We start from the raw sequence: 87,492 nt of genomic DNA, 5'->3' as shown, positions 1-87,492 counted from the left end.
TTCAGAGCGACTGCAAAGGTCTTTCCGACGTCAAACCCGGGACGTTGTTTGACGGGTTGATGTCACTTCTACCGCATGGGTTGGACCGCGATCTTCCCCGACTTGCGCCAACCCATTTCGAAGCTCCTACGGGTCAACGACATCAGGTACATTATGACGGTGAAGAGCCATTGCTGGTCATACGGGTGCAGGAATTGTTTGGCCTCAAGACACATCCTGCTGTTGCAGGCGGCAAATTACCGCTCCTGTTGGAATTGACCTCGCCTGCGCATCGCCCCATACAGACGACACGCGACCTACCAGGGTTCTGGTCCGGTTCGTGGAGAGATGTACGCGCTGACATGCGTGGCCGTTACCCGCGACACCCTTGGCCAGAAAATCCCGCAGATGCCGCGCCGACCAACCGTGCAAAGCCACGCGGCACCTGATCACGTGTCGCAAGACCTGTGTCCCTCCCGGTCGGTACCAAGAGTTTTGACCGCTATGCCCGCGACAAGACAATAAAGTCTGACGTGAATAGCATGAAGGAGACTGGCATGGCCGTTCAGCCAATCGAAAATACCCAGCTTGACCGGTTCAGCCGCCAGATACGTTTGCAAACAATTGTGCGTTTACGCTGGCTAGCAGTAGCCGGGCAGAGTGCAACACTGCTGCTGGTGGAATTGGTGCTGAAGTTCCCACTGCCTTTGGTGCCGTGCATCCTTCTCGTCGCAGCATTGGCGGCCGCCAATCTTGTTCTGACTGCCCGCTTCCCATCGACACACCGACTTGAGCCGCGTTCGGCCACTTTGCTACTTGCATTTGACCTTCTGCAGCTGACAGCGCTTCTTTACATCACCGGCGGTCTCTCCAACCCGTTCAGCCCACTAATTTCCGTTCCGGTTATCATTGCATTTGCCTCGCAGCCGCTGCGTTATTCGCAAGTGCTGTTGGGTGTTGCACTTGTCTGCTCGGCAATTATTGCATTCTCCCCCTATCCCGTACCTTGGTATCCGGGTGAGCCATTGCCGATCCAACCGATCATGCAGGTCGGCATGTGGTGCTCGATCATTGCTATGATGCTGTTTACCGCCTTCTACGCCTACCGGGTTTCCAATGAAGCCAATCAGCTTGCCAATGCACTGGCGGCCACGGAACTGGTGCTGGAACGCGAAAAACATCTGTCGCAGCTTGATGGCCTTGCTGCGGCCGCAGCCCATGAATTGGGCACACCACTTGCCACGATTAGTGTGGTCGCGAAGGAAATGGAACGCGAGCTTGGTAAGGATGAGCGGTTTGGCGAGGATGTCTCGCTGCTGCGCAGCCAGAGCGAACGTTGCCGTGACATTCTGAAGCGGCTGACTTCCCTTTCTGCTGACGGCGAAGAACATATGCGTCGTCTGCCTCTCTCCTCGTTAATGGAGGAGGTGATCGCGCCGCACCGCGAGTTTGGCATCAAGATCAATCTGGTCGACATCAATGGACGGGATGGAGAGCCTGTCGGATCCCGTAACGCTGGCATACTGTACGGTCTGGGCAACCTGATCGAAAACGCCGTCGACTACGCCAGCAAATCGGTGATCATCACTGTTGAACACAACGCCCAGCAGGTGCGCATTACCATTGAAGATGATGGCCAGGGTTACGCCCCGGACATTCTGGTGCGTATCGGTGATCCCTACGTGACCAAACGCCAGAACATGGCGCGCGCTGGCGGATTGGGCCTCGGGCTTTTTATTGCCAAAACCCTGCTGGAACGTTCCGGTGCCACGCTGACTTTCGAAAACCGATCCGACACGACAGGCGCACGCGTCAAAGTGGTCTGGCCGCGCAGCATCATGGATGACATCAGGGCGAAATGACTTTACGCCAAGGCCGCTAAGGGCCATAACAATTATCACCTATAAAGACAGAAATAGCCGGGAGGCCGGGGCATGAGCAACGAAACCCAAACCACAGCTTTAAGTGGCGCAGACCAATCAACTGAAGACCATATCGGGCCTGACAAGACCCTACTGATCGTTGATGATGACGGTCCGTTTTTGCGCCGTCTGGCACGCGCCATGGAAACAAGAGGATTTGTTGTCGATACGGCCGAGACGGTGAGTGAAGGCATTGCCAAGTCGAAAATCATGCCTCCGAAATACGCGGTGGTCGATTTGCGCCTGACGGATGGCAATGGTCTGGAAGTCATCGAATCCATTCGTCAGAACCGCGACGATACACAGATCGTCGTGCTGACAGGTTATGGCAACATTGCCACCGCCGTTACAGCCGTTAAGCTGGGTGCACTGGATTACCTGGCCAAACCTGCCGATGCTGACGATGTCTTCAATGCGTTGACGCAGCGTGCCGGTGAGAAAAAGGAACTGCCGGAAAATCCGATGTCTGCGGACCGGGTACGCTGGGAGCACATTCAGCGCGTCTACGAGATGTGTGAACGCAACGTGTCGGAAACAGCCCGTCGTTTGAATATGCACCGCCGCACCCTGCAGCGTATTCTGGCCAAAAGAGCCCCTAAGTGAGGACGCTGACCGGTCACTCCCCGAAGGTTTGACCGGTTTGCCATTCGGCGAGCATCAGTCGGCGCGCCGCCGTTCTTGAGAAGTCGAGAGTGATCGCCTTACGCCGCGCGGGTACTAACTTGTGTTCCGGTGCCTCGCGCAACATATGCGCCGAGTACCCGTCCGAAACAATCAGACCACAGTCAGGCGGAAAGATATCAAGCGGCACTTCATTATGGGTTGCAAAAAACAGCCTGTCGCAAAACAAGCGATATTCCGGCCATTTGCGATCGACACGAAAATCTTCAATCGATGATTTGATCTCGATGATCCAGATCTCGCCTTTCATGGACAGGCTGATCAAGTCCGCGCGTCGGCCATTGGCAAGCGGCAATTCTGGCAACACAGCATGGCGCATCTCATGCAACAAACGCTGCACGCCACGTCGCACCAGCATGGCCTTTTCAGATTGCCGCCCGTCGACCAGCGGGTTACCGGCACCAAATGAAACGATGGTCATATCAAAGCCCTGTGAAATGTTGCAAAAAGGCCATCCCGTCACAATTAATCGCTGCATAGCGTGATGCTGCAACGCAATGCCTTGCAAAGCCCAGTCTAATGGAAAATAAGCTGCTGACAAAGGTGGTTCAACCTTCCCCATCACCAGCGTCATTTTCCGCGAGAACATCATGCGCATTCGCACTATTTTGACTGCATTCGGTCTGACAGCAACGCTTGCCATTACCGGTTGTGCTTCTACGAGTTCTGAAGTTTCGAAGAACGAGGTTGCTCCCGTAGCTGCCCCTGCCCGCGTTGAAACCGTTCAGATTTTCAACGATGTTTATGGTCCGGTCACCGACGCCGGTTACGCACTGCCAGCAATTCCGATCGAGCGTGTGAACGAAAAGTTCCGTCGCCAGATCGTTGAGTTCCAGACACAGGAAAAGCCGGGCACGATCATCGTCAACACCCGCGAGCGTTTCCTGTATTACGTCATGTCCGGCAATCGCGCTGTTCGTTACGGCATTGGCGTTGGCAAGCAGGGTTTTGCATGGGCGGGCGAAGCCTATGTTGCCTGGAAGCAGGAATGGCCAATGTGGCACCCGCCAAAGGAAATGGCTGTACGCAAGCCTGATATTGCCCAGTACGTTGAAAAGGGCATGGGTCCTGGTCTCAGAAACCCGCTCGGCGCACGCGCCATGTACCTGTTTAACGAAAAGGGTCAGGACACACTGTTCCGTATCCATGGTTCGCCAGAATGGGCTTCGATCGGCACGGCTGCGTCCTCCGGCTGCATCCGTATGATCAATCAGGATGTGATCGATCTTTACAGCCGTGTTCGTCCAGGCCGTACCTCCAAGGTTATCGTGATCCAGTAAGGTCACGCAAACGACCAAAATCACAAAAGCCGCCGGAGAACGTCCTGGCGGCTTTTTTGTTTGCTCAGATGTTGTGCTGTCGCATGACGCTTGAAGAAATCCAGAATAACACGGCGGACAGGCTGAATGCTGCACCGAGCATCGATACGCCCGTCCAGCCAAATTGGGCATAGGCGGTGGTTGACGAGATGGCTCCTACTGCACTTCCTGTCGAATAGAACACCATGTAACCGCCAACCAGACGACTGCGCGCATCTGGGCGAGCCGTAAAGATCACACTCTGATTGGTCACATGGACTGCCTGAATTGCGAAATCAAGCAACACCACACCTACGACAAAAAGCAGCAAAGACGCGGGCAAAAGGCCGACCAGCAACCATGAAAGGCTGAGCAAAAGGAGCGACAGGCCCGTTACCCGGTTAGCATGACCACGATCGGCAAGATTTCCGGCTCCGCTGGCAGCAAGTGCACCCGCCAGGCCAGCAATACCAAACAGCCCTATGCTGGTGTGTGATAGCGAAAAAGGAGTAATACTCAGTGGCAACACCATTGCGGTCCATAAGGTGCTAAAACCTGCAAAAATGAGAAAAGCCAGGATGCCTCGCTCGCGCAGAATACGCTCTCGCAGAAACAATGCTGGTATGGATTTTACGATTGCCCAATAGCTGCCTGTCCGTGCGGTGGACGGCGCTCCGCCCGGCAGGACACGGGCAAGCACCAGACCCATGATCAGCATCAAAAATGCGGACACCATATAAACGGTGCGCCAGCCGCCGAAATCAGCGAGTACACCGGAGACAAACCGGGCAGCAAGAATGCCTATCACTACCCCGCCCGTCACAAGGCCAATGGCGTGTCCCTGTTGTCTGGGAGCCGCCAACGTCGCGGTAAAAGCCACGATGACCTGCACGACAACAGCAAGAAGTCCGACACAGATCATTCCGACGAAGAGAATGGCGACATGCTGGGCTGTTGCAACAATCATCAACGCCACCGCGGACAGAAGGATTTGGCAGATGATAAGCTTACGGCGGTCGATCAGATCACCAGCCGGCACGATGAGCAGAAGCCCTGCGATGTAACCGACATGCGTCAGCGTGACGACAAGTCCAATTGATGCGGGCTCAATACCAAAGTCAGCCGCCATGACATCGAGCAATGGCTGGGCATAATAGATATTCGCGACACTGAGACCACAGGTCAAAGCAAAGATCAGAATGATCCAGCCAGACAGGCTGGCGGGTGGAAGGCTTTGGACGTGTGGTGCATCGGGGTGGAATGGGGCAAGATTGACTGGCGTTTCCATGAACATGTTTCCTTTCTAGTCTTATAACAAGACCACTTGTCACATTCGCATTCCAGTTCTATTTTAGAACCAGATTTGGCAGATAGCCGCCAAGAAGCGCGTTAACGTGGAACAAAGCAGATGAAACGGAAGAGTTTTCGCGAAGCGGAGTGTCCAGTCGCGCGGACGCTGGACGCGATCGGTGACTGGTGGTCCTTGCTTATCATTCGCGATGCATTTGATGGCATCAGTCGATTCAGCCAGTTTCAGCAGAACCTCGGTATTGCCAAGGGTATGCTGACAACGCGGTTGCGCGATCTTGTTGAGGCGGGCGTACTAGCGCTGGCCCCAGCCTCTGATGGCAGTGCCTATCAGGAATATGTGCTGACTGAAAAAGGGAGACGACTTTTTCTAGTTATTGTCTCGTTGCGACAATGGGGTGAAGACCACCTCTACCAAGCCGACGAACCTCGCTCCACACTGGTGGAGACCAATACAAATCATCCGGTTTCGCGGCTGGAATTGTCCTCTTTATCCGGGAAAAAGCTTGCCTGGGAAGAAACCCGGATCGTTGCAGCCCAGCGCCGCAGTTCATGACAATGTCTGTCACGACGCTGTCTCGCCTCGTGACAGACCTGAGGGGATATATCAGCCTGCCAGCTTTGCCTTCAACTCTTGGCGACGGCGGTGCAGAACCGGTTCAGTATAACCGTTTGGCTGCATACGGCCCTCCAGCACCAGTTCCAGTGCTGCCTGGAAAGCAACGGAATCGTCAAAATTTCCGGCCATCGGTGTGTACGCAGCATCGCCGGCATTCTGACCATCGACCACAGCTGCCATTCGCTGCATTGTTTCAACCATCTGCTGACGACTGGCGATACCGTGATGTAGCCAGTTGGCCATGTGTTGCGCAGAGATGCGCAGGGTCGCACGATCTTCCATCAGGCCAACATTGTTGATGTCAGGAACCTTGGAACAACCAACACCCTGATCAACCCAACGCACGACGTAGCCCAAAATTCCCTGGGCGTTGTTATCCAATTCGCGCTGGATGTCTTCAGCAGACCAGTTTGGACGGCTGGCGACAGGTACCGAGAGAATATCGCCCAGCTTGGCGCGTGGGCGGCTTTTAAGCCCCTGCTGGACGGCGGCAACATCGATCTTGTGGTAATGGGTTGCATGGAGTGTCGCCGCAGTCGGTGAAGGTACCCAAGCGGTGTTTGCGCCAGCCTTTGGATGGGCGATCTTCTGCTCCAGCATCGCGGCCATCAGGTCCGGCATGGCCCACATGCCCTTGCCGATCTGCGCATGACCGGACAATCCACATTCCAGACCGATGTCGACATTCCAGTTTTCGTAGGCTGCAATCCAGGCCGCCTGCTTCATGTCGCCCTTGCGGATCATTGGACCCGCTTCCATGGAGGTGTGCATTTCGTCACCGGTGCGATCAAGAAAACCGGTATTGATAAACACAACACGGTCCTTTGCCGCGCGAATGCACTCCTTGAGATTGACCGTGGTACGGCGCTCCTCATCCATAACGCCCATTTTCATGGTGTTGAGTTTCATGCCAACCAAAACCTCAACACGCGAGAAGATTTCGCAGGCGAAGGCCACTTCTTCAGGGCCATGCATCTTGGGCTTCACGACATACATCGAACCGGCACGCGAGTTCTTGTAGCGACCACCGGGGCCAATGTCATAAAGCGCAATCAAAGCAGTGATGACACCATCCATGATGCCTTCGGGCACCTCGTTACCGTTACGGTCAAGAATAGCCGGGTTGGTCATTAGGTGGCCGACATTGCGGATCAACATCATCGAACGACCAGGCAGTGTCAGTGCTGAACCATCATGGGCCGTGTAGTCACGATCGGGGTTCAGCGTGCGGGTAAATGTCTTGCCAGCCTTGGTCACGTTTTCCTTGAGATCACCGCGCATCAGGCCAAGCCAGTTCCGATAGACTTCAACCTTGTCAGCAGCATCCACAGCGGCGATGGAATCTTCGCAGTCCATGATGGTTGTCAGCGCCGATTCGGCAATCACATCCGAGATGCCGGCAGCATCGCTTTTGCCAATCGCAGTTGTTGGGTCGATGACAATTTCGATATGCACACCATGATTGACCAGCAGAATAGCGGAAGCCTGCGCCGCCTCCCCTTTGTAGCCGGCAAACTGCGCAGGATTTTTGAGGCCTGTCACGCCACTGGATGAGGCGATTTCCAATGTTCCGTTGTTGACCCGCAAGGCGTTGATAGCGGTCCAGTCACCATCAACAAGCGGAAACGCGTCATTGAGAAATGCTCGTACCCACGCAATGACCTTGTCACCGCGCTTGGGATTGTAGCCTTCGGTCTTTTCGGCACCGTCGGTTTCAGGAATGGCATCCGTGCCATAAAGCGCGTCGTACAGCGAACCCCAGCGGGCATTGGCAGCATTCAGCGCGTAACGGGCATTCATGACCGGAACGACAAGCTGCGGGCCAGCGATCTGCGCGATTTCCTGATCGACATTATGAGTCGAAATGGTGAAGGCACCGCCCTCCGGCTGGATGTAACCGATATCGCGGAGAAATTGCTCGTAGATAGCAAGATCTACAGGTGCACCGTTCTGCCGGTACCAGTCATCAAGTTTAGCCTGAAACGCGTCACGCTTTTCCAACAGAGCGCGATTCTTCGGCGAAAGGTCGTGCACGATTTCGGAAAAACCGGCAAAAAACGCATCGGCATCAAGTCCGGTTTCAGGCAGGACTTCTGTGGTCAGAAAGTCGTGCAGCTTTGCGTCTACAGATAGTCCGTGCTTTTCAACGAAGGTCATACAGGGCTCTCCAAAACTTTTGGTGTTTGGTTGCCACATTGCCAGCAGGATATTTTTAGTCAATCACACAAAAGTAAGAAGGATCTGTTCCGTCTGGGAACAAATCCTTCAAGATCAATAACAAAATAGGCCTTGGGCAGATCCAAGCCTGATGGCTTACAGCAATTTTTTGAGGTCTTCGATGCGGTCGTTGACCAACCAGCCGTAATAGTTTTCTTCCGGCCAGGCTGGCCCATCACCTGCGGCAGCACGGGCGCGATTGCGCGCGGCCAAAGCTCCGGCACGCTGTGTGGAGCCACCGACATTATAGAGCGTCGATGTCAGACCGGGATTGTCAGAAATATCCATGTTTGCAATGGACTTGTAATCGTCAATTGATTTGCGGATCGACGCAGCCATGAAGGCAAGCGAGCGATCAGGATCCATAATCGCCTTGTAAACCGCCGCAGCGTCGTTTTCATCCAGCTTTTCATAGCCGGATGTTTTGGAAACCATGTCAGTCAGCATCAGAGCTGTCAGCGGGTTCATCTGGCCCAAACCAAAGGTCTGACCTGCATAAAAGGGCTGGAAAAATACGGCACTAAAACGATTGTCCGGATAGGATTTTCCACCAACCTTGCGGCCACGGAAGCTTTTTTCCCAGACATTTTCCCGGCACGACCACAGACGGTAAGCATCCGAGTTTGGCGAACAGTTGGCAAATTCAGGTTTTGCAATGAACTGGGCAATGGTTTCGTCTTCATAACCGAAGCGGAAACTACTGCCAGCGTAGGATGCTGCCTTGACGTAATAGGACTGCAAGCGGTCGTAGGCGTCGACATTATAGGTATGTTCGCCGACAATCGCACCGATCATGTGAATGGGGTCGATGCCGTAGCGACCGGCTGTCGACTTGATCTTACCGATAAGCTGCTTGTCGCTGGACAGGAGATCGATGACCTTCTGGTATTTTCTCTCGTAACTTGAATTGCTGGCTTTCGTGCGTCGCGCCGATGCACCTGGTACACCCGGCTGTGCCGCATTGCGGTTACCCGCAGGAACAAGCGTGGCAGCATCAGCTGCTGCAGTCGAAAAAGCCGTCATCAGCAGTGCGGCGGCGAGTGTCACAATTGTATGGCGCAAGACCGGATGCCTCATTCTTCCCTGAGATGCTTCCCTCTCCTCCAGAGTGGTTACATCTGCACGCTGCTCCGTAAAAGGAGTTCCCAAACAAATTCCAGCCTCCCCTTACAGAAAAGAGAGGCTGGATGTCGAGGAAAAGCAGACCTTATCACCGAATATTGCAGTAACGATGGTTCTTTTTACAGAATATAGCGGGACAGATCGGTGTCAGCGGCAATGTCGCCAACATGCTTGCGAACATATTCGCTGTCGATGTTGACTGCGGAGCCGCCACGGTCCGGTGCATTATAGGAGATGTCGTCTAGAACCCGCTCCATCACCGTTTGCAGACGACGTGCGCCGATATTCTCCACGGTTGAGTTGAGGTGGACCGCCACATCGGCCAGTGCATCAATCGCGTCTTCGGAGAAATCGAGATCAAGCTCTTCAGTCTTCATCAGAGCCTTGTACTGGCGGATGAGGCTTGCTTCCGGCTCCGTCAGGATACGACGGAAATCGTCCTTGGACAGCGCCTTCAATTCCACGCGGATCGGCAGACGGCCCTGAAGTTCCGGAAGAAGATCCGAAGGTTTGGCCACATGGAATGCGCCCGACGCGATGAACAGGATATGGTCGGTTTTTACCGGACCATATTTGGTCGACACCGTGGTGCCTTCCACCAATGGCAGAAGGTCTCGCTGCACGCCTTCGCGCGACACACCGGCACCCATGCCGCCATCACGCGCCGCGATCTTGTCGATTTCGTCGAGGAAGACGATACCGTCATTTTCAACAGATCGTACAGCTTCACGCTGGATGACTTCATTGTCGATCAGCTTGTCAGATTCGTCACGGATCAACTCAGGATAGGATTTCGAAACCGTGGTGCGGACTTTCTTCGATTTGCCGCCCATAGCCTTGCCGAACATTTCAGACAGGTTCAGAACGCCAATATTGGCGCCCGGCATGCCGGGAATGTCGAAGCCGGGCATGCCCGCTCCGCTATCCGCAATCTCGATATCGATTTCCTTGTCGTCCAGTTCACCATCACGCAGCTTCTTGCGGAAGCTTTCACGCGTGGCAGGCGACGCTGTGGTTCCAACCAGCGCATCGAGAACGCGCTCTTCAGCACTGTCATGTGCCTTGGCCTGCACCTCGGCGCGTTTCTTTTCACGAACCAGACCGATGCCGATCTCAACCAGATCGCGGATGATCTGCTCGACGTCGCGACCGACGTAACCAACTTCGGTAAATTTTGTCGCTTCGACCTTGATGAACGGAGCACCCGCCAGTTTGGCAAGGCGACGGGAGATTTCCGTCTTGCCGACACCGGTTGGTCCAATCATCAAAATATTCTTCGGCATTACTTCGTCGCGCAGGCTCTCATCGAGCTGCTGACGACGCCAGCGATTGCGCAGGGCAATCGCTACAGCGCGCTTCGCCTCGTGTTGGCCAATGATGTAACGGTCAAGTTCCGAGACGATTTCGCGGGGAGAAAAAGTTGTCATGAATTTTACCTCACGGCCTTCGTAGCCGGATTCAGTTATCGGAATCGAGAGTTTCGATTACAAAACTATGGTTGGTATAAACGCAAATATCAGCAGCAATATCGAGCGCGCGGCGAGCAATGTCTTCCGCATTCTTGTCAGAATCCATCATGGCGCGAGCCGCGGCAAACGCATAATTTCCGCCCGAACCGATGGCCATTGTGCCATGTTCCGGTTCCAGCACGTCACCATTGCCGGTTATGGCCAGTGTTATGCTCTTGTCAGCGACAATCATCATGGCTTCAAGATTACGCAGATACTTATCCGTGCGCCAGTCTTTGGCAAGCTCAACCGCTGCACGCATCAGCTGGCCTGGATATTGTTCCAGTTTCTTTTCAAGTCGATCGAGCAGCGTAAAGGCATCGGCCGTCGCACCGGCAAATCCGGCGACAACTTCACCCTTACCGATGCGGCGTACCTTGCGGGCATTGCCCTTCATAACCGTTTGGCCGAGACTGACCTGGCCGTCACCGGCGATTACGACCTTACCGCCCTTACGAACCGTTATAATCGTTGTCATCAAACACCTGTCTACCCTCGATGGGCACGTTACAATCGGACCGACGTGGCCCTTTCCAAGCGTCTATGTAAGGAGGCTTTTGGCGATTGCAATCATGCTGACAATGTCAACACAGGCCACTATATGACAAGGTGATGTAACTTCTGGATATTTGCCGATCTTGCTGATAAGGAACGGCCATCATTTGCATGGAGCAGCCAGAATGGCAGAGCGTAAGGGTGAGATTTCCCGCAAGACCAACGAGACATCGGTATCGGTGCGCGTAAATGTCGACGGGACCGGACAATCAAAAATTTCGACTGGCGTCGGCTTTTTTGACCACATGCTGGACCAGCTTGCCCGCCATTCGCTGATCGATATGGAAATCGAGGTACAGGGTGACCTGCATATCGACGATCACCATACGGTCGAGGACACCGGCATTGCCATTGGCCAGGCCATTGCCAAGGCACTGGGAGATCGCCGCGGTATCACGCGCTATGCCTCGCTTGACCTTGCCATGGATGAAACCATGACCAAAGCGGCTGTCGATATCTCCGGGCGGCCATTCCTCGTGTGGAACGTCAATTTTTCCGCGCCGAAAATAGGCACGTTCGACACCGAGTTGGTGCGTGAGTTCTTCCAGGCACTGGCACAGAACGCCGGTATAACCCTGCATATTCTCAACCACTACGGCGCTAACAACCATCATATCGCCGAAACATGCTTCAAGGCCGTTGCCCGCGTGCTGCGCACCGCAACGGAAATCGATCCACGGCAGGCAGGTCGCGTACCCTCTACCAAGGGCATGCTGGCCTGAATGTCTGAGCAGGCAGGAAGGCAAGACGCCTTTCAGCCGCTCTGAAATTTTTCAGGAAAGCCATGACAAGCTATCTCGTTCTTGAAGCGCCCGATGGAGCCGATCCACAAGGGCTTTCGCCCCGGTTCGTTGCCGACCGCTTTTCCTGGCTTGGTTTTATCGTGCCGTGGATATGGCTTGGTGCGAACCGCCTGTGGCTGTTTGCGGTCCTTGCCATTGTGGTCCAGATCCTCGCCGGTGCCCTGTCTACAGTCAGCGGATTTGAGGTCGCGGGTGCTCTCTGCGCGCTGACCCTTGCTCTGCTGACCGGTTTTGAGGGTCGAAACCTGCTTATTCGACATCTGACCGCCAAGGGTTGGGAAACGAAGGACATTATCGTCGCTCCCGATCTGGCAACTGCCGAAAACATTCATTTTTCCATGGCTGCAGACGAGCCGTCGCCAGAGACGGCTGTTGTAAAACCGGAATGGAAAACCTCATCGCAGGGTGTCTCCCGCCTTGCAGACAGTGATGCAGCCGGACTGTTCCAGTTCGATTTCAGTGGAAGGCGCTGACATGCGTGTGGCAATCATCGACTACGGTTCGGGCAATCTGCGCTCGGCCACCAAGGCTTTTGAACGGGCCGCAAGTGAAGCTGGCATTGCCGCCACAATCGAACTGACTGACAAGGCAGACGTTGTGGCGAAAGCTGACCGTGTTGTGCTGCCCGGCGTCGGCGCCTACGCGGATTGTCGCGCCGGCCTCAACGCCGTTCCTGGTATGTTGGAGGCATTGAAGGACGTTGTCGAACACAAGGCACGGCCGTTTCTTGGCATCTGTGTTGGCATGCAGCTGATGTCCTCGCGCGGTCTTGAGAAAACCACCTCTGAAGGGCTTGGCTGGATCAAGGGCGACGTCGTTGAAATGACACCTGACGACAAGACCCTGAAAATTCCGCAGATCGGTTGGAATACGCTTGATGTGAAGCACCCTCACCCCTTGTTTAACGACATCAAAACCGGAAAAGACGGTCTGCATGCCTATTTCGTGCATTCCTACCATCTGGCAGCGACGAACCATGATGACGTTATCGCCACCACCAATTACGGCGGGGCGATGACTGCATTTGTTGGCCGCGACAACATGGCCGGAGCACAGTTCCATCCTGAAAAAAGCCAGACGCTTGGCCTCGCCCTTATTTCCAATTTCCTGCGCTGGAAGCCCTGACATGATCCTTTTTCCCGCAATCGACCTTAAAGACGGCCAGTGCGTACGCCTGAAACTCGGCGATATGGACCAGGCCACCGTTTACAATCCAGACCCTGCCGCTCAGGCTAAGGCCTTTGAAGATCAAGGCTTTGAATGGCTGCATGTGGTGGATCTGAACGGCGCCTTTGTCGGCGAAAGCGTCAATGGTGCAGCGGTAGATGCCATCTTGAAGGCGACCAAGAATCCTGTGCAGCTTGGTGGCGGCATCCGTACGCTGGACCATATTGAGGCGTGGCTGTCGCGCGGGCTGGCTCGCGTTATTCTCGGCACCGTCGCTGTGCGTGATCCGATGCTTGTCATCGAGGCCTGCAAACGATTTCCGGGACAGGTTGCCGTCGGCATTGATGCCAAGGGTGGCAAGGTGGCTGTCGAAGGTTGGGCGGAAGCCTCAGAACTTGGTGTGATTGAACTTGCCAAGCGTTTTGAAGGCGCTGGCGTTGCCGCAATCATCTATACCGACATTGACCGTGACGGAATTCTGACCGGTATCAACTGGCCATCCACGTTGGAGCTGGCCGGTGCCGTTTCCATTCCGGTGATCGCCTCGGGTGGTCTCGCTTCGATTGATGATGTCAAACGTATGCTGGAACCGGACGCAGCCAAACTCGAGGGCGCGATTTCCGGTCGCGCGCTTTATGATGGCCGCATTGATCCAGCGCAAGCATTGGCGCTGATCAAGGAGGCACGCGCATGAGCCTCAAAGCCCGTGTCATACCCTGCCTTGATGTCAAGGACGGTCGCGTTGTGAAAGGCGTCAACTTTGTTGATCTGATCGATGCTGGCGATCCTGTCGAAGCGGCAAAAGCGTATGACGCCGCCGGTGCCGATGAACTTTGTTTCCTCGACATCACCGCCTCATCGGACAATCGCGACACCATTTTTGACGTTGTCTCCCGTACTGCCGATCACTGTTTCATGCCGTTAACCGTGGGTGGTGGCGTTCGTGCGGTTGCCGACATCCGTAAGCTGCTGTTGTGTGGCGCCGATAAGGTGTCGATCAATTCCGCAGCGGTGAAGGATCCGGATTTTGTGGCACAGGCTGCAGACAAATTCGGCAACCAGTGCATCGTCGTTTCGATTGACGCCAAGAAGGTTTCGGCTCCGGGTGAAACTGACCGTTGGGAAATTTTCACCCATGGCGGTCGCCAGACGACCGGCATCGATGCCGTTGAATTCGCCATCAAGATGGTGGAACGCGGCGCTGGCGAGCTGCTCATCACGTCCATGGACCGGGATGGTACCAAGAGCGGTTACGACATTGCGCTGACACGCACGATTGCCGACGCGGTTCGCGTACCGGTTATCGCGTCCGGTGGCGTTGGAAACCTCGATGATCTGGTAGCTGGTGTTCGTGATGGTCACGCAACTGCCGTTCTCGCCGCTTCCATCTTCCACTTTGGTCTCTATTCCATTAGCGAAGCCAAACAGTATATGGCCAACCATGGCATTGCCATGCGTCTGGACTGATATAAGCCTCAGGAACACATCATGAGTGGTTTTTCCCTTGCCGATCTGGAACGTATCGTGGCTGCGCGCGCTGCGGCGTCACCGGACGAATCATGGACGGCCAAACTTTTTGCGGCAGGCCAGCCGCGTGCAGCCAAGAAACTGGGCGAGGAAGCGGTGGAAACCGTGATTGCCGCCATTTCCAATGACCGCACTGAACTGACCAAGGAAAGCGCCGATCTTCTCTACCACCTGCTTGTGGTGTTGAAGATTGCCGATATTCCGCTCACGGAAGTGATGGAGGAACTGGAGCGCCGCACGGCGCAGACCGGTCTTCAGGAAAAGGCGTCGCGTCCCACGGCTTGATCAAGCCGGGCACGCAGAGGAGAGGCGCATGCCGACGACCAGTACACTCGACCATTTCCGAGCCGATGATTATTCGCCTTACCATTTCTTCTCTTCGGAAGAATGGGCGAAGTTCCGCGCCGATACGCCGATGACACTGACGGCCGACGAGGTCAGCCGGTTACGTTCACTCGATGACCCGATCGATCTCGATGAGGTGCGGCGTATCTATCTTTCGCTATCGCGCCTTCTGTCATCCCATGTTGAAGCATCGCAACTGCTGTTCGAACAGCGCAACCGCTTCCTCAACATGTCCGATGTCAACAAGACGCCTTTCGTCATCGGCATTGCCGGTTCGGTTGCGGTCGGAAAATCCACCACCGCCCGTATATTGAAAGAACTGCTGGCACGCTGGCCTTCCAGCCCAAAGGTGGATCTGATCACCACGGACGGTTTTCTCTATCCAAACGCTGTCTTGAAACGCGAAGGCCTGATGGAGCGCAAGGGATTTCCCGAAAGCTACGATATCGGTGCATTGTTGCGGTTCCTGTCTGCCATCAAGGCGGGACAGGCAGAGGTCAAGGCGCCACGTTATTCGCACCTGGTCTATGATGTCCTGCCAAATGAATATTCGGTCATCGACCAGCCGGACATTTTGATTTTCGAAGGCATCAATGTGCTGCAGTCGCGGGATTTGCCCGCGGGTGGCCGTATCGTGCCCATCGTTTCGGATTTCTTCGACTTCTCAATTTATATCGATGCAGACGAACACCAGATCCATAACTGGTACGTCAACCGGTTTATGAACCTGCGCAAGACCGCGTTCCGCGACCCCAACTCCTTCTTCAATCGTTATGCCTCGATCAGTGAAGAAGAGGCCTTGCAGATTGCCGAGGGACTTTGGGCCAATATCAATCTGAAGAACCTGCGCCAGAATATCGTGCCGACCCGGCCGCGTGCGGACCTCATTCTGCGCAAGGGCAATAATCATCTGATCGATACGGTGGCGCTAAGAAAGCTTTGATCACCGCACAAATCTAAAGCGCCGCAGACTAGAAATCTGCGGCGTTTTTGTATCCATTTTTTTGAAATGCGTTTATTCGTCCAGGGCCGGAATGCGCAGCACCTGACCCGGATAGATCTTATCCGGATGGGTCAGCATCGGCTTGTTGGCTTCGAAAATAATATTGTTCTTGGCGCCCTTGCCTTTGCCGTATTGGGCTTCGGCAATCTTCCAGAGATTATCGCCTTTTTTAACCGTGTAGAAGACTGGCTCCTTCGCAGGTGCCGCAGCCACTTTCAGTTCACCGGCCTCCACCTTGGACACGCCGAGTGTATTGCCAACCGCGATAACGGCCTTTTCAAAGGCGGACTGATCGGCCACTTCGCCCTTCAGTACGATCTTGTCGTCAACCACATCTACCTGCACCTTGTCGGTGCCGAGATTGTGCGATGCCAGCTCCTTTTTAACAGCTTCGGCATCCGGAGCCTCTTCATCTCCTCCAAGGCCCAGTTTTTTCCCGGCATTCTTGATAAAGCTGAACAATCCCATGGTGATTTCCTCTCATGTTCGGAAACACTAAAGAACTGTAAGCCTGATCAAAATACAAGCATGTTTTGTGATGGCAGTTTCAATCACCGATTGGGCGGCCGCGCATCTTTTTGACTTCAGAGCGTCCGGATTTCTCTTTCAGACGACGCTCAACCGACCCTTTTGTGGGTTTGGTGGCTTTGCGCACTGGCGGTGGTGGTTTGGCCGCCTCAAGAATCAACTCCTTCAACCGATCACGTGCATCTTCCCGATTGCGCTCCTGGCTGCGGAAGCGGCTGGCTTCAATCATCAACACGCCTTCTTTTGAGAGACGACGGCCCGCTAATTGCTTGAGGTTTGTCTTGACGCGATCAGTCAGGGCGGGAGAGGTTTCAACGCTGAAAAACAGTTGAACGGCGGTGGAAACCTTGTTGACGTTCTGGCCACCCGGCCCACCCGCCAGCACGAATTGTTCCGTCAGTTCCCATCCGGAAATCGTTATTCGATTGCTGACAAAAAGTGGTTCACTGGCCATGGGCGGTTTTCTCCGGTGCGCGTCATGCCACAGATCGACAGAAATGAAAACCGGGAGAGCCTAGTGAAAGGCCCGACCCGGCCAGTTTGCGACGATCAGGCACATGCAAAGGGAAACATCGCATAAAGAAACCCCGGCGATATCTCGCCGGGGTTTCACGTGAATCCAAACTACAGTGTGCCGCGTCCTTCCAGACGCAACACCTGCATCCACTTGTTATTCTGCAGCGATCTTCAGGCCAGGAGCCGCATCGCGCACCTTGCTGTCGACGTGATCCTCGAACTTTGTGAAATTGGTCACGAACATCGAAACCAGCTTCTTGGCCTGTGCGTCGTAAGCAACGCCATCAGCCCAAGTCGAGCGCGGGTCGAGAATGGCGCTGTCGACGCCTTCCAGCGAAGTCGGCACAGCGAAACCGAAGTTTGCGTCCGTGCGGAACTGGGCGTTTTTCAGCTCACCTGTCAAAGCCGCTGTCAGCAGTGCGCGGGTTGCCTTGATCGGCATACGCTTGCCAATGCCGTAAGCACCACCGGTCCAGCCGGTGTTGACGAGCCAGCAATCCACCTGGTGGCGGCTGATCAGGTCACGCAGCAGGTTACCGTATTCCGCAGGATGACGTGGCATGAATGGTGCGCCGAAGCAGGTCGAGAATGTTGCTTCCGGCTCAGTCACGCCCTTTTCTGTACCAGCGACCTTGGCGGTGTAACCGGACAGGAAGTGGTACATGGCCTGCTCAGGTGTCAGACGGGCAATTGGCGGCAGAACGCCAAAGGCATCTGCTGTCAGCATGATAATGGTTTTCGGGTGGCCGGCAATACCGGTTTCCGACGCATTTGGGATAAAGTGCAGCGGGTAAGCGCTACGTGTGTTCTCGGTCAGCGAATTGTCGTTGAAATCCGGAACGCGGTTTTCGTCCAGTACGACATTTTCCAGAACCGTGCCGAAACGACGGGTCGCCGCGTAGATTTCCGGCTCTGCTTCTGCAGAAAGCTTGATTGCCTTGGCGTAGCAACCGCCTTCGAAGTTGAAGATACCATCTTCACCCCAACCATGCTCGTCATCACCGATCAGCGTACGCGACGGATCTGCAGACAGCGTGGTCTTGCCGGTGCCGGACAGGCCGAAGAAGACGGCCGAATCACCTGCCGGGCCAACATTGGCCGAGCAGTGCATTGGCATAACGCCCTTGGCAGGCAGCAGGTAGTTGAGAACAGTGAACACCGACTTCTTGTTTTCACCGGCATAGGACGTGCCGCCGATCAACACCAGACCATTGGTCAGATCGCAAGCAATCACCGTTTCGGTGCGGACGCCGTGACGCTCTGGATCAGCCTTGAAGCTTGGCAGGTTGATGATGGTCAGCTTCTGCTTGAAAGAACCCAGCTTTTCACGCAGCGGGCGGATCAGAAGGTTGCGGATGAAAAGCGCATGCCAGGCCAGTTCGGTTACAACACGAACCGGAAGGACGTTGTCTTCGTCGGCACCGCCCAGCAGATCCTGTACATAAAGTGTCTTGCCGGCAGCGTGGGCCAGCATGTCCTTGTGCAGGATTTCGAACTTTTCAGGAGACAGTGGCTTGTTGTTATCCCACCAGATGGTGTTTTCCGTCGCCGCGTCGCGGACAACAAACTTGTCCTTTGGCGAACGACCTGTGTGTTGGCCGGTCACTGCACGCAATGCGCCATCAGCGGTGACATCGGCTTCACCATTGCGGATTGCTTCTTCGTAAAGTTCGCTCTCGATGAGATTGTACTTGACGTTGGACGCACCAGCCAGACCAAGCTCGGATACTCCATTAGCAGGATTACGAATTCCAAGCTCCTCCATGAGCAATTTCCTTTTGTTGCAGGCATAACCATTGAAATTTTCGCAAGCGTATGACCCGTTTTTCGGAAACGCAAGAGCATCTTTTAAAATACATCAATAAATTCAATATATTAATCGATTTAGAATATTTTATTTCATTTTAAATCGTTTAAACAATCGCAGATTTTCGCGTTTAGGACGGGTGCAAACGACTGTTTGGAAGATTGCACGATGTCGCATCCTTTTTCTTTGCCACAATTTGTTCCACCTTTATACTCATGAACACGCTCACGGCGCTCCAACCTGGCTGGGTATGATGTCGAGAGAGAAGATGACGATGGAGATAAACACTATGCAGACAATTGCCCTTGTGGACGACGACAGGAATATTCTGACATCCGTTTCCATCGCCCTCGAAGCCGAGGGTTACAAGGTCGAGACCTATACCGATGGCGCATCGGCACTGGATGGACTTCTGGCCCGTCCGCCGCAGCTGGCCATCTTTGACATCAAGATGCCCCGCATGGACGGCATGGAGTTGTTGCGTCGCCTTCGCCAGAAGTCTGATATCCCTGTTATCTTTCTCACCTCGAAAGACGAAGAGATCGACGAATTGTTCGGCCTTAAAATGGGTGCGGACGACTTTATCACCAAGCCGTTTTCGCAGCGCCTTCTTGTGGAGCGCGTAAAGGCTATTCTGCGCCGCGCCAGCAGCCGTGAGGCCGCCGCAAGTGGCGTACCCGGCACCAAATCCGCCGCTGACCAGCAGGCCCGTACTCTGGAACGCGGCCAACTTGCCATGGATCAGGAACGTCACACCTGCACATGGAAGGGTGAGCCGGTAACATTGACAGTAACCGAGTTCCTCATTCTGCATTCGCTGGCACAGCGTCCAGGCGTGGTCAAAAGCCGTGATGCGCTGATGGATGCTGCCTATGATGAGCAGGTTTACGTCGACGACCGTACCATCGACAGCCACATCAAGCGTCTTCGCAAAAAGTTCAAGGTCGTTGACACTGACTTCGATATGATCGAAACGCTCTATGGTGTAGGCTATCGCTTCCGCGAAGCGGCCTAAACGGGCTACTAAGAACGTCCGGTTTGAGACGGTTACCGCCCTGTTATGGCCAGTCCAAAGCGACTGGTTTCAGGGGCTGATGAAGAAAAGGCTGAAAACCCTGGAGGTTTTGGCCTTCTTCACTTGGGCGGTGAAAAGGAACAGGAATTGCTGAAGCAAACCTTTGAGAACAACGCGCAGAATATGGATGCGGACGACCGTTTGCAGGATCGCCCCCACCGTATTCACCCGTTGACGCTCATTCGACGGATCTTCGGCAATGCGGTGTTTTCCAGCCTTACTCGCCGTATCCTGTTTTTCAACGTGGCGGCGACCGTCGTTCTGGTTGGCGGTATTCTCTACCTCAATCAGTTCCGTGAAGGTCTGATCGACGCCCGCGTCGAAAGTCTGCTGACGCAGGGAGAAATCATTGCCGGTGCGATTTCCGCATCGGCGTCCGTTGATACCAACTCGATCACCATCAATCCGGAAAAGTTGCTTGAACTACAAGCGGGCCAGAGCATTACGCCTGTTCCCAATGATGAGGACCTGAGCTTCCCGATCAATCCGGAACGAGTTGCCCCGGTTCTACGTCGATTGATTTCCCCTACCCGCACACGCGCCCGCCTGTTTGACGCGGATGCAAACCTGCTGCTTGATTCGCGCCACCTTTATTCGCGCGGCCAGGTCCTGCGTTTTGATCTGCCGCCAGTTTCCAATGAAACGACAAGCTGGGGTGACTGGTTCGCCAGCCTGTTTAACCGCATGCTGCAATCCGGCAGTCTTCCTCAATACAAAGAAGCGCCTGGTGGTGATGGCTCGATCTACCCCGAGGTCATGAACGCATTGACCGGTGTTCGTGGCGCGGTGGTGCGGGTGACGGACAAGGGTGAACTGATCGTGTCGGTGGCTGTGCCGGTACAGCGTTTCCGCGCAGTTCTTGGTGTTCTGCTGTTGTCGACACAGGCGGGTGACATCGACAAGATTGTGCACGCCGAGCGTCTGGCGATCATGCGCGTGTTCGGTATCGCGACACTGGTCAACATTGTGCTGTCATTGCTATTGTCTTCGACCATCGCCACACCTTTGCGCCGTTTGTCAGCTGCCGCAATTCGTGTGCGTCGCGGTGCCCGCACCCGCGAGGAAATCCCTGACTTCTCTGCCCGTCAGGACGAAATTGGTAACCTTTCCATTGCCTTGCGCGAAATGACGACGGCGCTGTATGACCGGATTGATGCCATCGAAAGCTTTGCTGCCGACGTCAGCCACGAATTGAAAAATCCGCTGACCTCGTTGCGCAGTGCGGTTGAGACCCTGCCACTGGCCAAGACGGAACAATCTAAACAGCGCCTTACGGAAGTCATTTTCCACGATGTCCGTAGACTTGACCGCTTGATCAGCGACATTTCCGACGCCTCGCGTCTTGATGCCGAACTTGCCCGTGCCGATGCCAATCCCGTTGATATGGAAGTGCTTGTCAAAAGCCTTGTCGAGATTTCTCAGCAAATCAGTGCCAAGAAAAAAGCCGTCAAAATCGAATACAAGGCAGATCACAAGGCTGGCGTCAAAACCAACTTTGTCGTCAACGGCCATGACCTGCGTCTTGGCCAGATCGTCACCAATCTGATCGAGAATGCGCGCTCTTTCGTACCTGAAGACAATGGTCGGATCTTCGTGCATCTTTACCGGCACCGGGATCGTTGTGTGATCCGCGTCGAAGACAATGGTCCTGGCATTCAGGCAGAAAATATCGACCGCATTTTCGAGCGTTTTTACACCGACCGGCCATCGACGGAAGACTTTGGTCAGAATTCTGGCCTTGGACTTTCCATCAGCCGCCAGATTGCCGAAGCCCATGGTGGCACTCTGAAGGCAGAAAACATGCTCGACCAGCACGGCTTGATAACCGGTGCACGCTTTACCCTGAGCCTGCCTAGCGCTGAACAGCATCATGAGCGCTGATCGCATCAATCTTCATGCGACCGCCATCACCGTCGATGAAATCGGCATTTTATTCATTGGACCATCCGGCAGCGGAAAATCGTCCCTGGCCTTCGCTTTTCTGACGGAAGCCCGTTATGCCGGGCAATCCTCGGCACTGATTGCCGATGACCAGATTTTTGTCTCGCAGCAGCAGGACGGCACAATCATCGCTGAACGCCCTGTGTCAATTGCAGGGCTGCTGGAGTTGCGCGGCAGCGGTATTGTTCGGCTGGACAGCATTGAAAAGGCGACATTGCATTATGCGGTGATGGTTCTGGCGCCAAACGACACGCATGAGCGACTGCCGCCGGAAAACGAGATGTATGCGTTGCCCTGTGGCGGGCAATTGCCCGTCACACGAATTCCGCTGCAATGCCATAATCCGCTTGCCAGGTTCAGGACATTGGTAAGCAATTCGCTTTATGCATAAGACAAATGCGTCGATTGCCTCATTTTTGGACTTGCGATTCCTGTTTTCATCACCAAGATGGCTACCCACCGGTGGACAGAATTGCGGCATTGCGGTAGTCGGCAATTAGAATGCGTGTGCAAGGGAGCATTTCATGATCGGACTTGTGCTTGTCACTCATGGCAAGCTGGCTGAAGAATTTCGTCATGCGGTAGAGCATGTCGTAGGTCCGCAGAAGTTGATCGAAGCGGTTTCAATCGGCCCGGAAGATGACATGGATCAGCGCCGGCAGGATATTCTTGATTCCGTTGCGCGTGCAGATGATGGAAACGGCGTTATCATCCTGACCGACATGTTCGGCGGTACACCGTCAAATCTAGCGATTTCCGTTATGCATAATGGTCCAATCGAGGTGATTGCCGGTGTAAACCTGCCTATGCTTATCAAGCTGGCCGGCGTGCGCGGTGAGAACAATATGGACAAGGCGCTGCAGGAAGCATCCGATGCGGGCCGCAAGTACATCAATGTTGCCAGCCGCGTCTTGAGCGGAAAATAACGGACATTTCACACCCATGTCGCCATTATCGCGCGAATTGCTGATTATCAATAAACGCGGCCTGCATGCCCGTGCCTCGGCAAAATTCGTGCAGATGGTTGACGGATTTGACGCCGAGATCACCGTTTCAAAAGACGGAATGACGGTTGGCGGAACCTCGATAATGGGTCTTATGATGCTGGCAGCCAGCCCTGGCTGCACGGTGCTTGTGGAAGCAAGTGGCAATCAGGCTGAAGAGGCGCTTGCCGCTCTCGACGCGCTGGTTGCCAACCGTTTCGGTGAAGAAGCGTAAAGTCATATAAAGACATAAAGACTTCTTTATATCATTATTGCCAGATTGGTTTAAGCCTGATACACCCCTTGGCCAACAGTTGCCACCAAGGGGTGCGGATCGCACCTCACTGATCTGGAGAAACGCATGAGCACTGAAACCAAAGATTATATCGTCGCTGATATCAATCTTGCCGCATTTGGCCGCAAGGAACTCGATATCGCCGAAACCGAAATGCCGGGTCTGATGGCCTGCCGCAGCGAATTCGGTGCTTCCAAGCCGCTCAAGGGCGCACGCATTTCCGGTTCGCTGCACATGACGATCCAGACTGCTGTTCTGATCGAGACGTTGAAGGAACTCGGCGCTGATGTTCGTTGGGCATCCTGCAACATTTTCTCCACGCAAGACCATGCGGCCGCCGCTATTGCCGCTGCTGGCATTCCTGTTTTTGCGATCAAGGGTGAAAGCCTGACGGAATACTGGGAATACACCGACAAAATCTTCCAGTGGACCGACGGCGAGCCATCCAACATGATCCTGGACGATGGCGGCGATGCTACCATGTACATCCTGCTCGGCGCACGCGCAGAAGCTGGCGAAGACGTTCTGTCCAACCCGGGCTCTGAAGAAGAAGAAATTCTCGTTGCACAGATCAAGAAGCGCCTCAAGGCATCGCCAGGCTGGTTCACCAAGCAGCGCGACGCAATCAAGGGCGTGACCGAAGAGACCACCACAGGTGTTCACCGCCTGTACGACTTGGCTAAAAAGGGTCTTCTCCCCTTCCCGGCGATTAACGTCAACGACAGCGTTACCAAGTCGAAGTTCGACAACAAGTACGGCTGCAAGGAATCGCTGGTTGATGGTATTCGCCGCGCTACCGACGTGATGATGGCTGGTAAGGTTGCTGTCGTGTGCGGTTACGGCGACGTTGGCAAGGGTTCGGCTGCTTCGCTTCAGGGTGCTGGCGCCCGCGTCAAGGTTACCGAAATCGACCCTATCTGCGCTTTGCAGGCCGCTATGGATGGTTTTGAAGTTGTCCGTCTGGAAGATGTTGTTTCTTCCGCTGACATCTTCATCACCACAACCGGCAACAAGGACGTTATTCGCATCGAGCATATGCGCGAGATGAAGGATATGGCGATTGTTGGCAACATCGGCCACTTCGACAACGAAATCCAGGTTGCTGCACTGAAGAACCTGAAGTGGACCAACATCAAGCCACAGGTCGACATGATCGAGTTTGCCAAGGGCAACCGCATGATCCTTCTTTCGGAAGGTCGTCTGCTGAACCTTGGCAATGCCACAGGTCACCCATCCTTCGTGATGTCGGCGTCCTTCACCAACCAGGTGTTGGGCCAGATCGAGCTGTACACCAAGCCAGGCGAATACAAAAACGACGTCTATGTGCTGCCGAAGCACCTCGATGAAAAGGTTGCCCGCCTTCACCTCGAGAAGCTTGGCGTGAAGCTCACAGAACTTTCTGACGTTCAGGCCGACTATATCGGTGTATCAAAAGTGGGCCCATTCAAGGCTGAGCACTACAGATATTAACCATATCAAATTTATCCACAATATATAGTGATGGCCCGCTTGACAAAGCGGGCCATTTCTTTTTTGGCCCAGTCCCTTCCCGCAGATTCCCTAAGGCAGTATTGTTTAAGCTCTTGATTCGTGAGGCTTCCGATCGGACGTCACGCGAAAATGGGATGTCTTGTCGATGAGCGGCACAACGGACGGAGACAGACCGGAAATGTCGGTAGAGATAAAAAACTCGCTTCTGCGGGTACAAAAAAACGTGGGCGAAACAAGCCCCACACCAAAATCCGGCGCGCATGTGCGGTTCTATCGCACGGCTCGTAACCGGGTTTCTGTTTTCGGTGGTCGCTTTGTTGCATTCCTGTCCGGCACGACGCTGGCAGGTGTTGCGCAGGCACAGGAAACAAACATCATTACCAGCGGAGAGCGGCTGTTCTCCTCCAGCGAGACCATCGGCTTCTCGCTGGTGATTGGCGTTTTGGCAGCAAGTCTGCTGTCGGTTGTTTGGCTGGTGCGTCAGCGCGGCAATATCGAGGCGGAAAGCCGCGATTACCGCACAGCGCTTGCCGATGCCAACCAGAAGATTGATACCTATCAGGCACTGATTTCCGACAAGAGCCGCCGAATCGTGGTTTGGGAAAATACCGGCAAGCGCCCAGATTTTATCGGGCAGCTTCCTATTGAGACCGGTGCTCCGCAAAATGATGCCGATTTCTTGGCATTTGGCCGCTGGTTGAAATCCGGCTCAGCCAGCCAGCTTGAGAAGGCAATTGAAAAGCTGCGCAGCCATGCGCAGAGTTTTGACCTGACCATTGAAACCCACCGCGATGAAGTTATCGAGGTTCAGGGTCGCGTTTCCGGTGGCAAGGCATTTGCCCGTTTTATTGCGCTTAGCAATCTGCGCGCCGAACTGGCGGAACTGCGGATCGAGCGCGAAAGACTGCTGTCTTCCATCAATGCTTTTGAAGAACTGCTCGACGCGCTTGAACAGCCTGTTTGGCGTCGCAACAGCGATGGCCAGTTGCTTTGGGTTAACCACGCCTATGGCAAGTCGGTCGATTCCAGCAATGCCGCCGATGCCGTCAAGGAACAGCGTGAACTTCTGACCACCGTGACACGCCAAAAAATCCGCGCCGTCACCACGCCGGAATCGCCGTTCTCCGACCGGATTTCCACAGTCGTGAACGGCAACCGCACGTTCTTTGATGTGGTCGATGTCAAGACACCCGGCGGATCTGCCGGTATTGCGATTGATACATCGCAGGCCGAGGCCATTCGTGAAGAGCTGAAACGTACGCTGAAAAGCCATGCCGAAACGCTCGATCATCTGGCAACGCCGGTGGCGATTTTCGACGGCCAGCAACGACTTCAGTTCTACAATCAGGCATTTGCGCGTCTCTGGGAACTGGATATCGTTTTCCTTGAAGGCCATCCTGACAATTCCGAACTGTTTGACCGTTTGCGACTAGCCGGCAAGCTGCCGGAAGAACTGAACTGGAAGAGCTGGAAAGAATCTGCCCTCTCGGTTTATCGTTCGCTGGATACACAGACCGATCTCTGGCACCTGCCAAACGGCCAGACACTGCGGGTTATCGCAACTGCGCATCCGCAGGGCGGCGCAACCTGGGTGTTTGAAAACCTTACTGAACAGGTGGACCTGCAGACCCGTTACAATACCTTGGTCAAGGTACAGGGCGAGACCATCGACCATCTGGCCGAAGGCGTTGCGGTGTTTGGTGCGGATGGGCGCATCCGCCTGTGCAACCCGGCATTCCGTGCGTTATGGGGCGTCACTGCTGAACAGGCAGAACCGGGCACTCACATCAAGGCCATCGAAAAGGCTTGCTCTGCATCCTATGAAAAGCCAGATGGCTGGCGGGAATTCAGCCAGTTCATCACCAGCTTTGATGATGAACGGCGCTCCAAACAGGGTACGCTGGAACTGCTTTCCGGGCTGGTGCTCGATTATGCAATCATTCCATTGCCAGACGCACAGACCATGCTGACCTTCGTCAACATGACTGACAGCGTCAGAGCAGAGCGGGCGTTGAAAGAAAAGAACGACGCACTGTTGAAAGCCGATGAACTCAAGAACGATTTCGTCCAGCACGTCTCCTACGAACTTCGTTCACCGCTGACCAATATTATTGGCTTTACCGATCTGCTCAAGACGCCGGGCATCGGCACGCTGAACGATCGGCAGGGTGAATATATCGATCATATCTCGACATCGTCGTCCGTGCTGTTGACCATAGTGAATGACATTCTCGATCTGGCGACCGTGGACGCCGGTATCATGCAGCTGCAATACAGCGAAAATGACTTGAACTCTTTGCTGGACGACGTGGCTGAACAGATCACCGACAAGCTGCATGAAAGCAATGTCGAGCTGGAAATTGCCGCACCGGTGAAGCTCGGTACATTGGTTGCCGACCATCAGCGGCTGAAGCAGATCCTGATCAAGCTTCTGACCAATGCAGCCAATTTTGCCCCGGAAGGTTCGACAATCCTGCTGAGCTGCAACCGCAATGGCAGCGATTTTGTCTTCTCGGTTTCCGACAAGGGTCCGGGCATTCCAGAAGACGTTTTGAAGACGGTGTTTGATCGTTTCTCAAGCCGTGGCAATGGCGGCCGTCGCAGTGGTGCCGGTCTTGGTCTCTCGATCGTCGAGAGCTTTGTCAGCCTGCATAAGGGTGAAGTGCATATCGACAGCAAGCCGGGCAAAGGCACGGTCGTGACCTGCCGTATCCCGTCCTACATCAACCCGCACTCTATCGCTGCAGAGTGAGCAAACCCGTGTCCGCGACCATGCATATCCAACTGGCAGGAGAAGCGGACACGATGCGGCTGGGCGAGCAACTTGCCCTGACCTTGAAACCCGGCGATTGTATTGCTCTGGTCGGAGATCTCGGAGCCGGTAAGTCGACATTGGCGCGGGCATTCATCCGCGCCATGGCAGAAGACGAAGAGCTTGAAGTTCCAAGCCCGACCTTCACCATCGTACAAAGCTACAATCTGCGCATACCTGTCCACCATCTCGACCTTTACCGCCTGTCGGACGTCAGTGAACTGGACGAACTCGGGCTGGATGAAATGCTGAAAGATGGCATTTGCCTTATAGAGTGGCCGGATATTGCAGCAGAGGATTTACCGCGCGACAGCCTGCTTACGTTGCAGCTGGAGCATTCCGGCACCGGGCGTATTGCGCAACTGGAATGCCCAACCCGTATTCTTGACCGTCTGCAGCGTGTTTTGGATATCGCGGATTTTCTCGGAAAAGCTGGTCATGGAACGGCTAAACGCCGTTTTCTGACAGGTGACGCGTCTACTCGTGCCTATGAAACCATTCTGCCTCAAGACGGACCTAACCTAATCCTGATGGACTGGCCGACACCGCCCAAAGGTGCTGTTATCCAGGACGGTAAGACCTATGCGGAAATTGCCCATATTGCACAAACGCCACCGGCCTTTATCGCTATAGGCAATTATCTCTCCCGCAATGGATTGTCGGCACCGGCCATTTACGCCGCCGATATCGGCAAGGGGCTGTTGCTGCTGGAAGATCTCGGTCGCGAAGGGGTTCTCGATGAAGTGGGCAACCCGATAGCGGAACGTTATCTGGAAAGCGTCGCCTGTCTTGCCCGAATACATGCGTTGAAAACACCCGACATTTTGCCGGTTGATGACAGCGAAACCTATTCGATACCCGGCTTCGATCGCGCCGCCATGAAAGTGGAAGTGTCGCTTTTGATCGACTGGTATCTGCCGTGGAAACGTGGGTCTGCCGCATCCCGGGATGAGCGTGACGAATATTTTGCAATCTGGGACGATCTGATCGACCAGCTTGCCGACAGCGAGACAAACTTGCTGCTACGCGATTTTCATTCTCCAAACATTATCTGGCGTAATGACAGAACCGGTGCGGGCAAGGTCGGTATCATTGATTTTCAGGACGCGATGATCGGGCCAACCGCCTATGACGTAGCGTCGTTGGTGCAAGATGCACGTGTGACCATACGTCCTGATCTGTCAGACGCGCTTCTCGAACGTTACCTTGTGTTGCGCCGTCAGCAGGACGCGACGTTTGATGAAACGAAGTTCCACGACACCTTTGCCATTATGGCGACACAGCGTAATTGCAAGCTCGCCGGCATCTGGGTACGTTTGATGCAACGGGATGGCAAACCGGGATATATGCGCCACATGCCGCGCACGATGGAGTACCTTAAAGCCGTATTAAAAAATGATCGGCTTTCCCCCTTGCGGGACTGGTTAATCAAGGCTGATATCGGCATTCTCTAAAGCATCCTACCGAAAACGGTGGAGTGGTCTGCGGATCATCTCATGCTTGAACAAATGACGTCTCAAACCGAACAGGCAACATGACAATTCGCAATGCAATGGTTCTGGCAGCAGGTCTTGGCACCCGGTTGCGTCCTATAACTGACACGACACCCAAACCGCTGGTGGCAATCGGTGGAAAACCGATGATCGATTATGCCCTGGATGCCCTGACACAGGCTGGCATCGATACCATTGCCATCAATGTACATCACCATGCCGGGCAAATGGAACAGCATCTGGCACACTATGATCGTGCAAATATCCTGATTTCGGATGAACGCGACAGGTTGATGGATTCGGGTGGTGGATTGGCGAAAGGATTGAAATTGTTGCCAGCCGGCCCGGTCATGGTGATGAACGCGGATCTGTTCTGGCTCGAACGCCCTGACCTCGAACAGACGGCGCTCGAAAAATTAGCCGGATTCTTTGACAGCAATCGGATGGATATGGCCATGCTTTGCGTCACGCTGGAGCATACGACGGGCCACAATGGCAAAAAGGACTTCAACCTCAACGACGACGGTCGCCTGGCACGTTACCGTGATGGAGATGACAATCCTGTCGTCTACGCCGGTGCCATCGCCATGGATTCGCGGTTGCTTGCCGATGCGCCTGACGAACCCTTTAATCTGAATATCTATTTCGACCGGGCGATCGCAGCAGGCCGCCTGTTTGGCATCATGCTAGATGGTGAATGGATAACGGTTGGTACGCCGGATGCTATTGAAGCTGCAGAAATGACGATCCGCCGTTTTAACCGCGAGGTTGCGGCATGAGCGGCTCCGCTCATCATCAGCGCATCGTTACCATCGCCGCTGGTAGCCCGTTTCTGAAGACGCTTGCGGAAACACTCTGCAATGGCCAACTAACGCCGGATTACCGTTACGATCCAACCGATCCCCTGTCGCTGGCACGGGTGACGATTTACGTGCCAACCCGTCGTTCGGCCCGTAATCTGCGCTCCGAATTTGTTGATCTTCTCGGCGGAAAATCAGCCATTCTTCCGGTTATTCGCCCACTGGGTGAAACGGATGACGATAGCGGTTTTTTTGATGCCGAAACGCCTGCGCTTCTTGATCTTGCTCCCCCAATTTCCGGCACGGCAAGACTTCTGGAACTAGCCCGTTTGATCCTAGCTTGGCGAAACAGCCTGCCTGATGCGATCCGCGCCGTACATTCCGATTCGCCACTTGTCGCACCCGCCAGCCCTGCCGATGCCATTTGGCTTGCCCGGTCACTGGCCGAGGTGATTGATGCCATGGACACCGAGGAACTGGATTGGGAACGGCTGGGCGAACTGGACACCAGCGAACATGCGCAGTGGTGGCAACTGACAGCCGACTTTCTCAGAATTGCCAGTCAGTTCTGGCCAGCCCGGCTGAACGAGCTAAACCGTTCTTCGTCTGGACGGCACATGAATTCAGTTTTGCGAGCTGAGGCACAGCGTCTTTCAAAACTTAACGATAGCGGCCCGGTTATTGTTGCCGGTTCCACAGGCTCTATTCCGGCAGCGGCTGATCTGATCGTGTCCGTGTCCCGACTGCCGCAAGGTGTTGTCGTACTTCCGGGTCTTGACACCACCATGCCCGAAGATAACTGGCTGGCGATTGCCACCGAACCGGACGATCCTTCCAGCCGTACACATCCACAATATGGATTGTTCGTCCTGTTGCAAAAACTTGGCGTGCTGCGTCGTGACGTGGAAGCCCTTTCAACGCCAGCGCCAGCACTTCAAAAACGGGCTGCCGTGTTTTCTGCCGCCATGGCACCTGCGCAGGTCACCGACGACTGGGGTCGTTGGCGGGATGAAAATCCTCAATCAATTTTCGAAGAGGCGTTTGAAAACGCCTGCCTTATTGAAACGGCAAATGAGCGCGAAGAAGCCACGGCAATTGCCATTGCGTTACGCCTCGCGTTGGAAAAACCCGGTCGCCATGGCGGTCAGTCTCAGGCAGCACTCATTACCCCCGACCGTGCACTTGCCCGTCGGGTGGCAACCGAACTTGCGCGATTTGGCATTGAAGCGGACGATTCCGCCGGTACCCCACTGACAGCGACACCACAATCAACGATCCTGCAGCTGGCACTGGAGGCCATTTTGCGGCCGGGTGATCCTGTCGCGATAGTCTCGCTTCTCAAACATCCACTTGCACGGTTCGGTGCTACGGTTGAAGAACACGATCAGGGCATGACCGGCCTGGAGCTTCTGGCTTTGCGTGGCGGTACCGAGGAAGTCGACATTGCCACAATCAGCGGCCTGCTTGCAGACCAGCTTCTGCAGCACAGCACAGACCGCCATCCGCCGAAATGGCGCAGCGCTTTGCCGGAGGAGATTGCGACAGAAGCAGCGCTGCTGGCAGAAAAAATTCTGCCAGCCATAGAACCGCTGACTTCTACCTTCCTGTCCGAAGGCAAAAATGGCAGGCCGCGGACGGATCGTCTGCCCCTGTCACAATGGGCGGAAAGAACGGGCCGCGTGCTGGAAGCGATCTGCGTTGATGAAAACGGAGATCTGGCGGCCCTGTGGTCTGGAGAGGCCGGTGACAAACTTGCCAACCTGTTGGGTGAGTTGATGGAAAGCGGCGACATTCTGGATGCTGACGGTCCGCAATGGATCGATATTGTCATGGCGCTGGTGGCGGGAGAATCGACCAAGCCGCGCGCCATGAGCCATCCTCGCGTGTTTATTTTCGGTGCACTGGAAGCCCGTCTGCAGACCATGGATACAATGATCCTTGGTGGCCTGAATGAGGGTGTCTGGCCAGGCCAGACCACCAACAACCCCTTTCTGTCGCGCAGTATGAAAACCGCCATTGGGCTGGAACCACCGGAGCGCCGTATTGGTCAGTTAGCGCATGATTTCGACATGGCCAATGGAACGCGCGACATATTCTATACCCGCTCACTGCGGCAGGGCTCGGCACCATCTGTGGCTTCCCGCTGGCTGCAGCGCCTGCTAGCGCTGGGTGGGCCGAATTTCGCAAAACAACTGAAAGAGCGTGGCGAACCCTACCGACAATGGGCAGCCTTGCTGGATAGCGGTCTGTCGCAAGATCCGGCCAGACGCCCCTCGCCAATTGCGCCGGCCGAACTGCAACCAAAAAGCTATTCTTTCAGTGAAGTGGGCAAACTACGACGTGACCCCTACTCCATTTACGCACGCCGTATTCTGAGACTTGATCCGGTCGATGAGTTTAACCGAGATCCCGGCGCCGCTGATCGCGGAACGTTGTATCACCGCATTATCGAGCGCTATACAGCAGCCGAACATGTTCCCGGCACACCGGCTTCATATGAGGCCATGCACCAGATTCTAAACGCATGTTTTGATGCGGAAAATCTACCCGCACATATTGATGTCGTGTGGCGGCAGCGGTTTGCAGCCGTCGCCAACTCTTTCATCGAATGGGAAAAGGCACGCCATCATGATATCCGGCGTACTTTCACCGAGGTTCCCGCAGGTATGGAAATGCCACTTGCCGGTATTCGCCTCACCGGCATCGCCGACCGGATCGATCTGAAAAAAAATGGCTTGGCCGACATTGTCGACTACAAGACCGGACTGTCGCCTTCCGTACAACAGGCACGCGCCCTGCTCGACCCGCAATTGGCGCTGGAAGCCGCTGCACTGCGAGGCGGTGCGTTTCGTAATGTTGGCAATCAGGAGCCGGAAAACCTCGTTTACGTGCGCTTGAGACCCGGCGAACGTTTCCTTTCCGAACAGGTCAACAACGAACACTCGACCCGTTCTACCAAAAAGCAGCCGAAGTCGGCGCTGGAACTGGCCATCGAATCAGTTGAGCAGCTTGAAAAATTCGTAGGTCTTCTGCAACGCGGCGAACGTGGTTTCGCCTCACGCCTCATTCCCGAGCAGCAGCAAACCTATGGCGGCGAATACGACCATCTGGCCCGGGTTTCCGAGTGGTCTACCGCAGAGGCGGGAGACGGCGATGGCGAGTGATACCATGCATTACGAGACAGACATCGATAATCCGGCCAATGACGATCCGAAAAGCTGGATCGACTGGACAGTCAGCCAGCAGACTCGTGCATCAGACCCCCTCGGTTCGGCCTGGGTGTCTGCAAATGCCGGTTCCGGTAAAACCCACGTTCTGACACAACGCGTTATTCGCCTGCTATTGGCTGGCTGCCGCCCATCGGCGATCCTTTGTCTGACTTACACAAAGGCTGCAGCGTCTGAAATGTCGAGCCGTGTGTTTGACCGGCTGGCGGAATGGGCAACGTTGCCGGATGAGGATCTGGCGCGCCGCATCGCAACAATTGAAGGAAAGCAGCCGGATCGGTTGAAGCTTGCCGAGGCAAGACGGTTGTTTGCACGCGCCCTGGAGACACCGGGCGGTCTTAAAATCCAGACCATTCACGCCTTTTGCGAAGCGCTTCTGCACCAGTTTCCGCTGGAAGCAAATGTCGCCGGACACTTCTCGGTGCTTGACGATCGTGCCGCCTCTACGCTTCTTGCCGAAGCAAGGCGAACACTGTTGACTAGTGTTTCCAGTGATCGCGACAGCGAGCTTTCACAGGCTTTGGCTTACGTTCTGGATATTGGCGATGAGACCGGGCTGGAAAGTCTGTTGAGCGCCATTGTCGCCAGCCGCAACCCTATTCACGCCTTTCTGGCACTGGCCCGCAAAAGCGGTGGTATCGATACGGCACTGCGACGTGAGTTTGCTATTACTGACGACATGAGCGAACAGGATGCCGCGAGCGCGTACTGGCCGCTGCCTTATCTCAGTGGTGCATTGCTGGACGCGTATCTGACGCTTGCCGACGAGGTTGGCGGTGCGCGTGCAGAAGTGGTTGCCTATCAGCTGCGGCTGGCGATCAAGGAAAGCGACCCAGTCAAACGAATGGATTTTGTCGAGGCGGCCATTCTGACCGAAAAAGGCACGCCAAAAACCGATGCCTTCCTGTTCAACAAGGCGATGTCGAAAGCAGCACCGGAACTGGGTGACGCTTTTGCCGCGGTAAAGGACCATGTGGCGGCCTGCCGCAATACCTACCGCACGCTGCGCATGCTATCTGCAACCCGCGCTGCACTTGTGCTGGCAGAAAGGCTGATTGCTGAATTTGAGGATCTGAAGAAGCAGCGTAGTCAGCTGGACTTTGAAGATCTGATCGAACGTGCTGCAACACTTCTCAACCGTGATACAGCCGGCGCATGGGTTCATTACAAGCTGGACCAGGGCATTGACCACATTCTGGTCGATGAGGCGCAGGACACCAGCCCGGTGCAGTGGTCCATCATCCAGTCTCTGGCAGCCGATTTTTTCAATGGTCGCACGGCGCGGGAAACACGCCGCACAATGTTTGCCGTGGGCGACGAAAAACAATCCATCTACTCCTTCCAGGGAGCTAGGCCTGAGCGATTTGCGCAGGAGCGGCGCGACACACATCGACGTGTGACGGCGGTGGAGCAGGTATTCCATCCGGTGCGCCTACCGCTTTCCTTCCGCTCCACCGAAGACGTGCTGTCGGCTGTCGATCAGGTGTTTTCCAATGAGGAAAATGCCAAAGGCCTGAGCTTTACGGGAGAGCCGGTCGAACATCGCTCCAACCGCATCGGCCAGGCTGGTACTGTTGAAGTGTGGGAGATGATTGCCGCCGAGCAAGCTGACACCGAAGACGATTGGACGGCACCGTTCGATTCGCTGCCAGAAAGTGCACCGCCTGCCGTTTTAGCCCGTCGAATTGCGGCACGGATCGGTGAGATGATTGGCAATCAAACCATTACCGAGAAAGGCGTGACCCGGCCGATTGAAGCGGGTGACATTCTCGTTCTGGTGCGCAAACGCCACGCCTTCGTTAACGCCCTGACCCGCGAACTGAAAAAACGACGCGACATTCCTGTTGCCGGTGCCGACCGCCTGCGGCTGACCGACCACATCGCCATTCAGGATCTACTGGCGCTGGGGCGTTTTGTGCTTTTGCCGCAGGATGACCTTTCCCTGTCTGCACTTCTGAAAAGCCCGCTGTTCAACCTGTCGGAAGACGATATTTTTACCTTAGCAGCGAAGCGTGAGGACAATGAAAGCGTCTGGCAGCACCTGCAGCGGTTGTGCAGTGGTGAAAGTCGCTCGCCGTATCAAGCAGCAATGGAACGTCTGCGGGGCTTTGTAACGCTTTCCAAAACCGCAACGGTGCATGACTTCTTTGCCGCCATTCTTGCGCTCTATGAAGGACGCAGACTGTTCCTTGCGCGGCTTGGTGATGAGGCGAGTGACGTTCTGGACGAATTCCTGTCGTTTGCACTCGACCATGAGCGAGCCGGCCTGCCGGGTCTGCAATCTTTTATCTCCGTGCTGGAAACCGACTCCCCGGAAGTCAAACGTGAGCAGGACAAGGAGCGTAATGAAGTACGCATCATGACCGTGCACGCGTCCAAAGGTCTGGAAGCGCCAGTCGTTTTCCTCGTGGATGGCGCATCAAAGGCTTTCAACCACAGTCATCTGCCGAAACTTCGTTTTATCGAAGCCACAGAAAATTCATTCCCCGTCTGGCTACCCGGCAAAGGTTTCAGCAATACGCTGACCGAAGCCGACGAAGCGCGGCTGAAAATGTCGGCGGAAGAGGAATATCGCCGCCTGCTTTATGTCGCGATGACCCGCGCTGCCGATCATTTGATTGTCTGCGGATATCGCGGGCCGAAAGAAAATCCGGATTGCTGGCATGCAATGATTTCAGCAAGCCTTGCTTCGGATGAAACACGCTGCCAGTCGGTTACGCTGAAAAGCGGTGCCGAGGAATGGGGTGGTCTCTTATGGCGGGCAAGTACAGGCGGGGCATCTGCTGAAATAAAAGACACGCCAGAGGTTCAACATCATGACAGTCCCATGCTGCCGGCAGCACTTGGCGAGCCGCTGCCACCACAGATCTATCTGCCGCGACCTCTCAGCCCCTCCGGTGCCGGTACAATCATCGATGATGGTGCGGATGATCTGATCGTAACATCGCGATTGTTTGCGACGGAAAAGGCATCTTCTTCGGGCATAGCACTGCAACGTGGGCGGTTGATCCACCGCATGATGCAGATGCTGCCGGATTTTGCAGAAGAAGAACGCCGCGATGCTGCATTGCGGTATGTGGAGCGTGCTGCCCGCTTCTGGCCCCAACGCGAACGCGACAATCTGATCGAAACCACGCTTTCTGTCTTTGCCAATCCGGAGTTGAAAGCTGCTTTCTCAGCCAATAGCCGTGCGGAAGTCTCCATCATGGGAACGCTCACCCTCGGCAGAACCGACTATGCAGTCTCCGGCCGTATCGACAGGTTGGCGGTGGATGGCGATCACGTTATCCTCATCGATTACAAAACCAACCGTGTTCCGCCAAAGGGCAATGTTGACACGCCTCATTCCCATAAGGCGCAGCTCGCCATCTATAAACGCATTCTTGAGCCGCTCTATCCGGGTAAAACCTTCATCTGCGCGCTGGTTTACACAGAAACGGCAAAGCTTGTGACGCTGGATGAGAAAGAACTCGCGCTGGCCCTTGCCGCAATCAAGACAAAGTGAGATACCGGGAAAACCGCACACAGGGCATTGAAATTCTGCCCGCGCCGCATCACATGCTTGCCAACAAGCTTCACTGAAAGGAGAGCCGCGATGGCTACCGTTAAAGTCGATACCGCCAACTTCCAGTCGGAAGTTCTCGAATCCTCCGAACCTGTCGTTGTTGATTTTTGGGCGGAATGGTGCGGCCCGTGCAAGATGATTGCACCAAGCCTTGAAGAGATTTCCAATGAACTGGCTGGCAAGGTCAAGGTTGCCAAGCTGAACATCGATGAAAATCCTGAGCTTGCTGCTCAGTTCGGCGTGCGCTCCATCCCGACACTCGCCGTTTTCAAGGGTGGCGAAGTGGCCGACATCAAGGTAGGCGCTGCCCCCAAGAGCGCGCTCTCTGCCTGGATTGCTGGCGCAGCCTGATTTTCCAATCAGAATACAGATTAAAAGCCCGGCCATGCCGGGCTTTTTTTATGGCTGCTCGCGAGTCAGACTTTCCCGTCTACGCCTGCCTGCCGCTATATTAACAGCGATTGCAGTAATCATCATGGCGCCGGAGAATAGAAAAACCAGCTGCATGCCCTGCCCTATGGCCTCACTTGTGGCATCTGCTAAATTTTTGGTGCCGACACCGGCGCTGAAAACAACTCCCATAATCGATGCACCGGTAATCAAACCGATATTGCGTGACATGGTCAGGACACCGGATGCTGTACCGCGCTGTTCTCTCGGCACATCTGCCAAAGCTGCGGTGTTATTGGCCGCCTGGAACAATTGATATCCCGGCGTCAGCAGAATGATGGATGAAATATATCCAGCCAGCCCAATCGTGTTAGGCAGAAAAGCCAGAAGAAAAGCGCCGGCAGCCAACAAGATCAGCCCGAGGGACAACACTCTCCTGCTTCCCCAGACATCAACAAGTCGACCCGATGGCACACCGCTGATGATCGACAGGAGCGGCCCAATCGCCATGACAAAGCCGATCTGATTAATCTGCAACTCCAGCCTGAGGCCGAGATAAAATGGGCCGACAACCAATGTCGTCATCATCACTGCGGCGACCAGAAGATTGATGACAAGACTGGCGACCAAGGCAGCGTTGAACACCGATCGCATGCTAGCAGCTGCTGTTTGTTTTCTCGCCACGTCATCAGGCAGGATTACAACTGCCAGCAGCAAAGCGATTGCGGTGACAGGGATCTGCAGCCAGAAGATACCCTGCCATCCCGCCACCGGGATTAACAGGCCACCAAGCGAGGGGCCAAGAGCGGTACCAACAGCGGAAACGGTTCCGAGCAGTCCCATGGCCCGTCCAATCCGCGATTGGCTTGCCATTTGGCGCATCAGGGCCATGGAGAGCGTCATTAGAAAAGCTGCGCCGATACCTTGAAGTGCTCGTGCAGCAATCAGCCACCAGAGATTTTGCGCAAATACACTGGCAAATGAGGCAAGGCAAAATAAGCCAAGGCCAGTTTGTAACATGGGCTTTAAACCGAACCGGTCACCGAGCCTGCCAGCGATGACGACGGATACTGTCATGGCAGCGAGATAGATGACCACGACCGCTTGCACTTCTGCAAACGGTGCCGAAAACGCCTCAGCCAGTGCTGGCAAGGCAATGTTGACAATGCTGGTGCCGAGCGATGCCAGCAACATCGATAATGAGAGGGTAAAAACTACCCCCTTTGTCATTCGCTGTTGTTCACTTACTTTGGTTTGCTGCATGTCTTTGCCTCTTGTTTGAATAACGAACGAGGAGCATGCTGCCACTTCAAGCCAACTTGAGGTCAAGTATGAAGTTTCTGGATATCGGCGAAGTTTCGGCGCGTAGCGGGTTCAAACCGTCGGCACTTCGATATTACGAAGAAGCCGGGCTGATCACCTCGGTGTCACGCAAAGGTTTGCGTCGACAGTTTCCGCCTGAGGTCCTGCTGCAACTCAAATTGATTGCGATGGCCAAGTCAGCAGGATTTTCACTGCAGGACATTGCCGGAATGTTTGGCCAGAATGGATTGCCGCAGATATCGCGCGATGTTTTCCATCAAAAGGCGGATCAGATCGATGCACAGATCCGCGCACTGACGACGTTGCGTGACACGTTGCGCCACGTCGCCGAGTGCCCTGCCCCGTCGCATATGCAATGCAAGTCATTCCGGCAGCTTTTGAATGGAAGTTTGACCGCAAAACCTGCCTGAACGATGTCAGTCTGGAAGTGTGCCGTTGGCAGAAAGCGCGTTGCCAGCCAGGTAGAGCGATCCACCAATCAGAATACGTGGAGCCGGTGCGTCGAGCATCAGCCTGCCGTGAATCTCCTGCAGCGCTTCCTCGATTGACGAGGATGGCTCTGCCGTCAATCCGGCGTCAAAGGCGGCATGGGCCAGAACGACAGGATCAATTGCAGCATCGGTTCCGCCAATCGGCACGGTAAAGACATATTCGGCGATATCGGCAAATGCCTTGAAGTAGCCAACCGGATCCTTGGTGTTGATCATTCCGGCGATGATGAACAGCGGGCGCGGCTGCTTTTCCTCGAAACCGGCCATCGCTTCGGCAATCACTTCACCGGCACCGGGATTATGCCCGCCATCGACCCACAATTCAGCACCCTTTGGCGCCAGTTGGAACAGTTTGCCATCCATCAATCTCTGCAAACGACCCGGCCATTCGACCGAATGCATGGCTTTTTCCATCATGCGCTCACTGACTTCGAAGCCTGCAGCCTTAACGGCGCGAATGGCAGCAGCGGCATTGGCAAGTTGGTGGCGGCCCGGAAGCCGCGGCATCGGAAGATCGGACAGCCCAAATTCGTCCTGGTAGATCATGCGGCCAAATTCCTCATGGGCACCGTAATCCTGTCCGAAGACAGTGGTGGGACAGGACAGCCGCTCGGCCGTACCGACCAGAACCTCAAGAGCCGCATCAAATTGCTGATGGCCGATGACGACAGGAAAGCCCTTTTTCATGATACCGGCCTTTTCGGCCGCAATCAGTTCCACTCTGTCACCGAGATAAGGCTGGTGATCCAGCGAAATCGGCATGATGACGGAGACAGCCGGGCTGTTGATGACATTGGTGGCATCAAACCTGCCGCCAAGTCCCACTTCGATAATCGCAACATCTGCCGGATGTTCCGAAAACAACAAGAACGTCACCGCCGTCAGAATTTCAAAAACTGTGATTTTTTGTCCGCCATTGGCATCAGCCACGCGGCGCAATGCGTCGGCAAATACGGCATCTTCCACGAAACGACCACGGCCTCCGGGGACGCCGAGGCGGTATCGTTCGTGCCAGCGCACCAGATGCGGCGAGGTATGAACATGAACAGAAAGACCGGCTGCTTCGAGAAGCGCGCGGCTGAACGCCGTGACAGAGCCTTTGCCATTGGTGCCGGCCACATGAATGACAGGCGGCAGGCGGCGATGTGGATTGCCCAGCTTCTCAAGAAGAGCGGTAATACGCTCCAGCGAAAGGTCAAAGCCCTTCGGATGAAGCTGCATCAGCTTTTCAATTTCCAGTTCGGCTTCACTCATGGGCAAGTGCGTCATGTCGGTCATTCGCCCCTCAGGCGTCTAAAGCGTGTGTCTAGAGGACAAAGCCTGTTCCGCACACATCCGGAAAATACAAATGCGCAGCCTGACGAAAATGCAGGCTGCGCATGGATCTTGAAAAAGCGCAATCAGGCGGAAACGGCATCAACCACGGTAACCTGCTTTTTTTCAGGCGCCGCGATGTTCGATTTCGTCATGATCTTGAGAAGGTTTGCCAGCGTATCCGGAATCTCATGGCGATCCACCACCATGTCGACCATGCCGTGATCCAGCAGGTATTCCGCCGTCTGGAAGCCTTCCGGCAGCTTTTCGCGAATTGTCTGCTCGATAACGCGCTTGCCAGCAAAGCAGATTTCGGCACCTGGCTCGGCAATGTGAACATCGCCCAGCATTGCATAAGACGCGGTCACACCGCCCGTGGTCGGGTTAGTGAGCACGACAATATACGGCATGCCTGCTTCTTTGAGCATGTTGACGGCAACAGTGGTGCGCGGCAGCTGCATGAGAGACAGAATGCCCTCCTGCATACGTGCGCCACCGGAAGCCGGGAACATCACGAGCGGGCACCGTTCGGAAATAGCGCGCTCAAATGCCTTTACGATGGCCTCACCGGCCGCAATACCCAGCGAACCGCCCATGAACTGGAATTCATGCACGACGGCCACAATCTTTAGGCCCTTCAGCAAACCAACGCCGGCCAGAATGGTATCTTCCTGGTCGGTCTTGATGCGGCTGTCACGCAGGCGATCGGTGTATTTCTTTGAATCGCGGAACTTCAGCGGATCCTGCGCGACCTTTGGCTGCTGCAGTGCTTCGTAAACGCCGTCATCAAACAGATCAGCAAGTCGGGCCTTGCCCGGCATCTTCATATGATAGCCGGAAGCAGGAATAACCCACTTGTTGTCTTCCAGATCCTTATGGAAAACCATCTCGCCCGTTTCCGGGCACTTGATCCAGAGGTTCTCCGGCACATCGCGGCGGCCCAGCATGGAATTGATGCGCGGCCGAACGTAATTGGTGATCCAGTTCACTTGAAAACTCCTGACTTTTTCTGCTGTCCGTACCGAATACTACTCGGCAGCAGCAAGGCGTGATGCTCTGACGCCCGTGGAAAGTCCCTTTACCAGTGTCGTGACGGCATGAACAGTGTCCGCTGACGCCTTACCGTCCTTTGTCAGACTTCCGGCAATCTGCGCGACAATCGCAGTACCGACCACCACACCATCGGCAACTGCGCCTATGGCCTTGGCATGTTCGGCTGTCTTGACGCCGAAACCGACACAAACCGGCAGGTTCGTGTGCGCCTTGATACGCCCGACGGCCCCGGAGATCAACGACGGATCCGGCAGCGCCGAACCGGTGATACCGTTCATCGAAACGTAGTAAACAAAACCGGACGTGTTGTTGAGAACCGCAGGCAGACGCTTCTCATCCGTGGTCGGTGTTGCGAGACGAATGAAATTGAGACCTTTCTGCAATGCTGGAATGCAGAGTTCGTCATCCATTTCCGGCGGCAGATCAACGATGATCAGGCCGTCTATACCGGAGGCCAATGCATCGTCGATGAACTTTTCGACCCCATAGATGTAGATGGGGTTATAGTAGCCCATCAGGACAATTGGCGTATCGTTATCAACCTTGCGGAATTCACGGGCCAGATCAATCGTGGTTTTCAGCGACTGGCCGTTCTTTAGCGCGCGCTGGCCAGCCAACTGAATGGCCGGGCCGTCGGCCATCGGATCAGAAAACGGCATGCCGAGTTCGATCACATCTGAACCGGCTTCCGGCAGCGCCTTCATGATGCCAAGCGATGTTTCGAAATCAGGATCGCCACCCATGAAATATGTAATGAGCGCCGGGCGATTTTCTGCACGCAGATCCGCGAAACGTTTTTCCATACGAGCAGTCATGATTACGCACCCATTCCCAGAAGTTTCGCCACAGTGAAGATATCCTTGTCGCCGCGACCGGACAGATTCATGAGAATGATTTCGTCCTTGCCCATTGTCGGCGCGCGCTTGATAACTTCGGCCAAAGCATGGCTTGGCTCCAGTGCGGGAATGATGCCTTCAAGACGTGTCAGTGTCTGGAATGCTTCCAGAGCTTCATGGTCCATGATCGGAACGTATTCAACGCGACCAATATCATTCAGCCAGGAATGCTCAGGCCCGATCCCCGGATAGTCTAGACCGGCAGACACGGAGTGACCTTCCTTGATCTGGCCATCCTCATCCTGAAGCAGATAGGTGCGGTTGCCATGCAAAACACCTGGAGAACCGGCCGTGATGGATGCGCAGTGCTCATCACCTGACAGACCCTTGCCGCCAGCCTCGACACCGACAATCTTCACACTTTCATCATCCAGGAACGGATGGAAAATACCGATAGCGTTGGAACCGCCGCCAACAGCTGCAATAACCATATCCGGCAGACGGCCTTCGGCCTCCATCATCTGCTGTTTGGCTTCTTCACCAATCACAGCCTGAAAATCGCGCACCATCTCCGGATACGGATGAGGTCCGGCAGCGGTACCGATCAAATAGTAGGTGTCGTCGACATTGGTAACCCAGTCGCGCAGCGCCTCATTCATGGCGTCCTTCAACGTGCCGTGGCCAGCCGTGACCGGCTTAACTTCAGCACCGAGGAGTTTCATGCGGAACACGTTTGGAGCCTGACGCTCGACATCCGTTGCACCCATGTAGACAACACAAGGCAGACCAAACCGTGCGGCCACGGTGGCAGAAGCCACGCCGTGCTGGCCGGCACCGGTTTCAGCGATGATACGAGTCTTGCCCATGCGTTTGGCAAGCAAGATCTGGCCAAGGCAATTGTTGATCTTGTGCGAACCGGTGTGGTTCAGCTCTTCGCGTTTGAAATAGATCTTGGCACCGCCGAGTTCCTCGGTCAGGCGTTCCGCGAAATAGAGCGGGCTTGGACGGCCGGTATAGTGGGCGCCGAGATGCTTCAATTCCGCCTGGAATTCAGGATCATTCTTGGCCTTGTCCCATTCCGCCTGAAGATCGAGGATCAGAGGCATCAGGGTTTCGGCAACAAAGCGCCCCCCGTAAATGCCGAAGCGCCCATCCTGGTCGGGACCGGCACGAAACGAATTCGGTTTTGGCGTCTCGTTCACTTTCAAACTCCCTGCGGTTTGTTTCCGGCTGTCTCGATGGCATCAAAAAGCGCATCAATCAGTCCGAGATCCTTTACGCCAGGCGCACTTTCCACGCCCGACGATAAATCTATTCCCCTCGCCCCGGTGCGTGACAGCGCCTCTGCGACATTATCTTTGTTCAATCCACCGGAAAGCATGTAATCGATATCTGCGTCAAGGCCAGCCAACAACGACCAGTCAAAGCTTACACCATTGCCACCCGGCAGATCCGAACCGTTTGGAGGCTTGGCATCGAACAGGAAGCGATCTGCTATTCCTATATAGGGTTCGACCCTGATAAGATCATCAGCTTCACGGATGGAAAGTGCCTTCATGACTGGCAATCCGTAGATCGCCTTGACGTTCAAAACCCGTTCAGGGGTTTCCGTGCCATGAAGCTGCAGAATATCCGGTTTGAGAAGCGCAATGATCTCGTCCAGATCATCATTGTCGGCATTGACGGTGACAGCAACGATTTTTGCCCGTCCCCGCACCGCATCCGCCAGTTTTCCAGCAATATCAGGTTCAATATTGCGGGGGCTTTTTTCAAAGAAAATGAAGCCAATATGGCTTGCACCACGGGCAACGGCTTTTTCCACCGCTTCCGAGGTCTTCAATCCGCAGATCTTGATATCAGGTTTCATAGCCGCGACGTGACATGATTTTATCCAAGAGTCGAGCCAAAACGCGACCTCCCGATGAGAGAATATGTTTCACGTGAATCCAAGTTGTAGTGTTACCCGTTATACGCGCGACAAAATGGGCCAAATGATGGAAAACATAACAGAGTGGCCATCATTTTATGCCAATGACGTCTAGCTGAAATCCAATGCATGCAGCTGTGAACCATGCCGCTTCAGCCAGGCCTTGGATTCTTCCATATGTGGGCACAGTGCTTTGCACAGTGCCCAGAATTTTGGTCCGTGGTTCATTTCACGCAAATGCGCCACCTCATGAGCGGCCAGATAATCAATGACACTGTCCGGGGCCATAACGATACGCCATGAAAAACTGAGATTGCCTTCGTAGGAGCACGATCCCCAACGGCTGCGCGTATCTTTCATGGTGAGGGAGCGCACCGGCCGGCCCACGGTTTTTGCATGCATGGCCACCAGCCGCTCTAGATCAGCACGGGCTTCCTTTTTAAGGTACGTTGAAATGCGTCGACCGGTATGTTCCGGCAGGCCACTGACCCGCAAGATCGCCTCCCCTTCCGGAGTACGCAGAACCTGCGTCACCCCGCGCAACGTTCCGGTATGTTCGATACGGTGGGAAATACCGCGAATGCTGATGGTACCGCCATGGCGCAGATGTTGCTCCGGGCCAAGTTTTTCGAGCCTGTTTTTCAACCAGCCGTGATGCCGATCAAGAAAATCATCGACCTCGCGATGGTGTAGACCATAGGGAATGGTGAGTTTCAGACCCTTTCCGCCTGGTTCGATACGCAGGGTAATACGGGTGGCGCGCAGGTTTTCCTTGATAACCAACGGCAAGCTTCTGCCAGCCACTTCATGCACACGCTGAAGCGGGGCTTTGGGTTTTGCTGGTGTTCGAGATTTTCTCAGTAGGGAAAACATGCTGTTTCATAACCGATTCGAGGCCATTCACGCCAAGGAAAACTGCATCCTGTCAATCCTGCGGGTATGTCGCGGACTATGAAACAAACAAAAGCCCGAAGATACCTTAGGGCTTTTGTGTAACTTCCAGCATGTCTTGCGATAAAAACATCGCAGAACGCACCGTCAATTCAGATCTTAGACGTCAGCGACGAAAGTCTGCTTCTGCGTGCCAAGGCCTTCGATGCCGAGCTCAACAACGTCACCTGCCTTGAGGAAGCGTGGTGGCTTCATGCCGAGGCCAACGCCTGGAGGTGTGCCGGTGGAGATAACATCGCCCGGGTGCAGAGACATGAACTGGCTGAGGTAGGAAACAACATTGGCAACGCCATAAACCATGGTCTTGCTGGAGCCGTTCTGTACAGTTTCGCCGTTGACCTTCAACCACATTCCAAGGTTCTGTGGATCAATGATCTCTTCCTTCGTCACCAGCCACGGGCCGATCGGGCCGAAGGTGTCGCAGGACTTGCCCTTCGTCCACTGTCCCTGACGCTCGGTCTGGAACGCACGCTCGGATACGTCATGGCTTACGCAGTAACCTGCAACATAGTCCAGTGCGTCGGCTTCGGAAACGTATTTCGCTGTCTTGCCGATAACCACACCCAGCTCAACTTCCCAGTCGGTCTTTTCAGAGCCGCGTGGAATAACGACATTGTCGTTAGGACCAACGATAGCAGATGTTGCCTTCATAAAGATAACTGGTTCGGAAGGAACGGCTGCGCCGGTTTCAGCAGCGTGGTCAGAGAAGTTCAGGCCGATGCAGATGAATTTGCCGGTGCCGGCAACGCAGGCGCCAATACGGCTATCATCGAGCACTGGGAGGCTGGACAGGTCCAGTGCAGCAATCTTTTTGAGGCCTTCAGGCGAAATCGCCTCGCCGCCAATATCCTTTACATGAGCGGAAAGATCACGGACCTTACCGTCGTTGTCAAGAATGGCTGGTTTTTCCTGACCCGCTGGGCCAACGCGCATCAATTTCATAGGGATCCTCCCGGTTGTCAGACAAGATAGATCATATATGAACGATCTATTTATCCTTGTCACCCCTTGACCGCATATGGACCTGAAAAATAGCATGCGGAATGCTGACATCTTTTTACCAATGAAAGGCGCAAAGATGACCAAAGCCAATTCCCGCCAATCCGAATATCCCGTTGATCCATTGTTTCTCGAGCGCTGGTCACCGCGAGCCTTCACCGGTGAGGCAATGCCGGCGGATGATCTTCTGACCATTCTGGATGCCGCCCACTGGGCACCATCTGCTTCAAAATTCCAGCCATGGCGTTTTATCTACGCCCATAATGGCAGCGAACAATGGCAGACACTTTTCGACTTGCTGATGGACGGTAACAAACGTTGGGTCGACAAAGCGTCTGTGCTGCTGTTTGTGGTATCTCGCACCTACAATGTTTCACGCGAAGGCGAGAAAAAGCCATCGGCGACCCATTCCTTCGATGCTGGTGCTGCTTGGTTTTCAATGGCCATGCAGTCGCAGTTGCTCGGTTACCATGCCCATGGCATGGGTGGCATTTACCGTGACAAGGCACTTGAGGCTTTGGATATTCCCAACGGGTATCAGGTTGAGGCAGCGGTTGCGATCGGCAAGATAGCCGACAAGGACACCCTGCCCGATGATCTGAGAGAACGTGAAGTGCCAAGCGGCAGACTGCCACTGGCAGACGTTGCCTTTGAAGGCAAATTTACCGGCAAGATTGATTAAGGGCAGTTTCCGCTTTCGGCAGTCTGGCACCAACGGGCTGTCTTGCCGCAAAGACATCTTAATTGATGCCATAGCACAAAACATAAATCCCCGAGGTTTAGCCCGGGGATTAAAAGTTTCACGTGAATCCTCAACCATTCACCGTCTGGGACAGTGCCTGATCAGATATCGAGGTTGGCAACGCTCAAGGCGTTTTCCTGGATAAAGTCACGGCGCGGCTCAACTTCATCGCCCATCAGGCGCGAGAACAAGCCATCCGCGTCGGTCGCATCATTGACCTTGACCTGCAGCAGCGAGCGAACGTTTGGATCCAGCGTGGTTTCCCAAAGCTGCTCGGCATTCATTTCGCCAAGACCTTTATAACGCTGCATGGACAGACCCTTGCGGCCCGATGCAAAGATCGCATCCAGCAATTCACGAGGGCCGGAAAGGGTGATGTTGCCTTCCTTGCGGGTCAGGACCGGCGGAACACGGTAGATGTCTGCCAAGCGAACGGACAACTGGTCAATGTAACGTGCATCAGCCGAACCGATCAGGTTCATATCGAGCCACGCCACTTCCTTGACGCCACGCACCATACGTTCGAAACGGAAACCGCCCTCGTCCGTCACGTGGCCACTCCAGCCGCGTTCGGTTTCTTCAGCAATCATATCCAGGCGCCGTGCCACTTCGGCGGCGATTTCTTCGCCACGGCTCTTGTCAGCAGCAAGCTCGACATTAAGAAGGCCAGCAATTGCCGCCTGCTCGACAACACCGCGATTATAACGCGAATGGAGACCATCAATCAGCGAACGCAGCTTGGACGTGTCAACAATTATCTCACGCAAATCCTGGCCGGCGCGCACTTCGCCTGAACCCAATGTCAATGTCGCGTCTTCGAGACCCATGGTCACCAGATAATCTTCAAGCGCCTTTTCGTCCTTCAGGTACTGAACGGACTTGCCACGCGTCACCTTATAAAGCGGCGGCTGCGCGATATAGAGATGACCGCGCTCAATCAGTTCCGGCATCTGACGGAAGAAGAATGTCAGCAGCAGTGTACGAATATGTGCCCCGTCCACGTCGGCATCGGTCATGATGATGATCTTGTGGTAGCGCAGTTTATCCGGATTAAACTCGTCCTTACCGATCGACGTACCGAGCGCGGTAATCAACGTACCGATTTCCTGGCTGGACAACATCTTGTCGAAGCGGGCGCGCTCTACGTTGAGGATTTTACCACGCAGCGGCAAAATGGCCTGCGATTCACGCGAACGCCCCTGCTTGGCGGAACCACCAGCCGAGTCACCCTCGACGAGGAAAAGTTCAGACTTGGCAGGGTCACGTTCAGAGCAGTCAGCAAGCTTGCCAGGTAGAGACGCGATATCCAGTGCGCCCTTACGCCGGGTCAGTTCGCGAGCCTTGCGTGCAGCTTCACGGGCAACAGCAGCTTCAACCACCTTGCCAACCAGAACCTTGGCTTCTGTCGGATGTTCTTCCAACCAGGTCGAAAGGGCTTCGTTGACCAAACCTTCAACAACTGGCCGCACTTCCGACGAAACCAGCTTATCCTTGGTCTGCGACGAGAACTTTGGATCAGGAACCTTAACAGACAGAACCGCAGTCAGACCTTCACGGCAATCGTCTCCGGTCAGGCTGACCTTTTCCTTCTTGGTGATACCTGACGTATCCGCATAGGAGGTAATCTGACGTGTCAGCGCACCGCGAAAACCGGCCATATGCGTGCCGCCATCGCGCTGTGGAATGTTGTTTGTGAAGCAAAGAACATTTTCATGGTAACTGTCGTTCCACCACATGGACACTTCAACGGTGATCCCGTCTTTCTCACTTTTGATAAAGATCGGCTTGTCGACCAGAGATTTCTTGGAACGGTCAAGGTAGCGCACATAGGCTTCCAGACCGCCCTCATAAAGCATCTCTTCCTGCTTGATTTCCGGGCGACGCTTGTCAGTTAACAGAATACGCACACCCGAGTTAAGGAATGCGAGCTCCCGCAGACGGTGTTCCAGCGTGCCGTAATCAAATTCGATATGAGTGAAGGTTTCCGTGCTTGGCTGGAAGGTAACTTCCGTACCGGAACGACCTTCATAATCACCAATTACTTTCAGCGGCGCATCAGCCACGCCGTGGGTGAAAGCGATTTCGTGCAGCTTACCATTGCGGCGGATACGCAGCTTAAGCCAAACGGACAGCGCGTTCACCACCGACACACCCACGCCGTGCAGACCACCAGATACCTTGTAGGAGTTCTGGTCAAACTTACCACCTGCGTGCAGCTGGGTCATGATAACTTCAGCGGCAGAAACACCCTCACCGGTGTGGATGTCTGTTGGAATACCACGGCCGTTGTCGGTCACAGTGACCGAGCCATCAGCATTGAGCGTAACAGTTACAATATCGGCGTGGCCGGCCAGCGCTTCGTCGATTGCGTTATCGACAACTTCGTACACCATGTGGTGCAGGCCGGAGCCATCATCCGTATCGCCAATATACATGCCAGGGCGCTTGCGTACCGCATCGAGACCCTTGAGAACCTTGATCGAATCGGCGCCATATTCAGGGGTTGCGCCAACTTCGCCAGACGGTGTTTCGGTCATGAATTGTCTTTCCAAATTTGTCGGTGGCAGAAGGGGTCTCTGCGAATCACCAGATTCCTGACCCGCGACTATAGAAATTTTAGGGCAACATCCAAAGTCCGGGAACTGTTCTAACCCCCATAATTCGGGGGATAGAGGCATTTATCCGGTCGTCCGGCTGCGTTGCAGAACATCTGACAGTTCATTTAGCACGGATGATGGCAAATGGCGAATATCCTTCGCAAGCGCGTTGGCAAAGGCGGTGTATTCCGGCGCCATACCGGACGTGTCGATAACCACCCTTGGATCTGATACACCGGCCAGAGAAAATAGCTCCTCGGCCTCGTCCCAGATAATGTTGAAATAACCGGCAACCCGCTGGAGAAAATCGAAGCTGGGTTTGCCACGCTTTCCATGCTCCAGCGCTGAGAGGTAGGCGGGCGACACACCGATGGCATAGGCCATTTGCTTTTGCGTCACGCCCTTACGTTCTCTCAACAGACGCACAGCTTCTGCAAAGGGTGTCATGATCGATCTCCCCTCGCCCGCGACAGCCTGACATAAAGCGCGCCATCACCACCGTGATTACGCGAAGCATCTTCATAAGACGATATCAGGTAACGGAACTCCGGTTTGGAAAACCACATTGGCACTGCTCGTTTCAGGGCACCATCGCTGCCGAGCGACCTGCCTTTGCCGGTGATGACCAATACATGCCGCATACCCCGTTCATGGGCGCGGATCAAAAAATCCAGCAGAATGGAATGCGCTTCGCTCTGGACCATGCCGTGCAAATCAATACGGCCTTCAAGTGGCAGATGGCCGCGGGTCAGTTTTCGTTTGACCGGTTTCTCAAGCGGATGGTGGATGCGACCAGCCTTAGCCTTAATACCGGGATCAAGCGGCACTTCCTCAACAATCATTTTCGGGAATTGCGCTTTGGGCTTCTCCGGTTCTGCGGCAACGGGCGCTGCTTCCGTTACATCTTCAAACTCCAGGTCTTCAAGACGACCGGACACAGGCCGTGTCGTTCTGGCGACCTTGCCCCACAAAATGCGTTCGTCCCGATTCAGCTTTCGACCACCCTTCATGGCCGGTACCTTTGGGCGGCATGGTTGGGTAGCAGAATGTAAAAATCAGCGTTGTTGCGGATCGTGCCTGCCTGCTCTCCAGCCAGATAACCGGAGCCCGTGAAAATATCACCGCGTGCCGGACCGATAATCGCCGAACCGGTATCAAGCGCCAGCATCAATTTGGCAAAAGGTTTTCCCTCGTCGAGATGTGTCAGCTCCGCAGCGTGAATAAAAAATGGGTAGCCAAATGTGTGAATGGAGCGATCGACAGCCAGCGAGCGGCCGGCGATCAGTGGAACCTTTCCAGCCGCCACCGGCCCCAGAGTTTCATCCGAAACATCCGCGACCTTGAAAAAGATATAAGAAGGATTGTGCCACAGCACTTCGTCCACCAAGGCAGGATTTTCGCCGAGCCATCTACGAATGGACTGCATGGAGACAGTGGCCGGATCGATGCAGCCACGATCGATCAACAACCGACCGATGCCTGAAAACGGATGACCAGCTTTTGCCGCATAGGTGATGCGGGTCACGCTTCCATCGGGAAATTTCAGCCTTGCGGCACCCTGAACATGTGCAAAGAACACATCAACCTTCGATTTCGCCCAGGCAATTTCCAGATTCCTACCCTGGAGATAACCCTGATCAATCACTTTGCGGTCCGGATAGAAATCGACACCGTTGTCGCCAGATAGTCCAAATGCATAGGATGCATCGATATGAACTGGGCGATTTTGCGCGTCCAGATCAATCAAATCAGTGGGGCGATTGTAGAAGGGATATTTCCAGACATCGTCAGGGACGGCAGATACTTCGACTTCCGGTTCATAAAAGCCGGTTACGAAACCTTGCGCTGTTTCCTGAGGAAGAATGGCAAAGGGCGAACAGTGTTGTTCAAAAAACTCTCGGGCATCCGCTGCACTGGATGGCTGAAATGTTTCTGCCGCTTCAAGAAGCGGCAGCAAATCATCACTCGACAGTCCAAGGGAACCGGTACGATAGGGTTTTATGGAGCGCAGATGCCGAAGACAGGCTTGCATAGCATCCAATAACGGGCGTGGGTCATCCCCACGCCAGCCCGGTAGATCCAAAAATTTCAGTTCTCGTAACGAGAAATTCTGGCCTTCGGCACTCATTGTTCGGATTCTGTAGCAACCAGTTTCCAGTTTGGATCTTTTGACCGCACATCGCGGGCAAAGGTCCAGATATCATTGACCTCGGAAACACCCTCGGCATCACCGTCTACCAGTTCCCCATCCTTGCTATAGGTGGCCGAAATCAGCTGGCTGGCTATGCGCACTGTGATCTGTTCTTCTTCATCACGAATGCTGGCCTGAAGAATATCCGCCTTTTCGATACCGACAAAAGTGGACTTCACGACTTCGCCCTGTGCCTCACGTTCCGTAATGGCTGAATTGAAGCCATCATAAACTTCTCGTGACAACAGGTTTTTGAGGGTCTTGCGATCGCCATCAGCAAAGGCCATGACGATCATTTCGTAGGCCATACGGGCACCGTTGAGGAATTCCTTGGGCCGGAAAGACGGATCACTCTTGAGGAGTTCACGAAGTGATTCGTTCAGTTCTGTGCCTGGTTTTGCAAAAGAATCGATTTCAGCAAAACGCTCATCCTCATCCCTTCCATCGCGTTTGGGCAGGGTAACAACCTTGCCGTCATCACCACCGGGACCCCTCGCAGCGTCCTTTGCGCTATAGGGATCAAAGGGCGGTTTTTCATTTCCTGTGCGGCGACCAAGGACGCTGCGCAACTGAAGAAAAATCAGTACAGCCGCAACAAGAAAGAATAATGTTATGAAATCGCTTGAACCCATGTTTAGCCAAAACCACCATTTAAATCCACATCATGAAACATCATATAGTCTGAACTGTCACTCATTCAAATAGACAGATGCAATCGGCGGTATGGGCGTCATACCGTTGGCAACGAGATAACTCACACGCAAGGCGAGAATAATGCGTTTTCCACTCCTATCCTTCTTCGTCATACTAATGCCGATCTTGGAAATTGCGGGCTTCATTGTTGTGGGCAAGGCAATAGGTGTTTGGGCAACGCTGGCACTTGTCATTCTCAGCGCTTTCGCAGGTCTGATAATTTTGCGAGCGATAGGACTTGGCATGTTCCGCAAACTTTCGGCCAGCCGTCAAAGTGGCGTGGCGCCTGCCGAAGAGATCGTCCAAGGCGTTATGCTTGGCCTCGCCGGTGTCCTCCTGTTCCTACCCGGCTTCATTACCGATGTGATCGGTCTACTGCTGTTACTGCCTTTTGTACGCAAAGCGATCTGGTCGAAATTCGCAGCCAATATTGTTGTGGCCAGCAATTTCAGCCAAAGTCGCCAGTGGAGTGGTGGTGCCCGAAGCCAGTCTTCGCGCCCTGATGTCGTTGATCTCGATGACACTGACTTTCACCGGCAAGACCCGAATGAAAAAAGTCCTTGGCGAAAAGGACCTGATATCGACCATCTTGACGGACCCGGAAACAACGGTCCCCGTGGCTGAAGGCTTGTAAGCCCTGTTTTGAAATGATAGATGGCCAAACACATTCAATCCGCGAGGAAAAAGCATGACCACCGAAAATGGCGCGCAGGGCGGAGCCAGCCCCTCCCTGAATATTCTGACCCAGTACATCAAGGATCTGTCGTTCGAAAATCCCGGCGCTCCCCGTTCCTTGCAGGCGCGTGAGGGTGCTCCCTCGATCAACATCAATGTCAACGTCAATGCGAACCCGATCACCGGTTCTGACTTCGACGTTGTTCTGACGCTGAACGCTGAAGCCAAGGATGGCGACAAGGTTCTGTTTGCAGCGGAACTGGTTTACGGCGGTGTTTTCCGCATCACTGGTTTCCCACAGGAACATATGCTGCCGGTTCTCTTCATCGAGTGCCCACGCCTTCTGTTCCCGTTTGCACGCCAGATCATTGCTGACGTGACGCGCAATGGTGGCTTCCCGCCACTGATGATCGACCCGATCGACTTTGCGCAGATGTTTGCACAGCGCGTTGCTGAAGAGCAGGCCCGCTCCAAGGTTCAGGTTACCAACTGATAGTTGGTTCGCTTGTATGAAACTAAAAAGCCCGCAGCGAATACCCCGCAGCGGGCTTTTTGTTGGTTCAAAGAAAAATCTTTCTCTTTTATCTGCGGTCTCGTCTCGGAGACCACCGACAGCTGATTTAGTTGTAACGTCCCCAAATCGCTTTTTCGCCCATTGAGGCAACCAGCTTCGCATGCGATTCAGCTTCAAGTTGGGACAATCGTGATGGCAATGCGTGTGGTCGCGACAATGGTGCGTCAACATCGCTGTCATCGCCGACATCTATCTGTTCTGCCACCTTCTGCGCCGATCCGAAACCAAGCGCTGTCTGGCGTCCGCCAATCATCTCGATATAGACTTCAGCCAAAAGTTCGGAGTCGAGAAGCGCGCCGTGTTTTTCGCGGCGGGAGTTGTCGATGCCATAACGACGGCAAAGAGCGTCGAGAGAGTTTGGCCCCATCGGATGTTTGCGGCGAGCCATCGCCAGGGTATCCAGCACCATATCAGGTGCCACGGGCTCTATACCCAGACGCGCAAATTCCGCATTGATGAAACCCATATCGAAGGTCGCGTTGTGAGCGACCCACTTTGCGCCTTCAAAGAACTCCCGGATCTGGTCAACGACTTCAGGAAATTTTGGCTTATCGATCAAAGATTCGTCGGTAATGCCATGCACCGCCAAAGCGTCTGGGTGAACTTTGCGTCCCTGCGGATTGATATAGAGATGGATTGTACGGCCCGTAGGAAAGTGATTGATAAGCTCAATGCCACCAATTTCGATTATACGATCGTTCTTTGATTCAAGTCCGGTCGTTTCCGTATCGAAAATAATCTCACGCATCAGCATTATCCCTATTCATCTGCCCACGCAGATTGTGAATGATCTCATCAACCTGTTGTCTGGCCGCATCCATACCGTTTCCGGTATCAATTACAAAATCCGCCCTCGCCCGTTTTACCGCATCCGGTGTCTGCCGTGACAGGATCATTGCAAATTTTTCTGCCGTCATGTCAGGGCGTTTCAAAACCCGTTCTTTCTGAATTTCAGGATCACAAGTGACGACAACTATCTTGTCGACCCTTTTGTCAGCTCCCGTTTCAAACAGCAAAGGTATATCGAGAATGACGATGTCTTGCCCCAAGGCTTTCTGGTTTGCCAGAAAGTCCTTTTCCATTTCGCGCACAAGCGGATGAACAATGCCTTCCAGCATTTTAAAATTAGCCGGATTCTTCTTGAGTTCCTGCGACAGTTTTTGGCGGTCGACTGTTCCATTGGACGTGACGCCAGGAAAGGCCTCTTCAATGGTAGAAACTGCTTTGCCCGAATAGAGACTATGCACATTCCGATCAGAGTCATTGACCGGGATTCCAGCATCGTCAAACATGGCGGCTGTCGTCGACTTGCCCATGCCTATCGACCCGGTCAGCCCGATCACAATCATGCATGTTTCTCCATGTCGGCGATGATCAGGGACCGCAATGTTTCATCGACCTTGGGACGAGCCCCAAACCATTTTTCAAAACCTGGTGCTGCCTGATGCAGCAACATGCCAAGACCGTCAACAATCGCAAAACCCTGTCGCTCGGCAATTTTCAGGATCGGTGTTTTGAGCGGCACATAAACGATGTCAGTTACCACTGCGTCGGTTGCCAATGGCGAGAAGTCGAAATCCGGTATTTCACTTCCATCCATTCCAAGCGAGGTGGTGTTCACAAAAAGCCCTGCACCCGACATGGTTTCCTGTAAAGCACTCATGGAGTGCGCATGCACTTTCTCACCAAAGCGATCTGAAAGTTCCTGAGCGCGTTCTACCGTTCTGTTGAGAACATGGATTTCGCTCAGGCCGCGATTGCGCAATGCCTGAATGATCGCGCGGCTTGCACCACCTGCTCCCAGAACAACAGCCTTGCCTGCCTTGTCCCAGCCGGGATGACGTTCATCGAGATTGGCAATAAAACCGTGACCGTCAGTATTGGTGGCACATAGTTTTCCGTCTTCCAGCCAGATCGTATTGGCGGCGCCCAACTCTTGTGCCAATTCGTCCGGCTTGTCAGCATATTGAAATGCACTTTCCTTATGCGGGATTGTGACATTGCCGCCGACAAAGCCGCCTTCCTCGCCAGACTTGATCTGTGCAAGAAAGTTATTGAATGCATCCGGATGAACTTCGACGGTATTATATGATCCTTCGATGCCGAATTGTTTCAGCCAGTATCCATGGATCAATGGCGAGCGAGAGTGCTTGATTGGGTAGCCGGCAACAAAAGCCTTCATGGTTAATGTTTCACGTGAATCACGCATTTATCACCCCAAATTTTCTTAACGCTTCCAAAAGCGGCAGTAGCGGCAAGCCAAGCACGGTGAAATAATCGCCTTCAATTGAAGTGAATAGCTGGATTCCCTCTCCTTCAAGTTGATAGGCTCCGACGCTGGTCAAGGCTTTTTCGCCGACCTTCCGCAGGTGTCCGTCGACGAAAGCTTCACTCAATTCCCGAACAGTCATATTGGCATGGGTTATCGTCTGCCAGAGCACCTCGCCGTCACGCACCATGACCGCGGCCGAGTTCAAACGATGTGTCTGCCCCGAGAGCGACATCAGATGCTGATGTGCCTCAGCCATATCTTTCGGTTTGTGGTAGATTCTGGAACCCAGCGACATTGTCTGGTCGCAGCCAATAATAATGGCCTGATGATGAAGGGCGGAGACGGCCAGTGCTTTTGCCTTGGCAAGTTCAAGCGCTGTTTCATCCGGCGTGCTACCGGCCTCCTGCAGCGGCTCTTCAATCAGACGTTCGTTGATATCAGCGGCTTGCGCAGTAAACTCCAAGCCGGCGTTTCTCATCAAAGCCTGGCGGGATGAACTGGAAGACGCCAGAATCAAGGCCGGTTTCATATCTCTCTCCAAACTTTATATCAGCGGCGGTTAAACAGCGTGTCGCGGCTTAGCGTAGCTGTGGACGCAGGGCAATGATCGCGGCGGCCGTTTCTTCAATCGATCTGCGCGTCACATCTATCACCGGCCAGTTGTTATGGGCACACAGCGAACGCGCATATTTCAGCTCTTCCATAATTGTCGCCCTGTCAGTGTATCCACCAGGGTCAAAACCGCTTGTTGAACCGAGTTCACGATTTTCCCGAATTTGGGAAATGCGATCTGATGTGGCGATCAATCCGACGATCAAAGGTTTGCTGGCTGCATAAAGACTTTCGGGCAAGGGAACACCGGGAACAACAGGTATGTTGGCAGCCTTTATACCTCTATTGGCCAGATAGATGCTGGTGGGGGTTTTGGAGGTACGGCTGATGCCGACGATAACCACATCAGCCTCATCATAGTTCTCCGACATCTGGCCATCATCGTGATCCATGGCAAAGGTCAATGCTTCAATTCGGCCGAAATAGTCAGCGTTCAGAGCATATTGTGCACCGACCTGCTGTTTTGATTTTTTCCCGAGATAGGTCTGAAAGGTTTTCAGGATCGGTTCGAGTACATTCACGCAAGGAATATCCATGGCTTGGCAACGTTGCGACAGGAACTCGCAAAGGTTCTCGTCCACCATTGTGTAAAGGAGAATGCCGGGTTCGTTATCGATTGCATCGAGGATCTGGCCAAGCTGCTTCTGGTTTCTGACCATTGGATAGACATGCACAATTGGTGTTGCGGCATGAAACTGCGCGGAAGCAGCACGGCCTGCAGATCTAAGAGTCTCTCCTGTTGAGTCAGAAATCAGATGCAGATGAAAGAAACTTTTCTGGTTCTCCACGTTGTTTTTGCCTGCCTGTTGATAAGTGGGGATGACTTCATCCTACTGTCGAGAGACAGATCCGGGAACGGGAAAAGTGTCGAGTTTTCCACAAAAAGCACTTCAGCGGACTTCGTTGAGAGGAGCTTGTGGATAGGTGGGAAAAAATGCCGCAGTCCAAATCTATGCGACAGTTATCCACAATTTGAGAGCAATTTTTTAGCGTTCAAGTCAATGATTTTTCGCTATTTTTTGAATTAGTCACAGTACCAAGCTGTTTGGCTGAAGCTGTGTCCCGTCAATTGCTGTCTGTCATGTTTTTGTGGGTGAGGCTTGAGGTGTTTTTAATTCCTGATACTCACTGACTCTAAGAATAAGAAGATTCTAAGAATCTCTATTTTTATATTTTGGAAAGGTGTGAATTCATGGCTGTACGCCGTCTGCTGAAAGTGCTTGATGGAGAAACACTCACTCCTCCACCAATCTGGCTTATGAGACAGGCTGGTCGTTACCTTCCCGAATACAGACAAACGCGTCAGCAAGCCGGAAGTTTCCTGGACCTCTGTTATAATCCGGAATTGGCCACCGAAGTGACCTTGCAGCCTATTCGCCGCTTTGGTCTGGATGCTGCAATCCTGTTCTCAGACATCCTGGTTATTCCAGATGCTTTGAAGCGCAATGTTACCTTCAGCGAGGGCAAGGGTCCGGCTATGGATCCAATTGAGGTTTCAGACATTGCATCCTTTTCCAAAGTCGATGTTCTTCCCCATCTCTGTCCCGTGTTTGAAACCGTAAAGCGGTTGCGCGCGGAACTGCCTCAGGAAACAACGCTGCTTGGCTTCTGTGGAGCTCCCTGGACAGTTGCGACCTATATGATTGCCGGCCACGGAACACCCGATCAGGCACCCGCGCGTCTGTTCGGTTATAATCATCCTCAAGCAATGGAAGAACTGCTGGCTACTCTCGCTGACATATCCGCTGATTATCTCGTGGCGCAGATTGACGCCGGCGCAGATGCCGTTCAGATTTTCGACTCCTGGGCTGGTGTGCTTGGTGAGAGTGAGTTTGAAAAATTTGCGGTGAAGCCGGTTCAGCGCATCATTGCGTCCGTTCGTAGCCGTCGCCCCGGTGCCAAGATCATCGCTTTTGCCAAAGGTGCGGGACTTCTGTTGAAGGATTACCGTCAAAAGACCGGCGCAGATGCAATTGGCCTCGATTGGTCTGTTCCGCTTTCCTTTGCACAGGAGTTGCAGAAGGACGGCCCCGTACAGGGCAATCTGGACCCTATGCGTATGGTCGCCGGTGGCAAGGCACTGGATGAGGGCATCGATGCCATTCTGCAGGCACTGGGCAACGGTCCACTGATTTTCAATCTTGGCCATGGTATCACGCCACAGGCCGATCCTGAGAATGTAACGAAGCTGGTGAACCGCGTGCGTGGTTTTAAACGATGAGTGATGAGCTGCAGACTTCGGAATCTGCTGGACGGAAAACCCGGCTGCGCGTAGCTGTGGCGCTCAGCGTTTTTGCCTGCTTCGGTGGCCTGCTCTACTGGATAGGTCCCGATCAGGCCTATCTCTGGGTAAAGGCGCTGCATATCATTGCTGTCATTTCGTGGATGGCGGGGCTGCTTTATATGCCGCGGCTGTTCATCTACCACACTGATGCACCGGTCGGTTCCGTGCAATCCGAAACCTTCAAGGTGATGGAACGGCGTCTTCTCAAGCTGATCATGAACCCTGCCATGATGATTTCATGGGTACTGGGGCTCTACCTCGCCTGGAGCGTTTATGGCTTTTCGGGTGGATGGCTCCATGCCAAAATTCTCGCAGTGGTGTTTCTAACCGGTGCGCATATGTATTTCAGCCGTGCAGTTCGGGTTTTTGCGCGTGATGAAAACAAACACAGCGCCCGACACTGGCGGTTGTTAAACGAGGTTCCAACCGTCTTGATGATCATCATCGTCATACTTGTGGTTGTGAAACCGTTTTGATCGGTTCATATTTTTATAAATTTCGCGGAATTGTTGCTTTTCTCTTGCAGGCTGCCAATTCAGTCGCTATTTTCCCGCTACTCATCTTCGCGGCATGTGTCTTGTTCAGTCGTATGCGGGTCATTCACCCAGTACCGAATTTTTCAGCACGCCCCTCCCCTATCATTTCTTAATATCTGAAACGGTCTTCTCTTCATGGCTGAAATGAAGCTTCAAGAACTAAAAAGCAAATCTCCAACCGATTTGCTGACATTTGCGGAATCGCTCGAGGTCGAAAACGCCAGCACCATGCGTAAGCAGGAGTTGATGTTTGCTATCCTCAAGGTTCTTGCCAGCCAGGATATCGAGATTATCGGTGAAGGTGTGGTGGAAGTTCTGCAGGACGGCTTCGGCTTTCTGCGTTCCGCCAATGCCAACTATCTGCCTGGTCCTGATGATATCTACATATCTCCCTCGCAGATCCGCCGCTTCTCGCTGAAGACTGGCGATACGGTCGAAGGACCAATCCGTGGGCCGAAGGAAGGCGAACGGTATTTTGCGCTTCTGAAGGTCAACTCGATCAACTTCGACGATCCTGAAAAGATTCGCCACAAGGTTCACTTCGATAACCTGACACCGCTCTATCCGAATGAGCGTTTCAAGATGGAACTTGATGTTCCAACCTCGAAGGATTTGTCGTCTCGTGTTATCGATCTGGTTGCCCCACTCGGCAAAGGCCAGCGTGGTCTGATCGTTGCACCGCCACGTACCGGTAAAACGGTTCTGCTGCAGAATATCGCACATTCGATCACTGCCAACCATCCGGAATGCTATCTCATCGTTCTACTGATCGATGAGCGTCCTGAAGAAGTGACGGACATGCAGCGTTCTGTGAAGGGTGAAGTTGTTTCCTCTACCTTCGACGAGCCAGCAGTTCGCCACGTTCAGGTCGCTGAAATGGTCATTGAGAAGGCGAAGCGCCTTGTCGAGCATGGTCGCGACGTTGTTATCCTGCTCGATTCGATCACCCGCCTCGGCCGTGCTTACAACACCGTTGTTCCTTCTTCTGGTAAGGTTCTGACCGGTGGTGTCGATGCTAACGCCCTGCAGCGTCCTAAGCGTTTCTTCGGTGCTGCCCGTAACATCGAAGAAGGCGGCTCATTGACAATCATCGCAACGGCGCTGATCGATACAGGCAGCCGCATGGACGAAGTTATCTTTGAAGAATTCAAGGGTACCGGTAACTCGGAAATCGTGCTTGACCGCAAGGTTGCTGACAAGCGTATCTTCCCTGCTCTGGATATTCTCAAGTCCGGCACACGTAAGGAAGACCTGCTTGTGCCACGCCAAGATCTTCAGAAGATCTTTGTTCTACGCCGTATCCTTGCTCCGATGGGAACGATGGACGCCATCGAATTCCTTATCGACAAATTGAAGCAAACCAAGAACAACGGTGATTTCTTCGATTCGATGAACACCTGACGGTTAGCCGGATTCAGTAATAAAGTGGCCGTGTGGTGTAATGCCAGCACGGCCATTTTTTATTGAAGATAATAATTGTATGTTCGGGCCTAAACAGGACCAAGTGACAGCGATGACAAAAACCTCAGACACGATTTACGCATTGTCCAGCGGCGCGCTGCCTGCTGGTGTCGCGGTCATCAGACTCAGCGGACCACAGGCATTTCCTATGTTGCAAGGTCTGATCAAAGGTCCTTTGCCGGATTCCAGAAAAGCAAGCTTAAGAACGATTCGTAACCGTAATGGTCTAGTGATTGACCAGGCGCTGGTGCTTCCATTTCCAGCTCCACACTCCTTTACCGGTGAAGATTGCGTGGAATTGCAAGTCCACGGCAGCCGGGCTGTGGTAAATGCTATATTTGAGGAATTGGCAGGGCATGAAGGGGGAAGGCCGGCGGAAGCTGGCGAATTCTCCCAACGTGCTTTTGAGAATGGGAAGATGGATCTTGTCGAGGTTGAAGGTCTCGCAGATCTATTACATGCGGAAACGGAGATGCAGCGTCGTCTTGCCGTTGAGCAAAGTTCTGGCAAACTCTCTGCTCTTTACGATGGCTGGGCCGACAGGTTGACGCGAGCGCGTGCGTTTATCGAGGCCGAACTCGATTTTGCCGATGAAGAAGATGTACCTGACTCTGTCGCCAATCAGGTTTGGATACAGATGAAGGCGCTGCTGGATGAAATTAACAATCATCTTGCCGCCGCATCGTCAGCAGAAATCATCCGAGACGGCCTCAAGATTGCGCTGGTTGGCGAACCTAACGTCGGCAAGTCCAGCCTGCTGAACGCTCTCAGCGGTCGTGACGTGGCGATCGTTACCGATATTGCTGGCACGACGAGGGATGTCTTGAACGTCGATCTCAACCTTGGTGGTTATCTCGTCACCGTCTCCGATACCGCCGGTATAAGAGAGACGACTGATGCCGTCGAGCAGGAAGGCGTTAAAAGAGCGGTTGCAAAAGCCGAAACGGCCGACTTGGTTTTGCATCTTGTTGATACCGATTCGATTCCGAAACAAACTAGCCCTACTATCAATAATGGTAACCACGTCCTCGTGCGCAGCAAAAGCGACAAGCGCGGTCCCTCACCTTTGCCAACTGAATTTGCACTGGAACTGTCCGTCGAAAGCGGACAGGGTTTGGAAAAACTCAAATCATTTATTCGAGACTATATAGAGAACCGCCTTGGTTCTGCATCGATGTTGGCGCCCGCGCGACAGAGACATCAGAAACGTCTTGAAGAGACACGAAATTATGTTAGTGATGCGCTGCAATCCGAAGGTCAGGATTTGGCCATACGATCGGAATATCTTCGTCTCGCTGCAAGTTCTCTTGGTAGAATAACCGGACGAGTAGATGTCGAAGATTTATTGGGTGTGATTTTCTCCGAATTCTGCATTGGCAAATGATTCACGTGAAACATTCGGGCTAATGAGTGCCCTCTCCGTTTCCGCAGAGTAATACAAGGGCATAAAGATGCACTACGATGTAATTGTTATCGGCGGTGGACATGCGGGCTGCGAAGCTGCGGCGGCAGCGGCACGTCATGGTGCCAAGACAGCTTTGATTACCCACAAAGCTGACACCATTGGCGTCATGTCCTGTAATCCTGCGATTGGTGGTTTGGGAAAAGGTCACCTTGTTCGCGAGATTGACGCTCTCGATGGTTTGATGGGCCGTGTTGCCGATGCGGGCGGAATTCAGTTCCGTATGCTCAATCGAAAAAAAGGGCCGGCTGTCCGCGGGCCTCGTACTCAGGCCGACCGCAAGCTTTATCGTCTCGCTATGGCTAAAGAAATTGCCTCAATCGATAATCTTACAGTTATCGAAGGTGATGCCTATGATATTGAAATTGAAGATAAAATCGTCAAAAAAGTTGTCATGGCGGATGGGCGTGTGTTTCCTTGCGCATCAGTTGTTCTGACCAGCGGCACCTTTCTCCGAGGCCTCATTCATATCGGTTCCGAAAAGATTCCCGCAGGGCGTGTTGGTGAAAAGCCATCTGTTGGACTGTCCGATACACTGGCGCGGTTGGGGTTGAAACTGGGTCGTTTGAAAACTGGCACACCAGCCCGTTTGAATGGCAAAACAATTGATTGGGATTCGGTGGAGCGCCAGTCCGCAGACGAAGACCCGGTCCCCTTCTCTTTCATGACGGACGTGATTGTTAATCCGCAAATTGATTGTGGTGTGACCCGTACCACCGAATACAGTCACAAGATCATCCGCGACAATATCCATCTCTCCGCGATGTATTCCGGACAGATTGAAGGTGTTGGGCCACGTTACTGCCCTTCCATCGAAGACAAGATCGTTCGTTTTGGAGACCGTGACGGCCACCAGATATTCCTGGAGCCCGAGGGACTGGATGACGACACGATTTACCCGAACGGTATTTCGACGTCGTTACCGGCGTCCGTTCAGGAAGCTTTCATTCATAGTATTCCCGGGTTGGAAAAAGTTGAAATTTTCCAACCAGGTTATGCAATTGAATATGATTACGTCGATCCTCGCGAGCTCTACCCTTCTTTGCAGGTCAAGAAGGTGCAAGGTCTGTTTCTTGCAGGACAAATCAATGGCACGACTGGTTACGAAGAAGCGGGCGCTCAAGGCCTGGTCGCCGGTCTTAATGCATCGCTTTATGCTTCCGGTGCTGACGCCCTGCATTTCAGCCGCACTGAATCCTATATCGGTGTGATGATTGACGATCTGACGTCGAAGGGCGTCAGTGAACCGTACCGCATGTTTACATCACGTGCCGAATATCGTCTTTCTCTACGAGTTGATAATGCCGATTTGCGTCTGACCCCTATTGGTTTGAAAGCGGGAATTATTGGTTCGGCCCGCGCTGGGCGCTTTTCTGAATTCACGGATGCGATCGAAGACGGTCGTGCTCTGCTGCAGTCAATTCGGATCAGCCCCAACGAAGGGGCAAAAATTGGCTTGAAGTTGAATCAGGATGGGCAGCGCCGTTCTGCCTATGAGTTGCTGTCCTATCCTGATATTTCGCTCGATCCGCTCCGTGGACATTGGAGCGAGTTGAGCGTGATCAACAATAAGGTTGGCGAAGTGCTGGAGATTGAAGCTGGCTATGCTGTATATATGCAGCGTCAGAGCGCTGATATTATCGAAATTCGTCGTGACGAGGATCGTAAGATACCGGCTGATTTTGACTACAGCTTGCTTTCCGGCCTGTCGAATGAGTTGAAGCAGAAACTTATTGCTGCAAAACCTCTGAATATCGCACAGGCATCCCGTGTCGATGGCATGACACCGGCCGCTGTATCGCTTATTCTGGCGTTGGTAAAAAAGCACAACGTAGCGATTCAACCGCAGGTAAAATCGCACTCATAGCGAGTCTTTATATGCAGATAAACGGCCAAAGTGTTTCACGTGAAACACATGAACGACTCACACATTATGTTGAGCTGTTTAAAAAGTGGAATAAAACAACAAATCTCGCAGCGCCGTCCACCATATCGGAAATCTGGAGTCGGCACATTGCCGATAGCGCGCAGATTTTTCAGCTAAGCCCACAACCGCAGACGTGGGTTGATTTGGGCAGTGGCGGCGGACTTCCTGGCGTTGTCACAGCGATTTTCCTGGCTGAACTCAATGATGGCTGGGTTCATCTGGTTGAAAGCAACAATAAGAAAGCGGCTTTCTTGCGTGTTGCTCTGGCTGAGACCGGTGCAAGGGGCAGTGTTCACCCCATTCGCATCGAAAAAGCGCCTGAAATCATTCCGCATTGCGATGTGATTTCAGCACGCGCGCTCGCTGACCTCGATCTTTTGCTCGAATATATGCATCCTTGGGCCAAAGATTCCGAAAAAGTGAGGGCTTTTTTTAATAAAGGCCGGGATTACCAAAGTGAGATCACGAAAGCCCGTGGTCGTTGGCAGTTTGATCTGATAAAACATTCCAGTGTTGTTGAGGCAGATTCCGTTGTTCTGGAAATCAGCCGTCTTACATCTCAATAATGATGTATTCTCTGGGTGTGCGGCATTATGTTTGAAAAAAACCGAATTATCACCATTGCAAATCAGAAAGGCGGCGTTGGTAAAACAACGACAGCCATCAATCTTGCAACGGCACTCGCGGCAATTGGGGAACGTGTTCTTATTGTTGACCTCGATCCGCAGGGTAATGCCAGTACTGGCTTGGGTATCGATCGCCGCGACCGCAAACTTTCGTCTTATGACTTGCTGATTGGTAGCAATACGATTGGTGAGACTGTCGTCCCAACAGCTGTTCCCAATCTTGATATTGTGCCATCCACAATGGACTTGCTGGGCTTCGAAATGGAAGCTGCGAATCTGCCCAACCGTGCTTTTCGATTGAAGGCCGCCCTGTCGAGCGAACAGGCGAAAACCTATTCCTATATTCTCTTGGACTGCCCGCCATCCTTCAATCTACTGACCATGAATGCTATGGCCGCCGCACATTCGGTATTGGTGCCACTTCAGTGCGAGTTCTTTGCGTTGGAAGGGTTGAGTCAGTTGCTCGATACCGTCAATCAGGTTCGGCAGACTGTCAATCCTACTCTCGATATCCAGGGTATCGTATTGACGATGTTTGATGCGAGAAACAATCTGGCCCAGCAGGTTGTTAACGATGTGCGTACCCACCTTGGGGAAAAAGTCTATCATACGCTTATTCCTCGCAATGTTCGGGTTTCGGAAGCGCCATCTCATGGTAAGCCTGCAATTCTCTACGATCTGAAATGCGCGGGTAGTCAGGCCTATCTTCAGCTTGCGTCGGAAGTTATCCAGCGCGAGCGGTTGCGTAAGGCGGCGTGACGGACAAGTTTATAGTACGGAGTGACATGCATGAGTGACGATATTTCAAAACGTCGGCTTGGCCGCGGTTTGGCAGCCCTGATCGGTGAGATGGATCAGCCCCTGCCCTCGGGAGATACGCAGCGTACGGTCAATCCCGATCGAAATGTTCCCATCGAATTCATAGCCCGCAGCGCGCGTAACCCGCGCCGGCATTTCGATGAAAGCGAACTGCAGGATTTGGCTGCTTCTATTCGTCAACATGGCATCGTGCAGCCGGTTGTGGTGCGTACCGTTGAACCCAGCCGTTTTGAGATCATCGCTGGTGAACGTCGCTGGCGTGCTGCGCAGCTAGCGGGCTTTACAGAAATCCCAGTTATTATTCGTGACGTGGACGATCGAACAGCGCTTGAATTGGCGATTGTTGAAAACGTCCAGCGCTCAGACCTTAATCCGCTTGAAGAAGCTTTAGGTTACGATCAGCTTATTGCTGAGCATGGTTATACACAAAACGATCTTGGCGAAATTATCGGTAAAAGCCGAAGCCATGTTGCCAACAGCCTGCGCTTGTTGAAACTGCCGGATCCTGTTCGTGACATGTTGGCACAGGGTTCCCTGTCTGCCGGTCACGCACGTGCGTTGGTTTCGACCTCTGATCCATCGGGCCTGGCAAAAACGATCGTGTCAAAGGGTTTGTCCGTTCGTGACGCTGAGCGTTTGGCGCAAAATGACATCAAGGGACAGAGTGAACCTCAGCGGCAGTCCGTACCGGAAACCAAGGATTCAGATACTCTGGCTTTGGAGCGTTCACTGACGGATGCACTTGGGTTGGATGTAAAGATCAATCACAAAGCGTCTGGCGGCCAGATCCGTATCAGCTATAAAACGTTGGAGCAGCTTGAGGCTGTCTGCAAGCTTCTGGAACGCGCCTGATATTGTTTCGAAAATGAAATGATTTAATTGCAAACCCGCATCGACGTTGGTGCGGGTTTTATATGGTTAATGACGTCTTAATGAGATGTGCTACGTAGCGACAGTCGTTTAAGTCTTTGTTTTCACGCTATTTTGATCGACGTGAAACGCCGAATTAAAAATCAATTGCACGGCCGTTGATTTCATAATCGCCAAATCGCACGGGCTCAGCGCCGCCTCGCCCGCCGGTCTCCGCCGGCAGCTCCAGTTCCTGTTGCGCTTTTCTGCGCTCTTCTGCTTCCTGCAGGGCTCGTTTGGCGGCTGGCGACAATTTACGTGTTGCGAGGTTCTTTTCGTTCTCGTCGAACAAGTTGTCGTTATCTGCATTCTGCATGGTTTCGCGCCTTTGGCAGTCTGATATTGAAAAGCGGATTATCATAACCAAATTACACGAGGAACAATCGAACGGCAAATGGCCGTATCGAACACATCGTAAAATGGAGACAACGGATGAATCTTGCGCGCACTGCCATGCTTCTTGCCTTCATGACAGCCTTGTTCATGGGGGTCGGCTTTCTGATTGGCGGACAGGGCGGCATGATGATCGCACTTGTCATCGCGGCGGGTATGAACCTGTTTTCTTACTGGAACTCGGACAAGATGGTGTTGTCGGCTTATCACGCCCAGGAGGTTGATGAGCGCAACGCGCCAGAGTTTTTTACGATGATCCGCGATCTATCGCAGAATGCCGGCCTGCCAATGCCGAAGGTCTATATCTACGAGAGCGAGCAACCAAACGCCTTCGCTACGGGCCGCAATCCTGAAAATGCAGCTGTGGCCGCCTCTACGGGCCTTCTGCAAAGGTTGAGTCCGCAAGAGGTTGCAGGGGTCATGGCCCACGAGCTTGCCCATATCCAAAACCGTGACACTTTAACCATGACGATTACGGCAACCCTTGCCGGTGCTATTTCCATGCTCGGAAACTTTGCGTTTCTGTTTGGTGGCAATCGCAACAACAACAATCCGCTCGGTTTCATTGGCGTGCTGGTTGCCATGATTGTTGCGCCGCTGGCGGCCATGCTTGTTCAGATGGCGATCAGCCGGACTCGCGAATATTCCGCTGACCGTCGTGGTGCCGAGATTTGTGGCAATCCCTTATGGCTGGCCTCAGCGCTTCAGAAAATCTCTGGCGCTGCACAGCGTCTGCACAATGAGGATGCCGAACGTAACCCGGCGACTGCGCATATGTTCATCATCAACCCGCTATCGGGTGAGAGAATGGACAACCTGTTTTCCACGCACCCGAATACTGACAATCGTGTCGCTGCGCTGCAGGCAATGGCAAACGAATTTTCCCAGCCATCGACGCCACCCGCCACAAGTGCTAATGCCGAGCGTAAGACACGTTCTGTACCCTCCACCGGCTGGGGACGGGGCGGAAACAATGAACGCAAAGGACCATGGTCTTGACGGCAGAACACGCCAAAAAAACACCTCACCGCAACAAACGGCGTGACAATCCAAGAGCAGGTAGCGATCAGGACGGTGGACAGCAGTTTGACAACAAGCCGGGTCTAGAAACCCGCAATGCTGCTGTCAAAATCCTGTCTGCTGTCATCGATAAGAAAACATCGCTTGATGGTATGCTGGATGCTGAAACAGGCAATCCGGCCTATAGGGCGCTAAATGCGGCTGACCGTGGTTTGGTGCGCGCCATCATCAACACAGCCCTTCGTCACCTGCCGCGTATTGATGCGGCGATATCCATGTTGCTGGATAATCCCTTGCCATCAGGCGCGCGGTCGCTGCATCACGTTCTGGTGGTCGGTGTAACGCAGATGCTCTACCTTGATGTACCCGACCATTCTGCTGTCGATCTTGCCGTAGAGCAAGCTCATCGCGATCCTCGTAATCGGCGTTTCGTAAAATTGGTCAACGCCCTTCTGCGTCGTCTCGGCCGCGAAAAGGAGGAGATCAAGGAACGAATTTCCACCGTGCCGGTGCTGCCTGAATGGTTCTTTGACCGGTTGGTCTCGGCCTATGGTCGAGAAAAAGCCGAGCAGATTGCGCAGGCACAGCTTTGGCCTTCGACCATCGACGTTACGGTGAAATCTAATCCAGAAGTCTGGGCAGAGAAATTTGGCGGTCAGGTACTGGCTACGGGATCAGTACGTCTTGGCGCCTTTGAAGGGCAGATCCCTGATCTCGAGGGTTTCACGCAGGGCGAGTGGTGGGTGCAGGACGCAGCTGCCAGCCTTCCAGTCAGATTGATGGGAGACATCAAGGGCAAACGGGTGGTTGACCTCTGTGCGGCTCCTGGTGGCAAGACCGCACAGCTTGTTTTGGCTGGAGCTGACGTGACGGCCCTTGATCAATCGGGTAACCGTTTGAAGCGACTTCGCGGCAATCTGGAGCGTCTCGGTTTTGCAGCCAACACGGTTGAAAGCAACCTGTTGACGTTCACCACAGATGAACCTTTTGATGTGGTGCTGCTTGACGCGCCCTGCTCTTCAACAGGAACCCTGCGTAAACATCCTGATGTTCCATGGACAAAAGGACCGGAAGACATTGAAAAGCTCGCCGGGCTCCAGGAGAAAATGCTGCGCCACGCTATTTCACTGGTAAAGCCAGGTGGCATTCTGGTGTTTTCCAACTGCTCGCTTGACCCTCTTGAGGGTGAGCACATGATTTCCCGCGTGCTGCAAGACAGCACCGATGTGGAACGTGTGCCTGTGGACAAAAAAAATTGGCCAGGTTTGGAAGCTGCCGTCAACGGCGACGGCGATTTGCGCACAACGCCTGATATGCTTGGCGGAACCGATGGATTTTTTGCCACCGTGCTGCGTAGAAAATAAGCAAAGCCTGACGGATTTCCACGTCTGAAAAACTGATGTCGGATTTTTTTCTTGAAATTCCGTGCCTTAAAAAGATTATGCAATCAATCACGAATCATGTGATTGATTGCTAAATTATTTGTTTCGTGTGCAAATCCTTAAAATCAGGCATGAGACCGTATAGACGGGAAAAACGGTTTGGCAGGGTCTAACTCCAACGGTTACGGAAGTGCAGGGTTTTTTATGAAAACCCTCTACCGTCGTGCGCGTATACGAGTTGCCGGCTTGCGTATGGTCCTGATACCCGGGGTGTCTGCGCCTGATGGGCTGGTTGCAGCACCGACAGATTTACATGCCGTTGATCCGTTCGTTGCGGAAGAATTGCTGAATGGTCGTATCGTTTTGGCTGGCCGGGTCTACGAGCTGGATGGTGTTTCGGTTTTTGCGGATGAATTGCCAAATCTGGCCTTTGCAGAGAGCCTCTATTCCTTTGAATGGTTGCGGCATGTTCGTGCTCACCGCACAAATGAATGCTGCGCAAAGGCCCGCCAACTGGTAGCCGAATGGATGGCGCTGCACGGGCGAAGAGCGCGTGGTCTGGCGTGGGAGCCGGACATTGCGGCCAGGCGGTTGATTGCGCTCCTGTCTCATTCTCCTGTTGTACTGAATGACGCCGAAAGTGGTTTCTATCGCCGCTTCATGAAGACACTGGGTTTTCATGTGCGTTATCTCGGCATGATCGCCCGCTTTGCGCCCGACGGTGAAACTCGCTTGCGAATTCATATCGCGCTGGCTGTCGCCTCAATCTGTATGTCTGGCAAACAATCCTGGGTGTCGCGTCAGGCCAGAAGATTAAGTCGTGAAATGGAACGTCAGGTCCTGCCGGATGGTGGCCATGTTTCACGCAATCCGCGGGTCCTTCTCGATCTTTTGCTGGATTTGCTGCCGCTGCGTCACAGCTACATTAATCTCGGACACACTGTTCCGTCCGGGCTTGTTTCCGCAATTGACCGAATATTTCCGGCATTGCGGTTTTTCAGGCATCAAGATGGTGATCTAGGTCTGTTTAACGGCGCCACGAGCACGTTGGCCAACGAACTGGCGGCTGTACTGCGGTATGACGACACCGCTGGGCTAACGACGCGTGAACTGCCTGATATGGCCTATCAGCGCTTGGTAGCCGGAGACACAACTGTGCTGATTGACACTGGCCGGGCTTTGTCTGTTGAGTTGTCATCAACCGCCCATGCCGGTTGTCTGTCTTTTGAGATGTCTGCAGGACGGTATCGCTTTATCGTCAATTCGGGTTCTCCGGAAAATGGCAGCGTCGAACTGAAAGAACTGGCACGCTCCACGGCGGCCCAGTCGACTGTGACCTTGGCCGATACGTCGTCATGCCGGTTTTCCCGCTCAGCATTTCTCGGACCAATCATGGTGCAAGGTGCCCGCGAGGTGATGGTCAACCGTACGACTGGGCCTAATAAAAACGACATTGTTTCCGCAAAGCATGACGGTTATGTTGCCGATTTTGGTTACCTGCATGAGCGCGAAGTGGATATGAATGAGGCTGGAACACGTATCCGGGGTCGTGACATTGTCTCTGTAGCTGGCAAGAACAACAAACATATTCCTGAAAGCCTGCTGGCTGTTGCGCGCTTCCATGTTCATCCCCTGATCGAACTTAGCCAGCTCAATGATGAAACCGTAGTTCTGACTGCACCTGATGGTACCCGCTGGCATTTCTCAGTTCCCGGCCGAGCCCTTGCCATTACCGATGATATCTTCATGGCAAATGTGTCCGGCCCACGCCGGTCGCAACAGATTGAAGTGGCTTTCGACGTTCCCGAAGTACGCGAAATACGCTGGTTTTTAGACCGTAAGGCCTGAATGACTGCCTGATTCGTGTTTATTCCCGTGGGAAGGTGTGCTAACGCGACCCCAACCGCCGGTCTCTGCTTCCGGCTGATTTTCCTGCCTATACGGAGTGAGCCGATGGCTGTTGTTTCCAAGAAAATCCCCGCCCCGGATAAAGTCAAAATTCGCACGGCACTTTTGTCCGTATCGGACAAGACCGGCATCATCGAACTCGCCACCACACTGGCTTCAATGGGTGTGAAACTGCTGTCGACAGGTGGAACCGCGAAGGCTATTGCCGATGCTGGCTTGCCGGTTACCGACGTTTCTGACGTCACGAAGTTTCCGGAAATCATGGATGGCCGCGTCAAGACGCTGCACCCGAATGTGCATGGCGGTCTTCTGGCGATCCGTGATGATGCCGATCACGTCGCTGCCATGGAAAAGCACGGTATCGAAGGCATCGATCTTTCCGTCATCAATCTCTACCCGTTCGAGGAAGTTCGCGCCAAGGGCGGTGATTACCCGACAACGGTTGAGAATATCGATATTGGTGGCCCGGCCATGATCCGCGCTTCAGCCAAGAACCATGCTTATGTCACAGTTATCACTGACCCGTCCGACTACGGCGCTTTGCTGGATGCACTGAAGGCTGATGACGGCCAGACAACCTACGCGCTGCGCCAGAAATTTGCTGCCAAGGCCTATGCTCGCACAGCTGCCTATGACGCGATGATATCGAACTGGTTCGCGGATGCGCTAGAAATTGAAGCACCTGATTACCGCGCAATTGGTGGCGTCCTGAAAGAAAAGATGCGTTATGGTGAAAACCCACATCAGAGCGCGGGCTTCTACCTGACCGGGGAGAAGCGTCCCGGCGTTGCCACAGCAACGCTGTTGCAGGGCAAGCAGCTTTCCTACAACAACATCAATGACACGGATGCTGCCTTCGAGCTGGTGGGTGAGTTTCCGGCGTCCAACGGTCCGGCCTGTGCCATTATCAAGCACGCCAATCCATGTGGCGTTGCAACCGGTGAAACCATGCTTGAGGCCTATAAAAAGGCCCTCGCCTGCGATTCTGTGTCGGCATTTGGTGGCGTAATTGCGCTTAACCTGACACTGGATGCGCAGACGGCCGAAGAAATCGTCAAGCTGTTCACGGAAGTGATCATTGCTCCTGACGTTACGGAAGAAGCAAAGGCCATCGTAGCGCGCAAGCCAAACCTGCGCCTGCTGTCGGCCGGTGGTCTGCCAGATCCGCGTTCGCGTGGCCTAGCAGCCAAGACCGTTTCCGGTGGCCTTCTGGTTCAGAGCCGCGATAATGGCATGGTGGAAGACCTCGACCTCAAGGTTGTGACAAAACGTGCGCCGACTGCCCAGGAGTTGGAAGACATGAAGTTTGCGTTCAAGGTCGCAAAACATGTTAAATCCAACGCCGTTATCTACGCCAAGGATGGTCAGACAGCGGGTATTGGCGCAGGCCAGATGAGCCGCGTGGATTCTGCACGTATTGCAGCCCTGAAGGCTGAAGATGCGGCCAAGGCGCTTGGCCTTGCCGAACCGCTGACAAAAGGCTCTGCGGTTGCTTCTGAGGCGTTTTACCCGTTTGCAGATGGTTTGCTGGCTGCGATTGCTGCCGGCGCAACAGCCGTCATCCAGCCGGGTGGTTCTATGCGTGACCAGGAAGTGATCGACGCTGCCAACGAGCATAACGTGGCGATGGTCTTCACTGGCATGCGCCACTTCCGTCACTAAGCATAGCGCGGCTTCTCCCTGCCTTTATTGGGAGAGGCCCCAGCACAGCAATAATCAAAAGGCCCGGACAGATCCGGGCCTTTTTCCATTTTGTGGCGATTTCAATGTTTCACGCCTATCAGGTCACAGCGCCGACTTGCCACGGCACAAACTCGTTATCACCATAGTCGTAAATTTCGCTGACCGTTTTGTCGCCGGAAGCGACAGCAAGAATCCGCTCGAAAATTCGTTCCCCTGCTTCCTCAATGCTCTCGACACCGGTGACGATTTCACCGCAGTTCAGATCCATGTCTTCCTGCATATGTTCGAACATTTCAGTGTTGGTCGCGATTTTAATGCAAGGTGAGGGCTTGAAGCCGGATACGGATCCACGTCCTGTCGTGAAACAGATGACGTTGCAGCCGCCGGCAACCTGGCCGGTTACAGCAACGGGGTCATAGCCGGGTGTGTCCATAAACACGAAACCTGGTTCGATAACGGTTTCTGCAAATTCATACACCGCCTTCAGCGGCATCGAACCACCCTTGGCCACGGCACCCAGAGATTTCTCAAGAATGGTGGTCAAGCCGCCGAGCTTGTTGCCGTGCGACGGGTTGTTATTCAGTTCGTCTCCGTTACGCGCGGTATAGTCGCGCCACCAGTCAATGCGCTCAAGAAGCTTTTCGGCAACCGCTGGCGTTACGGCACGGCGTGTCAGAAGATGTTCGGCACCATAGATTTCCGGCGTTTCCGAAAGCACCGTGGTGCCACCATTGCGCACGATCAGGTCGGATGCGTAACCAAGTGCCGGATTTGCAGAAATGCCGGAATAACCGTCCGAACCACCACATTCCAGTGCCAGTTTCAGTTTGGACAGTGGCTGCGGGGTGCGTTTGGCCTGATTCACGAGTGGCAGCATGTCCTTGATCTGGGCAATCGCTGCCTCAATGGTCTTGCGGGTGCCGCCATGCTGCTGGATGGTCATGGTGCGCAGACGCTCACCCTCCTCCATCCGGTAGTGTTCGAGAATGGGTGCAATCTGGTTTGTTTCACAGCCGAGGCCGATCAGCAGAATGCCGCCAAAATTGGGATGACGTGCATAACCTTGAATGGTGCGGATCAGCAGTCGGTACCCTTCCGACTTGGTGTTGAGAGCACACCCCCCACCATGGGTCAGCGCAACGACACCGTCGACATTGTCAAAACCGTCCAGACCGCCCTGCTTGTTGAAGTAGTCGGCAATGTAGCGGGAGACGGTGGCGGAACAGTTCACGGACGCGATGACGCCGATGTAATTGCGGGTACCAGCGCCACCAAGGCCACGATCGTAGCCCATGAATGTACGGCGTTCGGCTTCCGGCAGCATGCCGGTTTCCTCGATATCGACGCTGAACTGGTGCGCATGCTCGGAGGGTACCATGGCAAGGTTGTGCAGGTGTACATGACGACCGGGCTCAATGTCCTGGGTGGCAATACCGATCACCTGACCGTATTTACGGACTTCTTCGCCAGACTTGATGGCCTTCAGCGCAACCTTGTGTCCGCGGCCGATCAGGTCGAGTGCGACAAGATCTCCCCTGCCGGTCGGGTTTCCTGCAGGAATGGATCTGCGGGCCACAGCAACGTTATCGTTGATGTTCAGCAGGATGGTTGGCTCGGAATTTAATGCTTTATCATGCACTGTCACGGGGATTTTCCTCCTCCCGGTCTATGTCTGCGCAAAAGCGCTACTCAGTTCTCGATCCAGCGCTGCTTTGAGCTTTCGAGATGGCTATGCATCGCAGCTTGCGCAAGCAGTGGATCGCGCATTTCAAGGGCGGCCAGAATGGCTTCATGCTCATTCAGGGCGCGTGTCCATGTTTCACGGTCCTCAAAACGGACGCGAAACTGGGCGGAAATAGGACTGTGGCGTTCGTCAAAAAGCTCAGCCACCATACGGGCCAACACACTGTTTTGCGATTGTTCAGCAATGGTAATGTGAAACAGTCGATCCTGATCGAGCGGCTTTTTGCCGAGATCGATTTCCTTTTTCATGCCGTCCAGTAACTGGCGAAGCGTAACGAGTGCTTCCTGCGTAATACGGCTTGCGGCCAAAACGATGGTTGCACCCTCAATGGCGGCACGCGCCTGCATCAGCTCGGTCGGGCTGTCGCCCATCGACTTGGTCTGCCATGTGGTGGTCGCGGGCTCCGCAGACACATAGACGCCAGACCCCATACGAATTTCAACGCTGCCGTCGATTTCAAGTGCAATCAGTGCTTCGCGTAGGGATGGCCGTGAAACACCCAGTTTCTGGGCCAGTTCCCGCTCCGCTGGCAGGCGCGATCCGGGCTGAAATTCGCCCTGATCGATCAACTCACGGATTTGATCGGCAATCTGCTGGTAAAGGCGGCGTGTTTCCATGTTTTTGGTCAGGCCAATTATCTCGTTGAGTATGAGCATTTTAAGTTTGCGAAATTTGGCCTTACCGTATCTATAAGTGTGACAATAGGCAAGAATAAGTTTAATGTATTGAATTATATAGATTTATTGCGGTTCATCATTTTCTGCTATAAGGCCGATTTCGAAGTTTTGCGATAATTGGCTTGACCAATAAAAAAATGCGGCCTAACCATTGCCTCCGATTGAAGGCAACCGGGTGGAGCGTGGTTGCGCATGGAGGATCTCAAATGTCACAAGGCGAACTCAATATCGTAGGCGCAAATACGCCTGGCGATAGCTTTGCCGGTGCTGCCGAAACCCTACTGCGCCTCGAAAATATCACCAAGGAATTCCCCGGTGTTCGGGCCTTGTCGGGCGTACATTTTGATCTCGTGCGCGGTGAAGTGCATGCGGTCTGTGGTGAAAACGGTGCCGGAAAATCAACATTGATGAAAATTGTCAGCGGCGTTTATCAGCCGACTGAAGGTACAATCATTCACAAAGGTAACAAGGTTCAGTATTCCTCGCCGCTCGAATCCGAAGCGGCCGGCATTGCCATCATCCATCAGGAACTGAACCTCATTCCGCATCTCAGTGTGGCGGAAAACATCTATCTGGCGCGCGAGCCGCGTCGTGGGTTCTGGGTCGATCGCAAAAAACTGCGCGCCGATGCCAAGCGCTGTCTTGATCGTCTGGGTGTCGATATTGATCCCGACCAGACGGTGCGTGGCCTTTCCGTTGCGCAGTGCCAGATGGTGGAAATTGCCAAGGCCCTGTCTCTGGATGCCGAAGTGCTGATCATGGACGAACCTACCTCGTCGCTGACCGAGCAGGAAACCACCCTGCTGTTCAAGGTCATTCATGACCTTAAACGGTCCGGTGTCGGCATCGTTTATATTTCTCACCGTCTGGACGAGATGGCTCAGATCGTTGACCGCGTCACCATCTTGCGTGACGGTCGTTATATCTCCACTGCCAAATTTGCTGAAACAACGGTTGATAATATCGTTGCCCAGATGGTTGGCCGGTCACTGGAGGAAAAATTCCCTGAGCGCACATCCACGCCGACCGACGAGGTTATCTTTGCCGTCAAGGGACTGACCCGCAAGGGCGTATTCGAGGATGTCAGTTTTGAGTTGAAGCGCGGTGAAATTCTCGGCTTTGCCGGGCTGATGGGCGCCGGTCGTACTGAAGTCGCGCGTGCGATTTTTGGTGCAGATCCGCTAGATTCCGGCGAGATCACCTTTGAAAGCCGCGTTCTTGATATTCGCACCCCGCAGGATGCTATCCGCGAAGGGATCGCCTATCTCTCCGAAGACCGCAAAAGTGATGGTCTTGCGGTGAAGATGTCGGTGGCAGCCAATACGACGCTTGCCAACATGGAAGCGGTTTCCAGCAAGTTTGGCGTGATTGATTTTGCTAAGCACAATGAGATTGCCCGCAAATATGTCGATCTTCTCAACGTCAAGACGCCGTCGATCGAGCAGACCGTTCGTCTGCTATCCGGTGGTAACCAGCAGAAAATCATCATCGGCAAATGGTTGTTCCGCGAATCCCGCATCCTGTTCTTCGATGAACCGACCCGCGGTATCGATGTGGGTGCGAAATTTGCCATCTACAAAATCATGGACGAATTGGCCGCACAGGGCATTGGCGTCATTCTCATCAGTTCCGAATTGCCGGAAGTGCTGGGTCTGACCGATCGTATTGCCGTCTTCCATGAAGGCAAGATCACCGGTGTCTTGAAGACGGCCGAAACGAACCAGGAAGAAATCATGCGATACGCATCCGGCTATGTACCGGCGGCGCAGTGAGGAATGCAATGAGCAGCAATAATCCTGAACAAAAGAACATGTCTTTGAGTGACCGCCAGAAGGATATCATCCAGAAGTTTGCGGCGCTGGGCAGCCTTGTTGCGTTGACCATCGTGTTTTCGCTCACCAGCAGTGCTTTCTTCACCGTTAGCAATGCCATGACCATCGCCTTGCAGGTCACGTCGATCGCTCTTCTCGGTATTGGTGCAACCTGCGTCATCATCACCGGCGGTATCGACCTTTCGGTTGGCTCGGTTTTGGCGCTTGCCGGTGTTGTTGCCGCGCTTGCGGTGAAGGAACTTGGTATCCCCGTGCCGTTTGCGATGCTTCTCGGCATTTTGACCGGTTCGATCTGTGGTTACATCAACGGCCTTCTGGTCACACGCTTCAAGCTGCCGCCGTTCATTGCAACGCTTGGCATGATGTTGATTGCACGCGGCGTGGCCCTGCAGATTACCGGTGCCCGCGCAGTGTCCGGCCTCGGTGAATCCTTTGGCGTTCTGGGTAACGGCGCGCTGTTCCGTGTCGTCAACATCGGCGAAGACGGCTTCCCGAATGTTGTATTCCCAGGCATTCCCTACCCGGTCATTCTGATGGTCGTCATCGGTATTGCCGTATCTCTGATGCTCAACCGCTCAGTACTTGGCCGCCATATCTATGCTGTTGGCTCCAACGCGGAAGCTGCGCGCCTGTCCGGCGTCAATGTCAGCCGGGTCACCAACTTTACCTACATTCTTTCAGGTACGCTTGCCGGCCTGACAGGCTGCGTTCTGATGTCTCGTCTTGTGACCGCACAGCCGAATGAAGGCGTGATGTACGAACTGGACGCGATTGCCAGCGCGGTGATCGGCGGTACGTCGCTGATCGGTGGCGTTGGTACAATTTCCGGCACAGGCATTGGTGCCTTTGTCATCGGTATTCTGCGCAATGGTCTTAACATGAACGGTGTTTCGGCATTCACGCAGCAAATTATCATCGGCCTCGTCATTCTGGTGACCGTGTGGATCGACCAGTTGCGTAACCGCCGCTGAGAAGGGCGCGGACCCTTTCCGTAAACAACAAGGGGGACGAGGAGTTCTCCCGAAGAGGCCAGAGTGGCCATAATTGGAGGAAGAGATGAAGAAACTTTCGACTGCCCTTCTCACATCTGTCATCGCACTGTGGAGCGTTTCCACCGTTCAGGCCGGTGAAATTGCAGTTATCGTCAAGACGGTAAACTCCACCTTCTGGCAGAACGTCCAGAAGGGCGCAGACGCTGCGATCAAGGACCTGAACGGTCACACGATCACATTCCAGGGCCCGGCTTCGGAATCTGCGATTGCTGACCAGGTGAACATGGTTGAAAACGCAGTAAACCGTAAGGTTGACGGCATTGTTCTCGCTCCGTCTGATCCAGACGCACTGGTTCCAGCCGTCAAGAAGGCATGGGAAGCCCGTATTCCTGTCGTGCTGATCGACTCCCAGCTTGCTGAGGGTTCCGAGCAGTACTACCAGTCTTTCCTTGCTACCGACAATAAGAAGGCCGGTGAACTTGCAGCGCAGGCGCTGATCGAAAAGGTTGGCACTGAGGGCAAGATTGCCGTCATGTCCTACGTTGCCGGTGCCGGTTCGGAAATTGGCCGCGTTGGTGGTTTCACTGACTACGTCAAGGCAAACTCCAAGCTGGAAATCGTTGGTCCATTCTATTCGCAGTCGCAGATGGCAACTGCTTTGAACCAGACGACTGACGTTCTTGCTGCCAATTCAGACCTCAAGGGCATCTTTGGCGCCAATGAGCCAACAGCAATCGGTGTTGGCCGTGCGCTCGTTCAGTCCGGCAAGGCTGGCAAGGTTGTCGGTATCGGCTTTGACGGTAACCAGGACCTGCAGGAATTCGTCAAGGATGGTACACTGGCAGGTATTGCCGTTCAGGGTTCCTACCAGATGGGTGAACTTGGCGTGCAGACAATCGGCAAAATCCTCAACAAGGAAAAGGTCGAGAAGTTCGTTGATACCGGTGTGGTTGTTGTCACCAAGGACAACATCGAAAAGCCGGAAGCAAAGAACGTTCTTTACTAATCTGCCAGACAGGGCGCGTCGCGACACGCGGCGCGCCGGTTTCTCCTGCAAACGCCTGATTGAAAGTGCCAGACGATGAAAGTATCCGATACGCGCAAGCTGCCCCGCCGCTCCGTTGACGTTACCCTTATGGGGCTTGGCTGCGCCCAGATGGGCAATCTTTACCGTGTCACGCCTTACGAGGAATCGAAGGGTGCTTTCGACAAGGCATGGGAAAGCGGCATTCGTTATTTCGATACCGCACCGTTTTACGGTTACACTCGTTCGGAGCGTCGTCTCGGCACGATGCTGACCGAACATGATCGCAAGGATTACACCGTCAGCACCAAGGTTGGTCGCGTAATGGTTCCTGACGATACGGTTGGTCCGGAGGAGGATGCCTATGTCGCCCCGCTGCCGTTCCGCCCGAATTATGATTATTCCTATGATGGCATTTTGCGTTCGTTTGACGCCAGCCAGCAGCGTCTTGGAATTCTGAGACCTGATATTTTGTACATCCACGACATCGGTTCTGCGACGCATGGTGAAAAGCACCCACATTACTGGGAGCAGCTCACCTCGGGCGGCGGTTTCAAGGCGCTTGCAAAGCTGCGTGAAGAAGGGTCGGTCAAGGCTGTTGGCCTTGGCGTCAACGAGTGGGAAGTCATTCGTGATGCCATGCAGGTTTTCGACGTTGATGTTGCCATGCTGGCCGGTCGCTATACGCTGCTGGAACAGCAGAGCCTTGCCTTCATGGACAATTGCGTCAAGGCTGGCACCGCGATCGTCATCGCCGGCGCGTTCAACTCCGGCATTCTGGCAGGCAACAAGAAGTTCAACTATGCCGATGCGCCAGCTGATATCGTCAAAAGCGTTGAAGCACTGGAAGCTGTTTGCGCTGACACAGGCGTCAAGTTGCAGGCAGCAGCCTTGCAATTTCCTCTCGCCCATCCTGCCTCCGTCACGGTGGTTTCGGGTGCGCGCAACGCAAGCCAGCTGACCTCAAACATAGAGTGGTTCGAGGAAGACGTGCCGGCGGAATTCTGGGCCGAGCTGCGCAAGCGTGGCCTGATTGCCGAGGGTGCACCGGTTCCTGGCGGCAAGGCTTGATCGACATGCGGATCGATGCCCATCAGCATTTCTGGCTTATGAAGGACCGGCAGGGCCAATGGCCTCCGCCGTCCTTGGACGCAATCTACCGGGATTTTTCCCCTCAGGATCTGAAGCCTTTGCTGGACGCGCAGTCCATTGACGGCACCGTTCTGGTCCAGACGATGGAGAGCCAGGCGGACACCGCCTATATGCTCGATCTGGCGGCCAATAACAGCTTTATCAAAGGTGTGGTTGGCTGGACGGATTTGAAGGCCCCGGGGGCTGTAGAGGCCATCAAGGCATTGTCCGCCAATCCGCTGCTTAAGGGGTTTCGGCCCATGTTGCAGGGTCTGGAAGACGACAATTGGATCGATGATCCCGCGCTGGACCCGGCAATCGATGCGATGATTGCCTGTGGTCTCGTGTTCGATGCGTTGGTTTTGCCTCGACATCTGCCCGCACTTTTCAAATTTGTCTCACGCCATCCTGATCTTCCGGTGGTTATCGACCATGGTGCCAAACCTTGGATAGCGACCGGCCATTACACCGAATGGCGTCAGAACATGGCGGCATTGGCAGGCTTGCCCAATGTAACTTGCAAATTGTCGGGTCTGCTGACCGAGGCCGGTGATCAGAAACCTCAGGCTGTCCGTCCTTACGCGGAAACGATCCTTGAGCTTTTCGGTCCTTCGCGCGTGATCTGGGGCAGTGACTGGCCTGTGCTGCGGCTTGCTGGCGATTATGCTGGCTGGCTGGAGATGTGCCGCGATATCGTGCCGCAGAAGCATCACGATGCCGTCTTCGGTGGAAACGCCGTTTCTTTCTACAATCTGACCGACCGCCGGTCGTCTTCTGAAAACAGGTGATGTGATGCTTGCAATAAGCTGCGATTCTCCCGGAACACTGACAGCCGTTGACAAGGACATGCCGTCACGTGGCGATGGCGAAGTGCTGGTGCGTGTACGACGCATTGGTGTGTGCGGTACCGATCTGCACATCTTCACGGGCAATCAGCCTTATCTGTCCTATCCGCGCATCATGGGACATGAGTTGTCCGGTACTGTGGAAGAAGCTCCGCAGGGAAGTACCCTTGCCAAGGGCGATGTCGTCACGATCATTCCTTACATCTCCTGCGGTCACTGCAGCGCTTGCCTCAAAGGCAAGAGCAATTGCTGCCGCAATATCGGAGTTCTGGGCGTGCATCGAGACGGCGGCATGGCGGAATATCTCAGCGTGCCACAGCAATTCGTTCTCAAGGCCGAAGGCTTGAGCCTTGATCAGGCCGCGATGACCGAATTTCTGGCCATCGGTGCGCATGCCGTGCGCCGCGCTAAAGTCGAAAAAGGCCAGAATGTTTTGATCGTTGGCGGTGGTCCAATCGGCATGGCCGTTGCTGTATTTGCAAAGCTTGATGGCGGACGCGTCACTGTCATTGACGGACGCACAGACCGTCTGGACTTTTGTAAGAAACACCTTGGCGTCGATGAGACCGTTCAGCTCGGCGATGGCGACGAGGACAGGCTCTCGGAGATTACCGGTGGCGATTTTTTTGATGCTGTTTTTGATGCAACAGGCAATTCGAAGGCCATGGAGCGTGGTTTTTCCTTCGTCGGTCACGGCGGCACTTACGTGCTGGTCTCGATCGTCAGCAGCGACATCACCTTTAATGATCCGGAGTTCCACAAGCGGGAAACCACACTGCTCGGCAGCCGAAACGCGACCAATGAAGATTTTGAACGGGTCATTGCTGCACAGCGCAGCGGTGGCGTGCCGGATGCCTTGATCACACACCGTATGACACTCACAGAGGTTCCGGAGAAGTTTTCTGATCTGCTCGATCCGGCTGCTGGCGTTGTGAAAGGCATGGTTGAGGTTCAATGAGCGAAGCCACTCCCATCCTGCAGTTCGGGACAAGTCGTTTTCTCCTGGCGCATGCCGACCTCTTCGTGTCGGAAGCGCTAGAAGCCGGCAAAGCGCTTGGTAAGATTGCCATTGTCCAGACAACAGGCAACGCACAGAGTGCGGCACGTATCGCTGCACTGGGTAACCCCGATGGCTATCCGGTGCGTATTCGTGGTCTGAAAAACGGCGTTGCTGTTGATGCGGAGCGTCGCGGCATGGCTGTGGCGTTTGGCCTGAATGCGAACCAGGATTGGCAGACCGTTCGCGAGATTGCCTCGGTTGCCAAGGTGATTATTTCGAACACCGGTGACAAGGGTTATGAGCTGGATTCGGACGATAGCGTTGAATTGACTGATGATTTTGCTCGGATTCCAAAAAGCTTTCCGGCCAAGCTTTGCTTGTTGCTGCTGGAGCGCTGGCAGCTTCACCCGGAAAGTGAAATCTCGATTTTCCCTTGCGAACTGATTCCGCGTAATGGCGACCGGTTGAAGGACATCATACGTGGACTTGCCGACAGTTGGCAACTGCCTGCTGGTTTCACGTTCTACCTGACGGAAAAGTGCCGTTTTGCCAACAGCCTCGTTGACCGGATTGTTTCGGAACCGATTGAGCCTGTTGGCGCGGTTGCAGAACCCTACGCCATCTGGGCTGTTGAAAATCAGGCCGGGCTGACATTGCCCTGTGTGCACCCTCATCTCGTTTTGACCGATGATCTCGATCATTACGAAAACCTGAAGCTCTATCTTCTCAATCTCGGTCACAGCTATCTGGCCGAACGTTGGTTGGTTGATGCGCGTGCCAAGGATGAGACCGTCCGTGAAGCCATGGCAGATTTGGAACTGCGTGCCGATCTTGAAGCGGTCTGGCATGAAGAGGTTCTGCCGCTGTTTGCCGCTGACGGTCTGGGGACTGACGCAAAGACCTATGTGGACGATGTTCGCGAGCGTTTTCTCAACCCGTACCTCGCCCACCGGCTCGCCGACATTGCCGGCAATCACGACGAGAAAAAACGCCGCCGTATCGCACCGGTTATCGCCTGGGCTGAAAAGCTCGGCCTCAATCTGCCGCAGACGCGTCTTCGCGCTGCAATGGCGACCATAAAGCAGTAACAGGAGTTATCAATGCAGCGCATGGGCATGGTCATTGGCGTCAAGCCGGACATGATTGCGGAATACAAGCGGCTTCATGCGGCGGTATGGCCGGAAGTTCTGGAGCTGATCAGCAAAAGCAATATCCGCAACTACACGATCTTCCTGCGCGAGCCGGAAAACCTGCTTTTCGGATACTGGGAATATCACGGCACGGATTATGAAGCCGATATGGCCCGTATCGCTGCCGACCCAAAAAATCAGGAATGGTGGTCTTTCACCATTCCCTGTCAGCAACCGCTTGAAAGCCGCAAGGATGGAGAGTGGTGGGCTATGATGGAAGAAACATTCCACCACGACTGAGAACCTTTATTTCCCCTGACCGCGAGTAACCGGCCATGACCAAGATTACCGACCTTAAAGTATACGACCTGCGTTTCCCGACCTCTCAGAGCCTCGACGGTTCGGACGCCATGAACCCCGATCCAGACTATTCGGCAGCCTATGTGGTGTTGAAAACCGACACGGATGGTCTGGAAGGCCACGGCCTGACCTTCACCATCGGCCGCGGCAATGACATTTGCTGCATGGCGATCAAGGCGATGAGCCACCTCGTCATCGGTACCGACCTCGCAAAGGTCTTGGAAAATCCGGGTCAATACTGGCGTCACCTGACCAGCGACAGCCAGCTGCGCTGGATCGGTCCAGACAAGGGTGCCATGCATCTGGCCACCGGTGCCGTCGTCAATGCCGTCTGGGATCTCTTGGCCAAGCAGGCTGGCAAGCCGGTGTGGCAGCTTGTTGCCGATATGAGCGCAGAAGAAATTGCTGATATCGTTGACTATCGTTACCTGACCGACGTTTTGTCGCGTGAAGATGCGCTGGCTATCCTCAAGAAGGCGGAAGCCGGTAAAGCCGCCCGTGTTGAGACGCTGAAAAATGAAGGTTATCCCTGCTACACGACTTCTGCTGGATGGCTGGGTTATGACGACGACAAGCTGCGCCGTCTCTGCAAGGAAGCCATCGACGCCGGTTTCAACCACGTCAAGATGAAGGTTGGCCGTGATCTGGAAGACGATATCCGCCGTCTGACCATTGCACGTGAAGTGATTGGTCCGGATCGTTACCTGATGATCGACGCCAACCAGGTCTGGGAAGTTGATCAGGCAATCGAGTGGGTCAACAAGCTGGCCTTCTCCAAGCCGTTCTTCATCGAAGAGCCAACCAGCCCGGATGATATTGCCGGCCACCGCAAGATCCGTCAGGCGATTGGCGATGTGAAGGTTGCGACTGGTGAAATGTGCCAGAACCGTATCATGTTCAAGCAGTTCATCGCTGAAGGTGCGATTGACGTCGTGCAGATCGATTCATGCCGCATGGGCGGTCTGAACGAAGTTTTGGCCGTGTTGCTGATTGCTGCAAAATACAATCTGCCGGTCTGGCCGCATGCCGGTGGCGTTGGTCTTTGCGAATATGTTCAGCACCTGTCGATGATCGACTATCTCGTGGTTTCCGGCACCAAGGAAGGCCGCGTGATCGAATATGTCGACCACCTGCACGAGCACTTCATCGAGCCTTGCGATATTCGTGAGGCTGCCTATATGCCGCCAAAACTGCCAGGCTTCTCCATTGAAATGAAGCCCGCGTCGATTGCGAAATATACCTTCAAGGGTTGATACTGATTAAGCCAATAAAATCCCCGGTTCTGACCGGGGATTTTTTATTACACGCCTTTCAAGGCATCACGAAGCCGCTGCCATTCTTCCTGGCGTCCCGGCAGTCCGAAACGCAAATCTTGCGGTCTCTCTTCAAAGGCGCGCACCAGAATGCCATGTTCGCCAAGATGGCTGAAAATCTTGCCTGCATTTTCATGGCGGACCAGCCGGAAGAGATTGGTGCCACCTGATACCGTCAGGCCGGCAGCGTACAGCACCTCATCCAGTCGTTCTGACTTTTGCCGAAGGTGCAGACGCATATCCACCTGCCAGTGTTTGGCGTTCAGTGCTTCCGTGGCAATGTGGAGCGCGGGACCGGAAATGGCCCAGGGACCGAGACGGTTTTCCAACAGGCCAACGGTCTGTGGTGTTGTCACTGCAAAGCCAAGTCTTAAACCGGCCATGCCGTAAAACTTGCCGAATGAGCGCAACACAACAATACCGCTTTGATCGACATCACCACACAGGCTTTCATAACCGTCGCCAGCGTCACCAAATGCTTCATCGACAATCAGCGTGCCACCTTTTTCCTTCAATGCTGTGGCCAGCGCTAAAAGGTCTGACTTCGAGATAACGCGACCGGTCGGATTATTTGGATTGACGACGATGGCGAGATCCGCCGTTGAAAGCGTCGCAAAGTCATCCGTCTCGATCACATCAAACCCATTCAATCGTGCAGCGCGGGCATGTTCGGCATAGGTAGGTGACAGAATAACGGCTTTTGGTTTCGCCGATTTTTTTGCCAGCTCAGAAACCAGCGGCAGCAAGATCTGCGTGCCCGGTGCCGCCGCAACGTGGGCAGCAGAGCGCGCCCCATAGGCGCGTGCAGCGCGTTCTCTAAGTATCTCTGCCAATGCGGGTTCTGGTAGACGCGAAAAAGCCTCTGCCGGAATGGGCGAATGTGGATAGGAAATTGGATTGATGCCGGTCGAAAGATCGATCCAGGGGGTTGGCGCCTGTGGAAACAGGCTACGGGCGCGGGCAAGATTTCCACCGTGCAGGATCACAGGCTCAATCTTTTCTGATATTGGACTGTCCATGTTTTTCGCTCTCGCCTTCCTGTCGCTGCTGATCGAACGGTTCACCGGTTATCCGAACTGGCTTTTTGCCCGTATCGGGCACCCCGTGACATGGGTGGGTTCGTTTATTGCGCTCCTCGATAAAAAATGGAACCGGGAGAGTGACGATTTTGCAAAACGAAAAGTCATGGGTATGACGGCGTTGATTGTTTTGCTGGTTGTGACCATTTTTCTGGCATCGCTGGTGCAGTCCGTTTTGTTTCTTCTGCCCCTAGGCCTTTTGTTTGTGGCGATCGTTTGCGCTGCATTGCCTGCACAGAAAAGCCTCGAGCAGCATGTCGAGGCGGTTGCCGTCGCACTTGAAACCGAAGGGTTGGAAGGTGGTCGCAAAGCCGTGTCGATGATTGTCGGCCGCGACCCGGATCAGCTTGACGAAGCGGCCGTCTGCCGGGCAGCAATTGAAAGTCTGGCTGAAAATTTTTCCGATGGCATCGTTGCCCCCGCTTTCTGGATCGGCATGTTGGGTTTGCCCGGTGGTGCAGCCTATAAGGCTATCAACACGGCAGACAGCATGATCGGCCACCGCAACAAGCGTTATGAAGCCTTTGGCAAGGCATCAGCCAAGCTGGATGACCTGGTCAATCTGCCAGCCTCACGTCTGACTGGTTATCTGTTCGTAGTCGCTGCCGTGTTCGTAAAGGACGCGTCTCCCAAGCGTGCGCTGAATGCCATCAAACGTGATGCGCATCATCATCGCTCTCCCAACGCTGGATGGCCGGAAGCGGCACTTGCCGGTGCTTTGGGCTACGCGCTTGCTGGCCCGCGTTCCTATGATGGCCAGATGATTGAGGCACGTTTTATGGGCAGAGGTGGACGTCGTGACTTGACGGCCGCCGACATTCGTCGCGCCTTGAAGCTGACACGGATCGCCGATGGATTGCTGATTGCGCTGTTTGGCTGTCTGGTTCTTGTTATCGGGCGATAGCCAAAAGTCTGTCCAGATCGAGATGAGTTTCCATATGGGCCGCCAATCGATCAAGGACTTCATCAACCTGCTGTTCGTAATTGAGTGCCGAACTGCTGCCACCTAACCGCTCCAGCCACACGCCTCTTTGTCGATCATCGGCAAAAAGACCGTGGATGTAGGTGCCGAGAACACGCCCCGCCGGTGAAATCGCCCCTTCAATGTGATCATCGACAGATGAAAACGGTCGGTCGCAGTCTTTACCAGTGGTAATGCCGACGTGCATTTCATAGCCGGAGAATGAAGTACCGTCGAAACTTGAACCGGTCACCGAGGCGAGGCGCTTATCTCCTGTCAAAACGGTGTCGGCGTCAAGCAGGCCCAAACCCTCGACCGTGGCTGGCGGTCCTTCGATGCCCTTTGGGTCGGCGATTGTGTTGCCCAGCATCTGATAGCCGCCACACAGGCCCAGCACATAACCGCCGCGTCTGACGTGAGACTTGATATCGATATCAAGCCCGGACTTTTTCAGCACTTCCAGATCAGCAATTGTCGACTTTGATCCGCACAGGAGAACCAGCGCGCAATCGGCTGGAATGGTCTGTCCGGGTCTCACCCTGACAAGTTCGACAGTCTCTTCCATGTCGAGAGGATCGAGATCATCAAAATTGGAAATATGCGGCAGGATCGGCACTGCAATACGGATTTTTGCGCCGGGCTTTTGTGTGGCGGGCCCACTCAGGCCAAGCGCGTCTTCGGCCGGTAGCTGTTGCGCCTCGGCAAAGTGAGGCAGAAGGCCTATGCTGCGCCATCCGGTTTTGTCGGCAATGATCCGCATTCCATTG

Annotated in this window: 82 protein-coding genes (2 of these 82 cut by a window edge); 50 read left to right on the top strand and 32 right to left on the bottom strand. The window is 54.0% G+C overall.

Annotated elements, in window-relative coordinates; genetic code table 11:
• From hrpB to PYL13_RS01620, 3 genes are all read left to right on the top strand, one after another.
• Positions 1-428 carry the final stretch of an ATP-dependent helicase HrpB gene (gene hrpB, locus PYL13_RS01630; RefSeq protein ID WP_275643465.1) on the top strand. It extends 2,062 nt beyond the left edge of the window, so only the last 428 of its 2,490 coding nucleotides appear in the window; the start codon falls outside the window, past its left edge; its stop codon occupies positions 426-428.
• Positions 429-536: 108 nt separating this feature from the next.
• Positions 537-1,841, top strand: coding sequence for an ActS/PrrB/RegB family redox-sensitive histidine kinase (locus PYL13_RS01625; RefSeq protein WP_259148910.1), 1,305 nt, complete (start codon positions 537-539; stop codon positions 1,839-1,841).
• Positions 1,842-1,913: 72 nt separating this feature from the next.
• Entirely contained in the window at positions 1,914-2,504 is a 591-nt protein-coding gene (locus PYL13_RS01620; protein WP_275643464.1) for an ActR/PrrA/RegA family redox response regulator transcription factor, read from the top strand.
• A gap of 13 nt (positions 2,505-2,517) precedes the next feature.
• Here the strand turns inward: PYL13_RS01620 and PYL13_RS01615 are convergent, their stop codons facing one another.
• Positions 2,518-3,003, bottom strand: coding sequence for an MmcB family DNA repair protein (locus tag PYL13_RS01615; RefSeq protein WP_275643476.1), 486 nt, complete (start codon positions 3,001-3,003; stop codon positions 2,518-2,520).
• A gap of 169 nt (positions 3,004-3,172) precedes the next feature.
• Here PYL13_RS01615 and PYL13_RS01610 point away from each other — a divergent pair, with 169 nt between their 5' ends.
• A complete protein-coding gene (locus PYL13_RS01610; protein WP_275643463.1) occupies positions 3,173-3,862 on the top strand; it encodes a L,D-transpeptidase in 690 nt (229 codons plus the stop codon).
• A gap of 64 nt (positions 3,863-3,926) precedes the next feature.
• Here PYL13_RS01610 and PYL13_RS01605 read toward each other — a convergent pair whose 3' ends face one another.
• On the bottom strand, positions 3,927-5,168 hold the full coding sequence (locus PYL13_RS01605) for an MFS transporter (RefSeq protein ID WP_275643462.1): 1,242 nt from the start codon (positions 5,166-5,168) through the stop codon (positions 3,927-3,929).
• A gap of 120 nt (positions 5,169-5,288) precedes the next feature.
• On the opposite strand from PYL13_RS01605, the gene PYL13_RS01600 reads away from it, so the two are divergent.
• Positions 5,289-5,744, top strand: coding sequence for a winged helix-turn-helix transcriptional regulator (locus tag PYL13_RS01600; RefSeq protein ID WP_259148914.1), 456 nt, complete (start codon positions 5,289-5,291; stop codon positions 5,742-5,744).
• A gap of 51 nt (positions 5,745-5,795) precedes the next feature.
• Here PYL13_RS01600 and PYL13_RS01595 read toward each other — a convergent pair whose 3' ends face one another.
• The 4 genes from PYL13_RS01595 to hslV form a co-directional block, all read right to left on the bottom strand.
• Positions 5,796-7,964 (bottom strand): malate synthase G, encoded by a 2,169-nt coding sequence (locus PYL13_RS01595; RefSeq protein WP_275643461.1) that lies wholly within the window; start codon positions 7,962-7,964, stop codon positions 5,796-5,798.
• A gap of 156 nt (positions 7,965-8,120) precedes the next feature.
• Positions 8,121-9,086: a DUF1402 family protein gene (locus PYL13_RS01590; RefSeq protein WP_275643460.1), complete on the bottom strand. Its 966-nt coding sequence runs from the start codon at positions 9,084-9,086 to the stop codon at positions 8,121-8,123.
• 179 nt (positions 9,087-9,265) lie between these two features.
• Entirely contained in the window at positions 9,266-10,573 is a 1,308-nt protein-coding gene (hslU, locus tag PYL13_RS01585) for an ATP-dependent protease ATPase subunit HslU (protein ID WP_250984107.1), read from the bottom strand.
• Between the two features lie 31 nt (positions 10,574-10,604).
• Positions 10,605-11,132 (bottom strand): ATP-dependent protease subunit HslV, encoded by a 528-nt coding sequence (hslV, locus tag PYL13_RS01580; RefSeq protein WP_275643459.1) that lies wholly within the window; start codon positions 11,130-11,132, stop codon positions 10,605-10,607.
• 202 nt (positions 11,133-11,334) lie between these two features.
• Between hslV and hisB the strand changes: the two genes are divergently transcribed.
• From hisB to coaA, 7 genes are all read left to right on the top strand, one after another.
• Positions 11,335-11,931: an imidazoleglycerol-phosphate dehydratase HisB gene (gene hisB / locus PYL13_RS01575; protein ID WP_192490632.1), complete on the top strand. Its 597-nt coding sequence runs from the start codon at positions 11,335-11,337 to the stop codon at positions 11,929-11,931.
• A gap of 62 nt (positions 11,932-11,993) precedes the next feature.
• The gene (locus tag PYL13_RS01570; RefSeq protein WP_275643458.1) at positions 11,994-12,485 is read left to right on the top strand and encodes a DUF2628 domain-containing protein; all 492 of its coding nucleotides are present in this window, start codon (positions 11,994-11,996) and stop codon (positions 12,483-12,485) included.
• 1 nt (position 12,486) lies between these two features.
• Positions 12,487-13,137, top strand: a complete 651-nt coding sequence (hisH, locus tag PYL13_RS01565) for an imidazole glycerol phosphate synthase subunit HisH (protein WP_250984111.1) — start codon at positions 12,487-12,489, stop codon at positions 13,135-13,137.
• 1 nt (position 13,138) lies between these two features.
• The gene (hisA, locus tag PYL13_RS01560; RefSeq protein WP_275643457.1) at positions 13,139-13,873 is read left to right on the top strand and encodes a 1-(5-phosphoribosyl)-5-[(5-phosphoribosylamino)methylideneamino]imidazole-4-carboxamide isomerase; all 735 of its coding nucleotides are present in this window, start codon (positions 13,139-13,141) and stop codon (positions 13,871-13,873) included.
• Positions 13,870-14,646 (top strand): imidazole glycerol phosphate synthase subunit HisF, encoded by a 777-nt coding sequence (hisF, locus tag PYL13_RS01555; RefSeq protein ID WP_259148919.1) that lies wholly within the window; start codon positions 13,870-13,872, stop codon positions 14,644-14,646. Before hisA ends, hisF begins: the two co-directional genes overlap by 4 nt.
• 21 nt (positions 14,647-14,667) lie before the next feature.
• Positions 14,668-14,991, top strand: coding sequence for a phosphoribosyl-ATP diphosphatase (locus PYL13_RS01550; protein ID WP_250984114.1), 324 nt, complete (start codon positions 14,668-14,670; stop codon positions 14,989-14,991).
• Between the two features lie 28 nt (positions 14,992-15,019).
• Positions 15,020-15,994: a type I pantothenate kinase gene (gene coaA / locus PYL13_RS01545; RefSeq protein WP_250984115.1), complete on the top strand. Its 975-nt coding sequence runs from the start codon at positions 15,020-15,022 to the stop codon at positions 15,992-15,994.
• A 72-nt stretch (positions 15,995-16,066) separates the two neighbouring features.
• Here coaA and lysM read toward each other — a convergent pair whose 3' ends face one another.
• The 3 genes from lysM to PYL13_RS01530 all read right to left on the bottom strand — a co-directional run bounded on the left by lysM (position 16,067) and on the right by PYL13_RS01530 (position 18,863).
• Positions 16,067-16,522, bottom strand: coding sequence for a peptidoglycan-binding protein LysM (gene lysM / locus PYL13_RS01540; RefSeq protein ID WP_192490625.1), 456 nt, complete (start codon positions 16,520-16,522; stop codon positions 16,067-16,069).
• A gap of 79 nt (positions 16,523-16,601) precedes the next feature.
• The gene (arfB, locus tag PYL13_RS01535; protein WP_250984116.1) at positions 16,602-17,036 is read right to left on the bottom strand and encodes an alternative ribosome rescue aminoacyl-tRNA hydrolase ArfB; all 435 of its coding nucleotides are present in this window, start codon (positions 17,034-17,036) and stop codon (positions 16,602-16,604) included.
• A gap of 216 nt (positions 17,037-17,252) precedes the next feature.
• The gene (locus tag PYL13_RS01530; RefSeq protein WP_250984117.1) at positions 17,253-18,863 is read right to left on the bottom strand and encodes a phosphoenolpyruvate carboxykinase; all 1,611 of its coding nucleotides are present in this window, start codon (positions 18,861-18,863) and stop codon (positions 17,253-17,255) included.
• Positions 18,864-19,194: 331 nt separating this feature from the next.
• Between PYL13_RS01530 and chvI the strand changes: the two genes are divergently transcribed.
• From chvI to trxA, 12 genes are all read left to right on the top strand, one after another.
• The gene (gene chvI, locus PYL13_RS01525; protein WP_192490622.1) at positions 19,195-19,920 is read left to right on the top strand and encodes a two-component system response regulator ChvI; all 726 of its coding nucleotides are present in this window, start codon (positions 19,195-19,197) and stop codon (positions 19,918-19,920) included.
• Positions 19,921-20,103: 183 nt separating this feature from the next.
• Positions 20,104-21,861: a stimulus-sensing domain-containing protein gene (locus PYL13_RS01520; RefSeq protein ID WP_405049461.1), complete on the top strand. Its 1,758-nt coding sequence runs from the start codon at positions 20,104-20,106 to the stop codon at positions 21,859-21,861.
• Positions 21,851-22,312: an HPr kinase/phosphorylase gene (locus PYL13_RS01515; protein ID WP_250984118.1), complete on the top strand. Its 462-nt coding sequence runs from the start codon at positions 21,851-21,853 to the stop codon at positions 22,310-22,312. The genes PYL13_RS01520 and PYL13_RS01515 overlap by 11 nt, the downstream gene beginning before the upstream one ends.
• 133 nt (positions 22,313-22,445) lie before the next feature.
• A complete protein-coding gene (locus PYL13_RS01510; RefSeq protein ID WP_192490619.1) occupies positions 22,446-22,847 on the top strand; it encodes a PTS sugar transporter subunit IIA in 402 nt (133 codons plus the stop codon).
• Positions 22,848-22,863: 16 nt separating this feature from the next.
• Complete coding sequence (locus PYL13_RS01505) at positions 22,864-23,139, top strand: HPr family phosphocarrier protein (protein ID WP_192490618.1); 276 nt, start codon at positions 22,864-22,866, stop codon at positions 23,137-23,139.
• A 126-nt stretch (positions 23,140-23,265) separates the two neighbouring features.
• Complete coding sequence (gene ahcY, locus PYL13_RS01500) at positions 23,266-24,669, top strand: adenosylhomocysteinase (RefSeq protein ID WP_192490617.1); 1,404 nt, start codon at positions 23,266-23,268, stop codon at positions 24,667-24,669.
• Positions 24,670-24,868: 199 nt separating this feature from the next.
• On the top strand, positions 24,869-27,442 hold the full coding sequence (locus PYL13_RS01495) for an ATP-binding protein (RefSeq protein ID WP_441296653.1): 2,574 nt from the start codon (positions 24,869-24,871) through the stop codon (positions 27,440-27,442).
• Between the two features lie 20 nt (positions 27,443-27,462).
• Complete coding sequence (tsaE, locus tag PYL13_RS01490) at positions 27,463-28,956, top strand: tRNA (adenosine(37)-N6)-threonylcarbamoyltransferase complex ATPase subunit type 1 TsaE (protein ID WP_275643475.1); 1,494 nt, start codon at positions 27,463-27,465, stop codon at positions 28,954-28,956.
• 80 nt (positions 28,957-29,036) lie between these two features.
• Entirely contained in the window at positions 29,037-29,774 is a 738-nt protein-coding gene (locus PYL13_RS01485) for a nucleotidyltransferase family protein (protein WP_275643455.1), read from the top strand.
• On the top strand, positions 29,771-32,959 hold the full coding sequence (gene addB / locus PYL13_RS01480) for a double-strand break repair protein AddB (RefSeq protein WP_275643454.1): 3,189 nt from the start codon (positions 29,771-29,773) through the stop codon (positions 32,957-32,959). Before PYL13_RS01485 ends, addB begins: the two co-directional genes overlap by 4 nt.
• Positions 32,949-36,527 (top strand): double-strand break repair helicase AddA, encoded by a 3,579-nt coding sequence (gene addA / locus PYL13_RS01475; protein ID WP_275643453.1) that lies wholly within the window; start codon positions 32,949-32,951, stop codon positions 36,525-36,527. The genes addB and addA overlap by 11 nt, the downstream gene beginning before the upstream one ends.
• A 90-nt stretch (positions 36,528-36,617) precedes the next feature.
• Positions 36,618-36,938 (top strand): thioredoxin, encoded by a 321-nt coding sequence (gene trxA, locus PYL13_RS01470; RefSeq protein ID WP_192490614.1) that lies wholly within the window; start codon positions 36,618-36,620, stop codon positions 36,936-36,938.
• 48 nt (positions 36,939-36,986) lie between these two features.
• Here trxA and PYL13_RS01465 read toward each other — a convergent pair whose 3' ends face one another.
• Positions 36,987-38,240, bottom strand: a complete 1,254-nt coding sequence (locus tag PYL13_RS01465; protein ID WP_275643452.1) for an MFS transporter — start codon at positions 38,238-38,240, stop codon at positions 36,987-36,989.
• A gap of 68 nt (positions 38,241-38,308) precedes the next feature.
• Here PYL13_RS01465 and PYL13_RS01460 point away from each other — a divergent pair, with 68 nt between their 5' ends.
• Positions 38,309-38,710, top strand: coding sequence for a helix-turn-helix domain-containing protein (locus PYL13_RS01460; protein ID WP_275643451.1), 402 nt, complete (start codon positions 38,309-38,311; stop codon positions 38,708-38,710).
• Positions 38,711-38,716: 6 nt separating this feature from the next.
• Here PYL13_RS01460 and PYL13_RS01455 read toward each other — a convergent pair whose 3' ends face one another.
• The 7 genes from PYL13_RS01455 to PYL13_RS01425 all read right to left on the bottom strand — a co-directional run bounded on the left by PYL13_RS01455 (position 38,717) and on the right by PYL13_RS01425 (position 45,814).
• Positions 38,717-40,069, bottom strand: a complete 1,353-nt coding sequence (locus PYL13_RS01455; protein ID WP_441296614.1) for a bifunctional folylpolyglutamate synthase/dihydrofolate synthase — start codon at positions 40,067-40,069, stop codon at positions 38,717-38,719.
• Between the two features lie 122 nt (positions 40,070-40,191).
• A complete protein-coding gene (gene accD, locus PYL13_RS01450; RefSeq protein WP_192490610.1) occupies positions 40,192-41,094 on the bottom strand; it encodes an acetyl-CoA carboxylase, carboxyltransferase subunit beta in 903 nt (300 codons plus the stop codon).
• 39 nt (positions 41,095-41,133) lie between these two features.
• Positions 41,134-41,973: a tryptophan synthase subunit alpha gene (gene trpA, locus PYL13_RS01445; RefSeq protein ID WP_192490609.1), complete on the bottom strand. Its 840-nt coding sequence runs from the start codon at positions 41,971-41,973 to the stop codon at positions 41,134-41,136.
• A 2-nt stretch (positions 41,974-41,975) separates the two neighbouring features.
• Positions 41,976-43,196: a tryptophan synthase subunit beta gene (gene trpB / locus PYL13_RS01440; protein WP_250984126.1), complete on the bottom strand. Its 1,221-nt coding sequence runs from the start codon at positions 43,194-43,196 to the stop codon at positions 41,976-41,978.
• A gap of 2 nt (positions 43,197-43,198) precedes the next feature.
• Positions 43,199-43,861 carry a phosphoribosylanthranilate isomerase gene (locus PYL13_RS01435; RefSeq protein WP_250984127.1) on the bottom strand — a complete coding sequence of 221 codons (663 nt, stop codon included), beginning with the start codon at positions 43,859-43,861 and terminating at the stop codon, positions 43,199-43,201.
• A gap of 171 nt (positions 43,862-44,032) precedes the next feature.
• Positions 44,033-44,794, bottom strand: coding sequence for a M48 family metallopeptidase (locus PYL13_RS01430; protein ID WP_275643450.1), 762 nt, complete (start codon positions 44,792-44,794; stop codon positions 44,033-44,035).
• A gap of 177 nt (positions 44,795-44,971) precedes the next feature.
• A complete protein-coding gene (locus PYL13_RS01425) occupies positions 44,972-45,814 on the bottom strand; it encodes a fumarylacetoacetate hydrolase family protein (RefSeq protein WP_275643449.1) in 843 nt (280 codons plus the stop codon).
• 136 nt (positions 45,815-45,950) lie between these two features.
• Here PYL13_RS01425 and PYL13_RS01420 point away from each other — a divergent pair, with 136 nt between their 5' ends.
• Complete coding sequence (locus tag PYL13_RS01420) at positions 45,951-46,553, top strand: nitroreductase family protein (protein WP_275643448.1); 603 nt, start codon at positions 45,951-45,953, stop codon at positions 46,551-46,553.
• A gap of 161 nt (positions 46,554-46,714) precedes the next feature.
• Here PYL13_RS01420 and gyrB read toward each other — a convergent pair whose 3' ends face one another.
• The 5 genes from gyrB to PYL13_RS01395 all read right to left on the bottom strand — a co-directional run bounded on the left by gyrB (position 46,715) and on the right by PYL13_RS01395 (position 52,033).
• Positions 46,715-49,150, bottom strand: a complete 2,436-nt coding sequence (gene gyrB / locus PYL13_RS01415; RefSeq protein ID WP_192490603.1) for a DNA topoisomerase (ATP-hydrolyzing) subunit B — start codon at positions 49,148-49,150, stop codon at positions 46,715-46,717.
• A gap of 141 nt (positions 49,151-49,291) precedes the next feature.
• Positions 49,292-49,657 (bottom strand): helix-turn-helix domain-containing protein, encoded by a 366-nt coding sequence (locus PYL13_RS01410; RefSeq protein ID WP_250984131.1) that lies wholly within the window; start codon positions 49,655-49,657, stop codon positions 49,292-49,294.
• Positions 49,654-50,220: a Smr/MutS family protein gene (locus PYL13_RS01405; RefSeq protein ID WP_192490601.1), complete on the bottom strand. Its 567-nt coding sequence runs from the start codon at positions 50,218-50,220 to the stop codon at positions 49,654-49,656. The genes PYL13_RS01410 and PYL13_RS01405 overlap by 4 nt, the downstream gene beginning before the upstream one ends.
• Positions 50,217-51,338, bottom strand: coding sequence for a murein transglycosylase A (gene mltA, locus PYL13_RS01400; RefSeq protein WP_275643447.1), 1,122 nt, complete (start codon positions 51,336-51,338; stop codon positions 50,217-50,219). The genes PYL13_RS01405 and mltA overlap by 4 nt, the downstream gene beginning before the upstream one ends.
• Positions 51,335-52,033, bottom strand: coding sequence for a Tim44/TimA family putative adaptor protein (locus PYL13_RS01395; protein ID WP_250984134.1), 699 nt, complete (start codon positions 52,031-52,033; stop codon positions 51,335-51,337). Before PYL13_RS01395 ends, mltA begins: the two co-directional genes overlap by 4 nt.
• 142 nt (positions 52,034-52,175) lie before the next feature.
• Between PYL13_RS01395 and PYL13_RS01390 the strand changes: the two genes are divergently transcribed.
• The gene (locus tag PYL13_RS01390; protein WP_275643446.1) at positions 52,176-52,718 is read left to right on the top strand and encodes an FxsA family protein; all 543 of its coding nucleotides are present in this window, start codon (positions 52,176-52,178) and stop codon (positions 52,716-52,718) included.
• A 64-nt stretch (positions 52,719-52,782) separates the two neighbouring features.
• Positions 52,783-53,262, top strand: coding sequence for a protein-export chaperone SecB (gene secB, locus PYL13_RS01385; protein WP_192490597.1), 480 nt, complete (start codon positions 52,783-52,785; stop codon positions 53,260-53,262).
• A gap of 127 nt (positions 53,263-53,389) precedes the next feature.
• On the opposite strand, the gene dnaQ is transcribed toward secB, so the two are convergent.
• The 5 genes from dnaQ to PYL13_RS01360 are packed head-to-tail and all read right to left on the bottom strand — an operon-like array spanning position 53,390 to position 57,015.
• Positions 53,390-54,091 (bottom strand): DNA polymerase III subunit epsilon, encoded by a 702-nt coding sequence (dnaQ, locus tag PYL13_RS01380; protein ID WP_275643445.1) that lies wholly within the window; start codon positions 54,089-54,091, stop codon positions 53,390-53,392.
• Positions 54,084-54,692, bottom strand: a complete 609-nt coding sequence (gene coaE, locus PYL13_RS01375; RefSeq protein ID WP_275643444.1) for a dephospho-CoA kinase — start codon at positions 54,690-54,692, stop codon at positions 54,084-54,086. Before coaE ends, dnaQ begins: the two co-directional genes overlap by 8 nt.
• On the bottom strand, positions 54,689-55,552 hold the full coding sequence (locus PYL13_RS01370; protein WP_275643443.1) for a shikimate dehydrogenase: 864 nt from the start codon (positions 55,550-55,552) through the stop codon (positions 54,689-54,691). The genes coaE and PYL13_RS01370 overlap by 4 nt, the downstream gene beginning before the upstream one ends.
• Positions 55,545-56,144 (bottom strand): Maf-like protein, encoded by a 600-nt coding sequence (locus PYL13_RS01365; RefSeq protein ID WP_275643442.1) that lies wholly within the window; start codon positions 56,142-56,144, stop codon positions 55,545-55,547. Before PYL13_RS01365 ends, PYL13_RS01370 begins: the two co-directional genes overlap by 8 nt.
• A gap of 49 nt (positions 56,145-56,193) precedes the next feature.
• Entirely contained in the window at positions 56,194-57,015 is an 822-nt protein-coding gene (locus PYL13_RS01360) for a pyruvate, water dikinase regulatory protein (RefSeq protein ID WP_275643441.1), read from the bottom strand.
• A 404-nt stretch (positions 57,016-57,419) separates the two neighbouring features.
• Here PYL13_RS01360 and hemE point away from each other — a divergent pair, with 404 nt between their 5' ends.
• The 8 genes from hemE to PYL13_RS01320 all read left to right on the top strand — a co-directional run bounded on the left by hemE (position 57,420) and on the right by PYL13_RS01320 (position 66,194).
• The gene (hemE, locus tag PYL13_RS01355; protein ID WP_275643440.1) at positions 57,420-58,448 is read left to right on the top strand and encodes a uroporphyrinogen decarboxylase; all 1,029 of its coding nucleotides are present in this window, start codon (positions 57,420-57,422) and stop codon (positions 58,446-58,448) included.
• Complete coding sequence (hemJ, locus tag PYL13_RS01350) at positions 58,445-58,987, top strand: protoporphyrinogen oxidase HemJ (protein WP_275643439.1); 543 nt, start codon at positions 58,445-58,447, stop codon at positions 58,985-58,987. The genes hemE and hemJ overlap by 4 nt, the downstream gene beginning before the upstream one ends.
• A 195-nt stretch (positions 58,988-59,182) precedes the next feature.
• Entirely contained in the window at positions 59,183-60,448 is a 1,266-nt protein-coding gene (rho, locus tag PYL13_RS01345) for a transcription termination factor Rho (RefSeq protein ID WP_192490589.1), read from the top strand.
• Positions 60,449-60,560: 112 nt separating this feature from the next.
• Complete coding sequence (gene mnmE / locus PYL13_RS01340) at positions 60,561-61,892, top strand: tRNA uridine-5-carboxymethylaminomethyl(34) synthesis GTPase MnmE (protein WP_275643438.1); 1,332 nt, start codon at positions 60,561-60,563, stop codon at positions 61,890-61,892.
• Positions 61,893-61,959: 67 nt separating this feature from the next.
• A complete protein-coding gene (gene mnmG / locus PYL13_RS01335) occupies positions 61,960-63,837 on the top strand; it encodes a tRNA uridine-5-carboxymethylaminomethyl(34) synthesis enzyme MnmG (RefSeq protein ID WP_275643437.1) in 1,878 nt (625 codons plus the stop codon).
• Positions 63,838-63,848: 11 nt separating this feature from the next.
• A complete protein-coding gene (gene rsmG, locus PYL13_RS01330) occupies positions 63,849-64,463 on the top strand; it encodes a 16S rRNA (guanine(527)-N(7))-methyltransferase RsmG (protein ID WP_275643436.1) in 615 nt (204 codons plus the stop codon).
• A gap of 24 nt (positions 64,464-64,487) precedes the next feature.
• The gene (locus tag PYL13_RS01325; RefSeq protein ID WP_275643473.1) at positions 64,488-65,282 is read left to right on the top strand and encodes a ParA family protein; all 795 of its coding nucleotides are present in this window, start codon (positions 64,488-64,490) and stop codon (positions 65,280-65,282) included.
• Between the two features lie 30 nt (positions 65,283-65,312).
• Complete coding sequence (locus PYL13_RS01320) at positions 65,313-66,194, top strand: ParB/RepB/Spo0J family partition protein (RefSeq protein ID WP_275643435.1); 882 nt, start codon at positions 65,313-65,315, stop codon at positions 66,192-66,194.
• Between the two features lie 154 nt (positions 66,195-66,348).
• On the opposite strand, the gene PYL13_RS01315 is transcribed toward PYL13_RS01320, so the two are convergent.
• Positions 66,349-66,567, bottom strand: a complete 219-nt coding sequence (locus PYL13_RS01315; protein WP_275643434.1) for a DUF1674 domain-containing protein — start codon at positions 66,565-66,567, stop codon at positions 66,349-66,351.
• A gap of 116 nt (positions 66,568-66,683) precedes the next feature.
• Between PYL13_RS01315 and htpX the strand changes: the two genes are divergently transcribed.
• The 4 genes from htpX to purH all read left to right on the top strand — a co-directional run bounded on the left by htpX (position 66,684) and on the right by purH (position 72,616).
• Positions 66,684-67,643, top strand: coding sequence for a zinc metalloprotease HtpX (gene htpX / locus PYL13_RS01310; RefSeq protein ID WP_275643433.1), 960 nt, complete (start codon positions 66,684-66,686; stop codon positions 67,641-67,643).
• Entirely contained in the window at positions 67,634-69,028 is a 1,395-nt protein-coding gene (locus PYL13_RS01305; RefSeq protein WP_275643432.1) for an RsmB/NOP family class I SAM-dependent RNA methyltransferase, read from the top strand. The genes htpX and PYL13_RS01305 overlap by 10 nt, the downstream gene beginning before the upstream one ends.
• 222 nt (positions 69,029-69,250) lie before the next feature.
• Complete coding sequence (locus tag PYL13_RS01300) at positions 69,251-70,894, top strand: heparinase II/III family protein (RefSeq protein ID WP_441296613.1); 1,644 nt, start codon at positions 69,251-69,253, stop codon at positions 70,892-70,894.
• A 105-nt stretch (positions 70,895-70,999) separates the two neighbouring features.
• On the top strand, positions 71,000-72,616 hold the full coding sequence (purH, locus tag PYL13_RS01295; RefSeq protein ID WP_275643431.1) for a bifunctional phosphoribosylaminoimidazolecarboxamide formyltransferase/IMP cyclohydrolase: 1,617 nt from the start codon (positions 71,000-71,002) through the stop codon (positions 72,614-72,616).
• 118 nt (positions 72,617-72,734) lie between these two features.
• Here the strand turns inward: purH and PYL13_RS01290 are convergent, their stop codons facing one another.
• Positions 72,735-74,276 (bottom strand): UxaA family hydrolase, encoded by a 1,542-nt coding sequence (locus PYL13_RS01290; RefSeq protein ID WP_275643471.1) that lies wholly within the window; start codon positions 74,274-74,276, stop codon positions 72,735-72,737.
• A gap of 50 nt (positions 74,277-74,326) precedes the next feature.
• Positions 74,327-75,037, bottom strand: coding sequence for a FadR/GntR family transcriptional regulator (locus PYL13_RS01285; RefSeq protein WP_275643430.1), 711 nt, complete (start codon positions 75,035-75,037; stop codon positions 74,327-74,329).
• A gap of 227 nt (positions 75,038-75,264) precedes the next feature.
• On the opposite strand from PYL13_RS01285, the gene PYL13_RS01280 reads away from it, so the two are divergent.
• The 9 genes from PYL13_RS01280 to PYL13_RS01240 all read left to right on the top strand — a co-directional run bounded on the left by PYL13_RS01280 (position 75,265) and on the right by PYL13_RS01240 (position 84,625).
• Positions 75,265-76,830, top strand: a complete 1,566-nt coding sequence (locus PYL13_RS01280; RefSeq protein WP_250984151.1) for a sugar ABC transporter ATP-binding protein — start codon at positions 75,265-75,267, stop codon at positions 76,828-76,830.
• Between the two features lie 8 nt (positions 76,831-76,838).
• Positions 76,839-77,861 (top strand): ABC transporter permease, encoded by a 1,023-nt coding sequence (locus PYL13_RS01275; protein WP_250984152.1) that lies wholly within the window; start codon positions 76,839-76,841, stop codon positions 77,859-77,861.
• A gap of 85 nt (positions 77,862-77,946) precedes the next feature.
• On the top strand, positions 77,947-78,888 hold the full coding sequence (locus tag PYL13_RS01270; protein ID WP_275643429.1) for an ABC transporter substrate-binding protein: 942 nt from the start codon (positions 77,947-77,949) through the stop codon (positions 78,886-78,888).
• Positions 78,889-78,963: 75 nt separating this feature from the next.
• Entirely contained in the window at positions 78,964-79,977 is a 1,014-nt protein-coding gene (locus tag PYL13_RS01265) for an aldo/keto reductase (RefSeq protein WP_275643428.1), read from the top strand.
• 5 nt (positions 79,978-79,982) lie between these two features.
• Positions 79,983-80,825, top strand: a complete 843-nt coding sequence (locus tag PYL13_RS01260; protein ID WP_275643470.1) for an amidohydrolase family protein — start codon at positions 79,983-79,985, stop codon at positions 80,823-80,825.
• Between the two features lie 4 nt (positions 80,826-80,829).
• A complete protein-coding gene (locus tag PYL13_RS01255) occupies positions 80,830-81,840 on the top strand; it encodes a zinc-binding alcohol dehydrogenase family protein (RefSeq protein WP_275643427.1) in 1,011 nt (336 codons plus the stop codon).
• Positions 81,837-82,970, top strand: a complete 1,134-nt coding sequence (locus tag PYL13_RS01250) for a mannitol dehydrogenase family protein (protein WP_275643426.1) — start codon at positions 81,837-81,839, stop codon at positions 82,968-82,970. Before PYL13_RS01255 ends, PYL13_RS01250 begins: the two co-directional genes overlap by 4 nt.
• 12 nt (positions 82,971-82,982) lie before the next feature.
• Positions 82,983-83,312 carry an L-rhamnose mutarotase gene (locus PYL13_RS01245; RefSeq protein WP_192490573.1) on the top strand — a complete coding sequence of 110 codons (330 nt, stop codon included), beginning with the start codon at positions 82,983-82,985 and terminating at the stop codon, positions 83,310-83,312.
• Positions 83,313-83,347: 35 nt separating this feature from the next.
• Positions 83,348-84,625 (top strand): L-fuconate dehydratase, encoded by a 1,278-nt coding sequence (locus PYL13_RS01240; protein ID WP_275643425.1) that lies wholly within the window; start codon positions 83,348-83,350, stop codon positions 84,623-84,625.
• A gap of 47 nt (positions 84,626-84,672) precedes the next feature.
• Here PYL13_RS01240 and cobD read toward each other — a convergent pair whose 3' ends face one another.
• Entirely contained in the window at positions 84,673-85,704 is a 1,032-nt protein-coding gene (gene cobD, locus PYL13_RS01235) for a threonine-phosphate decarboxylase CobD (protein WP_275643424.1), read from the bottom strand.
• Between cobD and cbiB the strand changes: the two genes are divergently transcribed.
• Positions 85,703-86,668, top strand: coding sequence for an adenosylcobinamide-phosphate synthase CbiB (cbiB, locus tag PYL13_RS01230; protein WP_275643423.1), 966 nt, complete (start codon positions 85,703-85,705; stop codon positions 86,666-86,668). The two genes, cobD and cbiB, sit on opposite strands and share 2 nt — an antisense overlap.
• Here the strand turns inward: cbiB and PYL13_RS01225 are convergent.
• Positions 86,655-87,492, bottom strand: partial view of a cobyric acid synthase gene (locus PYL13_RS01225; protein WP_275643422.1) — the 3' portion only. 620 nt of this gene lie beyond the right edge of the window; 838 of the gene's 1,458 nt are visible here — the last part of the coding sequence; its start codon lies beyond the right edge, outside the window; its stop codon occupies positions 86,655-86,657. The genes cbiB and PYL13_RS01225 overlap by 14 nt on opposite strands.

Origin of the sequence: Agrobacterium sp. Azo12 (assembly GCF_029193765.2) — a bacterium.
Taxonomy (GTDB): domain Bacteria; phylum Pseudomonadota; class Alphaproteobacteria; order Rhizobiales; family Rhizobiaceae; genus Agrobacterium.
Note: the sequence above shows the minus strand (reverse complement) of the source record. Positions and strands in the feature narration are given on the sequence as shown.

Coding starts and splice junctions, on each gene's coding strand:
- PYL13_RS01625 (WP_259148910.1), top strand. CDS start 537: ATGGCCGTTCAGCCAATCGAAAATACCCAGCTTGACCGGTTCAGCCGC.
- PYL13_RS01620 (WP_275643464.1), top strand. CDS start 1,914: ATGAGCAACGAAACCCAAACCACAGCTTTAAGTGGCGCAGACCAATCA.
- PYL13_RS01615 (WP_275643476.1), bottom strand. CDS start 3,003: ATGACCATCGTTTCATTTGGTGCCGGTAACCCGCTGGTCGACGGGCGG.
- PYL13_RS01610 (WP_275643463.1), top strand. CDS start 3,173: ATGCGCATTCGCACTATTTTGACTGCATTCGGTCTGACAGCAACGCTT.
- PYL13_RS01605 (WP_275643462.1), bottom strand. CDS start 5,168: ATGGAAACGCCAGTCAATCTTGCCCCATTCCACCCCGATGCACCACAC.
- PYL13_RS01600 (WP_259148914.1), top strand. CDS start 5,289: ATGAAACGGAAGAGTTTTCGCGAAGCGGAGTGTCCAGTCGCGCGGACG.
- PYL13_RS01595 (WP_275643461.1), bottom strand. CDS start 7,964: ATGACCTTCGTTGAAAAGCACGGACTATCTGTAGACGCAAAGCTGCAC.
- hslU (WP_250984107.1), bottom strand. CDS start 10,573: ATGACAACTTTTTCTCCCCGCGAAATCGTCTCGGAACTTGACCGTTAC.
- hslV (WP_275643459.1), bottom strand. CDS start 11,132: ATGACAACGATTATAACGGTTCGTAAGGGCGGTAAGGTCGTAATCGCC.
- hisB (WP_192490632.1), top strand. CDS start 11,335: ATGGCAGAGCGTAAGGGTGAGATTTCCCGCAAGACCAACGAGACATCG.
- PYL13_RS01570 (WP_275643458.1), top strand. CDS start 11,994: ATGACAAGCTATCTCGTTCTTGAAGCGCCCGATGGAGCCGATCCACAA.
- hisH (WP_250984111.1), top strand. CDS start 12,487: ATGCGTGTGGCAATCATCGACTACGGTTCGGGCAATCTGCGCTCGGCC.
- hisA (WP_275643457.1), top strand. CDS start 13,139: ATGATCCTTTTTCCCGCAATCGACCTTAAAGACGGCCAGTGCGTACGC.
- hisF (WP_259148919.1), top strand. CDS start 13,870: ATGAGCCTCAAAGCCCGTGTCATACCCTGCCTTGATGTCAAGGACGGT.
- PYL13_RS01550 (WP_250984114.1), top strand. CDS start 14,668: ATGAGTGGTTTTTCCCTTGCCGATCTGGAACGTATCGTGGCTGCGCGC.
- coaA (WP_250984115.1), top strand. CDS start 15,020: ATGCCGACGACCAGTACACTCGACCATTTCCGAGCCGATGATTATTCG.
- lysM (WP_192490625.1), bottom strand. CDS start 16,522: ATGGGATTGTTCAGCTTTATCAAGAATGCCGGGAAAAAACTGGGCCTT.
- arfB (WP_250984116.1), bottom strand. CDS start 17,036: ATGGCCAGTGAACCACTTTTTGTCAGCAATCGAATAACGATTTCCGGA.
- PYL13_RS01530 (WP_250984117.1), bottom strand. CDS start 18,863: ATGGAGGAGCTTGGAATTCGTAATCCTGCTAATGGAGTATCCGAGCTT.
- chvI (WP_192490622.1), top strand. CDS start 19,195: ATGCAGACAATTGCCCTTGTGGACGACGACAGGAATATTCTGACATCC.
- PYL13_RS01520 (WP_405049461.1), top strand. CDS start 20,104: ATGGATGCGGACGACCGTTTGCAGGATCGCCCCCACCGTATTCACCCG.
- PYL13_RS01515 (WP_250984118.1), top strand. CDS start 21,851: ATGAGCGCTGATCGCATCAATCTTCATGCGACCGCCATCACCGTCGAT.
- PYL13_RS01510 (WP_192490619.1), top strand. CDS start 22,446: ATGATCGGACTTGTGCTTGTCACTCATGGCAAGCTGGCTGAAGAATTT.
- PYL13_RS01505 (WP_192490618.1), top strand. CDS start 22,864: ATGTCGCCATTATCGCGCGAATTGCTGATTATCAATAAACGCGGCCTG.
- ahcY (WP_192490617.1), top strand. CDS start 23,266: ATGAGCACTGAAACCAAAGATTATATCGTCGCTGATATCAATCTTGCC.
- PYL13_RS01495 (WP_441296653.1), top strand. CDS start 24,869: ATGTCGGTAGAGATAAAAAACTCGCTTCTGCGGGTACAAAAAAACGTG.
- tsaE (WP_275643475.1), top strand. CDS start 27,463: ATGCATATCCAACTGGCAGGAGAAGCGGACACGATGCGGCTGGGCGAG.
- PYL13_RS01485 (WP_275643455.1), top strand. CDS start 29,037: ATGACAATTCGCAATGCAATGGTTCTGGCAGCAGGTCTTGGCACCCGG.
- addB (WP_275643454.1), top strand. CDS start 29,771: ATGAGCGGCTCCGCTCATCATCAGCGCATCGTTACCATCGCCGCTGGT.
- addA (WP_275643453.1), top strand. CDS start 32,949: ATGGCGAGTGATACCATGCATTACGAGACAGACATCGATAATCCGGCC.
- trxA (WP_192490614.1), top strand. CDS start 36,618: ATGGCTACCGTTAAAGTCGATACCGCCAACTTCCAGTCGGAAGTTCTC.
- PYL13_RS01465 (WP_275643452.1), bottom strand. CDS start 38,240: ATGCAGCAAACCAAAGTAAGTGAACAACAGCGAATGACAAAGGGGGTA.
- PYL13_RS01460 (WP_275643451.1), top strand. CDS start 38,309: ATGAAGTTTCTGGATATCGGCGAAGTTTCGGCGCGTAGCGGGTTCAAA.
- PYL13_RS01455 (WP_441296614.1), bottom strand. CDS start 40,069: ATGACCGACATGACGCACTTGCCCATGAGTGAAGCCGAACTGGAAATT.
- trpA (WP_192490609.1), bottom strand. CDS start 41,973: ATGACTGCTCGTATGGAAAAACGTTTCGCGGATCTGCGTGCAGAAAAT.
- PYL13_RS01435 (WP_250984127.1), bottom strand. CDS start 43,861: ATGAAACCTGATATCAAGATCTGCGGATTGAAGACCTCGGAAGCGGTG.
- PYL13_RS01430 (WP_275643450.1), bottom strand. CDS start 44,794: ATGTTTTCCCTACTGAGAAAATCTCGAACACCAGCAAAACCCAAAGCC.
- PYL13_RS01425 (WP_275643449.1), bottom strand. CDS start 45,814: ATGAAATTGATGCGCGTTGGCCCAGCGGGTCAGGAAAAACCAGCCATT.
- PYL13_RS01420 (WP_275643448.1), top strand. CDS start 45,951: ATGACCAAAGCCAATTCCCGCCAATCCGAATATCCCGTTGATCCATTG.
- gyrB (WP_192490603.1), bottom strand. CDS start 49,150: ATGACCGAAACACCGTCTGGCGAAGTTGGCGCAACCCCTGAATATGGC.
- PYL13_RS01410 (WP_250984131.1), bottom strand. CDS start 49,657: ATGACACCCTTTGCAGAAGCTGTGCGTCTGTTGAGAGAACGTAAGGGC.
- PYL13_RS01405 (WP_192490601.1), bottom strand. CDS start 50,220: ATGAAGGGTGGTCGAAAGCTGAATCGGGACGAACGCATTTTGTGGGGC.
- mltA (WP_275643447.1), bottom strand. CDS start 51,338: ATGAGTGCCGAAGGCCAGAATTTCTCGTTACGAGAACTGAAATTTTTG.
- PYL13_RS01395 (WP_250984134.1), bottom strand. CDS start 52,033: ATGGGTTCAAGCGATTTCATAACATTATTCTTTCTTGTTGCGGCTGTA.
- PYL13_RS01390 (WP_275643446.1), top strand. CDS start 52,176: ATGCGTTTTCCACTCCTATCCTTCTTCGTCATACTAATGCCGATCTTG.
- secB (WP_192490597.1), top strand. CDS start 52,783: ATGACCACCGAAAATGGCGCGCAGGGCGGAGCCAGCCCCTCCCTGAAT.
- dnaQ (WP_275643445.1), bottom strand. CDS start 54,091: ATGCGTGAGATTATTTTCGATACGGAAACGACCGGACTTGAATCAAAG.
- coaE (WP_275643444.1), bottom strand. CDS start 54,692: ATGATTGTGATCGGGCTGACCGGGTCGATAGGCATGGGCAAGTCGACG.
- PYL13_RS01370 (WP_275643443.1), bottom strand. CDS start 55,552: ATGCGTGATTCACGTGAAACATTAACCATGAAGGCTTTTGTTGCCGGC.
- PYL13_RS01365 (WP_275643442.1), bottom strand. CDS start 56,144: ATGAAACCGGCCTTGATTCTGGCGTCTTCCAGTTCATCCCGCCAGGCT.
- hemE (WP_275643440.1), top strand. CDS start 57,420: ATGGCTGTACGCCGTCTGCTGAAAGTGCTTGATGGAGAAACACTCACT.
- hemJ (WP_275643439.1), top strand. CDS start 58,445: ATGAGTGATGAGCTGCAGACTTCGGAATCTGCTGGACGGAAAACCCGG.
- rho (WP_192490589.1), top strand. CDS start 59,183: ATGGCTGAAATGAAGCTTCAAGAACTAAAAAGCAAATCTCCAACCGAT.
- mnmE (WP_275643438.1), top strand. CDS start 60,561: ATGACAAAAACCTCAGACACGATTTACGCATTGTCCAGCGGCGCGCTG.
- mnmG (WP_275643437.1), top strand. CDS start 61,960: ATGCACTACGATGTAATTGTTATCGGCGGTGGACATGCGGGCTGCGAA.
- rsmG (WP_275643436.1), top strand. CDS start 63,849: ATGCAGATAAACGGCCAAAGTGTTTCACGTGAAACACATGAACGACTC.
- PYL13_RS01320 (WP_275643435.1), top strand. CDS start 65,313: ATGAGTGACGATATTTCAAAACGTCGGCTTGGCCGCGGTTTGGCAGCC.
- PYL13_RS01315 (WP_275643434.1), bottom strand. CDS start 66,567: ATGCAGAATGCAGATAACGACAACTTGTTCGACGAGAACGAAAAGAAC.
- htpX (WP_275643433.1), top strand. CDS start 66,684: ATGAATCTTGCGCGCACTGCCATGCTTCTTGCCTTCATGACAGCCTTG.
- PYL13_RS01305 (WP_275643432.1), top strand. CDS start 67,634: ATGGTCTTGACGGCAGAACACGCCAAAAAAACACCTCACCGCAACAAA.
- PYL13_RS01300 (WP_441296613.1), top strand. CDS start 69,251: ATGAAAACCCTCTACCGTCGTGCGCGTATACGAGTTGCCGGCTTGCGT.
- purH (WP_275643431.1), top strand. CDS start 71,000: ATGGCTGTTGTTTCCAAGAAAATCCCCGCCCCGGATAAAGTCAAAATT.
- PYL13_RS01285 (WP_275643430.1), bottom strand. CDS start 75,037: ATGCTCATACTCAACGAGATAATTGGCCTGACCAAAAACATGGAAACA.
- PYL13_RS01280 (WP_250984151.1), top strand. CDS start 75,265: ATGTCACAAGGCGAACTCAATATCGTAGGCGCAAATACGCCTGGCGAT.
- PYL13_RS01275 (WP_250984152.1), top strand. CDS start 76,839: ATGAGCAGCAATAATCCTGAACAAAAGAACATGTCTTTGAGTGACCGC.
- PYL13_RS01270 (WP_275643429.1), top strand. CDS start 77,947: ATGAAGAAACTTTCGACTGCCCTTCTCACATCTGTCATCGCACTGTGG.
- PYL13_RS01265 (WP_275643428.1), top strand. CDS start 78,964: ATGAAAGTATCCGATACGCGCAAGCTGCCCCGCCGCTCCGTTGACGTT.
- PYL13_RS01260 (WP_275643470.1), top strand. CDS start 79,983: ATGCGGATCGATGCCCATCAGCATTTCTGGCTTATGAAGGACCGGCAG.
- PYL13_RS01255 (WP_275643427.1), top strand. CDS start 80,830: ATGCTTGCAATAAGCTGCGATTCTCCCGGAACACTGACAGCCGTTGAC.
- PYL13_RS01250 (WP_275643426.1), top strand. CDS start 81,837: ATGAGCGAAGCCACTCCCATCCTGCAGTTCGGGACAAGTCGTTTTCTC.
- PYL13_RS01245 (WP_192490573.1), top strand. CDS start 82,983: ATGCAGCGCATGGGCATGGTCATTGGCGTCAAGCCGGACATGATTGCG.
- PYL13_RS01240 (WP_275643425.1), top strand. CDS start 83,348: ATGACCAAGATTACCGACCTTAAAGTATACGACCTGCGTTTCCCGACC.
- cbiB (WP_275643423.1), top strand. CDS start 85,703: ATGTTTTTCGCTCTCGCCTTCCTGTCGCTGCTGATCGAACGGTTCACC.
- cobD (WP_275643424.1), bottom strand. CDS start 85,704: ATGGACAGTCCAATATCAGAAAAGATTGAGCCTGTGATCCTGCACGGT.